Genomic DNA, 115,343 nt, shown 5'->3' with positions numbered 1-115,343 from the left:
GAGAATGTTTCCCGATCCAGAGTCTTCTTGCTAATTAAGCAACCAGAGACCAATTCACGGGTTTATAACACTGGCCGTAAAGCAATTTCATTGCACCGAGCTTGCATCCAGATTAAGTACATATTGCGATTTTTCATTGAAACTTACCTGGAATCTACGACGGCGTTAGCCTGTCCGGTAGCAGCTGATTTTTCACCTGCGAATGGGTTTAGCTTGCGGATTGTTGCTGGGTACTTTGGCCATTGGCCCTTGAGCCATGGGTGGTTAGGGGCTTTTGTTTGCAATACTTGGCGTGCATTATCTGCAAGTGTTTTGTTACCCAAATGGGTGTAAGCCTCTCCAAGGGCGGCCACGGCATCGTATTGGAACGCACTCTTTGGGTAGGTTTCCAGCAGCAAGTTGGCGCGACCTGCGGCTGCGACCCAAGCATTACGGCGTAGGTAGTACAGCGTAACGTTCATCTCGTACTGAGCGAACATGTCGCGTAGCTCGATCATGTGCTTGCGGGCCTCTGCAGCGTAGCGGCTGTCCGGGTAGCGGTCGAGCACGGTCTTGAAGTCGTTATAGGCCTGCTGTGGTGCGGATAAGTCACGGCGACTGAGGTCCAGTGACCAGACCTTGCGCAAAAACACTGTGTCGCGGTTGCTGTTGGTCAGACCCCGCAGGTAGTACATATAGGCGATGTTATGGTGTGTCGGATAAATACGTATGAAGCGGTCGATCGACGATACAGCGTCATCGTGCTTGCCCGATTTGTACTGTGCGTAGGCGTTCTCCATCATCGCCTGTTCGGTATACGGGCCATATGGGTATTGTGCGATCAGACGCTTGAAACTGACCTCGGCGCCGGCCCAGTTGCCTTTCTTCATGAGGTTGTGTGCCTTGTCGTACAGGTGTTCCACCGGCATGCCATCTTCAGGATTCTTTTTGGCCTCGCGGTGACAGCCGGTGATGACGATCAAGGTGGCCAGCAGCATGACCAACAGGTGGGTAGGTGCGAAGAAGGCAGGACGTTGGGTCATGGGGTTGCGTGGCACGCATCAAGAATACGAAGTATTGATGATAGCCTAATGGCCTGTCCTGTGAATGACTTATGCTCCTGCCGGTGCCGAATTTCGCTGTTTTTGTTGGTGTCTATGCCCGATAACATCCCTGCATTTTCTCGTCAGGTCACGGTGCCGAACAGCGCTGCTGGCCGTCGCTTCGATGCTGTGTTGGCCGAACTTTTCCCGGAATTCTCGCGTTCACGCTTGGCCGAATGGATCAAATCCGGTGATGTGCTGTTGGACGGATTGCTGGCACGGCCGCGTGATCCGGTTTACGGTGGCGAAACGGTTAGGTTACAGGCGATGTTGGAGACCCGGACCGATGCCGTACCACAGGATATTCCGTTGGATATTTTGTACGAGGACGAACATGTATTCGTCCTCAATAAGCCTGCGGGGCTGGTAGTGCACCCGGGTGCTGGCAATCCCGATGGTACTTTGGTCAATGCTTTGCTGCATCGCGATCCGGCTTTAGCGGCGTTGCCGCGCGCTGGGATCGTGCATCGACTGGACAAAGATACGAGTGGGGTGATGGTAGTGGCACGTACGCTGCTGGCGCAGACGGCGCTGGTGGAGCAATTGTCCACACGTCAGGTACATCGCCAGTATTTGGCGGTAGTCGTTGGCGCGCTGGTTTCCGGTGGCACGGCCAATGCGGCGATTGAACGCCACCCACGTGACCGACTGCGGATGGCGGTGTCCGAGAGAGGTAAGGAAGCGGTCACTCATTACCGGCTGAGGGAGCGCTTCCGTGCCCACACGGCATTGGAGTGCCGCCTGGATACTGGGCGCACTCATCAGATCCGCGTGCACATGGCGCATCTGCGTCATCCGATTGTCGGTGATCGGCTGTACGGTGGATTGCTGAAGCTACCCAAGGGCGGCACTGAGGCGTTGGTCGTCATGCTGCGCGGATTCAAGCGTCAGGCATTGCATGCTGAAGTGTTGGAGTTCCTCCATCCTGTGGGTGGTGCGGCTGTGCGTATTGCTGCGCCGGTGCCAGAGGATTTATGTCAGCTTCTGGCGGTGCTGCGTGAGGACAGTGTGGTGTTTTCTGAACGGGAGTGACGCTGAGATGGGGACGCTTCCATCTTGGGTGCTAATGCCGGATTGGCCGGCCCCGCCCGGTGTCATCGTATTGAGCACGTTGCGTGATGGGCCTGGTGTATCCGTAGCACCGTTCGATCGGTTGAATCTTGGGAACTGTGGTGTGGTTGAAGGTGACGAGCCCGTGTGTGTGGAGCGGAATCGAGCCCGTTTGGTCGAGATGTTGGGCTTACCGTCAGTGCCGCACTGGTTGCAGCAAGTGCATGGTGCCGAGGTGTTGCGTGTCGATGCGCCTCCGCAGTCGATCGGCCGCGTGGTCGAGCCGACGGCTGATGCTGCGATTACCAGTGTGCTTGGCGTGGTCTTGGCGATCCTGACCGCTGATTGCTTGCCGGTCGTATTGGCTGCTGGTGATGGTAGTGAGATCGGTGTTATACACGCTGGTTGGCGTGGTTTGGCTCATGATGTGCTGGAGCGAACGGTGGCTGCGTTGCGGACGGCGCCAGAGCGTTTGCAAGCGTGGCTTGGGCCTGCAGCCGGCCCACATGCCTACGAGGTTGGTCTGGATGTGTATGCCGCGTTCGTTGAGCGTGACTCGGGTGCGGCTTGTGCTTTCTCAGCAACCCGTCCCGGGCATTGGTGTGTTGATCTGTATGCGTTGGCACGGCAGCGCTTGATGCGTGCGGGGCTCTCCGCTGCCTCTATCTATGGTGGCGGTTTGTGCACAATCTCTGATCCACAGCGATTTTTCTCCCACCGCCGCGACCGTCGCAGCGGACGCTTTGCTACGTTGGCATGGATCGCGTGTTAAACGTGCTTCTCTTAATAATTCTAGTAAGTGTTGAGTGCTGAGATATTTGCTGTGTTGCTGGAGATACTCTGTGTTGTCCACGTGAGGGGTGTTGGTTGTACTCCATAAGGGGAATATTGGGTGTAGCGTGGCCGTCACAGGTGGCTGCTTGGGTTGCCTGCCATGATGCGTTTGCGACTTGGCGGGACGGTACCGGTTCAGTGATTTTTGTCAGTCATGAGGGGCGCTAGCATTGGCGCCGTTGCTTTAATGGATGGTCGATACATGCGCTGTTATGCCGAGTGGTTCGCAGTTTGGTTTAGTTCGATTGGAGTGTGCCTGACATGCGAGTGCATTGGCTCCATTATTGTGTGACCCGAATATGTGGGGTGGTTGCCTTTATCAGTACGTTTGTTCTACGGTTGCGCGTACCATGAATCGGCAAAGGATAGACGCTGCCGTTTTCTGATTCAGATGGGCCTACCGAGAGTGGGGCCGTGTATCCGCATATGAGGGATGTTTTGCGTCAGGTTGATGCAACTACCGTTGTGATCGTCTTCGATGGCGTCTGCGTGCTATGCAATGGTGGGGTGCGTTTCCTGCTGCGCCGTGACCGAAAAAAACGCTACCGTTTTGCCACGATGCAGGGAGCGCATGGTCAGGTACTGCTGCGTGCATATGGATTGGATCCAGAGGATCCGATTTCGTTCTTGCTGGTTGAGGATGGGAAGGCTTGGACTGACTCAGATGCAGTGTTGCGTGTATTGGCCGGTTTAGGTGGTTTCTGGCGCGCTGCTGCTTGGCTGCACGTGTTTCCGCGTCGCTGGCGAGATGCCTGTTATCGCTGGCTGGCGCGCAATCGCTATCGTTGGTTCGGGCGCCATGCTCAATGCCTGATCCCAGAGCCGGCGGAGCGTGAGCGCTTCCTTGATTGACGCTCTGCCTTTATGAGTACGGCGACGTGGCGTACCTCGATTTGGCATATCTATCTATCGTTAGCATACGAAGCCGATGCCGCATCGTAGCGCATGTTGAAGAAAGCAATATGGGGTACTGGGGGTGGGGGGATTTTGTATCTGGATGATGACCCGCTGGACGCTCCAGCGGGCCGTTGTTAGAGCGTTTGCATTTCCGAATTGGCGTTGTGGGTTGAGGAATGCTGTGGCTTCGGGGCAGCGGTAGGGGCAGGGCGGTTGGCCGATATGTCCGGTACTTCCAGATATGGCAGTGATAGCGTCTCACTGGTCATCCGTCGAATTCTGTTGGTCAGCATCACGCTGTCGTTGAGGTGCTGTCCGTAGGAAGGAATGATGTTCTTCAATTGCGTTTCCCAGCCATCTTTCATTTGTTGCGGGAATGCTTTGGCCAGCAGATCCAGCATGATGGGCGGGGAGGTCGATGCACCAGGGGAGGCCCCTAGCAGGGCGGCGATGGTGCGGGCCTTATCGATGACGATTTCGGTGCCGAATTGCAGAATCATGCCCTTCTCCGGATCACGTTTGATCACTTGTACACGTTGGCCGGCCGTGACCAGTGTCCAGTCGGTCGGTTTGGCGTTGGGGAAGTACTTCAAAAGTTCGGCATGGCGGTCTGCATCGCTGAGTCTGGCTTGTTTCAACAGGTATTTAACTAAGTCTAGATTCTTTTCGCCGACGCTCAGCATGCCAGCGGCATTGTGATGGTTGATCGAGGAATACAGGTCGAACCAGGAGCCATCCTTCAGGAATTTGGTGCTGTAAAGCGCAAAAGGCCCGAAGAGAACGATGGATTTGCCGTCGAGTTTGCGGGCGTCCAGGTGCGGTACCGACATCGGCGGCGAGCCTGTCTCGGCCATGCCATAGGCCTTAACGTTGTGGCGTTGCGTGATTGCTGCGTTCTCGAAGGCTAGAAACTGGCCACCGACCGGAAAGCCAGCATAATCTTTGGATTCGGGGATCCCAGACATTTGCAGCAGTTTCAGTGCAGCGCCACCAGCCCCGATAAACACAAAGCGTGATTTGATAGTGCGTTCTTGATTGCTGATCAGGTCCTTGACGGTCACGTTCCACGTCTTGTCAGCGTTTTGGCGCAGTGCAGTGACTTCATGGCGCAGGCGCAGTGTGAAGTTTGGGTTCTGTTGCAGATGCTTGGCAAGACTCCTGGTAATGACGCCGAAGTTGACGTCAGTTCCCAACGGCATATAGGTTGCAGCGACTTTCTGGTTTGGTGGCCGGCCCTCCATCAGTAGTGGTGCCCACTGTTGGATCTCCGTTGGATTGGTGGAAAACTGCATCCCGTAGAACAGGGGATTCTTAATGAGCGCGTTGTGGCGCTTGCGTAGGTATTCGATCCGATCTTCGCCCCAGACAAAGCTCATGTGTGGGGTCGGAGTGATGAACTCTGACGGTGTGGGCAAGCGGTCATGATGGACTTGATAGGACCAGAATTGGCGCGAGATCTCGAATTGTTCGGCGATCTTGATCGCACGTTTGGTTTCGATGGTGCCGTCTTGTAGTTCGGGGGTGTAATTCAGTTCAGCGAAGGCGGAATGACCCGTGCCGGCGTTGTTCCAGCCGTCTGAGCTTTCCATGCCGATACCGTTCAGGCGTTCGAACAACTCGATTTTCCAATCTGGTTGCAGCTCTTGTAAGTAGGTACCTAGGGTGATGCTCATGATGCCGCCACCGATGAGCACCACGTCCACTGGTGTGTCGTTGTTCGCGGTTGGAACAGAACGCTGGTAAAGCGGCCAGTACAAGAATAAGAGGGTCGCCAGAGCAAACGCCACGATGAGGCCTGTTAGAGCCTTAAGGGATTTCTTCATGGGATGCGTAATGTCGAGAAGGAAAGTTAGCGCGTTACTTGCTGGGAAGCCGGATGCGCGGGGAAGAGATGCGCTGTTTTGGCTGAAAACCAGCAAATCGTACTTGAAAATGTGACTTAAGTCTATTTATTTTTTGTTTTTTAGATTTTTATTGTGAAATTTTGAATTTAAAGCTTGTTAATGCCGGTATTTTGGTGGCGCATGATATGAATGTTGTTTCATATCGGACGTATGCAGTGCTTAATGGCATGAGGCATGACGCTACTGCTGTGGATTGTCATCGTGTTCGTAAAGTGGCTTTCTGGCGCCAGTGGATGATCGTGGTTGCGTTGCAAGCGTTTGAGTAATACCTGCCTGTGTTTGATCCGTTTTCGATTTGCATAACTTTGTGCCCTATTTCGTAATGAAATAGGGGATGGTGATCTGGTGAGCTACTTGGCGTTGCTGCACATTTTGCTGTTTGTGCTGTTCCATCTGTCGGCTGGTGCTGGGAAAAACGTTGGATCCCGGCACGTTTCCATTTGAAACTAACCACGGTGTCTGTATCAGGTGCTAGAAAATGGCTCGCCAAAGTGCTCCATGCAGCCGAGTGCATGGTTGGGTGGTTACATGCTGAAACGTTCAAAGTTCTGCTGCTGCGTCAGGGACTTTTGTAGCGCATCCTCTGCGTTCTTGTTGGATGTATGGAACGTGTAGAGATGCTGGACGGGTATACCGTCAGTGCTGAAAAAACTGTGCGGCCTGGCCCGCACTGGGCGGGCCGCGGCTGTACTTACTTGAGTGCTTTAAAGCGTAGGCGTTTGGGGCCGACGTCATTGCCGAAGCGGCGTTTCTTATCTTCTTCGTACTCGCGGTAGTTACCTTGGAAAAACTCCACGTGCGAGTTGCCTTCAAAGGCGAGAATATGGGTTGCGATACGGTCCAGAAACCAGCGGTCGTGCGAGATCACGAAGGTGTTGCCTGGGAACTCCAGAAGCGCATCTTCTAACGCACGCAGGGTTTCGATGTCCAGGTCGTTAGAGGGTTCGTCGAGCAAAAGCACGTTACCGCCCTGTAGCAGGGTCTTGGCCATATGCAAGCGCCCGCGTTCACCACCGGACAGCGAACCAACCATTTTCTGCTGATCCTGGCCTTTGAAGTTGAAACGTCCGATATAGGCGCGTGATTGGATCTCCACACCGTTGATGTTGAGGATATCCAAACCGCCGGAAATTTCATGGAATACGGTGTGGTTACCTTCCAGCGTATCGCGGCTCTGGTCTATGTAAGCCAGTTTTACCGTTGACCCGATCATGATTTCGCCCGCATCGGGTTTTTCTTGGCCGGTAATCATCTTGAACAGTGTGGATTTGCCGGCGCCGTTCGGACCGATAATGCCAATGATTGCACCTGCCGGGACGAGGAAGCTGAGGTTGTCGATGAGTAGACGGTCTCCGAATGTCTTGGAGACGTTTTTAAATTCGACGACTGAGGCACCTAGGCGTTCGCCTGGCGGGATAAATATTTCGTTGGTTTCGTTGCGTTTCTGGTATTCCTGTGACTGTAGTTCTTCCAGGCGCGTCAAGCGCGCTTTACCCTTGGAACGCCCGCCCTTGGCGTTCTGGCGTGACCATTCCAGTTCTCGATGGATGGCTTTCTGACGCGCCTTTTCCTGGTTTTCTTCCTGCTTCAGGCGCTCTTCCTTTTGTACCAGCCACTCGGTGTAATTGCCTTTCCATGGAATGCCGCGGCCTCTGTCTAATTCCAGGATCCATTCGGCGGCGTTGTCAAGAAAGTAGCGGTCGTGGGTCACGGCGACGACGGTACCGGTGTAGCGTTGCAGGAATTGTTCCAGCCACTCGACTGACTCGGCATCTAAGTGGTTAGTCGGTTCGTCCAGCAGCAGCATGTCTGGTTTTTGCAGCAGCAAACGGCACAATGCCACGCGGCGCTTCTCACCGCCTGACAGATGGCTGATGTTTGCGTCCCATGGTGGTAAACGCAGTGCGTCAGCGGCCACGTCCAGTTGCTGTTCCAGTGTATGTGCGTCATTGCTGGCTAAGATGGCTTCCAGGCGTTCCTGTTCTTTGGCGAGTGCATCGAAGTCGGCACCATCTTCAGCGTAGGCGGCGTAGACCTTTTCTAGCGCTGCTTGGGCTTGCATGACTTCGCCCACACCTTCTTCGACCGATTCGCGTACGGTTTTGTTTGGATCCAGTTCCGGTTCTTGGGCCAAGTAGCCAACTTTGATACCAGACTGTGCGCGAGCCTCACCTTCGAAGTCGGTGTCCACGCCGGCCATGATTTTTAGCACCGTGGATTTGCCAGCGCCGTTCAGACCGAGCAGGCCGATCTTGGCACCGGGAAAAAACGAGAGCGAAATGTCCTTGATGATCTGCCGTTTGGGCGGGACCACCTTGCTGACGCGGTTCATAGTGTAGATGTATTGCGAGGACATGCAGTCTCCGTAGACGCAGTGTTGTCAGCCGGTCAGGGCCGGAAGCCGGTAAAATAAGATCCGCCAATTATATGTCAAGCCGATGGATCGGGGCTTATGTGTAGGTGCAGTTAATCGCGCAACGTGGGCATGTTAAGTGTTGTGCCAAGTCTGTTTGATTAGGTGTTGGGGCAGACCTGTTTCAGTCAGATGGAATTGCTAAGGTATTCCGGGGTATTCGTAGTCTTCACTTGGATATTTCATTGTTTGGGATCTGTTTTAACCCTCTGTGGCATTGTCGGGATGATGTTCCGTTAGAGTGGTTGCAACGGCTTCATTGTCGTGGCTATCGCAAAGGTGGTCGTGGTGTGCGTTGGTGCAACAACAATGGCAGAGTGTGTTCCGATGCACGGTGTGTGCAGGAGAAAAAGGGGCCGAGTGGAACGCCTCAGTCGGCGAATTGTTCAGTCCAGTGTGGTGGGCTTTACAATCTGATTGTTTAGATGCCTATTGCATCCCCCGCGTCCTTCCTGGAGTTGCCATGTTCCCGCGCGATGTCCGTCTTGAAATGTACGATCCCGACTTGGCTCAGGCCATCGCTGCTGAAGTGATGCGTCAGGAGGACCACGTTGAGCTGATTGCCAGCGAAAATTATTGCAGCACGTTGGTGATGCAGGTGCAGGGGAGTCAACTGACCAACAAGTACGCCGAAGGCTACCCGGGGAAGCGTTACTACGGTGGGTGTGAGTATGTTGATATTGCTGAGGAATTGGCGATTGAGCGCGTCAAACAATTGTTCGGTGCCGACTATGCCAATGTGCAGCCCCATAGCGGTTCACAGGCCAATCAAGCGGTGTACTTCGCACTGTTGCAACCAGGCGATACCATCCTCGGGATGAGTTTGGCGCATGGCGGCCACTTGACTCACGGTGCCAAGGTTAATGCTTCTGGCAAGCTGTTCAACGCGGTTCAGTACGGAGTGAATGGTCAGGGCTTGATCGATTACGACGCTGTTGAATCGCTTGCGTTAGAGCATCGGCCGAAGATGGTTGTGGCGGGCTTCTCGGCGTATTCGCAGCAGATCGATTGGGCGCGTTTCCGTGCGATTGCCGATCAAGTGGGCGCTTACCTGTTTGTGGACATGGCGCATGTGGCTGGCTTGGTGGCGGCCGGTGTGTATCCGAATCCGCTGCCCCATGCCCACGTGGTGACTTCGACGACCCATAAGACACTGCGTGGCCCACGTGGTGGCCTCATTGTGGCGCAGGCACCGGAGGAGGCGTTGGTCAAGAAGTTGCAGTCGATCGTGTTTCCCGGGATGCAGGGTGGGCCATTGATGCATGTGATCGCGGCTAAAGCAGTCGCCTTTAAGGAAGCGCTGGAGCCTGCGTTCAAGGTGTATCAGGAGCAGGTGGTGAAGAATGCCAAGGCGATGGCCAAGACCCTCATGTTACGAGGCTATAAGATCGTTTCCGGCGGTACAGAAAATCATTTGATGTTAGTTGACCTGATCGGCAGGGATATCTCCGGGAAGGACGCGGAGGGCGCCTTGGGTCAGGCTCATATCACCGTCAACAAGAACGCGGTGCCGGACGATCCACGCTCTCCGTTCGTGACCTCTGGTTTACGCTTGGGTACTCCCGCCGTCACGACGCGTGGTTACCAGGAGCAGGATTGCGTGGATTTGGCTCACTGGATTGCCGATGTGCTTGATGCACCTGCGGATGCGGCGGTCATCGCCGCGGTTCGTGAGAAGGTCGCAGCGCAGTGCAGGAAGTACCCGGTGTATCGCTGAGTGGATGGATCTGGGGTGGTGCTTGGGTTGTGCCGGGGCTTCTCGCATATCCTGCTGTGTGTTGTTTAAAGGGATTTTTGGTGATGAACGTTAGATCGCTTGATAGAAGCCGTTTGCTTTATCTGACGCATGCTTTGTTATTGGGTGTGCCCATCCTTTTGATTGGTGGGCCTATATCCTTATATTGGCTGCTTGATGCAATGACTGGTTCGATGATCTTGCTTGGGCTGTTTTTGGTGTGGTTTGGAGCGCGTTTGTTGTGCTTGATTGGCTGGCTGGTGTTGTCGTATGCGTTCCTGACCGGAGGGCGATCTCGTTTGGTACAACGGAGTTGGACATGGTGGCTCTGTTTGATGATCGGTATACCTGGGGCTGTCTTTTTTTTGTGGCCCGTCTTGATGGAGATCCAAATGCTCTTTAACGGTCATCAACTTCACAGCGGTGTCGGGTTTACCTGGTTCGTTTCCTTCTGCGTTGGTCTTGCGGTGTTACCGCTGGCGCTGCATTTATTCTGGCTGCGTTTCGTAGGGTGTTGGCGATCAGATCAATGTCACGCTGCTGACGGTGTGAATCCCAATAATGCTGGCTGACGAGTAGACTCGGGTGCATGTACTGTCCTTTTTGTCAGCATACCGATACTCGAGTGATTGACTCACGTGTCTCTGAAGACGGCGCGACCATCCGACGGCGCCGCGAGTGCGAAGCCTGTGGTGAGCGTTTCAGTACGCTGGAGACGATCGAGCTGAAGTTGCCAGTCATCGTCAAGAATGATGGTGGACGCGAAGCATTTGATGGACGCAAGCTGCGCACCAGTTTTGATCGCGCGCTGCAGAAACGTCCGGTGGCTGAGGAGCACATTGAGATGGCGATGCGCGCGGTGATCCACCAGTTGCGTATGATGGGTGAGCGTGAGGTGCCGTCGATCTTGGTCGGTGAGTACGTCATGGCCGAATTGCGTAAGCTCGATCATGTGGGTTACGTGCGTTTTGCTTCGGTCTATCGCAGCTTTCAGGACGTTGCCGATTTTCGCGAGGAGATCGAAAGGCTGGAGCGCGAATTGCCGGTGAGCAGGGAGCAATTGCCGTTGTTAGAAGCTGCCATGGAATCGATTCCACATCCTCCCATTGACAAGGGAGGTAAGCACGGCGCGTGATGTACAGCGTCATGTTGCCCACGTGTTGCGATTGTTTGTTGATGCGAATGTGATTGCCTATGCTCGGATTTGGCCGAAGTCGAGCGGCTTACCTGCTTTGATGGGGATATGCTGCTGACTGTGGGGTGGAGGGCTGTGCGATGCTTCGGCCGGGTTAGTGTGTTGGGGGAGTGCAGCGTTGAGTTTCTGCAATTTTCATCCTGGTTCGCGCTGGTCATCACATGTTTGGAAGTGTGTGCAGAGCAGAAGACCTGGGCTGGTTGCGCATGCCGTCATCTGCGCCGGCATTTTTTTACTGTCGTTGGCTGGGTACTGTGCTTGGATGGTGGTGTCCTTGACGCAGCGGCGGCTACGGTAGTTGCCGAGTATGGTGATGCGCTTGGATAGGGAGCCTGACCGATGAGTGCGTTTTCCGTCGATGATCACCGCTACATGGAACGGGCCTTGTGCTTGGCTGAGCGTGGTGCGTACACGACGCGTCCGAACCCAATGGTGGGTTGTGTGATTGTGCGTGATGATGAAGTGGTTGGGGAGGGCTGGCACCAGCGTGCTGGTGGTCCGCATGCTGAGGTGTTCGCATTGCGTGCGGCTGGGGACTGCGCACGGGGTGCAACGGCTTACGTGACGCTGGAGCCTTGTGCGCACTATGGGCGCACTCTGCCGTGTGCTATGGCGTTGATCGATGCTGGAGTGAGCCGTGTGGTGGCGGCGATGGTCGATCCGTTTCCGTTAGTCAATGGTGGAGGTTTCACACGCTTGCGAGCGGCTGGGGTGATCGTCGAGCACGGCTTGATGGAGGCTCAGGCGCGTGCACTCAACCGCGGATTCTTGTCGCGTGTTGAGCGTGGCCGGCCATGGGTAAGGATCAAGCTCGGTGCTAGTTTGGATGGACGTACTGCGTTGGCAAGTGGCGAATCGAAGTGGATCACCGGAGAGGCTGCACGTGCTGATGTACAGCGTTGGCGCGCGCGTGCCAGTGCGATTTTGACCGGTGCCGGCACGGTGCTTGCCGATGATCCGGCATTGACCGTACGCCTGGACGAGGAGGAGGAAGCATTTTTGCCGCCGTTGCGTGTGGTGCTTGACTCCAGGTTACGTTCACTCAGTCGCGAGAAGGTGCGTGACGGTACAGCGCCAACCTTGTATCTGCATGGGCTTGCGACCACACCACCGGCGCTGCAGCACGTCGCCTTTGCCGAGGTCCCGCAACGTGATGGTGGGCTCGACCTGGCGGCTGTGCTGTGTCTGCTGGGTGAGCGTGGCGTCAATGAGGTGCAGGTCGAGGCTGGGGCGACACTGTGCGGGGCGTTGCTGCACGCTGGTTTGGTGGATGAATTACTGATTTACATTGCACCATTGCTGCTTGGTGATGTGGCCCGGCCGTTACTGACCGGACTGGACATCGGACGCATGGACCAGTGCATCGGTTTGAAGGTGCTGGAGGTACTCCAGGTCGGTAACGATCTGCGATTGTTACTGCGTCCGCTGGGTTGAACTTTCGTACATATGCCGAGTGGCATCTCAGGTGTCCGCGGGGCATGTCGGCCTACGCCTGTTTGCATCGTAGGGCCAGTGGTGTTGCTGTGGTTATTACATGGAGGCGATGAAGAAAGTATATGGATGTCGACTATGTATTGGGGGAAGAGTGTCGATGACTTGCAACGCATTGACCGTCTATCAGATTTAGAAGACTTGAGTTGGAATAAGGAATGTGTCGATGAACCTGTTTAATTCGTATTTTTCTTGAGTGTTGTATCGGCTGGCACGCAATGTGCTATTTCCATATTGGCATCAGTGCTGGGGGCGCTGCTGGATGCCTGTTAGAATGGCCGCTGCCGGCTAGGCTGGTGATTGTGAATGTCTTCAGGACAGGGTGAAATTTCAAGTCGATGCTAAGAGCATTGTGGCGCATGAGCCTGTGATGCGCTGTGTCGGCTTGTCCGTACAGGTCGGTAGATCCGATGTAATACCGGATCCGACAGTGACAGTTCGGATGAAATAAAACGTCACACATGCGTGTTTCTGTTGCGCGCGCTCCGTTGTGCTTAGTGGCGTTTTTCTTTCATTACAACGCAGGAAACGTAAATGCAAACTTTTGTGGAAGTCATCGACTCTCTCTGCCATCCATCCTGGCAGTCCATTGTTGTGTTAGTGCGTACCACACGTCCGGAGTGGTGCTGATGTTCACTGGCATTATCGGGGGGGTCGGTTGTCTGGCTGCGCGGGTCTCGCAGGGGGGGGATGTGCGTTTTACCTTCGAGGTCGGCACCCTGCCGTTCTCCGATGTGCAGTACGGAGAAAGTATCGCGGTGAACGGCGTTTGTTTGACGGTTGCCGCATTCGATGCACGGTGCTTTCAAGCTGATGCGTCCACTGAGACGCTAGCCTTGACCACGTTGGGTCAGTTACCTGAGGGAGCAGTGCTTAATTTGGAGCGGGCAATGCGCCCGACTGATCGGTTCGGTGGTCATCTCGTCAGTGGTCATGTTGATGGCATTGGTTGGGTACTGTCGGTACATGAGGATGCGCGTGCGCAGCGTTGGAGCTTCACTGCCCCGGTACCGTTGCTGAAATATGTGGCGAAGAAGGGGTCGATCTGCGTCGATGGAGTCAGTTTGACTGTCAATGCCGTTGATGCAGAGGGGTTTGAGGTGGCGCTGATCCCTCACACAGTGGCGCATACCCGTTTTGCCCGTGCCGTGATCGGCGATGCAGTGAACCTGGAGATCGACTTGATTGCACGCTACGTCGAGCGTTTGTTGGTGGCGGAGAAGCAGTGATGAGCTCTTTTGCAGCGGTTCCTGTGTTGATCGAGGAGGTTCGTGCCGGTCGCATGGTGGTGATCGTCGATGACGAAGATCGTGAAAACGAGGGTGATCTCATCATGGCTGCCGAGTTGGTTGCACCGAAGGACATTAATTTCATGGTGACACACGCGCGCGGCTTGGTCTGTTTGTCGTTGACACGAGAGCGCTGTGCCCAGATTGGATTGGTGCCGATGGTGCAGCGCAACACGACGCGGTTCCAGACGAATTTCACGGTCAGCATTGAGGCTGCTGAAGGGTTGACTACCGGCATTTCCGCCTACGACCGCGCCCATACCATCCGTACGGCGGTACGTCCGAACGCTAAACCATGCGATCTGCATCAACCCGGTCACATCTTTCCCTTGATCGCGCAGCCGGGGGGGGTACTCACGCGTGCTGGTCACACTGAAGCAGCGAGTGATCTGCCAATGCTTGCCGGTCTGGAGCCGGCTGGTGTGCTTGTGGAGATCCTGAATCCTGATGGGACGATGGCACGTCGCCCACAATTGGAGGTATTTGCGCATCAACATGGGTTGAAGATCGGCTCGATCGCTGATCTGATTGCTTACCGTCTTGTTAACGAACATACCGTCGAGCGTGTGGACGAACGTGAGATTGAGACCGAGTATGGCTCGTTCTTATTGGTCACCTATCGTGATCGTATCGCTCATGACCTGCACTTTGCGCTAGTGCGCGGCACCCTGGATGCTTCGATTCCAACCCTTGTGCGGGTACAGGTGGAGAATCCCCTCGCCGATATGTTGCACTGGCGCCGTGACGACTTTGGTGTGGCTGCGACGGATGCATTGCGCATGATCGCTGCGGCCGAGTGTGGGGTGATGGTGGTGTTGGCAGCTCCACGGGATAGTGATGCATTGTTGGCAAGGCTCCGGCGTGAGCCGGAAGTGGTCCCCAACGTGAAGGACGTGGGACAGTGGCGGCGTAACGGTGCTGGGGGACAGATTCTGGCCGACCTGGGTCTAGGCAAACTGCGCGTGCTTGGTACGCCGCGCCGCCAGATTGCCTTGGCCGGGTTTGGTCTGGAAGTGCTAGAGTACGTGGAATGCCGCGGCCAGGCTCCGGTCGGCCCCCAGCGTGTCGATTAAATGTTTCCTCATTCCGGAGTCCAACCTCAGATGAGCCACTACGAAGGCGATCTGCGCCCCCCGGCGGTCCGCTTTGTAATCCTCGCCAGCCGATGGAACGCTCGTATTACCGATGCACTGGTTGCCGGGGCTTGTCAAAGTCTTGCTGATCATGGTGTACCGGACGACGCAGTGGATGTGGTGCGTGTGCCGGGTGCATGGGAGATCCCGATCGTTGCCAACCGTCTTGCCCAGGCAGGGCAGCATGTTGCCATCATTGCATTGGGGTGTGTGATTCGCGGTGATACCCGTCATTACGAGCATGTGGCTGATCTATGTGCTGAGGGAATGATGCGTGTGCAGATGCAGACCGGGGTGCCAGTGCTGAATGGTGTGCTTGCTGTCGAGCGCATTGAAGATGCCGAGACGCGTGCCGGTGGGAGTCATGGCAACAAGGGTGAGGAAGCCGCCTTGGCCGCTTTGGAGATGGTGAGTTTATTGGAGCAGTTGCCATGAGCAAGTCTTCCGGCACCGTGCGCCCGAGACGCCGGGACGGCGTCGATCCAGTGCTGCGTTCACGTGCGCGTCGTCGTGCTCTGCAGGCGGTGTACGCTTGGCAGATTTCTGGTGGCTTTGCTAAGCAGGTGATTGCCCAGTTTGCACATGAGCAGGCGTATGAGGTGGCTGATTTAGCCTATTTCGAGAATTTGGTTGAGGGGGTATTGCTGCACTGTGCCGAATTGGACGAGACGCTGGCACCGTATTTGGACCGCACGATAGAGGAGGTTGATGCGATCGAGCGGGCGGTGTTGCGTTTAGGGACCTACGAATTGCTGTATCGCCAGGATGTACCTTACCGAGTGGTGATCAACGAGGCGATCATGACTACCAAAAGGTTCGGTTCTGAATATGGTCACACTTACGTCAATGGTGTCCTTGATCGTGCCGCGCTTGTCTTGCGTAAAGTTGAGGTGGCTAGATGAGGCCTGCGGTGCCGTGCGTGGGCGCGTAGCAGCGACCCGCAAAGGCGGATTTTCCCCGTACTAACTAGTATTGCGTCGCGTCAATGCTTGAGTTCGATCTGATTGCCCGTTTGCGTGCGCGTATCTGTGGGCGCCGGGACGTGCTGTTGGGCGTTGGCGACGATGCTGCACTCCTACAACCGCCACTAGGTGAGCAACTGGTGGTCACTACCGATACGCTTAATGCCGGTGTGCATTTCCCGGTTGAGACCCATCCTGAGGATCTTGGTTGGAAAACTCTGGCGGTTAACTTGTCGGATCTGGCAGCGATGGGTGCAACACCACGCTGGTGTACGTTGTCATTGTCGTTGCTTCAGGCCGATATGGCTTGGCTCGATGCTTTTGCTGACGGATTTTTCGAGCTGGCTGATCTGCACGATATTGTTCTGGTGGGTGGCGACACGACCTACGGCCCCCTCGCCACTTCGGTCACCGCGATTGGCAGCGTGCCACCGGGTATGGCGTTCCGTCGCGATGGTGCTTGTGTTGGCGACGATATCTGGGTGAGTGGCTGTCCTGGCGAGGCTGCTGCGGCGCTGGCGCTGTGGCGTGCAGGGATGCTCGACATGACTCAGTCTGAGACTGATCCGCAGCGTGAGACATTGCGCCAGCGGTTGTTGCGTCCGACCCCGCGGGTCGAGGCTGGCCTGTGTCTGCGGGGGCTGGTGCATGCTGCGGTGGATCTTTCCGACGGTCTTCTCGCCGATCTGGGACACATTTGTGCGTGCAGTGGAGTTGGAGCCGTGTTGGAAAGTGGGTCGTTACCGCGTGTTGCGGCGCATGGTGGATGGGATGAGGCACAGGTTGCTTGTTGGCAGTTGGCTGGTGGTGATGACTACGAACTTTGTTTTACAGCTGCGCCGCAGTGCCGTGTGCAAATACAGGCCGTGTTTGCCACGCTTGGTGTTGAAGTGACACGCATTGGGCGTATTTTGGTTGGTGAGACTGTTCAGGTTCTCGATGCTGAGGGTGTACCCTGGCAACCTTCCAGAAAAGGTTATCAGCACTTTGCGGATTGAATCAGCGATGTGTGATTAACCTCTCATCTGTGCACACTTCTCCTCCGGTGACTCCTTTGCTCACAGCTGGGGCGCTGTGACGCTGTCTTGGTCGGACCCGACGTGGACATGACATTGCTGGACGCGCTTTGGATGGTCGGATGATGTATCGCTCCTCGTCATACAAAGGAACGGCTCCGGACTCCCTGAGCGCTTGTATGGCAGCGTGTACAAAAGCATGACGCAGTTATCTGCGCTCAGGGTGCGGTAATCCAACATCACTTCGGGCTGCTGGTGGTCCTCGTGCTCGACGCTGATTGTGCTCATCATCAAGCCGTTTCTCTGGATATCCACAGTGGCAGGCACAGGGTCATGACGGAGGTGCTGCGCTGGGTGTCAGCCACTGGGGAAGCTTTCGGATACGGACAATGAGTACCAGCACACCATCCAGCACCGGGCTGACGCCGTCACATTCATCCACGATGTCTGTGCAGCGTTCTGTTCTCTGACACCAGTTGGATGGCCAGTACGACTCTTGTCAGCAGCAATTAGTGAGATATTGGCTGCTACCGTGACCGTCGCTCCATACATTCACATGCTTGGCTACACCGAATGCGGTCAACGTGCCTCTCGGTGCGGCGTGGTGGTGCTCTGTTATCCGGGAGTATCATTTCTGGTCGGCGGTGGACAGAAACTTGTTCCCAAACTTCTTCAGGAACATTCAGATTTGCAGCGGCATCACGTCATGGCCACAGAAGTGCAGATTGTAGGTGTGCTTCAGTGATAACCAGGTAAACTATCGCCCCCGTATTTTTCCGGTATTCCCCCGAGGTTTGTTCTGCTCGTGCGACGGGTGTGTCTGTAATCGGTGATGACTCATTTGCCGAGGGGAGAACGCCATGTTTTTCATCTACCGTACATTTGCTGTTCCGTCTGGGTCTGGTCATCACTGACTGACGCCCTATAGTTTGCTGTTCGGTTGTCGGTTACAACGGTGCTTAGAACTCACACAAGCGGCAGCAGGGTGCTTTGATCACGCAGCCATCTTCAGTCTTGGCGACGACCGTGGCCAGCCTGAACTGTGCTGCCGTTTGTAATGTCGCTGCCTGCAATGGCTCGATGCTCCGCTTGCACAGTACGTTATGTTGGACGGTAGGCGGGGTGGCCCGCTGTTATCGTGGAGACCGTCATACATGTAAGACAGAGGGGGCACGCTGAGCCAGGAATACGTGTTCGACGCATATGGCAACGCGCCAGGCATTTATGTGATCTATATGTAAAAAGAGATAATTGCCACATATTTTTCGCCATTCTGCAGGTGCTGAACGTGCAGGACAACATGCAGACGACTGCTGCTGCGCAAGGAAAAGGTTGCTGTGTTGCGCAATCTCACACCCTGTATCAAGCACGGTGACACCACGCATGAGGTACGGCATTCAGGCTAGTTGATCTATCCCTGTTTCCCTACTGAATTACGACACGTCTACGCGTGGCCGAATTCCTGCTCATCCGTACACACCATGGGACCTCCTATGCACAATTCATTTTGCAGAGTGCCGCTTCCAGGCCTGGTCTATGCGAGACCAAAATCCAAGGAAGAATTTGACCGGCTTCCTTTCTCGGAAAGGGTCCACGATTGGGCGCCAGACAGCACCGAGACGGTGTTACGTAACGATGGTCTGGAATATGAGCATCGCCTTCATGTTAAATCGCTCGAAATCAGGTCTGGTGACAACATCAATCAGTTCGAGGTCATCTTCCAATGGTTCGAGTACCGCGTTGCAGAAGGCTTGGTTGACCTCCAAGTCCAGGTGCCTCAAGCATGAGTGCCCTGGTCATTGATATCCGGACGGCACGGAAGCTGGTCCAGGAACTGCACCGTATCCATCGTCACGATGCGCGCGCTGCTGGTGTGAAGGCGCTTGTCCGTGAAATTCGCGATGGCGGAAACGGTTGGAACATCATCAATGACGTAGTGCGGTTCCGTATCCAACTTGAACGGCACCAAGCGCCTCTTGGTGGAGCATATGATTGCTGAAAGTCTCCTGCGCCGTCATGGTGGACACATCGTTGTGTTCAATGCTATCGAACACATCACCGTTCGCGGCCAGGTGAACAGGCATTTCACCGGTAACGTGGAGTATGCCAACGGCAGTTAAGCGTACTGGTTCGAGATCGTGCCACGCGACTTGGTGATCGAAGGAGACAACCATGCTGAGGTCGAGGTTGTGCTGGGGCTGCTCAACGATTATCTGAGTGTTAATGGATGCTCGACACCACAGTGATGGGTGCCGCATTGCCCGCATGGTAGCCAAGGCATTGAGTCCGATTCCTGGACTCTGTCGTCGATCGCCACACCGTGCATGGCTGCGTCTTGCCATGAAGATTGAGTGTTTACCGCTACCTCGGGATGGCACGTGCCCTGCGTTATGTCAGCACGCACTTTACTGCTACAAGGCGAACAATTCTTCTACGATCTTCCGAATGCTCAATATCCGGTGAGGTTGCTGGAGCGCATCCACCGTTTCAACCACATTCAAGGAAACACGCCATGAACCAGTCCGCGCCGTAATCTACGAAGTGGACGATGTACTGCCCCTTATCCGTGATACCACACCTTGGAAGGGCGCTGATCCTCACACCGGCTGGATCGGTGAGTGCCATGCTCGCCAGCAACGATGGCAATACTTGTGTCAATCGCTAATGACACGCTCGCTGCTGCCGAGAACGCCAATCTGCCCAGCGACATCGATTTGGGTCAATGTGTCTTTCGACACTCTGTGGCGACGCCATGTGATCCGAGGCGACCACTGCGGACCTGCAGTGAATACGCACTTGATTGCCCAAATGAGTGGAAGGTCGACCTCAGCTATTCAGGACGGATTGATGGCGTGGTGACGGTCATAGGGGATTCGGAGTTGGGCAAAACGCTTGAGCAAGACGGTTCGTGAAATTTTGCAGCTTGACGGCCAAAATCACCAGACATCATGCGCTCGCCGCGCAATTTAAAATACTGCATGGGGTTACACTGAGAATTCCTGAAAATTTTATGGCCTGCATGAGGTCCGGGAGGATATGTCTTCCAAAGCTCCAACCGCATCGGTGCATTGCCCACACGGTTGCTGGTGGCCTCAATGGTATGGGTGCGGGCGTCAACCCCAGATGTAACTTGTGTCACTAACGACAGTGGTGAGCAGTGTACTGCTTCGTTTCCTATTCCTTTTCAGCACACATCTTGACATCCGTGCTATCGACCAACAGTGCCAAAACATCGCTCCTACCACCATAAGGGATGCCAACCTGCAAGCGCTTCTGGTACCGAGAGATTGTGCTGAAATCGCGTTTCGGCCAATTCAGGTTTGGCAATCTCGGCAGATTGTCTACCAGCCAAATACTCTGACTGAGTGGCAATCTAAATAAACACTGCAGCGAAAGACGACACTGGGTTGCCGCATCACTTTACATGTGTGACCGGCCACGTTTTCTGCCACCACCAGAAAATCATGCGATCTCCTTTGCACAATCTGCTGTGCCGCTTCTAATAAACGGAGCTTGTCTGTAATGCTGTGCACGAGAACTCAGACAATGAATACGACTGTATTTTTCATTGATGACTCTGCAGTCCGTCCTTATCGGGGACGTATCATTTGATAGCATCACGGCAGTGGCTACTTTTTAGATAGATTTTAAAAAGTTTTCAGAGGTAGTGCGTTGCTTGTCAATGTGTACTGGGCTGTTGGTCGGTGAGTTCAGTGTGTAGTGATCAGTTGCTGCTGAGTATCTCAGCATGCTCTCAGGTTACTTTCACAAGACTTCCGAGGCGTAGTCGGCAAGGCGCGAACGTTCACCGCGGCGCAGGGTCACGTGTGCGCTGTGGGGCCATCTCTTGAAGCGGTCGACGGCATAGGTAAGACCAGAGGTGGTTTCGGTCAAGTAAGGGGTATCGATTTGTTCGACGTTGCCGAGGCAGACGATTTTCGTGCCTGGCCCTGCACGTGTGATGAGGGTTTTCATCTGCTTAGGCGTGAGGTTCTGTGCTTCGTCGAGAATGAGGTAGCGTGACAAAAAGGTGCGTCCCCGCATGAAGTTCATTGAGCGGATCTTGATCCGACTAGTCAGTAGGTCGTTGGTTGCTGTGCGGCCCCAGGCACTTCCTTCCTGGGTGTGGGTGAGGACTTCGAGGTTGTCGGTGAGTGCGCCCATCCACGGCGTCATCTTTTCTTCTTCGGTACCTGGTAGAAAACCGATATCCTCGCCAACGCTGACGGTGGCGCGGGTCATGATGATCTCGCGGTAACGTTGTTGTTCCATGGTTTGTGCTAAGCCAGCGGCCAGTGCTAACAAGGTTTTGCCAGTGCCGGCAGTGCCGAGCAGCGAGACAAAATCGATATTAGGGTCCATCAGCGCGTTGAATGCGAAGTTTTGTTCTCGGTTGCGTGCAGTGATACCCCAGACCGTGCGCTGGTCGTTGCGGAAATCTTCTACTAGGTTCAGCGTTACCTTGCGATTGCCTAGAACCTGACGGACTCGCAGTTCGACTTCTTCTTCACCTGGAAGGTAGAGGTATTGGTTGGGATACCACTCCTCGTCTTTCTGTAACGCAATTTCGTAGTATGTGCAGCCTTTGTCGTTCCAACTGCGTAGGTCCTGGTGATGCTTTTTCCAAAAATCTTCGGGTAATTCGCTGACTCCGGTGAATAACAGGCTGAAGTCGTTCAATGCACGGTCGTTCTCATAGTCCTCAGCGATTAAACCTTTGATCGATGCCTTGATGCGCAGGTTGATGTCTTTGGACACCAATATTACTGACATCTCTGGGTGTTGCTCGTGTAGCGTTAGCACTGCTGCCAGAATGTTGTTGTCTGGAGCGATGTTCCATAAAGCATTCCCGGGTTCGGTGGGGCGGGTTTGGAAGTACAGCTTGCCGATGCTGCATTGGTCCTTGAGTTGAATGCTTTCAGGGGGGCTTAGGGGGATGCCCGCCTCGATCTGATCAGCGTTGGTGTTGTTCATGAGTTCGTCGAGGAAACGACTCACTTGGCGTGCGTTGCGGCTGATTTCCGAGGCGCCTTTCTTAGCACGGTCTAATTCTTCGATCACCTGCATTGGCAAGAACATGTCGTGTTCTTCAAACTTAAACAGAGCGGTTGGATCGTGGATGAGTACGTTGGTGTCCAGTACGTAGATGCGCTTGCCTTGGGTCATCTGAAATTCCTGGTGTGGCGCGGTGGCCGTTTGCCATGAACTGCGTTACAAGGGGGCGATGAGGCGGTAGGCGTTGGTCATTGCTTGGCGTGGGCCTTGAGTCTGGCCAATACTGCTTCAGCGTGGCCTGGTACTTTGACTTTGTGCCACGTTTCGACGATGCAGTGTGTTGGCCCGATCAGGAATGTACTGCGTTCTATTCCGATAACTTGGCGTCCGTACATTGTCTTTTCTTTGATGACGTCAAATGCTTTGCACAGTATTCCGTCGCTGTCGCTGACCAATGGAAATTTGAAACTCTGTTTGGCGCAGAAGGTGTCGTGCGATTTGACGGAATCACGAGAGACGCCAAGGACGGTTGCGCTGATGCGCTCAAATTGCGGCAGCAGGAGGTTGAAGTCCAAACCTTCGGTCGTGCAGCCGGGTGTGTTGTCTTTAGGATAGAAGTAGAGCACCAGCCATTGATTGGCATAGTCGCCCAGTGTTTTACAGGTGCCGCCCGATAGCATCAGGGGGTGATTGAGGAGCGAATGGTTCAGAGTGTCGCCGATGTTCATAGATAGAGGTGTTGCCTGGGGAGAATGCGGGAATGGGAGGTGAAAGCTCAGAATTTCATCGGATCCAGAATTGCATCGAGATTGAGGTGATCGCAGAATTCCAGAAAATCGTCGCGTAGTGCAGCAATATGCATGTTTGCAGGGATGCCAATAGTGACCTGTGCTGAGAACATTTCTGCACCGGTTTGCATTGCCCGGTAGCGGGTGCTTTGAAGGTTTTCTATGGTAATTCCCTGGCGGTCGAAAAAATCGGCCAACTGGAATAGGATGCCTGGTTTGTCGGCAGCGATGACCTCGACGATATACGGCAGCAGGTTGGACTGGGTTTGTTTGGCACCAGTGCGGTACCAGATCAGTTTCAATCCTTCCTCGCGTTCCAGTCGTGACAGCATCGCTTCAAGTTTGGCAACAGCGTCCCAGGAGCCGGTTGCCAGCGTCGTCACGGAGACGTCACGACCGACCGTAGCCAGCCGGGCCTCCATTAGGTTGCAGCCGCTATCGGCGATGCGACGGGTGACGGAGAGTAAGGGTGACTCCGGATGCATCGAGTAGGCGTTGATCAGGAGGTAGTTTTCGGTCGGCGATGGCCGTGCAGTGGGGTCGGTCAAATGGGAGTCCGGCATTGCATCATGCTGAATGGCGCCCCGGTTTCTGCTTGGAGCGGTCACCAGCATACTTGCCCCCGCTTTCTTGCCGCAAGTAACATGTTTCGGATTTCTATCCGTGGCTTGTCCTTAAAGCTGTTGCCCTCACTCGTTTACAGAGTATTACTGTCTTGTCACTTTCCGGCATTATCACTGCGCTGGTCACTCCGTTTGATCAACAAAGCGCATTGGACCGTGATGCGTGGGTTCGCCTGCTGGATCGGCAATTAGCAGGTGGTGTGCAGGGCGTGGTTGTTGCTGGTTCCACAGGTGAGGCTTCTACTTTGACCGATGCTGAGTATGACGAGCTGCTGTGCTCGGCTGTGGTCCGGATTGGTGGGCGTGTGCCGGTGTTGGCGGGTACTGGTTTGTCGGGGACTGCCAAAACGATTGCTCAAACCAAGCGCGCGGCTGACAATGGTGCGGGCTATGCTTTGGTAGTGACTCCTCCGTACACACGTCCGAACCAACTTGGACTGAAGGCGCATTATCTGGCTGTGGCGGAGGAGGGTAGATTGCCAGTCGTGTTGTACAACGTACCTAGCCGTACCGGTTGCGATTTGTTGCCGGAGACCGTGGCTGATTTGGCGGAACATCCTAATATTGTCGGCATTAAGGAAGCGTGCGGCGAGCGTGAGCGTGTTCAGGCGCTTCTTGCTCTGTGTAGTCCAGGTTTTGCTGTCCTCAGTGGTGACGACAGCAGTGCTGCACGCTCGATGTTGGACGGTGCTGACGGTCTGATTTCGGTTGGTTCCAATGTGTTGCCGTCGGCTTATCGTCGCCTGTGTGATCTCGCTCGGGCTGGTGAGCGTGGCGGTACTGATGTCTGGAATGCACGTCTGGCTGCTTTTCACGCATTTTGTGGGGTCGAATCCAACCCGATCCCAATTAAGGCATTGTTACAGCGTACCGGTATTGGTGATGGATTGCGTTTACCACTGCTACCGTTGTCGGTATGCCATCATGACATTGCCGACCACTTGGCTGGCCAAGTGGCGGCATTGGAAGCACTTTCTAGCCGCGAAATGGTTGCGGCCTGACACACCAGGAGATTTTTCGATGCGTCATTCTGTTACTACTCTTCACGTGTATGCATTCGTGTTATTGGTCGTTGCTGCATTGAGTGGTTGTAGTTGGTTGCGTAAGGGCGTCCATAGGGATTATGCACTTGCACCAGAGACCCGTCCGCTAGAGGTGCCTCCGGATCTGAATATTCCGGCTACTTCTGAAGGGATGAAAACACCGTCCCAGGCATCCTCAATGCATCAGCAGGAGGTGCCAGGCTCGATCTCGCCTAAAAGCGGTTTTACCATTGCTGGTAACCGTGACAAAGTGTTCACTAATGTGGGTCAGGCATTGGCCGATATCCCGGATGTAATCATCTCGAGTAAGGCGCAGGCGTTAGGTTTCTACGATATTGGCTACGAGAATGAAAACTTCTTGGTGCGTGTTGCAAGCAGCAGTGCAGGAAACGATATCTCGGTGGTCGATTCGCGTGGTATGCCGGCTACTGGAAAAGCTGCGACTAAGCTGATAGGCCTGCTCAAAACCAAGCTCGGTCGATGATGCGTTGCTGTCAGTGTGTGGAGTAGGGCCACAGGGTATTTTGATCTGGGTGATCATAAGATAAATGGCAATGCCCCCGGAAATTCTGGGGCATCGTCTTGCTTTGGCTTAAGTAATTTCATCTTTGGATGTCCTTCAGTCCAGTATTGCCTGATGTGTAATTCAATGTATAAGTATTTTTATTGATTAGCTTGGTTTCCGTTTATCTTAAATCAGTGTTTTTTGCTGTTGTGTTTGGAACCGATGGGTTTTTGTGACATTCTCCGAATGAGTGCTGGTTTCAAGAGGTGGATGAATTAATCGGAGTGGATGAATTAATCGGATTAGCAGCAATCTTGCAGAACCCACCGAGAATTTAGTTTGCATATGCTTTCACGGCAAAGGTTCTTTAAAATTATTCGCTATTCAGATGAATAATATAGGATTAGAGAATAGTTTGATTTCTTCGTCATTTTATGGGAGCCGATTAATTTATTGATTTCTTGCAGATAATGGCGAGTTCGGTATGGGCGAAACGCATACTCTGCCAAGTTCAATTTGTCGATGAGTCTTTTAAAATCGCTTTGTAATCGAATGGTTTGGTGTGTTTTGCTTGTTCATGATGGTTCTTCGCACAAAACGATAAGTGGTCTCCTCAGATGTCAGGGAAATACATGGTGTTTATTCCCATGATGTTTCGATTTCGGGAGCTTTGGATCTTCTTAGTTTATTTTTGTTCATTCTCTAAATTGTTTGAGCAGGTTTGAGGATGGAGTGTTCGTTCCGAGCGAATTCGGCCTAAATTGTTGACCACGATGAGGCCGAATAAGCGATCATGGTTACAGAAGCGTATGCTTATGTTGCTGCCGGCACTGCGGCCATCTGGAAGGAAGCGAACCCGTGACCGTCCGGATGTGGAGATAATGCTTAGAGAGTCGGTGTTGGTGACTTGCTCTTGGTACAAAATGGCCTCTGATGAGGCGGGTTGTGACCCGCGACTCCAATCACGATAGGTGATCCAGCCCCTGCTCCAGTTGCTGTCTTGACGGCATTGCTTGTCACCGTGGCTCGGACAGACGCTGACGGGCATTTGTTGAGTGATGGCTGCCAGCCGAGCGTCTGCGAACTGCGAACTCAGCATGTACATTGCATTTTCCAGTCTTTGGCGTTCCAGAATGCGTTTGAAGAATGGAAACCCGATGGCGGTTAGTAATGTGAGTAGCGCCATCACGATGAATAGTTCCGGCAATGTGTAGCCTCGGGATGGTGGCATACGGATAGCCTCTACCATGTTGAGTGCCGAAGTGTGCTTTAAATTGTCAGTTCAACAATTAAGTTGATGCCGCTATTTTGTGTAGGAATTCCACCTGCTCTCATGTCAGTCGTTCGCTTATAGACTTTAGGTACCGTCTCGGAATGACTGTGCTATGACAGATTTGTTTCAGCTTGTTTCTTCATATTCTCCTTCTGGAGATCAGCCGGCGGCTATACAGAAGCTGGTCGCCAACTTCCATGCTGGCATCGCTAAGCAGGTGCTGCTGGGCGTGACCGGTTCAGGTAAAACTTACACCATCGCCAATGTAGTTGAGCGGATTCAGAAGCCGACTCTGGTGATGGCGCCGAACAAGACTTTGGCTGCACAGCTTTACGGTGAATTCAAGGCGTTCTTCCCGCGCAATGCTGTAGAGTATTTTGTCAGTTACTATGACTACTATCAGCCCGAGGCGTATGTTCCGGCGTCGGACACTTTCATTGAAAAGGACAGTTCCATCAATGAATACATCGAACAGATGCGTTTGGCTGCAACCAAGGCATTGCTGTCACGCTCTGATGTGCTGGTGGTTGCGACCGTGTCGGCAATCTATGGTCTTGGTGCACCTGATGATTATCTCTCGTTACGCTTGATCTTGTCGCTGGGCGAACACATTGAGCAGCGGCAACTAATTATGCACCTCATTGAATTGCAGTACACGCGTAACGAGTTCGACCTGGTGCGCGGCAGCTTCCGTGTGCGTGGCGAGGTCGTTGACGTATTCCCGGCCGAGTCAGACGCAGAAGCGCTTCGAATTGAATTATTTGATGGAGAGATCGAAAGTTTGAGCCTGTTTGATCCGCTCACTGGTGAGACCCTGCGCAAGCTGCAACGCTACAGCGTCTATCCTAAAACTCACTATGCAACGACGCGCGAACGTACGCTCAGTGCAGTGGATACGATCAAGAATGAGCTGAAAGCGTACCTGGAACATCTGTACGTGCAGAATAAGTTGGTTGAGGCGCAACGCTTGGCACAGCGTACTCAGTTTGACTTAGAGATGATGGCTGAGGTCGGGTATTGCAATGGCATCGAGAATTACTCTCGTCACTTAACTGGTAAGGCTCCGGGAGAGCCGCCGCCGACGCTGTTCGATTATCTGCCACCAGATGCACTGCTGGTCATTGATGAGTCGCACGTGACAATCCCGCAGATTGGTGCGATGTTCAAGGGAGACCGCTCGCGCAAAGAGACGCTGGTGGAATTCGGTTTCCGCTTGCCGTCTGCGTTGGACAATCGGCCGCTCCGCTTTGAAGAATGGGAGATGCGTTCGCCACGTAGCATCTATGTCTCGGCGACGCCTGGATCGTATGAGCTACGTGAGTCCGCGGGTGAAGTCACAGAGTTAGTCGTGCGTCCAACCGGTTTGATTGATCCTGAGATAGAGATCCGCCCGGTTGCGATGCAGGTGGATGATCTGATTTCCGAAGTCAATGCGTGTATCAAGTTAGGTGATCGGGTTTTGGTCACCACGTTAACTAAGCGCATGGCCGAGAACCTGACTGAATATTTGAGTGAGCAGGGTATCCGGATACGCTACTTGCATTCGGAAATCGATACTGTGGAACGTGTAGAGATCATCCGCGATTTGCGTTTGGGCAAGTTTGATGTGCTGGTCGGCATCAACCTTCTACGCGAGGGATTGGATATGCCCGAGGTGTCGTTGGTGGCGATTCTTGACGCTGACAAAGAGGGATTTCTGCGTTCGACCAGTTCATTGATTCAGACGATTGGTCGCGCCGCACGCAGTTTACGTGGCAGGGCGATTTTGTATGCCGATAGCGTGACTCGTTCAATGCGCGCTGCGATCGATGAAACCGAGCGACGCCGACAGAAGCAGAAGGAATACAACACCCAGAACGGTATTGTTCCGAAATCAGTTGTACGGCCAATTAACGACATCCTGGAGGGTGCCAGAGATGGTGTCGGGGTTAAGGCTGGTAATGGGAAGAATCGCAGAATCGCCGAGGTTCCAGCCGATTATGGGGTGCTTAGTCAAGCTGAGATTGCTGCACGGATAAAAGTGTTGGAGCAACAGATGTACCAGCATGCGCGTGACTTGGAGTTCGAGGCGGCAGCGCGTATTCGAGATCAGATTCAGCAGCTCAGGGCGGCTGGTCTGGTTTGAATTGAAGCGTCAAGCATTTTTCTGCACGCGGCGAGCTTGTTGTTACTTAGTGTGGTACTGGGCTACAATCGCCGCCCGTAAATACGAAGGTTTCTCAAGGCGTGGATACGGGCGGTTAGCTCAGCGGTAGAGCACTACCTTGACATGGTAGGGGTCACAGGTTCGAACCCTGTACCGCCCACCAAGCGAAGATGGGTTTAGGTAAGGTTTGGGGCTGATTCTTGTCCTGGGTCGGTTGCTTCTACTAACCAAAGAATGACTCATGGTAACTCGTAGAGCTTGGGTGCATGGTTTGTAAAGTTTTCAGCAATTTCGTTAAGTCCTTTAGGACTTTGCCTAGGTATGTAGCGGCTCATTTGGTGTGGTGATACGTCGTTCCGCCAGTGTAGCGTACTGGAACTTAGAGATATTCCAAGTTGATATGATGGGTTAGTGCAGTTACGTCGTTGCTGTGTGACGGATTGTTTCAGGGACTAACCACACTTGCTAACGCGTGCCGCTTTTGTCAAACAGCGCACTATCTTGATGTACTTACAAGTGAATGGCGTAAATAATAGGCTATATACTCGTGGATATCTATTAGACTCACGCGTTACTTTGATGGTTGGGTTGTCTTAGGGATTAGATGTATTCTCTAAAATCACTGGCTGTTATGTCGTCAAAGTTCCTCAGTGCATGGATGCAATATAGCAGTTGTACTGCCGTATTTGATCTTTTTGTCATTGAGTAATTTCTACCTACGCGGAGATTTACTGTTAGTCATGTTGGCATTTCATGGCGTGAAGGTGTCAAGGGTTACTGTCATGATGTTCTTAAGCTCGTCCATCAACATGTTTTTGAAGTCCTAATTTCTGAAGTCCTTGTCGAATTTCTTTTGCTTTCTGTTTCGTAATACGGAACGCAAAACTTGGTTTGTTGTCGTCGAGGAGCATCAATAACGCAGGATGCATGTTTTATTTAGTAGTAGTAGGCCCATATATGGAATGATGGTGAAACTGAACCTGACTGGTAGTTCCAGAGAAGACTCGTATTCAATTTCATTGAACTTAAGAGTGTGATGTCTTGGGTGCATCTTGGTTGAATGCGGATTTGCAGGTCGCCTTGATGGTGATGCTGCGGATGGTGGCAAGTGCTGTGGAAAACGTTATGGCGCTTTCACCTTCCACGGTGAAGGTGATCAGAGGTGCTGCCCATTTTTCGAGCCAATCCAGTGAGTGGCCGCTGGTTGAAGGTTTTGCTGTCATGTGTCCAGAGGATTGTGGCTTTTCAGACTAGCCAAGGGTTCACATATCACATGTATCCGAGCGTGATCGCAACGGGTTCTGCCATGAAAAATAGATGGTCATCTTATATAAGGTCGTGAACTCACGGTATTCCAAGGGCAGACACAGTTATTTCTTGGGTTAAGTTCAGGCTAACAATCTCGCTGGATTCGGTGTGCTTGAGTTTGATCGTGTGGGGTGGTCTTAGCCATAGATTTTTTTGAATGAGCGATATTGATATGAGGGGGTAACAGATTCGAGTTTGATATTGATGCTATTAAAATCGTCTATTAAGACACTTTAATAAGTGTTAGATTGCTACAGTGTGACCAGGATTAATAAGTGGGGGATTGGCATGTGCCCAGGTTTATCCAATACACGTTCTTGAATCGGCTTTCAGTATAACATCTGTGGTTATATCGATAGTTGTTAGTTGATTTTTTACTTGGATGAGAAATAAAAGTAGAAGGTCAGGTGATGTCATTCATGCTGTTATCTATATATTTTTTGATTTCTTCGATTTTCTATTGTGCTGGGAGGAATTGCGTTTCTATAGTTTTCCAACACTTGTGGGTTGAAGATGATTTCTCAAGCGGGGATAAATTTTTTGAGAATTAAGTTGTCTGAGGTGTGCTTGGGTGTGATGATGAATTGAATGAATTTGGTAGGGTGTTATATCCATTTTATTTATCAATTGATGAGGATTTGAGTTAATTAAATATTAATTTTTTTATTTTCCTCTGTGATACGGGTGGTTAGCGAGTATCGTCGTTGCTCGGTATAACTGTTCGACGACAATCAGCCTTACCAGCATGTGTGGTAGCGTTAAAGGTCCTAGTGACCAGCGCTCGTTGGAGATATTGAGTACTTCCGGACAATGCCCCTCGGGCCCACCGATCAGGAACACTAAGTTGCGTCCTGATCCACGCCAGTGCTCCAGGCGTTGTGCCAACTGTTCTGAACTAAAGGGTTTACCGTTCACTTCCAACGCGATGGCATAAGGGTGTTTAGGCAAAGCGGCTAGTATGCGTCGTCCTTCGTCTTCGATGGCGCGCTGCGGATTGTGGTTCTTGCCACGCAGGCTGGGTTCGATTTCAACCAACTCTAGCGGTAACCAGTAAGAAAGACGTTTGTGGTACTCGGCAAAGCCTTGCGCAACCCAGGTTGGAACACGTTCACCAGTTGCAATGAGGTGGCATTTCATCACTTAAGGATAAGGGCGAATTCATAGCTGACCTTGAAGCGACCTAGCTTAATGCTTAGGTTGCTCATCTGACAGCTTACGTTTGCATCTGTCAGTCTGAATGAAAACCACACAACGATTTCTAAACAGGGACGTAACTCTTGATTTACGAATCCACTAAGGACGATGCTCGTCACCGGCCATAAAAAAAGGCCGATTCTACTAGATTTTTACCGTTTTAGGAGAAAAATGTGACCCCCGTCGCTATTGATTCACAGCGGTATATTGCCCGCAATGTTTTGTGCGCATCTATTTCTGGTGTATTGCTCGTTGCTGGTGTCAGCGTGCAAGCACAAGAAACTAACGGTGCAAACAATTTAGAGCGAATTACCGTCACTGGTTCTAATATCCCCCGCACTGATACTGAAACTGCGTCGCCAGTCGAGATTATCACTCGTGAGGACATCGCGCGTTCCGGCCGTACCACGATTGCAGAATATCTGCAGACTTTAACTGTCGATGGTCAGGGTTCGATACCCAAGACTTTTGGCGGTGGTTTTGCCATGGGGGGGACTGGTATCTCCCTGCGTGGTCTGGGTGCCGGTTCGACTCTCGTGTTGATCAATGGTCACCGTGTTGCTACCTACGGTTTGGCCGACGATGGTCAGAGGATGTTCGTGGATCTGAGCAGCATCCCGATGGATGCGGTTGAACGTGTCGAAGTTCTGAAGGACGGTGCGTCCTCGATTTACGGATCTGATGCGATTGCCGGTGTAGTCAATATCATCTTGCGTAGCAACTTCCAGGGCGCCCTGGTGAGCGCCTCATATGGTCTTTCTGGTGATTGGGACGGTAATACCCCCAAGGCCACCATGACTGCGGGTGTGGGCAATCTGGCCGCCGATGGTTGGAATGCGCTTGTGAGCGTGGATGTTGGCAAGTCTGATGGTATCAAGGTGAGTGACCGAGAAGATCGCAAGTGGATTGGTACCGGTGACATTCGTCGCTGGGGCTACGACATTGCGAACAGCCAGCAATTTCTTCGCGGTGCGATCACTAGCGGTGGTACTGCTGCCGACTCCTCGCCGGTAGGGGCAATCCGTAACCCATCTAATAATCAGTTCACCTCGCTACCAGGCTGTTCAAAGTTTTCCAGTGTCTCGCCACAGGATCCGGGGGGCGGATGTTTGTGGGACGTTGCCAAGTTCCGCAGCCTGACTCCGGATGAGAAATATGCCAACGTCTTCACTCGCGGCACTTTCAGTTTGTCCGATACCACTGAGTTGTATAGCGAGCTGAGCTACTCCAAGAAAAAATCCGACTTCGTCAACAAGTTTCCATCTCCCGTTTCAGGTGCCTGGGGCTACCCAGGTGGTGCGGTCAACGCCAGTAGTGGTCCTGGTGCTGTCGTCTTGGCGCCTGGTCACCCGGATAACCCGTATAACACAGCAGTGCGTGTGCGTTATTCAGCATTTGACGTTGGCCCTCGTGCGAAAGAATACACAAATGACTTCATGCGTGTTGTGTTCGGGGTCAAGGGGGCTGTTGCCGGTTGGGATTATGATGTCAGCGCCCTGCATTCTCAGTCACAACTGGACAGGAAGATCACTGGTTACTTGCGCTACAGCGCTGTGCGTTGCGTGCTTGGCAACCTAGCATGTCCTGCTGGCGTATGGAACATCGGTAACGGCTCTGAGACCAACCCGCGGGCGTTGTACGATTTTATCTCGCCTGTGCTGACCTCTCAGGCTAAGACCAAGCTGGATGTGTTCGATGCCAAAGTGTCGCGTGCATTGGCTGACCTGTCCGGTGGTGCCATGGGGTTAGCGATGGGCGTGGAGTATCGTCGTGATCAAGCCTCGTTAACTCCACTGACTTATACCGATATCGGTGACATCATCGATTCGGGGTATTCGGCCTATAGTGGCGAACAAAAGGTGAGTGCTGCGTATGCTGAACTAGCTGCGCCGTTTACCAAAGCTTTTGAGGCGACTGTGGCTGGTCGCGTTGACCACTACGATGGTGGCAGTACTGCCTTTACTCCGAAGTTGGGTCTGAAATGGAAGCCGATGGATTGGTTTGCGCTACGCGGTACCTACGCTCAGGGCTTTCGTGCCCCGAATTCTGCCGAGTCTGGTCAAGGTGGTTTAGCTGGGTATGGGAACGTGACCGACCCAGTGCGCTGTGCCGCTGCAGGTGGGAGTGGTGTTGAATGTGCGCCTCGTCCCGTTGCAGTGATCGTTAGCCCTAACCCAGATTTGAAGCCTGAGAAATCAAAAAGTTATACGATTGGCATGGTGTTCCAGCCGGCTAGCAGTACATCCATGACGGTGGATGGCTGGCAAATCAAGCGTACTAAGGAAATCGCTCCGATCAGCACAGTCGATGCGATCAAGGAAGGTGACGTAGTACGTGACGATAACCTGTTCAATGGTGTTGCTGGTACTGGCCAGTTGCAGGCGGTCAAGACCAAATACGTCAACCTTAATTCCACTACAGCGCGTGGTGTGGATACTGACGTGCAGCAGCGTATTGCTATGGGAGGCCTCGGTGATCTGGTCTTAGATCTGCAGTGGAGCCGCATGCTTAAGTTTCAGCGCGAAGAAGCTAATGGTAATGTCAGTGAGTATGTCGGTACTCATGGTAACTGCGATGTGAGCAATTGCATTGGTACTCCGAAGGACCGAATTAACTTGGGGGCAACTTGGAAATTGAACAACGTTAGCGTGAGTGCTTTAGGGCATTACCGTGGTCCGATAGACAATCGGCTGTTTAAAGGTGGTGCTTGTGCCAGCCATTTTGCCGATGGCAGTGATGCTCCAACTGATTGCCGTTTGAACGCGTTTACTTCGGTGGATTTGTCAGCGAATTGGCAGGCGAATGAATCACTGGTCGTGTTTGGTTCAGTGCAGAATGTGTTTGACCGAATCGCTCCGCTTGATCCCTTGACTAGTGGTGCAATCAACTACAACCCGATGGACAGTGCGGGTGCGGTTGGTCGCTTCTTCACCGTGGGGGCTCGCTACGCCTTTAAGTGATTGGCGTTTGCTAGACCCGCAAAACCCCGGTCATTAGACCGGGGTTTTTGTTTGTGTCGATGTGTAAGGTATCACCAGATCCATTGGTGTTATGTGTGTGGTCCTCGCTTTTTGAGGGGGAGAAGAATGATTTCTACTTGGTCGTTATGAAATGCATCCCCCCTGTTTTGTTTGCTAAAGCCAGTATTCCAAAGTGAATGGCAATAAATGTACGATCAATGCTGTGTGTTCAAGTGCCTGAGCGATCTGCAGGGGCCGACCTGTCAGCGTACATGGAGCTTAAAAACGGCTTAAATGCTTGATCTGTGAATAGGTATTCAAAGTCTTGACCTAGTGTTGAGGGCACGCTTTCCTGATGCTCCGCAGCGCCATTGTCAGAACGTATTCGCAGATGGCTTGGAGCGCTTGTGTTGAGGGATGGCCGGGGAGGTTTGAGTAGCGATTGGAGATTATTCGTTCCGTATCATTTTGATTGGCGAGCAGGGCTGGAGGGATTGAAGCTGAATCAGATGCATGTTGGTTGACCGAGGATGCGCCAAATCCCTCGGATTTGATGCATTTTATCGAAACGTAAATTGGGTAGGCGATGATTGGCTTCGTTACTATCAGTAACTGCGTTTCTATGACAAAACTTAAGATGGGCTATTACTACCTGGGTTATCGGGCTGAGTGTTGCTTTCCCAGATTCAGACGAATAGTTGCTGTAATCACATCATGACAACCGTAAACTTTGTTTCTGGTTGTTACCGCAGTGACTGGTCCGTTGATTCACTTTAGGGTGGCAGGAGACAAACGCCTATTACTCGGATCGGGTGCTTCAACTAAAGGGGCTGGGTTGCCTTCTTTCAACTTTGAAGCCTGTGAACAGCCCAAGCAGCGCCAACGCGACGAAACAAACCATGCTCCACATCGGCATTGACAGCCCCCAAAGCTGCCAATCAATGTTGCCGCAGTTGCTGGTACCTGTTAATACCGTGCGGAACATTTCAAACGGCCCCATCGTTTCACTGAGAAAGCTTAATGGTGGACCACAGGAGGACATTGCATGATGTGGCATGACTTGTACCCAGACATGCCGCGAAGCGATGCCGGTACCGATTGCCGCTGTCAGAAATATCAATAGGCCGTATGCTTTGCGCGTACGTATGTTTGGGGAGTTGTACAGTCCGGCGATTAGAAACAGGATGCCTAGCACTGCGAATGCGATGCGCTGGAAGATGCATAGCGGACATGGTTCCAGCCCTTGATGCAGTTGCAGAAAAATCGCATATGCCAGCAAACCTGTACAAAATGAGAAGCCGGTTAAGCATTGAGCCCTGAAACTCCACTGCAATGGATTCATCGATCACTGCTCACGGTAAAGTATCGTGGATACATGGGTATTGTTTGCATACTCACTTACGTTGCATACATTCGGTCTGACGAGCTCGTCATGATCTTGTATCACGATGGCCCGGGGACGCTAGATCATTGCATTTTGTAATGCAATGAGGATAAAGCTTTCCCACAGTAAGTGATGCCGGGGCTCAGGTCTAGAGTGTGTTATGTATTTTTCATGAATTGTTTATTTTTATTGTTATCAATTTAATTTATGTAGCGGATAACAATCATATGAGTATGCTATGCCGTTATGTTATGGGTAGTCCGTTGTGGTGAGCATTGCACATGAATCGCTTTGGTCACTCCCTTGATAACTATTGCCTGGCAGAGTAGAGCGATACCCTCATGGGCATCCATTCATTTCGGAGTGATGTCAACCAAAGCCGCGTTTGGAGTGTGTCAATACGCTATACCGGTACATGCGCTTGTGATTCCAACACTGGTATTCGATGTTGTGAAATTACATGCCCTACCAAACAGTAGATGTATTTCAGAGGTGGCAATACCACCATTTTCTGTTTTCGATGATGGTTGCACACGCAAAGGGCGCAGGGTGGTGGACACGTTGCTCACCTGCCCACTGTGTAGATCAAAACTCATCAGTGAGTAGGAGCATATCTGAATTTAGTTTCCTGGCGTAGTAATTACAGTACGTTACGGATCCGAGAGTGGCGACACAGGCCAGGAGCCAGCACAAGTGGCTCAGGAAGCAGTGATAGGAATAGTCTACTGGGCCGAATGGAGGGCTTCGTTTTGTTACCATGATGCTTGGAGACGAGCATCGTTGCTAATTAGCCAACTGTTCACAGGTGCTTAGTTTTATTTTTGAATTGTCGCTCAAGTTGTATATTTTCTTGATAAATCATGTTTGTTGCTGCGTCGAAGGGTGATCATGCTGTTTTCTGTTTTCAGGATCAGCCAGCGTTGTTTTTCTTTGGAAGATACTCGCGTTTTTCTATATCGGCTATAAAAAATCTAGCTTTACAACTCAAGTCATAATCGAGTTTCACGTGTTGAGATCTAAATTATTTGATCTACTCTTCTTGGGTGCAGAGCTTACAGTTTGTATGGTTCTTTAGTGGTAGTGATCGGCATTGACCGATCCTGGTCTCAGTTGGAGCGATTCCACCAACGGTGATTGTTTCCTAACTACGTATCCATGCCATTCGCCAAGGGCAGTAGATTTGCACACTACTTTTAATGAGTCGCATCATTCATAAAAAGTAGCGTCCATTCCTTTGGAGCAATGTAATGATGTCTAAATATCATACATTTCAAAATAAAAAGACGAAGTAAATCACTTCTAAAAATATCAGTGGATTTTTTGGCTCATGAAATCGGCAAAGAAATCATTCCGCTTGACGTGCTAGTAAAGTCATGTCAAGACAAAGCCTGGCATTAGCCAGGCTTCGCTATGGAGCCACACTGGAATTCAGATCAATTCTGAACGTTCAACTCAGTACGACGGTTCTTTGCACGACCTGCGGGAGTCTTGTTTGTATCAATTGGATGGCTCTCTCCATATCCGACTGGTCCAATCAGGCGCGATGCGTCGATACCATTACTACGCAGGTAGTTGTACACAACTTTGGCGCGACGTTCCGACAGTTTCTGGTTATAAGCAGCCGGACCTATCGAATCGGTATGGCCAGCCACTTCGACATGCAGGTCAGGGTAGCGCCTCAAGATTTCGGCAGCCTCTCCAAGAATCGCAACAGCATCAGGGCGAAGAGTTGCCTTGTCGAAATCGAAGTTCACGCCTTTCAGATCGATCGAGACTGGCACCGGACATCCATCTGGTCCAATCGTCTGGCCGGGCTGCGAGTTCGGGCACTTGTCTTCACAATCGTTGACGCCATCGCCATCGCTATCCAATTCAGCACAGCTTGGAGCAGGCGGCGGCGGCGGCGGCGGCGGTGCTGGAGCAGGCGGCGGCGGCGGCGCTGCAGCAGCTGGTCCCAGAGGGATCACGACACCAATTGAAGCCAAGGTATCACCAAACCATTTCTTGCTCGAAGGAGTGGCAACGCCAGCGACCGGCTGACGCACACTACCCTTGTCGAAATCACCGCGATAAGCCACTTCAGCACGTACAGCAACATGACTGCTGAAGGTAGTTTGCAAGCCAGCACCAACCTTGGCAGCGAAGTTGCTTTTTTTACGCTCGCCAGGAGAGTTCACATTTGGAGTGTTATCAAACTCCTCTTCCGAACGTTGGTAGCCTGCTCCTAACAGCAAGTAAGGATTCCAACCACGGTTTTCCTGGATGAAATGGCGACGAAAATCGAGGGAGACACCATATTGGCTCCAGTTTAGATCTTTGTTTCTTTTGAACTTCGGGTTCTGATAGTTCAGCGTGCCGTCGATCGACCAAACTGGATTGATGAATTTACCAAGTCCAAGAGTTAAAAAAGGAGCATCGTTGGTGAGACGACGCTTGTCTTGGAAGTTAAATCCCGTAGAACCAGCTAGATACCACCGGTCATCGAATTCCTGTGCAGAAGCAACTTGGATGATAGCTATACCACCCAGCAGCGCAGCAGTAAGGATTTTCTTTTTCATAACAGCTCCTTGAGTCAAGGGAGATAAAACCTGCAGGGCATGTTGTGTTAGTACATGATGCTCGTCACATCCAGACAGCAGTCCCACACACCATTGGCGGCGCAGAGTAAGCCCAGCCATGTGAAGACTATGTTAACAGTAATATAACATGTAAATCCATCATATCCTTCCCTAAATTCAATTTTATTTTCAATCGTCTCCTCATAGTTCATATATATGACTGCAGTGGATATCGATCGAGAGGGCTATGTTACTGGCTAGACACCCTCTGACTTACACAGCGGCATCCATCGCGAAACCATTTAGGGATTCTCTCTTGTTTTTCAAGCCCATATGTAAAATTTATTGAGAGTCTTGTCGCGTTGTAACATTGTTGCATTAATTGACAAGTCAACTGCTGCTTCTAATCTCAATCTGTACTTTAATTTTCAGATGCTTGCATGCAAGGTCAGCATCTCAGTATTTATGGTCATTTGGAGAAAAACCAATTCTTTAGTGCTTTAGACTTTTAGAAACATTCTTACTCTCTAAAAATTTATTGGCCTACTTTTGTCTAAGCTGAAGCAGGCAGAGGCCAGATGACAACGCATGTTGCGACTTATGGTCAACACGGAGTCGGGTTGACAGTGAATAATGACTGCGCGGGACTGATTTGCCGGCTTGGTCCCACTTGTTCGGTACCAATGGCACTTACGAGTGCGGTCAGCGCCATTTGCTTGCTGCTGTTTATCACTATTATTAGTGTTCAGAAGATCCACTTCTACTATGGCCCTGCCGGTGAATCAATTGTTTGTTCTAGATTACACCAGTGTTTTTTACGATATGGGGACGGAATACCTTAAATCTTAAACTGAGAGTTTAGGTGTACATGGCAGATACACTCCATCTGGTCGGTAGTCTCCTATCGGCAGTGTCCTGAAGGCGCTGGTAGTTGATTTGGCAATCGGTCATCTCCTGGGCACTATTAGAGACCCGCAGTTCCAATCTGATCCTGATAGTTCTGGCAAGGGTATTTTAAAAGTTGCATGCTGTCGCTGCCAGAGTTTAGCGCTGGCAGTGCCAAGCAACGTCGTTATGCGCGCATCCTGCTGGTTAATCGAGGTTAATGCAACTGTATGGCCTATTAAACTGATTTCTAACTGAAGGTGTTAGGGATCAATTGAAGTGTAGGCCGCCATGTAGGTTGCTGCGTTGGCTGAGTGAGCCGGAACATGCTGGCCTGGATACCTCTCGCAGCAATTGCAACACATTTGGTTGCGAGGACCTAAGCCCGCAGCAACGCCCAAGCAAGAATGAACAACTTAAGTACAGATGTCCATGATCTGAAACGGTGTTGTTCAGCAAGTTTGCTTGGGGAATCGTTAGCCACTGTAAAAGTGCTTCGAGTGGCTGTGGATGGTAAGCGATGCAGATGACACCATCGTCCTGGTACGCTGGGCCGCACAAGATATGTTCCTCAACGTCCTCGATACGTTTGCCAACCAAGATGTTGGTGTGACCCGGATACTCGATCAGATGACAAACGGCACATTGGTTATTACCACAGCGACTGACTGCTACGTGCAGACGATAGAGCTTTTACCAATGTGCTTGAGTTGCGAACCGTAATTTCTCATGCGTAACCACGGCTTTGCACTACTGCGACGATACTGGTCCGCATCTTATTACTGACATCCTCATATCAGTCACTAGGTAGCTAAGAAGAACCGATAATCCTTGAGTATACAGATCCGATACAAAGCAACAGCTTCTCATAGGCTTGCTCACGGATATCTACTATCCATAGACAACATCATCAGGATAGCTTGATTGTGCAAAGTGGCGACAGCCCGAAAAAATATTTTTCGGATGTCATGATTAATTCAGAAAATTTCTCGAAGACCACGGAGTGTTTCCGATTGCTTCAATTGTCCTGGAGGACAAAAGACGATCGTTATCGTTGCTGATCCAGTACCCGTTTGCTATTGATTTCTCTGCCTGCCCGGTCGGATTCGATGCGGTACCCATGTTCTTGGAAAACACAACGGTGTGTATCCAAGTTAGCTGATCTGAAATCCGGTTGATCCGTTCTATGTTATTTGATTGGTAGAGCCTGATACATGCGATATCAGATTTCTTGTTTTAGGGTGTGCCATAAAATTCAAGGTATCCGAGGTGATGCTGGCTTTTTGGCCGACATGCTTCTGCATGTGTCGTCGTGATGCTCTTCGTGAAGATATATGGAAGCAGATTGAACCGTGGTGGATAGGACGCCGTGGTCGTATTGGCGTGAATGCATCAGGTAACCATTTGTTTGTCGACGCCGCGTTGTATTGCGATGGTGCTTGCATTGCTTAAGTTATGTTGACATTTGCAGGCGTTGACATGCTGCTTGTTGTGCGAACATTTCGGAATGATCGGTATGTTGCTGAGTGGCCAAGTGAAGTAAGGAAGCAGATTGAACGGATATTTCTTGGTCTGAAAAGAGACCAAGGTGCAATGGAAGTCAACCGCCTGAGTGACTCCAAACCAGCCGGATGGATAGGGCGTGCATACCTCCGTAACGCCATTTACCAAGGGAATTTAATCCTTGGTACATCGTGTCCATGTGTGTTTCCCGATGGAGGTGAAACAGTGTCTAGCCACGTGTCTTGTTGGTGAGAGTAGGAGGGATGGGCAGCGAACATCTCCTGATCGTTCCGAACATCTTGTGTGCGGATCAGCGTTCAGCCGGACCTCAGAAAAAGCCATCAACAGTTTCAGTGCTTTATCTGGTAATGGACGCTTCGGGAAAACCATTATGGTTGATCCTTACCGCAGCACCAGCCCAGAACATCTGGTGTGCGTAGGATCACGTCCATCACCTGCATCCCAACGTTGTCATTGCCGATAAGGGAGGATCGCACCGAGATCTTAGTAAGAGTCATTTGATTCAACATTGCTGAGGATGTCTATTGGTGGTACTCGAACCGTGTCTCGTGGTGTATCGCACGTGCAATGTGTTCAGGCGTGTACTCGACCGTATCGAGCATGTGTGTTGAATTTCAACGTATGACGACAAGCATGCTAGCAATGATGTGGTATTCGCATCACTTGCCTGTCCGTTTGGAACATGCATGAAAATGTAAACACGATAGGTAACCCTAACGAGTTTTGCTGTCAGGTTATTTCCATGATGTGGAAGAGATCGAAGCGTTGCTGTCCAATATTTTCTGAGTGCATCGGATATCCAAGCGCTTTGAGAGTGCGGTCAATCGGTTGATCGAACGGCTGTGATATCGATTTCAACTTGGCTGGTAAGGTGCAGTCGGAACATGATTGCCCTCTTTGTAAAAGGTCCAGGGTTTGATTCGGCCATAATTCGCCACACTCAAGTGTGACCACATTTGTCTCCATGTATTTAAACGTCGCGGGACAGTCACGTCAGTCAGTGGTATGCCGCTTAGGCTGTTGGTAGAACTTTACCTGGATTGAGGATACCTTCTGGATCGAACGCGGCTTTGATCGCACGCATTGTTTCTAGCGTTGGTGTGTCGAATGCTTGTGTCATGAAGTCACGCTTAGCTACACCGATCCCATGCTCGCCTGACAGGGTGCCTCCCAGGGCCAGGACTAACTTGAATAGCCTTGGCAGCGCTGCTTGTGCGCGTGCGATGTCCTCCGCATCCTGATCGTCGTACATGATGTTCACGTGCAAATTGCCGTTGCCGGCGTGGCCGAAGGTGACGATTGGCAGCCCAGTCTCAGCAGCCAATATTTCTACGCCGGCAACCAAATCAGGAATGCGTGAGACGGGAACAACAACGTCTTCGTTAAGTTTGCCAGGTTTAATCGTGCGTAGCATTGGCGATAGTGACTTGCGTGCCGCCCACAGCTGGTCGCGTGCGGCTCCATCCGTGGCCACGTCTAGGTCGATTAATCCCTCACCCGAGGCGGCCTGCGCCAGTGCTTGCATTACATAGGGAAGCGTGTCGTGGGTGCCGTCGGCTTCGATCAGCAGCATCGCGCCGGCGATAGGCACCCCGCTACCATTGCGGTACAGCAACTCGATCGCGTTGCGGTCCATGAACTCAAGCGTTGCTGGTATTGCCGGCTGTGACATGAGCCGCGACACCGCCGCCGCCGCCGCCGCCGTATCTCGATAGAATGCACGCAGACCAGCCATGGCTTGTGATTGTGGTGCCAGCTTCAGCGTGGCTTCGACGATGATGGCCAGTGTGCCTTCACTACCGATCAACAAATGGGTCAGGCCGTAACCGGTGGCGTTCTTGGTATAAGCGCCGCCGCAGCGGATCACATCGCCGCCACCAGTCACTGCGACTAGCCCAAGCACGTTGTCGCGTGTGGCACCGTATTTCACCGTACGCGGGCCACCGGCATTCGTGGCGAGATTGCCGCCGATACTGCACATCGCTGTACTGGACGGATCCGGTGGCCAGAAGAGCCCATGTGGTGCCAGCGCTTGTTGTAAGTCGTTGTTAATCACGCCAGGCTGTACTACGGCGCAGCGATCATCTGGGAGCAGCGCGACGATACGGTTCATGCGTGCCAGCGACAGGACGATGCCCCCATTGAGCGGCACCGCGCCACCTACGGTGCCAGTTCCGGTGCCTCGTGCGATTAGTGGCACGCGATGCTTGCGGCAGGCACGCACTATCGCCGCCACCTCGTTGAGGTCACGTGGTAGTGCCACTGCATCGGCACATGCAAAGCACTGCGAGTCATCTTCGCTGTACTGGCGGCGGCTGATGGTGTCAAGGCGCCAACCTTCCGAGTCCAGGAGGGTGGACAGGGTAGTGATCAGTGTGTCGGGCAATCGAGTGGCCATCAGGAGCAGGGCGACACATGGTGGTTGCGAAGTAGAACGTCCATCTCATGCCAGCAGCAAGGTTTATTCATTTTCATTGGAGTCTGAGATGCCATTTTTGCAATCCATTGAATTGAAAGGATGGAATGTGTTGTCTGTGTGCCACGGCATGTCCGTAGGATTTTGATGTTTAGGAGTGATGATCTGAACTCACAATATGTGTCGCACCAAAACCATGCCATCCATCGCCTGAGTATGCGAACACGCCATAAGCACTTGCATAAATAATATGGTAGCGCCTTGGGCTCCGTTGCGAGGCGGCGTCTTACAACGCTTGTTGGTTGTAGACTTGAGTCGTGTCACCGATCATGCGCGAAGTGTGGCCCTATGCTTGTAGTGCAGGCTAATGAGCGCCATCTTCCTTCTCATGTCTGGAGTGTTCGACTTCACCACTCTGCCTTGTTGCATAGGATGCGATGATAAATCCCCTATTTTCGCATTTGAGATCAGGTGTTGGGATACTGGGTCATGATCGAGTTCTGGTAGGCGCCTTTCCTGAAAACCACTATTTCATCAAGTATTGCTTGATCAAAGCTTCCTTCAGTGCTAAGACCGCTAATACTGAGCTTATTGTGCCGTTCGCCTTGGGATCGCAGGCACGAGGCAAGTTCGACACTTCCTGACTGAGTCAGCAATCATGGATGCATACCAATAGGTTGCCGTCGCCGCAAAAACAACCGATGACAAGCAGTGGGGTGTTTCTCGTGTGGCTGAAATACCAAGGTGCCTCTGATCGTGGATGCTTCATGAAAAAAATGTGGTTGATCTACACTGCAGATGTAGCTCAGGGCATCACACATACACAGGATTGTGTTGACGACCTGCCTGACAAACCCTTCATTGCCGCCAGACGTCTTGTATACAGCGGAGCAGCGACATTCCAACAGTGCACAGGGTGTCATTGGGTTGCGTTCGAACAAGCAAGTTGAAACGTTGTGACAGTCGAGAGGTGACTGTATACACAAAAAGTGCAGTGCTTCTTGAAACCGTATCAAGCTTTTCTGTTAACCGTGACCTGTAACGACAAGCGTTTCAGTAGCGATCTCGTGTTGGCTTTGCTTGCCTGTGCATCTGGAGCATGCATGAAAATGCAATGTGCCTATATTAAATGGCTTTCATATAAAAAGACCGATTTTTATAGGATCCAGGTATTTCATTCACTTGGTATCTTTTCTGGCGTCATGCATGTTCTTTACGGATCCATACGATGGCTGTTGCGTGTTATGCACCATGTCGATGGAGTATTGATGATCCGATGGTGTGGTCAGCCCTTGCGTGACGTCTTTTTGATCCAGAATCATATTCTGATTCGCATGGTCGATGGTTTCCGGGCTGCCTGCCATAATCACTTCTAGTCAATTGCAACGGATACATCACCTCATCGAGCAAGCATTCATAGCGTCATCATGTCCAGGCGATTGAGGATCTTGTTCGGCAATAGCAACACGGGTTGCTGCTAAGGAGGGATACCGAGATTGCACCTTGCTTTTTGTCCACTGCAATAGCCATCAGCATCGCACGGATGGTCTCAATATCATCGTTGCCAGTGTCCAGTTGTATCGGTGTCCATGTGGTGATGAGTCCATGAAAAGGGCTTCGATGCTGGGTCATCTGCATCTTCTAGATCGGTTACGTGACGAGTATTCAGGGGAATCTGCTCCGACGTGCAGACGTGTAGCTGGAAGAATACATGCCGGTGTATTACATCTGCCCGCAGCGCGCGTTGCACCTGCCGTTCAAACCGAAGAAACATTACGTGCGGACATGTCCGCGACGTGTCATCACTGATTGTAAGGTATCAGCGATGCTTGCATCCTTAGTTCTTGGTAGATCGATGCATTGTGCTTGGTATGCAGATGCTTCATCAATGCTCGGATAGGTTTACGCCACGGAAGGCGCATCCGTTTGACTGTAGGGTGTCGCCGCTTGAGGGTGATGAGTGCGTCTTAGTGATCCGTACATAGATGATCGAACCGCTGCAACAAAGAGATAAAAAAGTTCTGATATCCTTTGACCCGATGCGCAAGAGACGACGTGACTGCAAGTGCGACACGTACAAGGTACTGTGTCTTATCGGGCACTGTTCCGACCGATCCAGGCAATAGATCGTCATTGAAAATTGCAACGAAAGTAACGCTTGAAATGTGCTTCTTTTATCTTCTTAATTGATGCCGTCTTTCAGTCAAACGGATGATCCCTTCTGGTGCCGGAAGCCATGAACTGTGAAGAACTGCGCGCATCTCCATCATGGTGAACTCCGATAGGGCTTACTGCTACGGATTGTTGCGTTGATGGTATTTGCTGTTGCTCATGGGGTGGCATAGTCTTTCGAATATGACCTCGGTTCCCTTTTCCCAGGCAGTTCTCGTCCCCCCCTCGTTGACTGACGGGAGGTTACCTGATTACTTTTTGCACCTGGAGTGCATGGCTGCTCACTTAACCCATGAGCAATTGATGGGGCTACGCCGTGCTTGGGTCATTGGTGTGGCTGCCCATGCCGGGCAAACGCGTAAGTCTGGTGAGCCGTATATCACCCATCCTGTTGCTGTGGCTTGTGTCTTGGCGGAGTTAGGCATGGATGCAGAGGCATTGATTGCGGCGATTCTGCACGACACCATTGAGGATACTTCAGTGACCCGTGAAGTACTCGCTGCCGAGTTCGGCGAGACCGTGGCGGATTTGGTGGACGGCGTCACTAAATTGGACAAGCTGAAGTTTCGGGATCGCCAGGAAGCGGCCGCTGAGAGCTTCCGTAAAATGCTGTTAGCGATGTCGCGTGACTTGCGTGTGATCATGATCAAGTTAGCCGATCGCTTGCACAACATGCGCACGCTTGGCGCGCAGAGTATTGAGGCGCGTAGCCGTATTGCACGTGAAACGCTGGAGATTTACGCGCCGATTGCCCAGCGTCTTGGCATGGCGCTGATGAAAGCCGAGCTCCAGGACCTTGGGTTTCGTGCATTGCATCCGTGGCGGCATGCGATCATCGAGAAGCACATTCTCAACCAGCCAGTGGTGCGCCGTGAGGCGATGGAACGCATTGAATTGCAGTTGTCTCAGCGCTTGATGCAGGAGGGGATAGAACACCGTGTGGACAGTCGGATTAAGACTCCGTGGGGCATCTACAACAAGATGCGCGACGATAACAAGTCTTTCGACCAAGTGATGGATATGTTTGGGTTTCGGTTGGTCGTCAAGAGCGTTGCTGATTGTTACCACGCATTGGGTATCGTGCATGGCACTTTGAAACCATTGGATGGACGCTTCCGGGATTTCATCGCGATTCCCAAAGCAAATGGCTATCAGTCGCTACATACCGTTCTATTTGGCCCATACGGTTCACCGATCGAAGTGCAGATTCGTACCGAAGAGATGGATATGATCGCCGAGCGCGGTATTGCCGCGCACTGGACCTACAAGTGCGGCAGTGATTCGCCGAATAGCGCGCAGAGCCGTGTTCACGCCTGGATTGCTGAACTGATCGAATCGCAGCGTACCGCGGCTTCCTCAATGGAATTCCTGGACAACCTCAAGGTTGATCTGTTTCCCGACGAGGTTTACTTGTTCACCCCCAATGGCAAGATCTTTGCTTTGCCGAGGAATTCCACTGTTCTGGATTTCGCCTACGCGGTGCATACCGATATTGGCAATCATGCGGTGACCTCGCGTGTGGATAAAAAACTGATGCCGCTGCGTACCAAACTTTCCAGTGGCCAGACCGTGGAGATCATCACCGCACGTTCGGCCACACCCAAGCCACAATGGTTGGAATTTGTGGTGAGCAGCAAAGCGCGTACTGCAATCCGCCATCAACTCAAACAACTTCAACACGAGGATGCGGTGCAGCTTGGTCACCGCATGCTTGATCGTGCGTTGGAGGCCATGGATAGCTCGTTGGAGCGGCTGCCCAAGGGCCGGCTCGATGCGTTCCTGGCTGAGCATCACTTCCAGCGTTTGGAGGCGTTGTTAGCCGACATCGCGCTGGGTAACTGGATGCCCAATCAGACCGCGCAAGCGCTGTTGGCTTACACGGAGTTGCGTGGTGGCATGCCTGCTGAGTACTTGCGCGAGAAGATCCTGATCAATGGTAGCGAACGCGGCGTCATCAGTTTTGCTAACTGTTGCCAGCCGATTCCTGGTGATGAGGTGATGGGCTACCACACGACCGGCAAGGGGATCGTCGTACATCGCCTGGATTGCCCGAACCTGGCTGAGTTACGTAAATCACCTGAGCGTTGGGTGCCGATCGATTGGGATGTGAACGTTTCTGGCGACTACGATGCCTCGTTGCTGGTCGAAGCCGAGAATCGCACTGGCGTACTTGCGCAATTAGCGGCGGCGATCGCACAGAGCCATTCCAATATCGAACGCGTCGACTACCTGGAGCGTGACTTTAATGCAACGCTGCTGCGCTTCAGTATCCAGGTACGTGACCGCCGTCACTTGGCCGAGGTGATGCGCCGGTTACGCCGCTTGCCAGCGGTACAGAGCGTACATCGCCAGTAGCTTCCATCTCTGATACCAGTATCTTGACTGGAGTGTTAGTAGATGATGCCTGTGGACCATGTGGTGTTTTTCGTGTGGTTTGCCTCTGCACCTGGAGTATCGATATCGCTGTGTTGCGCTTTCAAGCATGCACTGCTCATACGGAGCGTTCGATGCCATATTTGAAAAACGTTATTTCCGTCTTGCGCACATTCCTGTGCCCGCCTACGGATGGTGGGGTTGGTGGCCCTTGAGGGGGCACCGATACAATGCGTTTTCATTTTCCATCTATCCACGTTCAAATGTCCTTGCAGATCATTCATACCGAAAAAGCGCCGGCTGCGATCGGCCCGTATTCTCAGGCCGTGTGTGTTGGCAACACAGTGTATTTTTCAGGCCAGATTCCATTGGATCCAGCCACCGGCACGATCGTTGCCGGTGACCTCGCGGCGCAAGTGCGTCGTGCATTCGATAATCTCAAGGCGGTGGCCGAGGCTGCCAACGGTTCTCTCGCCAACATTGTCCGCTTAGGGTTGTACCTGACCGACTTGGAACAGTTTGCTGTAGTCAATGCCGTGATGCAGGAATACTTTCAGGCACCCTTCCCGGCGCGTTCAACCATTGAAGTGTCCGGCTTGCCAAAGGGGGCCGATTTCGAGGTTGATGCAGTGATGGTGCTCGACTGATCCTGCTATGCCGCGTGCACGTTCGTATGTCCCCGGTTTGAGCGCGGCTGGCGACATGCCATTGGCGACGCTGCCGCGGGTTGGGCCGGTGCTGGCTCGGAAATTCGCCGCACGTGGCATCCTCACGCTGCAGGATTTGTGGTTACTGCTCCCATTACGTTATGAGGACCGTACTCGGCTAACCCCGATTGCACAGCTTCAGGATGGGGTTGCGGCGCAGATCGAGGGGTGGGTGGAAGCGGCGGAACGCGGCTTTCGTTACCGGCCACTATTACGTGTGCTGTTGTCCGATAGCTCGCATAGCACGCTGGCGATGCGTTTCTTCCATTTCCGCGCCGCACAGGTCGCGCGGCTGGCTGTCGGCACGCGGGTGCGTGCTTACGGTGTGCCCAAACTTGGCCAGCATGGTTGGGACATCGTGCATCCCAGTTACCGCATCCTTGCCCCTGGTGAAGATGTCCCGCTCAATGACTGCTTGGATCCGGTGTATCCGGTGATCGAGGGGGTGGGGCCTGGCATCGTCCGTCAGCTGATTCGCGAGGCATTGGAACATTTGCCTGCCGATGCGGCCTTGGAACTATTACCAGACGTTTGGTTGCGTGACCTTGGATTGCCATCGTTGCGTACCGCCCTACTGATCATGCATCGGCCGCCGTTGGATGCCGATATCGCACGATTACTGGTGGGTACTCACCCGGCGCAGCAGCGGTTGTCGTTGGAAGAATTGCTTGCTCACCAGCTTAGCCTGCGTCGCCAGCGCATCACGTTGCAACGTCATGCTGCCCCGGTATTGCCTAACCGATCTAGTTTGGTGGCAGGTCTGTTGCACACACTGCCGTTCAGCCTGACTGGCGCGCAGCAACGTGTGTTCGCAGAGATCGCTGCTGATCTGGCGAAGCCGGTCCCGATGCTGCGTCTTGTGCAGGGCGATGTCGGCAGTGGCAAGACGGTGGTTGCAGCATTGGCCGCGTTGCTGGCGGTGGAGCAGGGCAAGCAGGTGGTCTTGGCGGCCCCGACGGCGTTACTAGCCGAACAGCACTTTACCAACCTGTGTGACTGGTTGGAGCCATTAGGCGTACGGGTGCGTTGGTTGGCTGGCAAGGTGACCGGCAAGGCTCGTATCCAGGCGCTGACTGAAGTGGCTTCCGGTGATGCGCAGGTGGTGGTGGGTACTCACGCCCTGATGCAGGAGTGCGTGGTGTTCCATGACTTGGCACTGACCATTGTCGATGAACAGCACCGTTTTGGCGTACATCAGCGTTTGACACTGCGTGACAAAGGTGCTGCTGCTGGCATGGTGCCGCATCAGTTGGTGATGACCGCCACTCCGATTCCACGCACCTTGGCGATGGCGGCGTATGCTGATTTGGATGTTTCGGTGATCGACGAAGTGCCACCTGGCCGTACCCCGGTGCAAACGAATGTGCTTAATGCCGAGCGTCGCCCGGAACTGGTGGAGCGTATCCGTCTGGCCTGTGCTCAGGGGCGCCAGGTCTATTGGGTGTGTACGCTGATCGACGAGAGCCAGACCGAGGCAGGGCATGTCACCGGCCGTGGCAACGACCTTGGGAATCGGAGCGAGGTACAGGCCGCACAGGCTACCTATGAGGCGCTGTCAGAACAATTGCCAGGTGTCCGTGTCGGACTCGTGCATGGGCGCATGAAGGCTGATGAAAAACAGCGGACAATGCGTGCGTTCAAATGCAATGAGATCGATTTATTGGTGGCCACCACGGTGATCGAGGTGGGCGTCGATGTCCCCAATGCTTCGCTGATGATTATCGAGAACGCGGAGCGCCTAGGTTTAGCGCAGCTCCATCAATTACGTGGTCGGGTCGGACGTGGTGCTGCGGTGTCGAGTTGCGTGTTGTTGTATCAGGTACCCTTGTCGATGCTAGCGCGTCAACGTCTTGAAATCATGCGCCAGACGAACGACGGCTTTGTGATTGCCGAAAGGGATCTGGAACTGCGTGGCCCAGGTGAGTTGTTGGGGACGCGCCAAACGGGTCTTGCCACGTTTCGCGTTGCTGACCTGGCCCGCGATGTTGATTTGCTGCCACGCGTGTGCGTGTTAGCGAACATGTTGCTGGCCGAATCGCCACAGCTGGCCGATCAGGTGATTGAGCGCTGGATTGGTAGCTCGGTGCGCTACGCGGCCGCCTAATGTGTGTCATGCATTGCTTGAATCACTGATATCCAAGTTGAAGTGGATACGTTGGGCGATTTTACCGCCTTCCATCTTGTGTGATGCCGGATCCGATTCTGGTGGTGCTCCTGCGCTGCTTGGCTATACACCCATTCCAATGGGATAGGGATTCTGGTTGCTCTTGAGTACAACAGAGCGGTTGCTGCGTTCTTAACACTGTCGACATTATCGTGATTCGCGCGATGCTCGTGTAGCTGCTTTAAGAAACCGTGCGATGCAGGCGTTTGACGCGTGTCCTCGGATGGAATGGTCCATGAAGTACTTGCCTGGGCAATACTTTGGAATGGCTGATCGACTTCAGAGCGTGTGCGTATGTAATCCGATATCGGGTTGATGAAGCATGTGGCCACGTGCTTTGAGCTGTACAGTATTGAAAGGAAAAGGAAACAGGATGATGAGCTATGTTCTGAAAAAGGTGATATCAGACATTACATGAGCGTGCTTCCAATTGAAGGACGTTTGGAAAAGCGAGATCACCAGGCACAGTGGATGTTTTGTGTGTGAATGAACATGGGCAAGCATGACGCGAGCAACGTAATGCTGTCCCTATGAACAGCGATTCGGTTAGAACGGCTGCCATCATCGGTGCAGCCGTCCAACGTGATAGGCCCTGCTCAAGAAGAATGCTGGTGGGTGATATTCGGTCGGATCTTGAGTGCTTTGACATAGATCGGGGGAGTGCATATGAGTGATAAGGGCCGGTGATACCAACGAGTAAATGGTTGTGATTCTCCATGCACCGCAAGCCAGATGGGTGTGCTGGAAAGATGGTTCCTGCTATCCGGTATTTTGTTGTGGGGATAAAAGCGTGTGAGTGAGGTTTCATCGCCTTCGGAGGGAGCCATCACTAACGCAGCATCATGCACGTGAGTGCTGATGTGTTTGGTTGAGTTTCACTGGGCTCAATGAGCAACACGGGTATTTGGCGACTTAAATGAGATGCTGATCAAATAAATCGTATTCAATGATTCCGGAAGTTCAAATCATGAATGACGCAACACGCATACCTTACTTGCAACGCCATAATGTAGATTCTCCCTTCCCCCCAATGACCTCGTGAAACTAACTGATCTGTCCACTCCTGCGTTCTTCGAGAATCCCTATCCCTTGTATGAAACCCTGCGCACGCAGGGGCCCTTCGTGCCCATCGGACCGAATGCACTGATCACGGGACACTACAACATCGTTGATGCTTTGCTGCATAACCGGAAGATGGGTAAAAACTACATGGAGAGTACCCGCCTGCGGTACGGAGATAATGCCCCCGATATGCCCCTGTTCCAGGGATTCAATCGGATGTTCCTGATGCTCAATCCGCCCATGCATACGCATCTGCGTGGCTTGGTGATGCAAGCGTTCAGTGGACGGGAGAGTGAATCGATGCGTGCCCTTGCGACCGATACGGCGCACCGCTTGATCGATCAGTTCGAGCAGAAACAATCAGTCGATCTTGTGACTGAATTTTCCTTTCCCCTTCCTATGCGGATCATTTGCAGGATGATGGATGTGGATATCGGTGACGCCATCGCTCTGGGTGTAGCGGTCAGTAAGCTTGCCAAGGTGGTGGATCCTGTGCCGATGTCGGCCGATGAACTGGTGCAGGCGGGCGCTGCCTACGAAGAATTGGCGCAGTACTTCACGAAATTAATCGAGGCGCGTCAGGTGCAGCCTGGGACTGACCTGATTTCCATGTTGCTGCGTGCCGAGGAAGATAGCCAGAAACTGACGCATGATGAAATTGTGTCCAATGTGATTCTGTTGTTAATCGCTGGTTACGAGACGACCTCCAACATGATTGGCAATGCGCTGATCGCATTGCATCGTCATCCCAAGCAGCTTGCACTGCTCAAGAGTGATCTGTCGCTGATGCCGCAAGCAGTGCTGGAATGCTTACGTTACGATGGGCCGGCACAGTTCACGATCCGCATGGCGTTGGAGGATGTGGACATTGAGGGCGAGGTGCTACCGCGAGGTACGATGGTGCTCTTGATGCTTGGTGCTGCCAACCGTGATCCGGCGCAATTTACTGATCCGGAGCATCTGGACATCAGTCGCAAACAAGGACGCTCACAGGCATTCGGCGCCGGCATTCATTATTGTCTTGGGTATCGGCTCGCGCTGATTGAGCTGGAATGTGCACTGAGCGCACTGTTTGAACGCCTGCCACATTTGCGGCTGACCAATCTGGATACATTGCGTTGGAACCAGCGGGGCAATTTGCGGGGCGTCAATGCCTTGATCGCTGATGTGCATGCGAAACATTAGGCACATCGGATACAGCACTGATGCATATTAAAAAAACATTATTAACCTGAGAGAAGTTGCAGAGACCATGTCAACGCAACTTTTTGAGCTATGAGATCGGTTCTGATGTTCAATCGTGACAGATGACGACTGATGACATGATTGTTGGTGCTATTGCGGATTGCGGATCTTTCTTCTTTGTTGGAAAAGCTCCGCAGAATAGGTTCTGTTTTCAACGTATACAAGCGCAACACAGGGGTGTATCTGATCACCTGATCGTTAAATTACAGTTATTCAGAATGCTTCTTTTGAAATGCATAAAAGATGCTTCTATGCGTTCCATGACCGATTCAACTCAGACAAGAGAGTGCATTAGGGTAGCGGGGACGGTCCATGCACATAACTACCATGTACAGCCAACATCGTACAGGCCCATAAAATGCAATATATGTCACGTAATGGATCGAGGTGAGATAAACACCGTATCCCAGTAGGGCAGCTTCAGCAGGTCCACGAAGTCCATCACGAAGCAGAACCAATTGGGATACAAGCTCCGGAGATAGCCAACAATCATCGTGCTTACGAAGATACTAAACAACCACGTCGCCTAACAAAGAAGGTAATCCAAGGGCATATCCCAAGAAAACTTTGATTTGCTGTCGTTAAACCCAAGCTTCTTCGGGGGAATCGAAATAAGCATATCCAACCCAACCAGCGTTTCACCAACAACGCAGCAAATCTTCTTGTACCCATTACACCTTGTTATTACTACTTCGGATTCAGTCTGGAAAACTCAGGCAACCGTGCAGCTCAGGTCACTTCTCGCATGTGGCAAACAGATCATATGAACGCTCGTATAGGGCTGTCCTGACCTGCATCAGCCCCAGCACGGATGAGAACAGATTGTCATGATCCGCATACTGAGTGGCACGTTGACGCAAGCACTTCAAGTCCATCTGACGCGACTGAGCGAACTGCTGTGAGAACCACATCACCATCGGTACTCGGGTCTGCTCAGCGGGCGCAATTGCGTATGGCACACCATGCAGATAAAGCCCTTTCTCACCAAGTGACTCACCGTGATCGGAAAAATAGATCATCGCTGTGTCGTAGTCGGACATGTCACGCAGCATCACAATAGTCCGGGCCAGAAAGTGATCGGTATAAAGCAGGCTATTGTCGTAAGCGGCAACGATCTGTTCACGGCTGCAACTCCCCAGGTTGGGTGTCTCGCACGTTGGACCGAAGCGACGGAACGCAGCTGGATAACGCTGGAAATAACTGGGACCGTGGCTACCAAGCTGATGAAGTACCACCACTCGATCACCCGGCTTGGTACGTACCTGCGAGGCGAAATCTTGTAGTAGGATTTCGTCCATACAACGGCCACCACTGCACAGCGTGGGATCCTTAGCGTCGTCCAGCTGGTGCAGCTCCAGTCCATCACATACACCCTTGCAGCCAGACTGGTTGTCACGCCACAACGTCCTGATTCCGACACGCTCAAGTACATGCAGTAGCGACTGATGACTGCGAATCTTGCGTTCGTCGTAATTGTGACGGCCATACGGTGAGAACATGCACGGCACTGACACTTCAGTACTGGTGCCACACGAGTGCATATCCGGGAAATTGATGACGTCGTTCTGGGTCAATTGCGGAGTAGTCTGACGGACGTAGCCATTCAACCCCCAGTTCTGTGCTCGGGCAGTTTCACCAAGCACGATTACCAACAAGCGGGGACGGCTACCTGGTAGGCGTGGGATAGACATCGCATCTTCGCCAATCGGCAACTTGGGAGCGCGTTTCAGAGGCGAATCGTTGCTCAACATCTTGCGCAGCGCCATGATGTAGTTGACCGGCGTAGCTAAGTGACGCACCTCACGATGATTGCGCATTAACGCTGACAACTTTTGGAATGACAGCATCGCACCACCGACACCAACCACTGTTACCGTCAACAAAAACAAGGTGCGTATACCAAGAGCACGAGGCCAACGCCGCTGGCGCAACCGCAGCCGCCACAGCACCGCAATCGGTAACGCAGCATAGAACAACAGCGGTAAAACCAGCGCTGAGGTGATTAGCTCTCGAGACTCTTTATGGTCGGTATTGAACACATTGCGCAGCATGTCCGCGTCCAGGTAGACGCTGTAACTATTCATGTAATACGTGGCTAACGCAGTAGTCACGAATAACAGAGTCAACAATGGTTTTGCGCTCCAACGCCACACCACCAAGCCCAGCAGCAACGCATGTATCGCCACCAACAAAGTTAAAAGCGAGAGTGCAAAGCCGATGCTTCCTGGCGCGGTACTCATCGCACTTCGCCAGAACATCGTATTACACACCAATGCAAAGAACAGACTACTGCCGAGGACTACACTCTCAGTGGAGACTTCCGGGCGTGCACACCAGTCCAACGCACTCATCCGGCGCCACAGTACAAGAACGGATGTTGAAAAACTCACGGTATCGTTCCTTGTTGAACAGATAAGGCACGTGCTGCGGGAAAAACAAAGAAAAGGTAGAAGAAACCCAATGCAACCAACCAACAGATGGTCAGTGACCACAGATCATGCGAAAGAAAATGTGCACCACGCAACTGCTGTGAAATACCAAACGTGAGGCCAGCCGTTAAACCAATCATTAGACCTAGCCAGCGCCAAGCCGGACACAACACCCACGCTGCAAAATATAGGCACACCCAGGCGTAACCTGCGCTGGCATGGGCAGCGGGGAAACAGCCTGACGCTTCTAGGCCATGGCGGCTCTCAAACAAACCAATAAACGGTAATTCACCACCATAACGCACCAGATCCCAAGGACAATCCATACCAGTGAAACGCTTTGCTAGTGAAACAAGGCTAGTAGACAGTCCCAGCGTCATTACGACATACAAGGATGGACGCACGTAATCACACATTACCGATCGCTTCCAGCTCCCTACCAACGCACCTCCCAGTAAGCACAACGCAGCAGCGATAGTAAGCCACTTACCAACACGATGAATCAGATACTCTGTGATCCAATGTTGCTTAAGCAGCCACTGTCTACCTTCAAGTCGGTACAATAAGTCAGTTAGCCACTGATCGCCTCCCAAGCCCATCAACAAACCGGACAGCAACATCACCACAGCTAACGGCAACCAAAGATGAAAAAGCAGAAATTTACGGCCTTGGATTAACGCAGCTTGGTTGATATATATGGGCAAGATCGAATTCATGCAAGCGAATGCCTGTATAGGCACATACTATAAATGTCGAGAATGACTGGAAACTTGGCATTGAGAAATCGCATTCAACTAAGATTCAAATTAGAAACAATGTGAATGCCAATGATAACCTCACACCCACACAGCTAACCTAGTAGTTATATCAATAGGTCGCATACATTGTCTTTTGATTTGAGAATGTCACAATTAAGTGCCGTTTCTGTCTTAAGATTATATTTCATGACATCGCACATAAAAAATTTTTCGCAAATAAGCAAATACGACAACGCAACCAAGCGATCTTGAAATCAATGCAATGAAAACAGCTAGCATGCAACCAGACAAAAAATATAACAAACTGCAGTCATCAGCGAAAATGGTCACCGCTTTACACAAACAGCAATCTATGGAATAGCATATCGATTGACAGGATATCTTTTAAGACCAAACGGCCTATCCGTGGTTTTTGTTTCAAATATTTAATTAAAAACGATGCTTTCTAACAGTGCTTAATCAAACTCTATTACCCTCACACTCTAAGTAACTGAGCTGGCATGATTTAAAGCTCACACTTACACCCATCTACCAACTCAAAACTCTAGATACCGCAAACAGCGGAAAATTTGGATGCTCTCATCACATGCTCCAACGCGTAGATGGCCGCTACCCAACTAAGCAGTCAATCCAAGCACTCTTAACCACAAGTCGCAATTCTCCAACTCTCTGAATTTCAGAACACATGATCACATAAATCCCAAGAAGTATTTTCAGAAAATTATTCTGCATACGGCTGCTTGGCACCTTTAATTCATGGCTTCAAATAGGACATTATAATTTGTAGCTGTCCATTATCAGTTTTGCCTTCAGTCATCCACTTAATTTTCAGCTTATGCGAGAACTGCAAAACGACCTACGCCCCAGAATCTTATAAGCACAATGCAATATGTAAACAGACTTATAATGAAAGTTAACCACAACATAAGCAGTAGCCCTTCTTTAGCCCGTTTACTAAACACAGTAATCGCAATTAAGAAGAACTACATCTCTGCTCTTTATCCCATTAAACACAATTAACGGAGAGTCACATCCAGAACGTGGCAGCACTCAAATCACATTAATTAGATCATGATTGCTGACATGGACTGAAACCGAATTGCCGTCAGAGACGACAGAAAGCAAGTGGCAGTTATGCAATTCAGCGCGCAGCAGTAGCCACACGTAACACCTTCGGAGTTACGAAGATCAACAGCTCGGCCTTTTGTTTATCTTTACCACGTTTCTTAAACAGATTCCCAAGGAAAGGTACATCTCCTAAGAACGGAACCTTACTCACGCTATTACGGTCAGCAAACTCATACACGCCACCGATTACCACGGTTTGACCATCATCAACCAATACCGCGGTGTTAATCTCACGCTTGTTCAGAGTCGGCACAGTACCGAAGTTGGCGATCGTAATCATCTGATCGATCTCGTCCTTCTTGACCGTCATGTTGAGAAATACACGGTTATCATTGGTAATAGTTGGAGTCACGCGCAACTCCAGAACCGCTTCTTTAAACTGGACATTTGGGGTGGCTTGACCACCAGCAGTCCCTCCAGTGATCGTGACATACCCGATCTCCTTACCCTGTTTAATATACCCTTCACGCTGGTTTGCAGTGACGATGCGAGGGTTGGAGATCACCTCACCACGCGATTCTTGCTGCAATGCTGAAAGCTCAAGATCCAGATTAAATTTGGGCCCAAGCAAAGTGTAGGCTAAGCTAGGCAGGGTTGCAGCAGTGCTGAAGGTCGCACCGCCCAAGTCAACGTTGAGCCCACGCGTGGCTGACGTCGAACCGCCAGCGGTGACAGTGCTACCAATCGTCGCAGTGTTATCGCTGAAACGGCTAGCACCACCAACACCAAACTTAGCCCCCAAGTCACGCGCGAAGCTATCCGTGGCGATCACAATGCGGCCCTCAATCAACACCTGGTCGACAGGACGATCAATGTGTTGGATTAGAGTGCGCATTTGTGCGACTTTCTTCGGAATATCGCTGATCATCAATGTATTGGTGCGCTCATCAGCAACAAGGCGGCCGCGTGGTGATAGGAAGGCATCATCATTGTTATTATTATTAGAGTTGCTCCCCATACCTTTGGCTTCGGTCAGCGCCTTAAAGATCGTTGTAGCCGAATGGTAATTAATTTGCACATAATCGGTGATTAAACCCTCACGATTTTCGATCGCAATCCGCGCATCTTCCTTTTCCTGCTCATATTTAGCCAGCTCCTGTTGTGGCGCAACCCAAATCACTTTGTCATCACGGCGCTTATCCAATCCCTTAGCACGCAACACGATGTCAAGCGCCTGATCCCATGGCACGTTAATCAAACGTAGAGTGACATTGCCTTGTACAGTGTCGGCAGCAACGATGTTGAGATTGGACTCATCAGCGATCAGCTGTAAAACCGTTCGTACCGGCACGTCTTGGAAGTTAAACGTTACCGGACGACCACTGTAACCTTGTGCGGAAATCTTCGCTGCGGACTTACTGACCGATTCAGGAGTAATCGCCCCTCCCATAGCAGCCTCACCTTTGCGTGGCACAATCTCAACCACGTATTCATTCCCTGTCTGGTAAGCCAGCGACTCAAATGAGCCCTTAGTGCTCAACACCAGTTGTGCTCCCTTACCCATAGGCTTAGCGTCGATACGCTGCACTGGGGTGGCAAAGTCGACGACGTTGATCTGCTGTTGAAGGGCAGCTGGCAACACCGCCGTCCCTAGGTCAACCAGCACAGTGCTACCCTGCGTACGTAAGTCGGGGCTGGCCCCCTGTCCATCAAACTGCAAAATCAAACGGCCAGCACCATCGTCACCACGTTTAAAATCGATCTTGGAAACGCTTAGTGACGGGTTGGCAACTTTAGTTGCTGGCATCATCACATGCTGTTCAGTGGGTGCCGCTGCTGCGGTCCAACACCAAACCAATGTTATACCTACCCCAATTGCACATGCCCGGATCGACGCTGTGCGTCGAACAAAACGCAAGCTTAGGGCTTCAAATAAAGTCATCGTATTATCCCCTAAATCAGTCATTAATCGTCGAACGAAAGTGCGGCTGGTCGCTCCAACCATCCTCCCGCACCATCCGAAACAAGTTCCACAAGTTCGACGCGGTCTTCATACACCTTGGTAATCCGCCCATCGTTCTGTCCGATATACATACCCCGATGCACCCGATAAGTCACTTTGTCTGGAGCAGTAATAACCGCAACCAAGCCAGCACCCCTACCGATCGTGCCCACCATCTTCAAGGTATCAAGTGGGAATGCTTCCAGGGGCTCCTTGCGTCGATTCGGATCTGGGCGCAATCCATTGACCCCCTCTGGATTAACCCAAGCATCGCTAAACGGATCACGCATTCCCTGTGCAGAGTACTCAAAGGTTTCAAACTGCTGCATCACTGGTAGTTGTTCCAGAGGTGGAGCAGGACGCGCACGCATCTCGCTTACCCAATTTTTCAAATCTGGCGCATCGCCAAACGTGCTGGTTACACTACGCATGCAACCGACTAACACCAAGAGAACAATCAAACCGACTATCCTTTTGAAGGCTTGTGTACTCATACTCCGTCCTTCTTTTTCGCAGCATCGGCAGCACGATTCTCCTTATTAACTATTTCCTGGTCATCCAGGTAGCGGTAAGTTTTCACTGTGCCAGACAATTCGAGCAAACCTCGTGTAGGCACGTTGTTCTTAGTGCTTTTTGGTTTGAGACTCATATCATGCATAGTCAAAATCACCACGCGCGGTAAAGAAGCCACGCCACTGACAAAAGCAGCAAACTGGTGATAACTTCCAACCATCCGTAAAGCAATCGGCTTCTCGGCGTAAAATTCCTGAATGGCTTCTTGACCTGGTTGAAACAACTCATTAACCAAGCCACTGGATAATGCAGTCTGCGAGATGTCAACGATCAGATCAGGCATTTCGGTCTTACTAGGCAACTGCCGCAACATTTGTTTCAGCACCTCTTCCATCTGCGCCAATTGCTGCTTTAATGGCTGCAGGTTCACTGCACGTTCTTGCTGCTTTTGGAATTCCACACGCAACTCACGTTCTTTGCCTTCAAGGTTACCAAGTTCTTCACGCTCGCCGCTAATGATGAGGAACCAAGCCATGATGACAATGAAAAAACCGACCAAGATGCAGAACATGAGCTTGACCTGCTGCGGCCATGCACTGATATTATTAAAATCGAGGTCGCTCAGTTTAAAGGACTTCTTACTCATCAATTGGCCTCTGACAACGGTTTGAGGTCAGGTGTAACCGCAGAATCAGGCAGAGGGGCCACAACGGCTTTGCTTGGAATGGGAGATAAGGGGCCATGGTTGGCCTCATCTGACTTCGGCTTGGACAGTTTTGCTTTGATAGTGAACACGTACGGCAGCGCCCTGCTATCAACGAGCGTACTTTTATCCTGTTCCTTGGCTTCAATGATCGATAAATCGGGATTAGTCATCCATCCCGAACCCTCGATATTGCGCATGTAAGTACTGACTCTCACGTTGGACTGAGAGCGGCCTTGCAAAGTTAGGATATTGCCTTCCTGCTTAATACTGGTCAGAACCACACCATCCGGGATGGTACGTGCCAGTGAATCGAACAAATGTACCATCTGGGAGCGATTAGACTGTAGCTCTTCGATAACCTTCTTACGGGCAAGCAAATGTTCCTTCTTCTTGTCGAGTTGGTCGATTTCCCGATTCTGCGCCTTGACCTTCTCTATCTCGGAAACTAAGAATGCGTTACGGTCGTTCTGACCGGTAATCTGCGCGTCATAATAGAACCAAACCAGAGCTGAAAGGACTACACCTGCCAAGGTGGAAAAACCAAGCATCGCATAGAATTCACGCTCACGCTGCTTACGGCGCTCAACACGCCAGGGCAGTAGGTTAATTCTGGCCATCAGTCAAAACTCCTCAGAGCCAGACCAGTAGCAATCATTAGGGCAGGCGCATCTTGAGCCAGTGTGTGTGCTTGTACTTTTGCCCCCAAAGTCATCTGCGCGAGTGGATTAGCCACCACGGTGGCTACGCCCAACCGTTCTTCAACCATAGCTGGCAATCCAGCAATCACAGCACAACCTCCCGCCAACACGATGCAATCGACTCGGTTGTACTCACTGCCAGCATAGAAAAACTGCAATAAGCGACTGATCTGCTGGACCACAGCTTCCTTAAAGGGTTCCAGTACCTCAACCTCATAGCTCTGTGGCAAACCTCCCTGACGCTTGGCTTGACCAGCTTCCTCGTAGGTCATCCCGTAGCGATGCGCCACTTCGTCAGTAAGCTGCTTACCACCGAATATCTGCTCACGACTGTACAAGCTGCGACCGCTATGCAGCACATTAAGCGTAGTCATCGTTGCACCGATGTCGATCAGTGCAACCAACGCTTTACTTCCAACCGGCAATTCTTCGGCGATAAGTGAGAAGGCGTTCTCGACCGCGAAAGCCTCCACGTCAATGATCTTGGCAGTGAGCCCACCCAATTCCAATGCAGATTGACGCAATTCGACATTCTCCGAACGAGAAGCAGCCAGCAAGACCTGGACCATCTCTGTATTGTTCGGAACCGGACCAAGCACCTCAAAATCGAGGCTAACCTCATTAATAGGGTACGGGATGTAATTAGTAGCCTCCAATTCTATCTGAGCCTCCAAATCGTGCTCGTCCAGACCAGCAGGCATTGGTATCAGCTTGGTGATTACCGCCGAACCAGCGACCGCAGCAGCGGCAAACTTGGTCTTGGTACCAGAACGGCTCACAGCACGACGAATTGCCTCACCGACCAGCTCGACTTCAGCGATGTCCTTCTCGCTGACCGCATTCGGCGGTAGAGGCTCCACAGCATAGTGTTCCACCTTGAAACGGGTACCGCTACGGGAAAGCTGCAAGAGCTTGACTGAAGTTGAACTAATGTCAACACCAACCAGCATCGACTGTTTTTTGGAAATAAGCCGCACGGAAACTCCCCTGCCAACGGGCACTTTAAGATATGGATATATCTGTCTCCGCGCCCAGATATTTTGAATTCAACTATAAAACCGCGGCACACAATAACTGGCAATGCATCACATAGCAAACAACGTGGTGCATTGCATTTGTTTTTTACCTATTGATGTTCCAAGGCCATGCTAAAGCCAAGCGTCATCTATACTCTACGATTGAGAAATTCGCAATCCGCAATCTAATCTCGATTTAAACATGTATCGTCTCCGCGGTTGGCTTGGGTGGTTCCTCACCATACTTATCATTCTCACACTACTCGGCATTCTGGTCGCGGGCGGTATGTATTACGCCATTTCATCGAAACTGCCCGACGTTCGAAACCTTAAACAGGTTGAACTACAAGAACCAATGTACGTCTACTCCCACGACGGCCGGTTGATGGCGGTGTACGGGGAAACCCGCCGCTATCCTATCCAAATGAAGGAAGTACCCGAGCAACTGAAACGAGCATTCCTTGCCACCGAAGACGCTCGTTTTTACGAGCATAACGGCGTTGATTATAAAGGCATTGCGCGCGCACTTTGGCTGCTGGCCACAACCAACGAAAAACGCGTCCCAGGTGGCTCGACTATCACTCAACAGGTTGCCCGCCAATTCTTTCTCAACTCGGAATACAGCTATAAACGCAAGCTGGCTGAAATTCTATTGGCACGTAAAATCGAGTCGCAGCTAAACAAAGACGAAATTTTCGAACTGTATCTAAACAAGAGTTTTTTCGGGAACCGCGCCTACGGTGTTGCTGCTGCAGCCGAGTATTACTACGGCAAGAAACTCAACGAACTTAACCTTGATGAGATGGCCTCTTTAGCTGGAATCCCAAAGTTTCCATCCAGCGGCAACCCGATTACTAACCCGGCTCGCGCTCGTGAACGCCGCGATTTCTACGTACTGCAGCGCATGGCCGATCTCAACTTCATCTCCCAAGACCAAGCCAACGTCGCCAAAGCAATACCGATGCACGCCAAACCTCACGAACCACCCATACAGGTGTACGCCCCCTACGTGGCCGAGATGGTACGTCAGGAAATGATTGCCAAATACGGTGGTGACGTACTCAACAAAGGCTATCACGTGACCACCACGATTGATGGCACACTGCAAACGGCCGCCGAAATTTCAATACGCAATGGTTTAGCGTTATATGACCATCGCCACGGTTGGCGAGGTGCCGAGCAGCATATCGAGGTGGATGCGGACACAGACACAGCGGCATTAGCTGCATACCTGTCCGGTATTCCTACCCAAGGTGGGATGTTCCCAGCGATCGTGGCACGCATCACTTCCGAGGGTAGCGTCATAGTGGTACGCAGCGATCGCAGCGAACTGACCCTGCCCCCGGCAACCGCACGTTGGACTGGTACCCCGCTGAACAAACTACTCAAACGTGGCGACGTGGTGCGGATCCGATCTGGGGAGAAACATGGCGAATGGATGTTAGAGCAGCTACCAAGCGCTCAAGCCGCATTAGTCTCGCTAGATACCGACAATGGCGCACTGCGCGCACTCGTTGGCGGCTTTAGTTTCACTGCTAACAAATTCAATCGTGTCACCCAAGCACGTCGCCAACCTGGCTCCAGCTTCAAGCCATTTGTATATTCAGCAGCGTTCGAAAAAGGTTTCAATCCAGCCTCGATCGTACCGGATGCGCCTGTCATATTTCGCGACCGCCGTGGTCATACCTGGTCACCACAGAACGATGACGGCAAATTCCTAGGTCCGATGCGCATCCGCGAAGCGCTCGCTCAATCACGTAACTTGGTATCAGTGCGTCTACTGGACGCAATCGGCGTTGATTTTGCAAGCAAATACATTACCCGGTTCGGCTTCGAGGAAAACGAGCTCCCTCCGAATTTATCGATGTCTCTGGGCACAGCTTCGCTCACTCCATTGTCGATAGCACGCGGTTATGCAGTCTTCGCAAACGGCGGTTTCCGCGTGGATACCTGGCTTATCGACGAAATCCGTGATCGCGATGGCAACGTCATCTTCAAGAAAAATCCTACGGTAGCCTGCCGCAGCTGTACGCTGGCCGCCACCAACGTCACTCAATCAACCAGCCACGTGGTGGACGGATTCAACTTTGGTGCACCCACCCAAACACCACCATCCAAGTTGGTAACGAGCAAGAGCGAACCTCCCCAGGCCATACCTTCACCGGGTCCAATCACACCGATGGCGCCGCGCGCGATTGACGAGCGCATTGCGTTCCAATTGGTATCAATGATGCGTGACGTGGTGCTGCGCGGTACTGCAACCGCAGCACGTTCGCTGAATCGTGAGGACATCGGCGGCAAAACTGGCTCAACCAACGAACACCGCGATGCGTGGTTCTCAGGCTTCGGGGGTCCTTATGTGACTACTGTATGGGTAGGACGTGATGACTTCCAATCACTCGGTTACCGGGAATATGGCGGTAAAGCGGCACTGCCCATCTGGATCGAATATATGCGCACAGCATTGAAGGACAAACCAGTGGCACGCAACGATCCCCCTCAAGGGATGACTCAAACCACGCTTAATGGTGCAACCGAATGGGTCAAGAACGAAGATATCAACCACTTACAAGATCGTGATTTCAAGTTGCATGAGGAAGAAACCAACGAACAGACATTCGACATCTTCTAATGCTGCTCCGACTCGGTACTCACTTGACGTGCAACGAAATCTCACTTAGTTAAGGAACAAATTTCCTTCCGACACTATTTAATAATTAATTAAGACATTACCATCTCAATAGTGTGAGACAGCGTCTACAGTATCCAATAGCGTGGTGCTTCTTTGTTACACCCCAGTCCTCTAACACGCCAACCTCTAGACACCCCGCAGATACCTGTGTTCGAGACCAACAACATCCATGTGAGTGGAACATCCTAGCGCCGCAATACACAGAAAGCGTCCCAATACCATCAGCACATGAGTGAAAACAGCAAACATCGGAATATTTAGGAACCGTTACAGACAAACAACAAAAACGTATCGATCCATCGATACAAACGATGCCTGCTAAAGAGCACTGCGCACATAACAAGCGGTTTGTGTCATCGCCTTCAGATCAAAGGACACAACCGCGCATGGACCGCATAACCGCATCAAGCCTCCTCTCAAGACAAAAGACAACTTTAAACATGTCTTAGTATCGTCCAAGAGCGGAAATACTTAATAAAATTGCATAAGCGCTCGACCACCGATTGAAGCAGGGCGCAATGACCCCTTTGTCAAGCAAATCTTTGATGTGGCTCTGCACACACTAGTTGTCGTGAGCTGGTCCTGTGACAAGAACCAACCAAAACGACTTACCCGAGGCTTCCATCGCCAGAAACCGCCTGCTACCAAGCCACCTTGGGAAAGCACGAGTCCTTACGAGCAGCTAGTTTCGAAGCTCCAGCTGCATGCGAGTGCTATTCACGATAAACCGGATCGACCAGGAAGTGTTCAACCTCCATCTGATCTGTCATCTCCAGCACGCAACACTGCCAGATACCGTTTCACTGCCATCCGGAAACACGCATGGACAGTGACTCAATGCCGTGGCATTCCCAAGGAACATCTATGTGAGTCCTGCATCGCACGACTTGGAAACCCAGCGACTATTGACCAGCGTTGGATACGAGCTAGCTGGCTCAACCGGCCTCCTTCGCGTGAGCGACTTTCATCCATCAGCAGCGTACCGAATATCCTGAGGTGTCCGCACGAGCAAGCAAAGTGAATGTCAACAAAACTCAAGAAGCGCCATCAATCGAACACAGCACCACTGCTTGTATCCTGCTTGATCGATCAGCGACCCATGCTCTACCACGATCTCCTTCGGGATCATCTGCTGAACACAAACCGCTGCAAATTCCAAGCCACATAGACCATACAGAGATGCTAGATAGCATGAAATAATCACCTATTAAACAATACTTTATTGCTACCCCGCCACTTCAAAAAAACAATCTTTCCAAGCACTTTAATGCACATGAGCGTCCCTAAACATCGCTCGCACCAAAACGCTCAGACATATGCAGCGAGCCTTCTGAAGCACCCGTGGATAAAAGCGAACAACACGCAGCATTTTGATCACAGCTAGCACCATCACACGATTCCCCATTGAAGAGCACCTAACACCACGACAGGAACAGACAACACCTGCATTCGTGCATCAACCAGCACCTCACATGTGCCTCTGGAATTCAGAACACCTACTACAAGAGGTTCCCTCCCAATCTTGGAATGGACCATCACTGCATCGCTCCGAATCACTCACGCCACTGCTGCCTCAACGCATTGCCAGGCAGTCGCATCCAATGCTTCAGCTACTTGCAATGCCTGAAGATTTTCTTTCAGTTGGGCAACCCGACTGGCACCAAGAATCACCGTAGAGACATGTGGATTACGTAAACACCAGGCGATCGCCAATGCTGCCGGTGACTGGCCAAGATCAGCGGCAACCTGAGTAAAGCGCTGTGCTTGTACCAAGCGTGTGTCCCCCGTACCCAAACCCAACACAAACGCCTGCAACCACTCGGAACCAGGCTGTACCAAACGGCTACCCGACGCCACACCGGCATTGTACTTTCCAGTCAGCAACCCCGAGGCCAAAGGCGACCAGATCGTTGTCCCCAGGCCCTGAGCGTAGAGTGATAAGTACTCACGCTCTACACGCTCACGATGTAGCAGGTTGTACTGAGGCTGTTCCATCCACGGACGCTCAAGATGCTCACGCGAGGCAATCGCAATTGCCTCGGCGATCTGCGCGGCTGACCACTCCGAGGTGCCCCAGTAAAGCACCTTGCCCTGCTGAATGAGTGCATTCATCGCACGCACGGTCTCCTCAATCGAGGTGTCACTATCAGGTCGATGACAGAAGAACAGATCCAAGTAGTCCACTCGCAGACGTTTCAGTGCAGCATGACACGCATCATGTACATGCTTACGTGAGAGGCCACGCTGAGTCGGACGTGGCTTTTCGACAGCGCCAAAGAACACCTTGCTGGATACACAGTAACCATCGCGTGGTAAACGCAAGTCGGCAATCACATCCCCCATCACCTGCTCCGTGCGGCCTTGTGCATAGTTTTCAGCGCTGTCAAAAAAATTGACGCCGTGATCCCAGGCACAAGCCACCAAGTGGCGAGCCTCGTCACGCGCAATCTGACTGCCAAAAGTCACCCAGGTACCGAACGAAAGTGCTGACAGCTGCAAACCAGTAGAACCAAGACGACGGTAATGCATTGGAACTCTACTCCTGGAGGGATGCGAGAATCGACAAACAACGCGTGTAACAACCACAATAAAAAGCAGGAGAAAACACGCAGCACCGGGTAAACAGAAATCGTTTTACCTTCCCAAAGTGGCTTGCTCAAAGCGTCTCACCTTGTCACAACCAATGGTTTACACATGATCGAAAGTGTAGATCGAATCGACTTCGCCCTGCTGCCCTTAAAACCTTACCTGGATATTGTCGCGTAACCGCAGCCCGATCGCTGAAGCTACTCGCACCCAAGATGCTCTTGCAGATTGGCCTTACTGTCCTGCGCCTGGCGTACGAACGGCGTCACTTCGCCAATCTTTCACGGGATGCCACCCCAGATGGGCGATCCAAAAATATGCGACCCGTCACGATCTGATCACGTTAAGCCTGTGTATTAGGCTCCACGGCTCGATCCTCACTCTGCTGGCCGCTAACATTGACGATATGTTGTCACACTTCATCTAGCTAACGTTCCACCTCATCCCTCCGCATTCCCCCAGCAAAGGTTCTTATGCATTCGGTCGTTGTCGTCGGTTCCTTCAATATCGATCATGTTTGGCGCTGCGACACTTTGCCCACATCTGGTGCAACAATTGCCGGCCGCTATAGTCGTGGTCCCGGAGGCAAGGGATTCAACCAAGCTGTGGCTGCTTGCCGTGCTGGCGCGCGTACCCATTTTATATGTGCGCTTGGTAATGATACTGACGGCAACATGGCGCGCGATCTTGCCGCAAAAGACGGCTTCACACTCATCGCCGAATCCAGTACCGAACCTACCGGCACCGGAGGCATTTATGTTGATAGTCACGGCCACAACACCATCGTGACTGGTGCTGGTGCCAACGCCGCGCTAAGCACTGGCTTCATCGCAGAACAACGTACCCTGATCACCACAGCATGGGTCGTGTTGGCGCAACTAGAATCACCCGTAGAAACACTCGAAGCTGCACTCAGCATGGCGCGCGAAGCCGGCCGCTTGACCGTACTCAATGCTGCGCCTGCTAATGCAACAGCCACGATCAACCTGCTCAAATTGGCCGACGTGCTCACACTGAACGAAACGGAATTCGTCGCCTTACTCAGCCGTCACGTCGGTGAACGGATCAGTGTTAACGATGTCGCCACGACCGATGGGAACACATTGCACGCACTGTGCCGCAAATTACTGTCCGGCAGTACAGTTGTCATTACATTGGGCTCAGTTGGCGTATTCGTTTCCCACTCGGAAGAAAACCTGCGCGGCGACACTCAGCCCTACTATCGCGTGGGTGCCGAACATGCCCACACCGTAGACACGACCGGTGCGGGCGACGCCTTTAGTGGCGCTTTGGCCGCATCGCTGGCACGGCAGCCAAACACAGCGTTCATGCAACACGTACGCCTCGCCAATAGCTATGCGGCACGCTCGACCGAAAGAGAAGGCGGAGCCTTATCGATGCCAAGGCTAACCACTACCTCAGACTGAACACGGCCATGACAAATTTAGAGCCTTGGATCAGGGTTGCAAAATAAAGCAATGTAGGTCACTGGTAATCGTGCGTCATCACGGATCAGTCGCTGAAAACACGTGATCCATCGGAAGTAATCATCAACCAACAACATGACAGCACTATTTTTCAGTGGGATACGTTGGGTCGCCTGCGGTTCCGCTCCCTTCCTTATGTCACTTCAGTCCATGAAAACGGCTTTCACCTAATGGTCCATGATGTGCTTGCACTCACTGCGCCAATGAACACACCTGGATACGCCCCTGCTCACAGAGCGTCATGAGCTGCATGACCAGAAAGAACCGCACCTGTGCATTGCATGTGCTTCTTGCATCTTTGCTTGCGTATGTCGCTATCACAACCATTCCATGCACCCTACGCGCACTTGGATTGCAACCTCCAGGCATCCAGAAGATCGCTATAGCAGGCTGACCTTGAGTTACCAGGACAACAGACAGGATCTAGTATCGCGTGCATGTCGTGGCTTAAAAGTCAGCCGCCAATATGAGGACTTCTGGCAAACGGTCTCTCAAATGGAATGTCAGTGAACAGCAGACTCAGGCAACGCCGGCTGGCACTATCACACAATGTGTTGAACATGATCCGCAACGTCTCCATACACTGCGAAGCCTACGCATCCATCATTACCAAGCAGGGACACAACGCAAGCCCACACTCCATCGGACATGTTGCTCGGAGACGGACAGCCGGAGATCATCTGCGCTTACCCGACTGACTGACTCAAAACCCATCACACCGGTTAAGAGATCGCATCTTGATGACACCAATACCGTTGCCGTGACACATAGACGGCAACGGAAAAACCTGCATCACATGCCACAAAACTACGTTGAGTACGATTAGAAAAAAAAGCGACCAGAAACATCACTATTCAACCTAATCGTATTAGTACTATTCAAAATCAACAATCGGATCAGAGTAATGCCGAGTACGAAAGCACAAGGGGGTATTGATCATCCCAGGAATCGACACAGATACCTATAAAGGTGCGCTGAACCACACCACCTTATACACGTTGCACAAAATAGATTTCCTGAGTATTCGACACACACCATCATCAGAAGCACTATTGTTTTGAATTGGCATATATAGCGAAAGAGAACCTATAACGAGCACTCTGCTCCCTCGCCAGGGGTTTTTATCGATACATGGCCATCACAATGACTTCAATGTCTACGCCAACGCGCGCTAACCGTCGAAAAACCCAATGACGCTTGCATCTTTCTCGTTAATTGATAAGCGTTCCTTGAGTAACCAATAAATCCTTAAAAAGGCAGTGAAAATACATTAAACCGTTGTTACTGAGTCTTCAGAATCTTATCCGAGATAGTCACTTGCAGGCATTGCTCCATGTTCCTCAAAACGATGTGTTCGACCCCTGATACGAGGAGTTGCCCGACTGCTTTGGAACGCATGCGGCTCACCGTGCCCCACTAAGCGCACCACACATACACGATGCTTGATCCGGCTATCGTCAGGTTGTATCGACACAGCACCCAGTAAAGCGGACACCACTGTCGATTAGATACAAACACAAAGCATAGAGTCACCATCTTCACACACCATAAGCGAAGTGTCAGGTAATTCCATCCAATGCATACCAGGACAGGCGCCTGAGGTAAAAGGTATTAAGGCTTTGGCGCTGACGATTCCAATCAATCCAACCAGCGAGATACAGCAACAACGCACTCAGATAACCTATATGAGCTTATGCCTCTTAATAAAGTGCCGCGCCTGATCAGCAATTCATTCACCGTATACAGCACTATCATCACTGGTCATAGCAAGGCTACGTGTCTTTTCTTAAAGATTATCAAATTGGCAATTGCTGTCTTTCAGCCAATTTAATTTAAACAGCCTAAATACTTGTCAGCACACTGATGAACGTAATCAGTAGGAATCATACCAAGCACGCAGCCAAACGTAATACCGCGTAATACAGCTTTCGCGTTTAGCTCACAGAACAATCAGCGATCAAAGCCTCCATCAAGTTCTTAAACCATCCGGAATGATGTCCACGGATCCTCTCCACAACGTCGTTTATCCCAGACACGCCCTGCAGCAATATTAAAGTCAAATCCCTATTTCACCCGATTAGGAATCAGCGCCTAAAGGAATTCTTCAAGCACAACTTATTTCAGCAACGACTACTTCGATGTTCAAAGGAAGCGCATGACTATCCGCTTTGGGGCGACATGCGACTTAACTCCAATCCAATTCATAGACTCACATCATATACAGAGAAACAGTCGTACAACTCAGTTTTAAAGAAACCCCTGGATTCGCTCACGTGACAACAGCAAGCGAATCCAGGAGAAGTCGAATTCTGATGAATAAATGCGCTTCACAAGATACTTAACGTGCAAGCGACCGATACAGACTCAACGCATGCCACTGGCACCGCTGTTTTCAGCAGTCAACGGAATCAAATGTATTTCGACACGCCGGTTCTTACTACGCCCAGCTTCGGTACTGTTATCGGCAATCGGAAAGCGTTTTCCCATACCGGAGGTTTCCATACGCTCACGCTGCACACCTTGTCCCGTCAGGTAATTAGCAACCGCGCCAGCACGATCCTCAGACAAGCGTTGATTCACCGCATCACTGCCAATGCTATCGGTATAACCAACCACCTCAATCATAGTCTGGTTATACTCGCGCAACGTCGAAGCGACATTTTTAAGCGCGCCATAAAATTGCGGCTTGAGTGTAGCCTTACCGAAATCGAAAGTAATGCCGTCCGGCAAATTCAGAGTGATCTTGTCGCCGTCACGCTTGACATCAATCCCAGTATTGGCAGTGCGCTCACGCAGAGCACGTTCTTGGCGATCCTGGTAATTACCAATCGCCGCACCCGCCAGTGCACCGATGCCAACACCGAGCATCGCGCGCTGTCTCCGCTTGGTGGCACTGTGACCACTCAGCAAACCGGCAGCCGCACCAATGGCCGCACCAATGGCCGCACCCCGCCCGGTCCGGTTCTGCTGCTCGGTGGGATTACCAGACTGGTCACTCTGTACATAAGACCCACCTGTCGCGCAGGCCGACAGAACCAGTGCCGCAACCAGTACTGTGCAAGTGGGCTTGAGGGCAGTTCGCATCATCGTCATTCTCCTTTCGCCGGCACATCCGGCTGACCAAAGTTAGGATAAACACAGGGGTACATCGACTGGATGATGGAAACATGAACAACAACCAGACCACAGCAATGATATCAGGCATGTAACCACAGGATTACACTCATGCTTGAGTAAAGTGGTTGATGTGCAGCGCAGCGCAGCCCTCATTCGGCATACTGACCCACTGTACGTACTGCCGCACAATGCCCTGCGATACCAGTGCAGGATATGGGATACAACAAGCCCACAAGCTAACCTATGAATGTATACAACAGCAGCACGCAACCGGATGCCTGACTTCGTATTGCCAGACATCACAACAAGGGTACGATGCTCACCGGGTGGTTCAAGGCGCTTCAATGTTCGCCCGTATCATGCCACCAGCACCATGTTCTATTCCGTCATCGAAGACAATTGCACTCTTAAGCTAATGCGTGACGGAGAGTCCCGCAAAGATACACGTACCAAAATACGCCGACTTAGCTCAATGGGCCTGAAGTAACACCGTACTACTACTCAAATGTACCGATTGAGTCGTGAGCCAAATTATCGAAGCGGGTGTACTCGCCAAAGAACTTCAATTTGCACGAACCTGTCGGGCCACTGCGATGCTTGCCAATGATGATTTCTGCCAAGCCTTTATCCGGTGAATCCTTGTTGTAATACTCATCTCGGTAGATAAAAACAATCATGTCTGCATCCTGCTCAATCGCACCGGATTCACGCAGATCAGCCATCATGGGATGCTTATCAGTTCGCGTCTCTAGAGAACGGTTAAGCTGTGACAGCGCGATGACTGGCACATTCAACTCCTTAGCCAATCCCTTGAGCGAGCGGGAAATTTCCGAGATCTCGGTCGCACGATTCTCATTGTTTCCAGGGACAGACATCAACTGCAGGTAATCGACCACCACTAAACTAAGATCGTGCTCGCGTTTCAAACGACGGCACTTGGAACGCAATACTTCTGGGGACACACCCGGGGTATCGTCGATGAAAATCTTAGTCTCCTTCAACATCTTGATCGCACCGGTCACACGTGCCCAATCTTCGTCCTCGAGCTGGCCAGTGCGCAGACGCTGTGCATTAATACGGCCATTGGAAGAAATTAAGCGCATTGCCAACTGTGCGGCAGACATTTCCATTGAAAACACCGCGACCGTCTTTTTCGATTTGATCGCAATGTACTCGGCAATGTTCAACGCAAAAGTCGTTTTTCCCATCGCCGGACGCGCCGCCAAGACAATCAAATCAGTGGGCTGTAAACCCGCGCTCATTGCATCGAAATCGTTATATCCGGTAGGCAAACCAGTCACGTTGCTACCGTTCTCGAAGCGATCGCGCAACTGCTCGAAAGCATCCTTCAGTGCACCCGGCATGGCCACAAAATCAATACGGCCACGCGCACCAGTCTCGGCAATTCCGAACACCGATTTTTCAGCCTCGGCAAGTAATTCGATACTTTCGCGGCCCTCTGGCTGGAAACCATCGTTAACGATCTTGGTTCCAACCTCAATCAACTGACGCAACACGGCCTTATCGCGAACGATCTCAGCATAGGCACCAATGTTAGCGGCCGAAGGTGTGGTGCTCGCTAGCTCAATCAGGTAAGCACCATGACCAACAACCTCAAGCATGCATTGCGACTCAAACCATTCCCCAAGAGTGACTACATCGAACGGCCGCGCCTTCCTGGCCAGATCGCAGATCGCACGGTAAATCATGCGGTGATCACGGCGGTAAAAATCGTTCTCGGTCAACTGATCATTGATCTTGTCTAACGCCTCCGGCGCCAACATCAGTCCACCCAATACGGCTTGCTCAGCCTCAACCGAGTGAGGCGGCACACGCAGCGGATCAACACGCAGCGCTTCGCGGTCGTCAAGCTCACGGTGATGAGTGGAATGGAAGCCGGGACGAGCAGACATGAAACAATGGCCTAGTACAGTGCGATAAGGCATGGAAGCATAGTCAGTGCTGCGCCAACGGCCAAGGTACAAGCCTGTGGATAAGCCTGGGACAGTGAGTGCATAACGCTCCAAGGTGTCACAGACTCATTCGATGAAAACATGCCGCTCCAGAAACCGTGACGTGTGCCTACGACAACCATCAGACAAAACCGCTTGCCACTGCATCTCATTGTGGCACCGCGATACCACCTCATCCCATGTGTCCAATGCCAAACCCAACTGAGTCAAACAAGGTACCTTGCAACCCACTATCCACAATACTTACAGCGCAATCACGAATATCAGGTCACTGCCACTTCATTCAGAACCATGAAGAAATCCAAATATCGCTGCAATGATTGCCCACTCCACGTTCAATCAGTGCACATATAATGATCAACGCCGCTCGTCCAGCAAGCGATAGAGAGACCTGCATGACTGTCTGTCATCATGCTTTTCACGCCGAACGGGTTTTGTATATTCCTCAAGGCGCTTCTGCAACCTTCTGCGCTACGCCCATATCAGCGGACATTTCAATGCCTTCGGAAATGAACGCTGCACGATGATCTTCTCGCATCTGGACCATGCCATCCGTTTCCGTGGACTTGATATTGCCCCATTGATCCAACAGTAAGAAAACCGCCTTCCGGCGGCGACGCAACGTATTACACCATCATGGTTGCCGAGCCAACCAAGACATCGCTTCCTTAAAAGTGCCACTGCAACCTAATATCAACATTGCGCTCAACACAAAGTTCACATTCAAGCAACACCCACTGGACGAGGACAAAAGAAACTCAACAAATCACTCAACCGACACATCACCTCACCACAAAGCAACAAGCAATCTTCACCACATGTGGAAACGATCGTCCAGGAAGTTCTCACGTTGAAAGAACACCGTATCGTTTACACCACCACTGCATTTACCAGTGCGGTCAAAATGAAAGCCATCGACAATGTGCGCGGGCAACGACGCTGACCAAAGTGGAGTTGCTCGCAGTGTGTCGATGACACTACCGAGGATCCTGGTGTATTGAAATGACACCGAGAACACATCGCCAGACTCCCATGCGACATCGCATGCCCGGATACGTTTGCAGGCAAAGTAGGGCGACAGTCACCCGTGCTCAAAAGGCCAAGACACACAGATCACGCAAACGCAAGCAGCGCTGACAGCACAGCTCACTGCAATCACCACCAAGCTCAATGGAGCGCAAATGGCGTATCAACTTTATCTGAAGGCGCTGAGAGACTGAAATGCCAAACATGCAGGACCGATGCGTTCACCGGATGCGTCAGAGACCTTCAAAGGATTGTAAGTGCGGATTGCCAAAATAAACCCGTTACCTGCTGAACCGAAATGGTTTTGGAGAAAGTGCAAACACATCGCAGGTGAATTCTTTGACTTCCTAGAAATACAACGCCGCACTTGCAACATACTTTCCAAACCGATACAGGTTCTAATCCACACTCACCACTTCATCCAGCAAGACGACACTCTACAATTTCACCCAGTGCCAGACAGCGTGGTGGATGCATGCACCGCCCATCTATTGAGCCTGATCAAACAGAACACCACCAAATGCTGCAACCAAGATGAAAACATCCATACAGTGCATGGACTGAGTGGAAGGTTCGACATCAACAAGTACAAAGACTCGCTTGCCTTCCTTGAGTCACGCCATGACATACGGCTGGTAACAGCCAGAAAAAAACGCACCTATGCAATAGAAATCACCGTGTTGCTCAAAAAGGACAAGAATGTCCATGAATGCTATGACGTGTTATTCGACATATCTTATTGAGAACCGCGGTATGCAATGCTGTTCCAGAACATCTCTATCGAACCGCTGTACTGCGACGCCCTGCTGCCAATCTCCCAGCTGCGCACCGATAAGAACACATCTCCCATCCTCCTGGATCAGCCCAAAGAAAATCTGGGCCGTGGAACTGTCATTCATCTGCTCGTGCCCGTGATCCATAAAGCCAAGAAAGAAGCACAGGAAACTTATGATGGTTACCCTCAACCTCAATGTGGCCGTCGTACGCAATGGCGAGCAGATGATCCTGACTTACGTTGAGCGCAATGCAGGCTAAAAAATCACCTATACCGCTGGTACTTTTGAAACCCCGCATATCCACATCCACGTGATCAACCTATTGAAAGGCTACACAACATACCTGCAACAAGCGCTCCATGAAATATCAATGAGCGAGGAGGGCACCGCATCTGATCTTGCAGAGCTCTTACAACCTGTGCCGCCGCCCTGCTTGGTAACCCGTATGTATACGCCCAACCACAGCACAATCCCTCACATGGCACTGAGTACTGCCCCGGCATCCGACACTGACGACCCAAGCCGATTGAATGTTGTCGATTGGTCAAAGGCACGTTTCCTGTCGTGTGCCACTCCATGACGTATGGCGCACGACTGGATACAGACGATGCTAAAAGGAAAGAGCGCCACAGGTTTTCATGTGTAATGTCTGGAATGAACTTGCATGCTCAATCATCTCCGGCCCGGTCGCATCGTGACGATGACAGAGTTCGATCAACCCATCATTCAGCAACGTACGCTCATACGAGCACAATGATGATGTGCACTAACAGTGACACGGTTCGACCATTCGATCATCCAATCACGCACGTACACAGGAACACCTCAGCACATCGTGACGGTAACCCAATGCGATGATCTTGCTGCTCGGAGTGGGATCTACAAAAGAGTGTTGGGCCATTTTGGACAATGGATCCAGCTTGACACCCGCTGGCTGAATCACAGACCGGCACCACCAGCGTTGCCGGACACATGGTAGTGACGTACTTCGGCAGTATCAATGGACGATAACCATTCCGAACGCTGCTCGCAAAATAAAGAAAAAGTGCCCGGTCACGTACCGGGCACTCATGATGTAACAGGACAACGATAGCAGTGCCGTCCTTTTTGCGTCACCGAGGTATTGAACCATCAATACCAAGGCCGGATTCCTCGTCCATGATCAACATGATTTCTAAGTGAGGACTCTCCATCGGGCTTGCCGGATGGCTGCATCACCAAGAATCCGTTAGATCAACACACTGCATATTGTAGATGCCCTTTCATCTAAAGCAGCATTGCAATCGATCAGCTAACGTTGTTTGTCAAACTCGCTGCGAATCTTAATTAAGCACGGTTCCACAGTGAGCAGATGCTCGATAATGTCAACAGATGAGGCTGCGTTGGCAATGTCGATCACAGTAACGCTTTGACTACCACGCTTCTTGAAGGCGGCAAGCGCTGTATAAGCATTCTTTAATGGGATGACGGGATCCTTAGAAGAACCACACAGCAGCGTCGGAGCCACCGGAGCCCAATTCAGCAGATCGTTACGTGCCAAATCCACACGGAATGGATTTTTCACGTTTTTGAGGAAGTCACTATAAAACCCTGCTTGGAAATAATCCCCAAGCTTATCGATACTTGGGACGATATCGCTTCTCAGAAGACCAACCAAGCCTAGCTTACCAGGATAAAACTGTTCCACCTGATCCGCATATGGCTCCTTGAACACTTGGATAGTATCGGCGTAGATATTTCCTCCGTAAGTACGATTCATGCCGATGATGGTGTAGGTGGCCAGCAAAGGAGCCAAAGGATTTTCACCCACACTATTACGGCCTTTCCAACTGTCAATGAACAATTGACTGATCGAATATGGGCCTGAAATATACCCAGCGGCACTTAATTGAAATTCGTCTGACAGTTCCAGGTTCGTCTCAATCTCACGCTGAGTAGCCAATCCAGCGTGCCCGCCTTGCGAAAACCCAGACAGCATGAGCTTTCCGGATAGTGGTGTCTTCAAACGATGCAGGAGTTGACGGGACGCACGCATCACATCGATCAGGGCAGAGGCTTCTGAGACCGCGTGCAAATGAGGATGGAATTTATAATTAGATCCACCTAATCCAACATAATCAGTGCTAGCAACCATATACCCTTGAGCCGCAAGACGGGTGACCAACGGATAATCACCTTTTGAGTCGACGATATCGTTGGCCTGTTTGGATGTCCGCCGTGGGGTTGTTTGCCGACCCCAACCAATTAAAGGATAAGGCCCCGTACAACTTGTACCGCTCGTTGTACCGCTAGGGATGAGCAGCACTCCCGACGCCGTGGTTGGTTCGCCGTTCACACCAATCGTTCTATAAGCCAACTCGACAACCCGGACATCGCATTTGGGTTGTTGAGAAGGTTCCTCTCCGGCAAGAAAGTCAGCAATCTGCTTCTGCGTGTAGAAGGCCCGGAATTTCCTATCGATTAATACACCACGTTGAGGCGCCGCATCTGCTGCAACTTGAAAAAAAACACTGGCCAAGACAATAGAGACCAGCATATAAAATATCTGCTTTTTTTTCGATAACAGAAACATAATTAATGCTCTCCTTAGTGTGTATTGAGTGCGTTCTTGAGGAATTAAAATCGGGTTTTTCAGCTCTTTTTATGTTTCATTAGGATAAGCACTATCTTTAGCAACAAAGTAAGATGGCTCTCTCAAAACTAAAGAATTGATAAAAAATTTCGCAGTAGAAATTAAAAAATGATGTAAATAACGAGATCAAAAATACTTAAACCATGATCTAAATCACTATCCAACATCCACGTTGGATCAGCCCCTTTTTGACTGTTGAAATATCATTACCACAGATGCCTCATAATGTATTTCATTAAAAATTATTTCTGGCAATCTTGTTTCGTTACGAACAGAGTAAAGAAAATGAAAATGCAGTTAAACTGCAAGGCTCTGCTTAATGAGTCGTTAATAGAACTAAATCAGAAAATATATTAAAAAAATAACAATAAAACATATTTAAAACAGATCGCAAAACACAGAAAAAGTGCCCGGTCACATACCGGGCACCCATGATGTCACAGGACAACCATAGCAACGTCGTCCTTCTTGCATTACCGAAATATTCAACCTTCAATAGGCTGGATCGATTGATTGACCATAGCGCTCATCATCAACACATCTTAGGGTGATCCTCACATTACTTTGGATGTCTCATGATCAGTCAGTCACAGATCAAGGCACCGCATACTGAACATTTATCTCGATACGTTGCGATTGATGGACTAACGTTGCTTATCCAGCAACTGATGGCGAACCGCAACCATACAAGGTTCTTCACTGGCCAAATGTGCCAGCGCACCGTTGTCTTCACGTTTACCGCTGCCAACATCGATCATAGACACCTGGTAACTGCCACGCTTCTCGAAGGATGCAATTGCCGAAACTGCGTTCTTCAACGGTACGGCAGAATCGTTATCAGAACCGCACAGCACTGTCAGAGTACGCGGTGTCCAATTCAGCAGATCGTTACGTCCCAGATCGAAACGGAATGCATTTTTCCGGTTATTTAGGAAGTCTTTATAGAATTCGGGTTGGAGATACTCTTTGATCTGCTCGACCCCGGGCAAATCATCGCCTAAGAAAAGCTCAGTCGTGCTTTTCTTACCGGGGAACAATGGCTCAACCCTGCCCGACCAAGGCTTCTGGAAAATCTGCGTGGTATCTGAGTAGATGTTTTGGTAAGTACGCTGCATAGCAATGATTGCGTAAGTGCCAAATAGGATAGCGAAATCGTTTACACCCACGTCGTTTTTGCCACTCCAACTGTCACGAAAAGTTTGACTGAGCGCGTAAGGGCCAGAGATCGGCGCGCTGGCGACAAGCCGGAATTCATTTGACAGATGCGCTTCAATCTCACGTTGGGTCGCCATGGCAGTATGACCACCTTTCGAAAAGCCAGATACCATCACTTTATCCGACATTGGCGTATTTAAATGCTGCAATACAGTACGAGCAGCACGCATCGCATCGATCAAGTCAGATGCTGCTGAGTTCGCATGCAGATATGGAGCAAAGGAGTAAGGAGATTGACCCAATCCAAGACCATCGCTGCTGACGACCGCGTAGCCCTGACTCGCCAAACGCGTGACCAATGGATCGTCGCCCTTGACATCACGAATGTCCTTGGCCTGTTCGGATTTGCGCACTGTCTCGGTCGCACGCCCCCAGGCGAGCAGAGGATAAGGACCAGGACAATCTGGCCCCCCTGGGACGAGCAACACCGCTGATGCCTTGGTTGGTTCGCCGACTACGCCAATCGTTGTATAAGTCACCTCGGCCACCCGGACGTCACATTTGGGTGACTCGGACGGTGGTTCATCAGAACGGAGCAGAGCAGCGATCTGGGGCCGCGTATAGCTAGCGAGGACATTGCTTTTGAGCAATGTCCCGCGTAGAGGCCAAGCAGCGGCGACAGTGGGGAGAAGAGCGCAGGCAAAAATAAGAAAAGCCAGCGCTTGAAGCACCGATTTGCGTTCAGAATTAAATATCATGGTAGTGACCTCTTCACTTTAAAATCTGTCTTGTGTTGGATGGGAGGACTTGAAACATGAGGCTTACATGCGTTGATGCTTTATAAACAGGGGTCAGTATGAACACACTTCTAAATCGCATAAGTAAGCAAACTCTCTCAGAACAAACATTTCATGGAATTCATTGCGGAACTGGTCAATGACATACTCAGTGCGTATGTGATGGGATGGAATTAAAAAATAGGGATGCAATCGGTGAGTGAGTATTGATGCCCGTCACCTTCAGCACCTATGTATTGCCGGGTACACCGATCTCGCCGCATCTACTGCACAGTGCACTTTGATCTGATCATTGCGTCCGCTATGTTCGATGCGTGATGGCAAGTGCACCATTGCTCCAAGCGCAAGCCTCACCGAGCCGCACACATGGACAGCATGAGATTCAAAATCAGGCGGTGCGCGATCCTGCTTGCACGACGATTGCTTCTGTCTAACCGTATCAAGGTGATGCAATTCGGATGATGCCATTTCCGTTGCAAACACAATGGCGCCCTCAATCCCTTTGAGAGACCTGGTGGAGTCGCGTTTCCAAGCAAACGTCCTGGACATCGTCCAGTATTGCCAACAGCTTGCTTCGTGAACTGACACGATCCAGAAACACGGTGTCACATGTTGATGTTCCTATACCCGGATGATCCATATACGGATCATCCGAAAACCTGCGATAGACGCAATAGGAACGTCACCAGCCACTCTGTCACGACACCTCACCGACACCGGGCTGCATCGCATGCATCTGGGTGCCAATCAGACTTGAATTGGCACGCCCGATAGCCTGCGCTATCTTTCCGCATCATCAAGGAAGCAAACCACAAAGCAACTTTTGTTCTTGACCACTCCAATGAGGTCAGCAACACCACGCAAAACCTGCAATTCCGTGCAACCTGCGTCAGGGCATATCTAAAGTCGCCTTGGTGACCATCATGCCTCGCTCTGTAATGAAGAATATGGAGGATAGATCTATGGCTGTGAGTGAGTGCGAACTGCAACACACAAAAACGTGCACGGATGCGTGACACAAAGCAGGTCTTGCTGTTTTCAGTGGGGATGATTGCCGCAACGCGTGTGTCGTGATGGTTTGAACGCGGGGGTTCAACATCACTTTCCTTGCCATCTGAATGAAGGGCTACCCGGAACCCCGGCTAACAACGCAGACATGGATACTGAACGAGATCGTTTCCCAGGAGGCAACGTTCCGGAAAACTGGATATCCGCCAACGCAACACCTCCAGAGGTTTAGTTCGTAGCACAACGCAAGCCACATAGATCAAAAGGATGTAAACGCCATCCTCAAGACAAGCATTCAGCAAGCTGTTGAGCTCTGGCAGCCATTCGTCTTCCTCAGTGACGTCCCATACAAAGATCATCCATTTTGTGACCAACATCTTCTGGACATCGGCTTACGATCCGATGTTATCTTTACTTGCTTCCAGGGTGGTGCAGAAGTCACGGCAGGAAACAGCAAGCAGAGGTACCGCTTGGTTGCGAACCACCCCGTGTAGGCTGGTCTAGGCTCACTTTCAATGTGCATCAGCCTTCGAGCACGTCAATAGAGCAGTGCCTGCTTTACATCTGATCGTGCTTCATTGCATTTTTCTCATGCAAATCGACGATCAATGCATTGACGCCTCGCAGATTGCCCCGCTGGTTCCAGCTCAATCTATCCGGATTGGTGAGCCGCAGATGTGGCAGGCGTTCAAACAGTGCGCTCAGTGCACATTCCAGCTCAATCAGTGCAAGCCGATATCCAAGACAATGATGAATGCCGGCACTGAATGCTTGTGAGCGTCCCTGTTTGCGACTGATGTCTAGATGCTCCGGATCGGTGAATTGCGCCGGATCACGGTTGGCAGCACCAAGCATCAAAATGACCATCGTGCCACGCGGCACCACTTCGCCTTCAACCTCCACATCTTCCAGCGCCGCGCGGATCGTGAATTGCACCGACCCGTCGTAACGTAAGCATTCCAGCACTGCTTGCGGTATCAGCGCCAGATCACTCTTGAGCAGTGCAAGTTGCTTGGGATGATGATGCAATGCGATCAGCGCATTGCCAATCATGTTGGAGGTCGTTTCGTAGCCGGCCAGCAATAACATAATCACATTGGACACGATTTCATCATGTGTCAGTTTCTGACCGTCTTCTTCGGCACGCAGCAACATGGAAATCAGGTCAGTCCCAGGCTGCATCCGACGTGCCTCGATTAATTTCGTGAAGTACTGTGCTAGTTCTTCGTAGGCAGCGTTCGTTTGCACCAATTCATCGGCCGACATCGGTGCGGGATCCAACACCTTGGCGATCTTGCTGATCCCCAGGCCCAGTCCGATGGAGTCACCGATATCCACATCCATCATCCTGCAAATGATCCGCATGGGAAGGGGAAAGGAAAATTCGGTCACAAGATCGACCGATTGCTTCTGCTCGAACTGATCGATCAAGCGGTGCGCCGTATCGGTCGCAAGGGCACGCATCGATTCACTTTCCCGTCCACTGAATGCCTGCATCACCAAGCCGCGCAGATGCGTATGCATGGGCGGATTGATCATCAGGAACATCCGCTTGAATCCCTGGAACAGGGGCATATCAGGGGCATCGTCTCCATACCTCAGGCGGACACTTTCCATGTAGTTTTTGCCCATCTTCCGGTTGTGCAGCAAGGCATCAACGATGTTGTAGCGTCCCGTGATCAGTGCATTCGGTCCGATACGCACGAAAGGTCCCTGCGTGCGCAGGGTTTCATACAGGGGATAGGGATTCTCTAAGAACGCAGGGGTGGACAGATCGGCGAGTTTCACGAGGTCAGGTGTGGGGGAGGGGGACTTGCATTATGGAGTTCCAAATGAGGCATGCGTGTTGCGCAAGATCTGGAATATGAAATTTGGGATGGGAGACAGGGTTTACAAAATTAAGCTTTGTGACGTTACTTCGTTGGGTCTATATCCAAACGACTGTTGTCTGCAAACCATCACCCTGTTTTGGTCGTTTGCTATGCAGGAGGCAGAGAGTGCTACGGCGTTAATGGTCTGATGCCGCAATGATGTGTCATTTTTCGACGTGATTCTCAGGATGGCCATGAGTGTTTATGCAGGTGCGCAGACATAGCGCTGTTACGCTGTCAGGAAGAATGAGGGGTGCAATGCTGGTGTTATCAGACACTATTTGGAGAATGATCCAGGGATCGATCATCGCAGTCAGCGTCGCCCCATTGAGGATCTAGCAGGTTCACGCCGTGGGACGATGCTGCTTTGACACCCCTGATGTGGGGACATATCAACTCGTTATGAGGGAGGATCTTCACATGAAGACCTGCTGTGACCAAGTAGGGTGCTGGTGAAACGATGTTGAGTCTATCCTGATGACCAAGTTGCTTTGCTTAGCCTGCTGTCAGTGTGTTGGGACATCACTCCCATCCTGGCGTACCAGGGGGGTGTTAACACGCATGGTGCCTAGGCGGTGTCCCTGAGGCAGTGGGCGTATGGAAATTGCAGCCGCCTCAATTTTTACAGGTCGAAAACTGTCTGTTGAGGCAATGTGGCAACGTCAGTTTGAGGCGTCTGTAGGTGTTCGACACTATCCTGTATGTCGCTGAGTGTGGTTAAAAATGGTGTAGCTTGGGTCACTGGCACACTGACCGGATGGGCGAAACCGGGCGTGCTGGATCGAGCCTTCGAGCAATTCCAGCAAGTGCAGGTCGTGCAGATCGAGAACCAGACGGTGTTGTTTGGACAGCATTTGTTGTGAAGATGCGTCCGCATGGTACTGGTGCGTCCCCAAAACGGTTCGCCGACTATCGGCACATCCGGTGGTGGGTGGAATACGAGGCAGTACTTGCTTAGCGGTGGATACGCGCACGTTCATGGCCTTCTCTCTATCGCCTGGACAAGCGCGTGATGCGCCGAAGGTCACCAGTGTTTCAAGTGTCCGGGCCGCCGAATTGTGCTTTGCACATGCGCATGGAGCATGCCTATACAGGCACCAAGCCTGCCTGCTGGCGTTTGACTTGTGCTGCATCCCCGTCGTGCCATCGCTGCGCACCCGCATCAATCCTAATCCTTGAGCATATGATCGCAAGATGTGCAAGATCTGTTCTGGATGCCAGAAGTTCGGTGTCATGTGCATCGCCTTCAGTCTGCTTGGCTCTGATGACGGATGGTGTGCGGTCGTGTTAACCGGGTTTGGATGGCTGGCTTGTCAGCGAGAGGAGGTTGTGTTGGAGCATCAACAGGCCCTGTTTGGTGGAGTGGTTGGGTGAGTTGACGGTGAAAGGGAGTGGCTTGATGGTGTGTTCAGATGTTGAAGCGGCTGTGGTACGCCGTCAGTGCAGCGACTGGATTCTTTGCATAATAGATTCCGCTGATGACTGCGAGCAGGTCTGCGCCTGCCTCAATGATAGGAGCAATATTCTCTGGTGTCAGGCCGCCGATGGCCACGCGTGGTACACCTAGATGGGTGGTTTGGTGTAGCAGTTCCAGGGTGGCGCGGTACGGGGTGACTTTGGTATGACTCGGATAGAACGCACCGAAACCTACGTAGCTAGCACCGGCTTTTACTGCTTGCTGCGCACGTTCAAGTTGGTTGTAGCAGGAGACGCCTATGATCGCGTGTGGTCCGAGCCGTGCGCGTGCCACGGTGGGATGATCGTCATGCATACCCAGATGCACGCCATCTGCGCCGATCGTTTGCGCCAGTTCTACGTCGTCGTTGATGAGCAGTGGCACACCGGCTGGACGGCATAGTGCTAGCAGCGCCTGTGCTTGCTCCGCGCGTAATGCGGTGTTAGCTCGTTTGTTGCGGTATTGCAGCCAAACGATGCTGCTCAGCAAGGGTGCGGTGTGCGCTAGAAGCCGTGCAGTATCGATTTCATCGGGAGTAATCAGGTAGATGCCGCGAGGTTGGGACATGAGGAGCTTCCGAAGTAGAGGACGGGGTGTGACAATGCCACTGGTCCCATCAATCAGTATGTTCTTGGAATTATTCGATGAGCGAGCCTTCCACAATGACGTGGCGTACCTGGGTGTGTACCGTTTGCGGTTTTCTGTACCGTGAAGAGGAGGGGTTGCCGGAGGAAGGGATCGCCGCCGGAACGCGATGGGAAGATGTGTCTGAAGACTGGGTTTGCCCTTATTGCGGTATTGGTAAAGCTGATTTCGAGATGATGATGGTTGAGTGAGACGTTATCTCAGGATTTTGTTGCAGAAACGATACATGTTCAGCAGCTAACAGAAAATCATTGACTGCAGCTATGTGGGCGCCTGGTGTTTGTTCGGTTCTGCTCCCGTTAGTGTAACTGCGCCATCAGCGTAAATAATTTTTATGATGTTTTTGGTGGCTTTCATTGCATGTCAATGACTGATGCCCTGATTGCAGGTTTGTTTGTGTTGATGAGAAGGCAAGTAATTGTTTGTGATAGTGGTCTTGTATCGCGACTGAGCTTGGGGTGCTGGTGCCATTGGTTTGCTTTGTTTTAATCGAATGAATATATGGAGTTTCAGCTTCGATAGCACGTTGGTGAGTAGGATATTTCATCGTTCGGTGTACTCCGGATAAGGGGGGATGGGAGATTGGTTGTGTACCCGTGTTCGAGCGGGTGCTGCTAGGCGGTGTGTGTGTTTTCTTTATGTGGCGGCAGTATTCAGTTGGTGGTTCATTGCGGCTGTGTTTGATCCTGCAGTATGACGGGCGTACTTAAGGGGTCAGTCCAGGTGAGATTGTCAGTAAGCGTTTTGGCAAGTTGTGGTGTTGTATCGCATTGCGAACACACACGTGGTGATCGATAGTGTCCTTGAAAGTGACTTGCCAAACCGCATCTGTTGGATGTTGCCGGTAGATACCCGGTCCCTTTCTTAACGGAGGCTTTTCATGCGGGTGGATAAGCTTACTTCGCGTTTCCAGAAGGCGCTGGCTGACGCGCAATCGCTGGCCGTGGGCCGTGACCATACTATTATCGAGCCGGTGCATGTCTTCTTAGCGTTGCTTGATCAGCAAGGGGGGAGTGCACGTCCGTTGTTGGCGCAGGCTGGGGTCAACGTGCCGTTGCTACGTGAGCGATTGACCGAGGTACTGGAGGCGTTGCCGAAGGTGAGTGGTCAGACGGTTAATGTCTCGGCCAGTAATGAACTGAGCCGTTTGTTTGATCGAACTGACAAGTTAGCGCAGCAGCATGGCGATCAATTTATGGCCAGTGAGTGGTTTGTGCTTGCCGCGGCTGATGATAGTGGGCCGCTCGGCCAAGCGTTGCGTGCTGCGGGTGCCGAAAAGAAGAAGATCGAGGCTGCGATCGGTAAATTGCGTGGTGGCGAAACTGTACAGACCGAGAACGCCGAGGAGCAGCGTCAAGCGTTGGAAAAGTACACCATTGATCTGACGGCGCGAGCTGAGAGTGGCAAGCTGGATCCGGTGATTGGCCGCGATGAAGAGATCCGTCGCACGATACAGGTATTGCAGCGGCGTACCAAAAATAATCCTGTGCTGATGGGTGAGCCGGGTGTGGGCAAAACGGCGATCGTAGAAGGTCTGGCCCAACGTATCGTCAATGGTGAGGTTCCGGAAGGGCTGCGTAGTAAGCGTCTGCTCTCTCTGGATTTGGGCGCGTTGATTGCCGGGGCCAAGTTTCGTGGTGAGTTCGAGGAGCGTTTAAAGGCGGTGCTTAACGATCTTGCTAAGAATGAAGGGCAGGTCATTTTGTTCATTGACGAGTTGCATACCATGGTCGGGGCGGGCAAAGCCGATGGTGCGATGGATGCTGGCAACATGCTCAAGCCGGCGTTGGCACGTGGGGAGTTGCATTGTATCGGTGCGACCACGTTGGATGAGTACCGCAAGTACATCGAGAAGGATGCTGCGTTGGAACGCCGTTTCCAGAAGGTGTTTGTTGGTGAGCCGACGGTGGAGGATACCATCGCAATTCTTCGTGGACTTAAGGAGAAGTACGCGTTGCATCACGGTGTGGAAATCACTGATCCGGCGATCGTTGCCGCGGCGACGTTGTCCAACCGCTACATCACTGATCGTCAGTTACCAGACAAGGCGATCGATTTGATGGATGAGGCGGCCAGTCGTATTCGTATGGAGATTGACTCCAAGCCGGAAGAACTTGACCGTCTGGAGCGTCGGTTGATTCAGTTGAAGATTCAGCGGGAGATGCTAAAAAAAGAGAAGGATGAGGCGAGCAAGCAGCGTTTAGCCGATCTTGAGCGTGATATTGCGGTGCTGGAGCGTGAGTTTTCTGATTTGGAGGAGGTGTGGAGATCGGAAAAGGCAGCGCTACAGGGGGCAACCAGGATCAAGGAGACGATCGAGCAGGCCAAGCTTGATCTGGAAGCCGCGCAGCGCCGTCAGGACTACGCCAAGATGAGCGAGATCCAGTACGGTGTACTCCCAGCGCTGGAGAAGCAGTTGGTTGCAGCCAGTCAGGCTGAACAGCACGATTTCACCCTGGTGCAGGAGAAAGTGACTGCTGAGGAGATTGCCGAGGTTGTCAGCCGCTGGACTGGTATCCCGGTTAACAGGATGATTGAGGGTGAGCGCGACAAGTTGCTGCGTATGGAAGATGATCTGCGCCGACGTGTGATTGGCCAGGAGGATGCGATCAAGGTTGTGTCGGATGCGGTGCGTCGTTCGCGTACTGGTCTATCTGACCCGAATCGACCGATTGGCTCGTTCCTTTTTCTTGGTCCGACAGGTGTTGGTAAGACCGAGTTATGTAAAGCGTTGGCTGAATTTTTGTTCGATAGCCACGATGCAATGGTCCGCATTGATATGAGTGAGTTTATGGAAAAGCACTCTGTAGCGCGCCTGATTGGTGCGCCTCCGGGCTATGTCGGTTATGAGGAAGGAGGTTATCTCACCGAGTTGGTGCGGCGCCGGCCTTACTCTCTGATTCTTCTGGATGAGGTGGAGAAGGCGCATGGCGATGTCTTCAATATCCTGTTGCAAGTACTTGATGACGGCCGTTTGACTGATGGTCAGGGCCGTACTGTGGATTTTCGCAATACCGTCATTGTGATGACATCGAACCTTGGTTCGCATCATATCCAAGAGCTGAGTGGAGACGATTCTCCGGAGGTGTATACGCAAATGAAGGCGGCGGTGATGGGGGTGGTGCAGGCACATTTCCGTCCGGAGTTCATTAACCGGTTGGATGATATTGTCGTGTTCCACCCATTGGATAAGGCACAGATCAAGCAGATTGCGCGAATCCAGCTACGAGGTCTTGAGAAGCGTCTCGCCGAATCTGAGTTAAAACTAGAGCTGGATGACTGCGCATTAGAATTGCTTGGTAATGTCGGATTTGATCCGGTATATGGGGCGCGTCCGCTTAAGCGAGCGATCCAATCTCAGTTGGAGAATCCCTTGGCGAAGCAGATCTTGGCTGGACAGTTCGTCAGTGGTGATACTGTGCAGGTGAGTGTCGATCGAGGGCAATTGGTATTCGGCAAGCTGTGAAGCTGTTTACTTGGAGATAGCTAGTGTTGCCGTGTATGGATGCCCAAAGAGTGTGGTTATTTCAACCAAAATAACTTTTACCGATTGTTGACAGTGCTGGGTTACATTGATCGGGCGGAATCTGCGCGGCTGGTGCGCGGACAGAGGTATGTTTTTGGGCTATTTGTGCTGTAAATGGTGTTGCTGAGTCACTGTAACCCTTCAATGTTTGTTAAAGATGTTGCATGGTGTTGAGTTAGGTTTGTATCGCAAGTCAGTGTACTGTGTCTGGGTGTTCAGACGAAGGTCGACGGTTAGATCAACTACGGCAGTCATTTGGTAGATGTGGTGTATCCGTTCAATGAGTCCAACGATATCAATGAAGGCGCTTATCTGTGGATATAGCCAGATCCATAGCCCCTTCTTCGGCTTGGTAGAGAAAGGAATTCGGCCATTCCATTAATTCTGAGGATGGCACAAGGTCGGTTTGATCCGACGTGCGGAGCAGAATCGCCTTTGGTTATGTGCCTTAACACCGTTTTTAAAGACAATCCTTTCATTAGATCCAATCAAATTTAAATCTTTAAGGCACGCTGTTCTAGGACAAAAGGCACTTTGATTAAGTACATCTACAACGCTAAGGAGGTCGAGGCCATCAGCGCTGATCCGCCAAGACGATTCACTGGGAGCAAACCGCTATTCCATATTTCCAGAAAAGAAAATGTGGGGTCGAAGGCGAGGAAGCAACTAGCTCTAGCAAACTGGATTGGAGGTATTGCTAGGCAATCAGTGTGTTTTTACTGCGGTCAAGCTCATATCAAGTCAGCTGACTTTGGCAACTGTTTTCTTAATAACGGCCTTGGGGGATGGCGTTTTAGAGAGACGCTTGTCGGAGACAGATGCCGCTGTGTCTACCGATACCCTGCTTGTACTATGCGGACGAGAATTCCCGTAGCTGGCGTTATAGCGCTTGCCCTTGGTGGTTTTGCGGTCACCTTTACCCATTTTATTAACTCCTGGTAGAGCGGAAGGTCGCGAAACAGCTTGCTACTAATAGCTAATAGGGAGTTTCGCTTAAGGGTACAAATATATCATGATGGCGCTTGCTCGGGTATCTGTCCGAGTATGGCACCCATGCTTTTAGTGTTCTGAGCAAGTGTTATCAATATAACTATGATTCAGGTGTAGGTTTACCGCGTGCGCGATGCCGATCAGGGTTCCGCCGATAGCCATCGTCACAGCATGTATAGTCGGTGCATAGTGTAGTGGTTTGTATAGTAAGCCCAACCATAATAGCGTTAGCCCAGGCAACAAAATGCCAAGTGCGTGCCAAGCGCGGTGCTGGAAGTAACTGAGTACTAAGCTGAACAGACCAAGTAAGGTTACCGATAGTACGATCATCTGTTCAACCTCGTCTCCAAACCATAACAGGAGCCCAGAGGTCGGGGCGATGACTAGCAACAGCGGCAGCACTGCGCAGTGTACTGCGCACAGCAGCGAGCCGGTTGCACCGAAGTGATCGAGTCGATGACGAAATGTGCGTCCTAGCATGACTTTCATATTCTTCAATAAGCTATAAAGAATTGGTAATGATATAATATTTCTTGCTAGGCTCGCTATGGTATTACAATCTTTCAACTTTAGATTCATCTCTTCAATCAATCATAGAACGTCATTACTGGTACTTCATAACTGTACGGATTTAATATGTTTGTCCCTCATCTCAGTATTTCACCTCGCACCGTTCTTTTTCTGACTGTCTCCAGTTTACTTTTCGTTCCAGTGTTGGCCATGGCTGACGTTGTGCCGCCACCCACTGATTCACGTCACGCCAAAACAACTGAAATCGGTCGTCACCTCAAGGACCTGGACGCAGTAATCGTTACGGCTAGTCCGTTGCGTGATGCTTTTAGCGACCTGAACCGCCCGGTTGCACTACTGACTGGCGAGAGGTTGGATGAAGTACGTACCAGTAGCCTTGGGGAAACTGTTGCCAGCTTGCCTGGTGTGCAGAGCTCTAATTTTGGCCCTGGTGTGGGCCGCCCTATCATCCGTGGTCTGGATGGTCCGCGTGTTGCCATTCTCAATGACGGTTTATCCTCTCAGGACGTGTCTACGGTCAGCCAGGATCACTCGCCAGCGGTCGAGCCGTTTTTAGCTAATCAGATCGAAGTGTTAAAAGGCCCATCCACCTTACTATATGGCTCAGGCGCGATTGGTGGCGTAGTCAATATAGTCGATGGACGTATCGCTGAAACGCCCATGAGAGGTTTCAACGGACGTGCTGAGGTGCGTTTTGACGGTGGCGACAAAAATGGTAATACCGACATGTTCCGCATCGATGCTGGCAATGGTAGTGCTCTTTCGGTCCATGCGGACGGTGTTTACCGTAACCAGAAGGACTATGACACGCCGAAAGGGCGACAGGTTAACTCGTACATCGACACCAAATCTGGCTCGGTTGGTGCTTCGTTGAGCGGTGGCTGGGGTTTCTTTGGTCTGTCAGCTGCGCGTTTTCATGACAGTTACGGTAATCCAGGTGAACCTGGTGATCCTACTGCAGGTGACCGCGGTACTTGGTTGCAACTGCACCAGGATCGTTATGACCTGAAAGCCGGTTTGACTGATCCGTGGGGTGAGGGCAGTGGCCTGCGTTTCAGTCTAGGCCACACCCAATATGACCACATCGAGTTTGAGGGAAATAATGTTGGCACTACATTTGCCAAGCGTGCCACAGAGGGACGGATTGAGGCTTCCTTTTTGTTTGGTGGTGGTTGGCGGACTGCATTTGGTATGCAAGGGGGCGATTCCACTTTCCAGGCGGTTGGCGAAGAGTCGTTTGTACCAAAGACTAAGAACCAATCGATGGGTGTGTTCGGATTAGCGCGCAACACTTGGGGGGCGTTTCAAGCAGAATTCGGTGCGCGTGGTGAGCAGGTTAAATACGATACCGATAATGGCATCACTCAGACCTATCATCCGGGAAGCCTGTCGTTCAGTAGTGATTTCGCACTCGGTAAGCAATGGCGGCTGACCTTGAACATTGATCATGCCGAGCGTGCTCCAGTTGAGGAGGAACTGTTTGCGAATGGTCCGCACATTGCCACTCTTGCTTATGAAGTCGGTCGTGCCGATCTGAAGAAGGAAAAGGCTAACCAAGCTGAGTTGGGGCTAGTGTTCCGTAACGATTGGAGTGATGCCAAAATCTCGACCTACTACAGCCGCTATGACAACTTCATCTACTTAGTCGATACTGGTACTACTTGGTTTTGGGATGAGGAGCAGCGTGACTTGCCGATCCGTCAGTGGTCGCAAGCTAATGCGATTTTCCGTGGCATTGAAGGTGAGGCCACCTTCCACTTGGCTAACAATGCGAGTGGGGCTTGGGACCTACGTGTGTTTGGCGATGGGGTTCGTGGTCGCTTGAAAGATGGAGGTAATCTGCCGCGTATCGTTCCAATGCGCTACGGGGCGGATCTGCGCTGGGAGGACGGTGGTTGGCGCACATCGTTGGGTGTTAAGCGCTATGAAAAGCAGAACAAAGTCGCTGTCAACGAGACCCCAACCGCAGGATATACCATGGTAGACGCACATTTGGCCTACCACATTGATGTTGACAGCACTGCGTGGGAAGTGTTCTTCGATGGTAACAATCTCACCAACAGCGATGCCCGTGTTCATACTTCCTTCCTAAAGGACGATGTGATGTTGGCCGGCCGTAACTATACGATTGGTTTGCGTATGTTCTTTTAGCGGTCGGATGCTTCTACAATGATTTAACGACTGTTATTGCCAGTAGCATTAAGTGTCTGAATATGGTGTGTTTTTCAGAGTGGCGTCCCGCAAGGGGCGCCGCTTTTTATTAGTCAGATTGACTGAAGCTGGGGTGTGTTCTACAGATCGTATTTGCCACATCAGGATGCGAGTTAACTGCTTCCGAGGGTAGGCGACATTTTAGAGTTTGCTTAGATTTTCTTCTTCTGAGTATACGAATAGCACGAGGTAATCACCGTCTAGGTCGTTCATTGCATTTGATGAATCCATTATCACTGAGGCCAATGTAGTGCTGGGATTCTTATAGAATGAACATCATCTTCGCTATTCCACTTTCAGTAGTCATATTACCCAAAGAGCATGCCTGAATTTGGAGGAAGAAATTTTAATGTGCTTGGCAAGAGATCATTAAGTGGCGAGTGTTCCCAAACGTCAAATTCAATATTATAAATCTAAATGTAAAATGGTAGTATATTTATCGACATAAGTTTCAAGGATGCCCCGAATGATAAAAGCTCGAGCCAGTCATGCGTCATTTTGATAGGTGTGGTTGAAAATTTTTTATATTTTCTGCAGTTGAAATGTTGACTATGAAATCAATGTGTTTTTGAACGAAGATTAGCGAGTATGTGAATGTCGCTAGGAGTCTGGCGGTTCTAGCGGTGTTTGCAATTCAGACGAAGGGTGCAACTCATCTGCTGGTTTTCGATGAATTGGGGTCGGTCTAATTAAAAAATTAATTAAATGTTCGTCCTAAAATTGTTCAATAACTACTAATCACAAGAGAAAAAATTGGATTGCATAATCTGAATTATTTTCATAGTTGATGTGCTTTAATTAAAATTTCTGGAGAATTTCAAGAAAGTACGGTGCCAGCTAAAAAAGACTTAAATTGCAGAACTTTGAAACTCTGCAACCATACCTCGTAAGACTAAAAAAGAGAACCGTTGGATAACAAATCGATCTGACTGACGAACTTGGCATGACTCACTTAAGGCTTTAAGCCTGCCAGGTGTTTAATAGGAAGTGGCAAGGAGAGTGTTTACCGAGGTGAGTAAGTGTCAGTGTCACATTATTCAAGACATCAAGACATGGTCGATTGAGTCAAAGACATAGGAAGAAAGATCTGGATTTAATGTGGCATCCAAGATTTCCACGGTATTCCTAAATGCGATTGCGTGAATCCTTTCTTGATGTTTATTTCTCCGTTCCAGAATGGTTGATACGATGCCATTGGCTGTCTAGCCTGTGTAGCGTTTGAGTAGCACTGTATTGGTACAACAGATGGACTTAAGTGCGAAGTAATAGTTTTCATTGTATGTATTGTTATTTGCATTAAGTAAATAATGGACATATTTACTAATTTTTATGTGAAAGCAATAAACAGGCTTAGAAGTAACAAGAAAAAAAGTGATCCTGGAGTGAAAGAATATTTTTTAACCTTCATCCATTTTTAATATGAATTTATTTCAATTTGGATTTATGATTAATGTTCAGTTATCCTTCATGGAGTTTTTTTCTTATGGTCAAGTATTGATAGTGAATTTTATTATTAATTTATTAAGTAATAAGATTACGAAGGTGGGTATTGTATTTTTACAGTTGCAGCTAAAGAATAGGTCTATATATTGGTCTTACGTTGATGTGTGATTTTGACAAGCTCCTAAGCTCTTCTGTGGTAGGTTTTTGGGTATGGGCGAGCGTAACTATTGATAATTTTATGAGTTTACTTTTTGGAAAAAAGAGGAAATCACTAAGATTGTAGAAATGAATATAGCAGCAGCATTCTCAGGCGACAGGTAAACAATGACAGTCAATGTTGATAAAAATCTCCCTGTTTTAGCTGTCGTTCTGAACGATCTCAAGCAGGCTGGTATTGTTGAGGAAATTCTAAAATAAGCCTCATTGATTGTAATTTTCATGCAATGCTTGTGTAAGTTGGTATGAAAGCTGCGTCGAATCTATGTGCTTTGACAAAGAGCAATTCCTCCTGATAACTGGGTACTCATTAATCTGTGAAATGTTATCAAGAATCGTCCGGCGATTAAGCTGATAGTAAGTTCCTCCCTCTTGAAGGTGAATGGACTTTTGTCGAAGCATCATCGACGTGAGGACGGATGGTTGGGTACTGAAATTTTTACGTTGTTTGACAAGAAGGCTATTATATTCCCGTTAAGAAAAGAGATCATTGTGCACATTCTATTTTGAGTTACATAGATAAATGAGTAGTTCCTATCCGGGCTGAATCGAACTGACGGCTAATGATCATTTTAGGCAGACTCCAGAATTCCAAACTGGCGTAGCGTTTGGGTGGAGAGACGTTGGTTCCAAGTCGTTGTAACGTTTGAGCGATTTCCTGGCGGTGTGCTCCCAGTAGTGATGGTGTGCTTAAACCTGTTCGAACAAGCCTGATGTTCCTTCGTGTCACAAGTCGTGGTATTTAATGCAGTACCGATGTTGTCTGTCTTGCTTTTTAAATTAAACAACATTACGTAACTATGGTAGTGGGCATATAAATGTAGGTGATTTCTCTTGATCCTTTCGTTACTTTCTTTCTGGGATTTTTTGGACTGTGCGGCCAGTGGCATAGGTTCGCTTTCTGGGGGCGTATTACTGCTGAGTGAAGGTCGATTATTTATTTCATCTGCATGGTCGAGTCTATGGTAATGCGATATCAGGGAATATATTAAGGAGTCACGCGTCGAACTTGAATCGCTCTAGCGCTTTGAGTTTGTCGGGTGTTGCTCTATGTGGTTTGGTGATGGTGCTATGTGAGGTGTGGTGTGGAATGCGCTAAGGTCGCCATGTTTGGCAAGGGATGTTCGAAAATGATCGCATAGCGACGAGCACTTTAATCTATGGAGTACATTTCCATGAGTATTGTTAAATTTGAGTTGCAGTTGATTAGATGACTCATGATGTTCTGATCTGTTAGTGTCTCGATTTCTTGATATCCTGGCGTTTCAGGTTGTTGATTTTGTTGTTTCCCGATGTAACCTTGAACCTCTGCATTTCTTCAATCTAGGTGGCTATCGGGTTGCTATCATGTGTGTTGTCCTGCACGCAGTGCGTCTTCGGAAGCTTTCGCCGAGTGTGGTGAGGTTTTCACGTGATCCATTCAACGTTTTCGACGTTGTAGAATAGCTTTTAAACGCTATTATTTTCCTGTGTTGCTCTGTTGTTGCCATGCTGGTCTGCCACTTTGGCTTAGTGCAATATTGGTACGACTTTGTGGGAACGTTTTTTAAGGAAAAAAAATAGCTTCGTTTGAGAGAATTCCGGGGCTGATTTATGAGTATGGTAGATAGTTCATTGAGAAATAATAATATTCGTCTATCTGTTGCTCCGATGATGAATTGGACTGACCGCTATTGCCGCACCTTCCATCGAGTATTGGCACCGTCAGCCCGGTTGTACACAGAGATGGTGCATGCCAAAGCAGTGATTTATGGTGACCGTGAGCGGCTATTGGACTTTGCGTCGTTTGAGCAGCCGGTTGCCTTGCAGTTGGGGGGTAGTGAGCCGACATTGCTGGCAAAAGCTGCGCGTATCGCCATGGACTGGGGGTACAACGAGATCAATCTCAACTGTGGTTGTCCTTCCGATCGGGTTCAGGCTGGGTGTTTTGGTGCCTGTTTGATGCGTAAGCCTGAGTTAGTTGCCGATTGTGTGGCAACGATGGCAGCAGCAGTTTCAGTTCCGGTCACAGTCAAATGTCGGCTCGGAGTGAATGAGGATGACGATTACGAACGTTTTGCCGCGTTCGTCGATTGTGTGAGCATGGCGGGTAGTAGCATGATCTTGGTACATGCACGCAATGCTTGGTTGCAGGGCCTTTCACCTAAGGAGAACCGCGAAATACCACCGTTACGTTACGATTGGGTTTACCGTTTGAAGCGTGAGTGTCCGGGATTGGCAATAGTGCTGAATGGTGGCATTGCCTCGGTTGAGGCTGGATTGGGTCATCTGGCTATGGTCGATGGTGTGATGCTTGGCCGGGCCGCTTATCACGATCCTTACATTTTGCACCAATTGGATTGTGTCCTATCTAGTGCGCCGCAACGTCCGCGTAAGGGGCTGTTGCGTGCGTTGCGACCCTATGTTGAGGCATGGCTGGACCAGGGTTTGATGTTCAGGCACATTGCTCGCCATCTACTTGGCCTATTCCACGGTCAACCGGGGGGGCGTGTATTCCGCCAAGTGCTCACCGAAGGTGCGCAACGGTTGGATGCTAGCTGGTCATTGGTGGAGCAGGCACTATCAATGACTGAGGACGAAGAAACATATTTTGAAGTAGTTTGATTGGGTGCTTCTGTTGCACTCAAGATATGTAAGGTTTGAGATGCAAGGGCATTAAGTTCAAGAGAAAAAATGTTTTGTTCATAATTATGAGCGCACTTAGATCGCTTTTGGAAAGTTCAGATATGATTCACCATTAAAAATCAATAATTTGCTTTGTTTTAGGGTGATTTTTGTGTCTTTTCTGAATGGTCCAAAAGCATTTGTTAGGATCCCAGGCCATGAAGCTTTTTTTCCGCTATTGCTGCCTTGTCATAGTCGTTGTTATGGCTAGCTGGGTTGCATACCCGGTCTGGGCGCAGGATCCAAGTAGCCATCCGGATAGCCACGGGTTGCTTCCGCGCAATGGTAGCAAAAATAACACCCTGTCAGACGCGATCAGGCAGGTGCAGAGAACCACCGGTGGGCAGATTCTTGGGGCAGAGCAGGTGCAGTTTGGGGGGCGTTATATTCAACGAATCAAATATATGAATAATGATGGTCGGGTAGCTGTGTGTTATATGGGCGAGTCGTTACCGGCGTGTGAGTTGCCACGCTCGTCACACATGGACGTTGAGACAAACGGATTACCGCCACGTGCCGATAACCTTTGAATGCGATAGATTTGATCGCCTGATTATAGTTTTTTGAGTGTATTTACATTCCCACGGCCTCCAGGCCACTAACGAAACTAGGGAGAGTTCATGCGTATCCTTTTGGTCGAAGATGAGGCCCCATTGCGTGAGACGTTAGCTGCGCGTTTGAAACGTGAAGGGTTCGCGGTCGATGCCGCCCAGGATGGTGAAGAAGGCATCTACATGGGCCGTGAGGTGCCATTCGATGTTGGTATTATTGACTTGGGTTTGCCGAAGATGTCTGGTATGGATCTTGTCAAGGCTTTACGTGACGAGGGTAAGAAGTTCCCAGTGTTAATCTTGACGGCGCGCTCTAGTTGGCAGAGCAAGGTTGAGGGACTGAAGCACGGGGCTGATGATTACTTGGTTAAGCCGTTCCATGTTGAGGAATTGCTGGCGCGTGTCAATGCGTTGTTGCGTAGGGCTGCTGGTTGGAGTAAGCCAACCTTGGAATGCGGTTCGGTTGCGCTTGACCTTGCTGCGCAGACGGTGAGTGTTAACGGTACCAATGTCGATCTTACCAGTTATGAGTACAAGGTGCTTGAATACCTGATGGTGCATGCTGGTGAGTTAGTTTCCAAGGCTGATTTGACCGAGCATATTTACCAGCAGGATTTTGATCGTGATTCAAATGTGTTGGAGGTGTTTATCGGTCGCCTGCGGAAGAAGCTGGATCCAGGTGGTGAGCTGAAGCCAATTGAGACGGTACGCGGCCGCGGCTACCGTTTCGCAATTTCGCGCAACGAAGGCTAAGATCTGCTGTGCACGATGGAAATCGGAAAAGGGCGCCTGTTGTTGCGTCTGCGGGGGTTGGATAGGTTACAGCCACGTTCACTTCAGGCGCGCCAGCTGCTTGCTGCTAGTTTCAGTTTGATCGCTTTCCTGGCGTTGGCTGGTTATGCGCTGGATGTTGCTTTCGCAGATACAGCTGAAAAGAATTTGCGTGAACGGTTGAAAACCTATGCTACAGCATATGTCAGCAGCGTTGAATTTTTGCGTGATGGCTCATTATATATTAGTAGTGACCGTCCGCCACCGGACCCACACTTTGATGTACCAGGTGGGGGGCTGTATTCCGAAGTGATCTGGCGTGACAATCGCTGGCGTTCGTTGTCATCTGAGGGGCCGCTTCTCCCTTCGACAGGTCCATTGCTTGCCGCTCGTCAGGAGGTCTTCGAAGGGCCGTTCGAGATGACCCAGGTTGATGGCAGGCCTGGGCGCGTGTATCGCTACGGTATGGGATTGATCTGGAGTGGTACTGGCAATCCCAACGACGAGTTCCCCTACACGATTTATGTGATGGAAGATGAGGCGGCATTAGGGGCGCAGTTACGCGTATTTCGCACTGCTGTCTGGTTCTATCTTGGTAGCGCTGGCATCGTACTACTGTTGCTACAAGCCTTTATTTTGCAGTGGAGTTTGCGTCCAATCAGGCACGTAATTAACGAGTTGGCTAAAGTCCAACGCGGTCAGGCGCAGAGGATGAGTGAGCAGCATCCGCCCGAGCTGGAACCACTTACCCAGAGTATCAACGCTTTCATTGAGAGCGAACGTGAGAATTTAGATCGTCAACGCAACACTTTGGCTGATCTGGCGCATAGTCTGAAAACGCCACTTGCTGTGCTACGCACCCAGCTGGATAACGGTGTCAGTGAGAAGGAATTGTGTGAGGAATTGGACGTACAGCTACGACGCATGAATAATCTGGTTTCCTACCAGCTTGCGCGTGCTGCTTCTAGTGGCCACAAGCTTTTTTCTGCGCCGGTATTGATCAATTCCACAGCTGAAGAGATCGTACGTGGATTGGAGAAGGTTTACGCTGCTAAGGGCGTGTTATGTGAGTTTGAGATTGACCCTCATGCTTGTTTCTATGGTGAGCCTGGTGATTTGCAAGAACTGCTGGGAAATCTTCTGGAGAATGCCTTCAAGTGGGCCCTATCCCATGTGTTATTAACTGCTAGCCCAGGTCAACAAGTTGGTACCCGTCGTCCCGGCTTGGTGTTGTCGGTTGAGGATGATGGCCCTGGCATTCCGCTTGAAGAGGTTAGCAAGATCCTGCAGCGTGGTGTACGTGGCGATGAACGCGTACACGGCCATGGTATCGGGTTGTCAATCGTCCAGGACTTAGTCAAGGGTTATCGCGGTGAATTACAGGTGACTCGTTCGGAGGAACTGGGTGGAGCTTGTTTTATGGTGATACTACCTCCGGGACTATAACGGTTTTTTTGACATTCTTGCCGGTAACGTTTTTTTATGTTGATTGTTACATGAAAATCTTGGATGTCTCAAATTGCACCATACGTGTGAAATTACGATTGAAAATTTCCGAGAAATACCTGATTTGTGTTAACCACGTGTGTATCATTTTGATGAAGATGATTTGTAAGTTTTTTACCGAAAAGTCCCACTTGATTGATTCCACGGTGGACTATGTAATCATTGGTTTTGCTCCGATGTATATGGAGATAATCACGGCATTGGTGCGCAGCATGATCGATCATTATTTTGAATTTCCTCATATGCTGAAGAATTTTGATATCCAAAGGGAGAGTCATCAGTCCCTTTACATTGTTCATTCACTGATCTAAGTACAATCGATAAACAGAAAAAAGAACCATGTCATGTATTTTGTCAGATCGAAGTCTGATTTATTTCACAGGCAGATTCCACATAATTACATCGAAGAAGTATTCAATGTTATTCACCGTTGTCTATAACATACGTTTCATGTATCGATGAAGTGGTTGGAATGGTTGGTAGTTTTTTTAAAAAATTAATGTCTCTATAAAAATTTTGATCGATATTTTTGTTGAAAACCACAAGCACGGTATAATACGCATTTATATACTACATGCGATCCGATCCTTCCGTTTGCTTCTTTTTTGTTGATCTTTTTCTGCAAAATCTTGGGGATCTATATTTTGAGGATATTTACTAGGGATTGTTGGTGGAAACTCTGATTCTAAAAGCTTGTTCGATGAAATTGCAGTTGCTGTGGGATATGCACTACTAATGCAAGTATGCTGGTGTCGAATTCTTTTTCAAGCAATTAGAGTGGTTGAAGAATATATGAAAAGCGAACATCTAAGAAGACTAATGGACAGATGTTGGTTGATAGCAAAAGATTTAATCTGATTGAACAGTGCCGTATAGCCAAATATTGAATACTGTAAACGTATCTTCCAGCTTATTTTCAAACACTTGTCAGCTTGGTTCAATCGGGACGAATTTCGGTTGATGCTAGTTGATGATTTTGCTACTGTTGGCCAGTATTTTGATCATCGATTCAAACATGATTCTTTCAGAATCTCCTTTGATTATGTTGGATATTATTTTGGAAGCAACCTTAGAGCTGAACAAAAAATGTGAAAAGTATTTCCATCTTGATATGAGTTATTTCTTTGTGAAAAAACTCGGAGATAGTGAGCCTCTTGAAGAAAGTAATTATGTAGAAAGGCTGTAAGAAGTTATTTGAAGATAATATTTCTAAATTTTAGATTTCAAGATTGTGTGAGCAATGTTATTATTTTTATTTTAAAGAAAAATCATTGAAATTGACATTCGATCTTCTGGCTCGATCAATATTTTAATGAAGATGTCTTTGTTTATCTTTATGAAAATTCTATCTACTCTTTCTTGTGTTGAGGTTATCCTCATCTTTGGCATTGATCTCGTTCATTAACTTTGCAACGATATTCATAACTCAGAAAATTTATTTACTCAGATTAGTATTCTTAATATCATGAAAGGAAACATATTTTAGGAGATCAAACGTCTGAGGGAGAATTTTCTTGTATATCCAATGCACTCTATATCAAGATTTTGTTGATAAGTGCAATTCCAAGTGCTTCACATCTTTTTTTATTCCTGATTGTAAATGTTTTAGAGACTAGGGGCTTATTCGCATGTCCTAGCACTCTTATGTCTGTGATGTAATGACAGAATTTCATTAGAATAATAATAACTACTTTATCAATTGTAGTGGAGCAGGTCTTAAAATGTTCACTGCTGAGATGCTTGGCTAAGATGAGCAGTTCTATACTCATCGAAGTAAGTGGAAAGTTGACATTGGATTTTGAGTTCATTGGCAGCATTGTTTCATGGCCTTGAAATGATAGTAATTCGTTAAAGTATTTTTCTTGTGCAAGCACGATCAGAATTATTAGTTTGTGTCATGTGCATCAGATTTCGCGTTCTTATCACGATAAAGATAAGAAGAGGAGTAGATCAGTAGATCGACAGTTTCAAAAGATCTATCGTGGTTTTGTTATGAAAAAAAAAAGATTCTTTCTATCTGAAGATGATCTGATTATTGTAGAGGTGCTTTAGAGAATCTGCTTCTTTAGTTAATTGAAAGTCTTTTACTGTTTTTTCATAAAAACAAGAGATAAAGTAGTATCTATTGGTTGAACATAAAATAATTATAACCTGATAACGAGATTAGAATCTTTCAAGTCTTTTCGAGGAGTTGGTACTGTATGTTACTTTTAAGAGGTATCTTCTTACTTCAATTTTTTCAATCTTATTAACATTCAAAAATATGTCTTCAGTAAATTGCTATAAAAGCGTTATTGTTTTAGCATATTGTGCATTTGATTGTGCGCTGATTTTGTTATGTAGGAAACGAGCATCTCTAATTTGCGCTTCTGGAATACATGCAAGGGTGAACTTGCATAGACGATATTGGCGCATTCTTCATCTTCCTAAATTAGTGCATATATCAAAAATGTTAAGCTGCGGTAATTGATTCATGCTGTGCGCTGCAATTTTTAACAATCCGCAGAGCGTTGATATCATCAATACTGAATTATTTCACTAAATTAAGGCGTGTAATGATTAAGGTGGTTTGGTGCTGACAAGTCGCAAGTGTTTGCAGTATGAATATGAGGAGTAGTGGGTGAGCATGGTTGTTGTTCAAGCCAACTGGTGTATGCGATAGTTTGCTGAGTTACCTAGAGTTACCGTACGTATTCTGTGGTGAGTCACGTAGTATCCATATCGCGCGTAAGTATCTAAGTGGACGTACTATGAGCGGCCAGAATATTGCTTGGTTTGGTAAATGAGGGAAACTATATCGAGACGATGGGGCAGCAATGATTGATAGAGTCAGATGAATATCTAGTGATATAAAGTGATGCTTTCCCTTGTGTTAACGTCCGTGAGATCTTATCAGTTTATTTGCATCGTATCCTTTTTTTCATATAAATGTGTCCATTTCAGCTGATGCACTGTTTGATTATGGGGTATTATGTGGAAGTTGTAAAAGGTGTTAAATAATGTTAATGGTGTCGGCATTTAGATCGAGCTTCTTTGAGCTAGGTCATTTTCTTGGTACGTTTACAACTACGTGAGTAAATCATGACTTGTTACTGTGATGTAAGTACTCTTTCTAGTTTGTATTGTTGTATCCAACAGGTAGAATAAATCAACTATCATCAATACATAGAAGGGTTGAAAATCGATGATTCGATTGTTATGGAACTGCCTTTCTCCTCTTGGTTGGATCACAATGCAGATTTAAAAGATGATATGTGATTGTCCAGTGCATAAGATAACGCTGTTGGAACGTCGTTTTAGTCTGAATCTCAAGCTTTCTATCACCTTGATCTGACCCAGGTATACTCACTTACCGCTTAGTGAGCATGTCGTGTGGCTTTAAAGAGGTAAAATCAAGGTAAAATACTCTCACCGTTGTATCAGGTTCACTCGCTGTTTTGTTCTCGTACGTGATTTAGATCGTAGACCGCAAGATGCTTGATTCAAGTGAGCAATACAGATTGGTCACATTGGGCGTATCATACATGCTTACTTATTTTTTCATTCGAATTAAGGGATATAAACCTGATGTCCAGTTACCTCTTTACATCCGAGTCGGTTTCGGAAGGCCATCCGGATAAGGTTGCCGACCAGATTTCTGACGCCGTATTGGATGCTATCTTGGTTCAGGATCCGCGTGCCCGTGTTGCTTGTGAGACAATGGTTAAGACTGGTGTGGCGATCATTGCTGGTGAAATTACCACCAGTGCCTGGATTGATCTGGAAGCGTTAACCCGTAAAGTGATCGTAGACATTGGCTATGATAGTTCCGATGTTGGTTTCGATGGCGCTACTTGTGGCGTATTGAACTTAATCGGCAAGCAGTCTCCAGATATCAACCAGGGTGTGGACCGTAAAAAGGCTGAGGAACAGGGAGCTGGTGATCAGGGCTTGATGTTCGGATATGCCACTAACGAAACTGATGGCTACATGCCAGCAGCAATTCACATATCACACCGGTTAGTTGAGCAGCAAGCGAAAATTCGTAAAAAAAACAACTCGCCGTTGCCATGGTTACGCCCGGATGCTAAGTCCCAGGTTACTCTGCGTTATGAGGATGGCGTTGCGAGTGCGATTGATGCGGTGGTACTATCAACCCAGCACGATCCTGGTATCAAACAGCAGGATCTTGTTGAAGCAGTGCATGAGGAAATCCTCAAGCCGGTGTTGCCCTCCAAGTGGTTGCACAAAGGCACCAAATTCCACATTAATCCGACTGGTAAATTTGTGATTGGTGGTCCAGTGGGCGACTGTGGCCTGACTGGCCGCAAGATAATTGTTGACACTTATGGTGGTTCGGCTCGCCATGGCGGAGGTGCTTTCTCTGGAAAGGATCCGTCTAAGGTTGATCGTTCCGCTGCTTATGCTGTGCGTTATGTTGCTAAAAACGTAGTTGCTGCAGGTCTAGCCGATCGCTGCGAAGTGCAAGTGTCCTATGCAATCGGCGTGGCTGAGCCTATATCGATCTCGGTGACTACTTTTGGCACTGGTAAGATACCCGATGAGAGAATTGAGAAATTAATCCGTCAGCATTTTGATCTCCGCCCCTATGGTATCATTAAAATGCTTGATCTCATTCATCCTATATATCAAACGAGTGCTAGTTACGGTCATTTCGGACGTAAGCCGAAGGAGTTTACTTACACCAACAGCATCGGTGAACGTGTCGCCGCTACTGCTTTCTCTTGGGAGAAGATCGATAAGGCCGAAGCACTGCGTGCCGATGCCAAACTGAAGTAATTCGGTGCGCCATCGACAGCGAGCGATTAGCCGCCATTCTATGCGTCATCTCAGTCAACACGATCCGTTGTTGGTACCTGAAGGGTGCTATGCACTCCGATTACAGATCGGGGGAGGGTATTAGGTTGAAATGTTCAATTATTCTTCGCTAGTCCTTCATGAAAAAATCATGGTGTATTCTTGGGCTTTGGGGGTAAGTGACTTGGGTGGAGGGAGCATGAATTAAGGGTTTGCGAATACTCATGCAGACTATTCTTAGGCTGCGCCTCCCTTTAGTGAGACGCGTAGCGAATTCCAGCGACACTCCATGGTATCGCATTGAAATGCTAGCTATAAATTCTGAACTCAAGATAAGACGAGTGCCTTTGTTGTTTCCTTATAGTGCTGACCCAAGTGGAAGCAAGGCTAGATTGGTTGAGGATTGGATGCTTAGATGGCGGATTTAGTGCCTTTAGCCTGTTCAATGTTTCAGGTGATATATGCTGCTTTAGAGGGGATAAAGCCGAGTTTTGCTCTTGCTATCGGTTACTTCTTGGTTTGGCTGCCCCGGATGGATTCGAACCAACGAATGTCTGAGTCAGAGTCAGATGCCTTACCACTTGGCTACGGGGCAATAGACGCAAGAACCGAGAGTATTACCCTGCACTTGCAATTTCCTGGAAATCTTGGTGGCTATGGGTGGACTCGAACCACCGACCCCAGCATTATGAGTGCTGTGCTCTAACCTGCTGAGCTACATAGCCTAGACAGCAGATAATTATCAATTTTTTGATTCAAGTTCGTCAAGGATGCCTGCCGTTGTTTGGGAGAAGCTCAAACTCTGGGAAAGTGTCTGTAATGCGAACGATCCGGACAGTTACCGACCGAACGTTGGTATTGTGTTGATGTGTAGGGATGGGCAGTTGTTTTGGGTACGCCGCATCCGCCGGCATGGTTGGCTATTCGTAGAGGGTACCATGAATTCTTACGAAACTCCTATTGAAGCTATGTACCGTGAATTACATGAAGCAACTAGGTTGCTACCGAGCATGTGCAATTGCTTGGTGCCACGCCAGATTGGCTACGCTATTGATTGCCGAGTCAAACTGTACGCCGCAATCAGTCTCAGATATGTATCGGCCAAAAGTTAGGTCTGGTTTCTGCTGCAACTGATAGGTGATGAATCACAGGTACAACTCGATCAGACTGAGAGTCTTGAGTTTGATCACTGGTGTTAGGTGAATTTCTGGTACCCGACTGAGCATGTGGTCATGTTTAAGCGTAGTGTTTACGCGCGTGCGTTGTGCTAGTTAGCATCACTGGTGCAGCGGGTGGTTGGCCTTGAAGTAGGGACGATGTCGCGGTACGTGCAGGAGGTTTGTTTGCTTATTAGTAATGTTTGATATACGTGTTCACGCAAGTGGGAGTATCGATCTGATTTTTGACTGAGATATTAGTAACGATTAATTTTTGCAATTGACATTCATTCTCATTATGTGGTTAAATGGTTGTGTCCCGTTTAAGGGATGCCATTCATTATGCCGCGCGTGTACATTTGTATCTGTAACGCTGTCACCGATGACCATATCTACGAAGTCGCTGCCAGTTGTGCCAATCTCACTGAACTTACCATGCGTACTGCCTGTGGTTCCAGTTGCGGTTCTTGCCTGAATGCGGCTGCTGAGCTCCTTGGTAAAGCACGTGCTGAGTGTGTTATGCCAACTGTAAATCGACCAGCGTTGCTTGATGTGGGAACTATGTGCCCTACGAGGTAATCGTAATGAACACGATTTTCGTTCCTTCACCAGTAGATCAGGAAAGCTACAGTACTTGTAATTTTCTACCGGAGATGTTGTATGAAGGGCAATGCCAAGGTCATCGAATATCTTAATAAAGTGCTCTGCAACGAGTTGACAGCCATTAACCAATACTTTTTGCATGCGAAGATGTTGAAGAACTGGGGGCTGGCTGAGCTTGCTGAGCACGAGTACAAGGAATCTATTGATGAAATGAAACACGCTGATCGGCTATCGGATCGTATACTCTTCCTTGATGGCTTGCCGAATTTTCAGGCGTTAGGTAAGTTGCGTATCGGTGAGAGTCCAACCGAAATGTTCGGTTGCGATTTGGCGTTGGAGCAAGAGGCCGTTGCATTACTGCGTGAGGCAGTTTCTTACACTGAATCGGTACAGGACTATGTCAGCCGGGAGCTGTTGGTCGATATTCTCAATTCTGAAGAAGAGCATATCGATTGGATTGAAATGCAATTGGATATTGTCAAGCGAATTGGGGAACCTAACTACCTGCTTACAAAGTTGGAAGATTGAACTATTCAGCGCCAAACAGGTGAGCAATCTTCAGGTTCAAAGCTGGTCGAACGCGTTCGTATTCCGTTACTAAAAGCGCAACCATCGTGTCGGCCAGCTTAGTGTCCCCGCTATGTGCTGCCGATTCGATGCGTTGTGCTGCATCTGAGACTGCCAGGGCGCCGACATTAGCACTAGAGGATTTTAGTGTGTGTGCCGCTTGGCTCAGTAGATTAGTTTCGTGCCTTGTGGCGCTTTCCTGCAGCTGCGTGATCAGTTTAGGTGCGTCCTTCAAAAACAGATAAATGATGTGATCCATGTCTTTACCGGCGATTTTTTTCAGTTCCGCGAGCAGTTCATGATCGAGTACCGATAGGTCAGTGGTGGTATGGTCCTTATCCGGTGCTGTAACCGTTTGCATCACCGATGCGGTTGCGGATTTAGGTTCGACAATGGGGGATACACCCTTTATTGCAGAGCTGGAAAGAACTTCAGTGCCTGGAGTCAGGGTCCTTAAGGTGATCGGAGCGGGAGAGAGCCAGCGGTGCAGGCAGGCTTCGATTTCCTTGTGCGAGATAGGTTTTGACAGATATTCATCCATACCTGCTTCCAGACAGCGTTCGCGATCACCAGTCATGGCCTTAGCGGTCATTGCCACGATTGGTAGACGTGGACCCTGCGGGTTCTCCTGATCACGCCAGCAGCGAGTCGCTGCATAGCCATCAAGCACTGGCATTTGGCAATCCATGAATACAAGGTCGTAGTGAATATGTTGCATGCTTTGCAGGGCAGCTTTACCGTGCACAGCACTATCTGGTTGGTAGCCAAGCATGATCAAGATTTTCTGTGCCACTGCTAGGTTTACTGGATTGTCTTCCACCAACAAGATGCGTGCCTCACGGCGTTTTAATGGTACCGATATGTCGTTAGCTATAGTTGTGTCAGGTTGGGCGCGCTCGTCTGGACTAAGCGCTGCCAGCAGGGCGACATCTGGTGCTAGACGCGACACTTGCTCACTGTGTGAAAGCAATTCCTCACTCATGGGCTCTTCACCATGGAGCCAGACCATCCGAGGCAACTTTTCCTGTTTGGCACGTTGTACTACGCGATGTAGCGCACACTGAGGTGGTCACCAATGACCACGTCGAAGCGTAGCAGCGCGTTGGCTTGACGTAGCTGTTCCATGGATTCCTGTGTTGTTTCAGTTACAACCACATCCATGTTGTGTGTTTTCAGAAGTTGGTACACGCGTTGACTGAGGTGTGAATCGCTGCAGACCAGCAGCACACGCTGACCTGTATTGGTATGGGGGTTTAATTCACCAGCTACCTTCAGCAGTGGGATTTCGAACCATAACGTGGAGCCGACGTCAAGTTGTGATTCTATCCCGATTCGCCCACTCATTAGATCAATAATACGTTTACAGATTGCTAAGCCCAAACCAGTGCCGCCATACAGGCGCGTGGTTGAAGCATCAGCTTGGCTGAACGAAGAGAACAGCCGTGCTTGCTGTTCGGAAGAAATACCGATACCAGTATCGTGTACTTCGAAACGCAGCAGGTGCTGGGTGCGGTTTTCGCCAAGTCGGCGCAACTTTATGTCAACGCGGCCGCGTTCGGTGAACTTGATGGCGTTGCCGATCAGGTTGCTAAGCACTTGACGCAACCGCACCTGATCGCCGCGTACTAACAGGCGGACTGTGGGATCGATCGACAGTTCGAGTGCGAGACGCTTGCTCTCGGAGACGTGTTGCATCAGCAGCGTCACACCTTCGAGTAACTCACGCAAGTTGAACGTGGTGATTTCCAATTCAAGTTTTTTTGCTTCCAACTTAGAATAGTCCAAGATGTCGTCGACGATACGCAGCAGTTGCAGCGAGCTTTCAGTTGCGGTTTGCAACAAATCGCGTTGTTCGCGTTTGAGCTCGCTTTTAGCAATTAGTTCTAGGATCGGAATGATGCCATTGAGTGCGGTACGGATCTCGTGGCTCATCGTGGCCAAGAACTCGCTCTTAGCCAACACTGACGCTTCTGCAATTTGTTTGGCCATCACTAACTCTTGCTTGAGTTTGCCATGCTGGTCTAGCTCCTGTTGCAGGCGATCACACTCAGCTTCTGCATGTTTTGCGTGTGATGAGTAAGTCATCAGAGCTATGTATAGATGGTTAAGCCTGCGGGTGACGAGCAATATCGTGCCAAGCAGGAGAATAGTAACGATGATGCCGAAAACAAACCGAGGTAATGCAGCGTAGGCATCAGCTAAACAATAAATTGCGATGCTTGTTGTGATTGCAGTGACTGTTGCTGTGGTTAGGCAGCTCCAAGTGCAGTTCTGCGGGCCCTGAGTCACCCTCAGAGCACCGTGTCGTGAAAGTTGAAGTTAAGCTCTTTGCTGACGTTCTGGAACAGATTACCTTGTATCAAGTCGACCCCGTTCATCCACATCACCGTAGCGGCTTGTGCGTCTTCGATACATTGACCAATGACATGCGTGTTGTGTTGATGAGCTTGTTCAATCAGCATGCGTAGCTCTTTTTGCCGCTCTGGGTGGTTGTGCGTGTCCCCAAAATGCTGAGATAGGCGCACAAAGTTGAGTGGTAACTCGCCAAGCAAAGCAGTGGCTTCTGAGTTGGCTTCGAATTGGCTTAGACAGAACTGTACGTTGTGTTCCAGTAGTCGTTTACAGAACTGCTGGAGGCGTATGGTGTGGATGACTGCGTCTTCCAAACGCACATCGATCACCAGCCCGGTACCATTGACATTGCGGTCCTGTAGATTTTTGATGAGTCGGTCGGCGAAACTTTCATGTATTAGTGTGCGTACAGATTGCGAGACAAAAAGCCTCAACTGTTGATTGGTGTCTTGGTGCAGTTTCAGTATGTCCAATGTTTGTTCCATTACTTGCTCATCCAGCGCCATGATGCGGCCTACTGCCTCCGCAGCAGGGACCACCAGAGCAGCTGACAGCAAGCTGCCGTCGGCCTTACGCAAACGCAGCAGTACTTGGTATTGCGCAGTATCACTTCCAGCCACTGCGACTATCGGTTGGTAAGCCAATTCCAACTGACCATCAAGTAAAGCCAGGTGTGCGGCATTCTCTGCTGCTTGCGGTGGTACGTAGGCGTATATCCCTTCGCTTTTTTGGCGTGCTTGTAGGGTGGCACGTTCCACACCTTCCACTGCACTGCCAGCGTCCTTGAAGCCTTGGTTCAGTCCGGCGTAGCCGATTGCACTGCGTAGATGTACTAATTCGTCGTCCTGTATTGGCAGTGGCAGCGTGGCCAGATGCTGACGTAGGTGTACGGCCAGAGCTTGATGTTCGGTTGATGCTAAGTCTGTGGCTAGCAGCAGGAAGCTATGATCACTGATGCGTGCGAGTGAGTAGGGATGTGCTCCTTGCATCAAATGGTATTCAACTTGATTCATCAATCGCTCGAAAGCAATGTAACCATAGTGCTCGCGTAGATTCAGTGCGCCGCTCACTTCGATAAAAAACAAGCCACCTTGTGCACCATTGCTAAGAGCTACGTCTAACTGCTCCATGATATGTGCACGAGTTGGAAGCCAGGTGACTGGGGTATTTTGAACAGTTATCTGGATATCGGCCTCTCGTGTGTTTTGTTGGCGGAGCCTGTGGATCCGATTGGAGACTGCGGCAATTAGGTGGCGAGGTTGGATTGGTTTAATTAAAAAATCGTCGGCACCGCTATCAAGTACTTCAAACTGCTTTTCCGGATCTGGATCGCCGCTCAAAAACACTATCGGTAATAGATGTTGACCTGGTTGCTTGCGTATCAGTGTGGTCAGACTGATACCATCCAGTTCCGGCATGTTCAAATCCATCAAGATCAAGTCTGGGCGGTAGTCTTTGATCACTTTTAGCACCTCAGATGCAGACAGCTCGACCTGAGCATGTATGCCAGCGCCTTGCAGCACACTTTTTGCGAACAGTGCCTGTGAACGGTCGTCTTCAACGATCAAGATGCGGTACGGAGTATCGTGGGTGGTCACGTTGTCATACACCTTAATAAATTGGTGGTGAGTTGCGCGTATTTCTTGTATGCATGACAACTCGGGATTCTCAGTGGTCCTGTAGTGTGGGTTTCATTGGCATAGCATGGGGTGTAAGACATCCCTCAGGGCGATGGAAACCATGTTTTTTGGGTTCATAGCCACTCACTCTAGATTGAAATCATTATCTGATTTTTTTCTCGCTATTTTACTTGCTGCGATGTATATAGGTTGCCACAGACCGGCCAAGAACGTGTCTGTCATCCATTTGGAGTAGTAACATGCGTGGTGGTCATCGACTATCTTTGTATATTTTCAACCCTGCATTGCTCAGAGCTTTTAAGTATATATGCTGAGTAACACTGCGGCCGCAACACCATAGTTATCCATGTTTGAGCGAAGTAATGTCAGTCGCTGCTTGGCTTAGGCAAGGTGCTTATTGATGAAAATTGACTAATCTTTATCTTCAGTGCATGTCTGATCATGCCAGGAAATATATAATGAATCGGATATTATGAATAATATTTGTTAAGAAAAACTCATTAATTAATGTATTTTTTATTGATAAGTGTTAATTGGGAAACTCTGAGGCATACTTTGAAGTCATTGCTCAGGAGTTAAGGCTAACTTGAATCTACCTAGGGCCAACAGCAATTTCATGATCAAGTTTTTATTGTTGTTAGTGTAGGCCTGATGGTCAGGGGTAATCTCAAAGTGGTACTCAACTTATAGCGTGGATTGTTTTCAGTGCTGTCATGTTTTGATCCAGTGAGTGATCTAGGTATCTAACACGATAATATCTCCTCCAATGGATGTCTCGCTTCATATTGTGTGTTTAATCTGGAAGGGCATTAGCTTGAGATATTTCGCCATAGTGTTGGTATGTGTTGGCTTAAACTGGGTACCCGAGTTTCCTCAGATATGGACCGCAGATGCAGCGACCAATCTTTCATCGTACGTTATCCGTCGTTTCGTCTCAGCGCAGCAGCATGTTTTTGCGTTGGATCCTATTGGCGGTGTTTTGGCTGGTTTCATTAGCCTTGACATGGTGGATGGCTAGCCATTCGGTCGTACCGCATCTGGCTGAGACCGAAGCACAGCTGCGCCAATCACACCAGACTCAAGCTTCTCAGGCGCACCAGATCCAAAGATTGCAGCAGCGTCAGATCAATCTCGAGATATCAGATCAGATCAGCCGTGCAGCGAATGTTGATGTCCAATCGTTGCTTACAGAACGGGACGAACAAATTGCTGCATTGCGTGCTGATGTGGCGTTTTACGAGCGGCTTGTTGGTGCCACTGCGCAGCGCAAGGGCCTGAATACACATTCGATTGAATTTATGCGCAAGCCCAGCGGGGTTTGGGTTTATAATGTAGTGCTGACACAGAATCTCAATCGTGGTGCAATAAGCCAGGGTCAGTTGCGCTTCTCGGTAGAGGGCGTGCGTGCGGGTAAACTGACCACGGTAAGCTGGAACGATTTGCATCAGAAAACCGATGTCCCGGGACAATCTTATTCATTCCGTTACTTCCAGCAGTTGCAGGGCAGTGTGATGTTGCCTCTGGATTTCACGCCACAGCGTGTAAAAATATCGCTTATTGGCCAAGGAATGTCTGTTACACAAACTTTCAATTGGAAGCTTGCCGCTAGCAGCATTGGAGAATAGTATGTTTAGAAGTAAGTCCAACCGTAGTGATCGTAATGTCGTCGATACTTTGATTGGGCCGCAGGTAGTGATCAATGGCGATATCAGCTTCAGCGGTGTGTTATATGTGGAAGGGCATATCTTTGGTAAGGTAATTGCCGAGGAGGGTGTATCGGCAACATTGGTCGTTGCTGAGCAGGGTCGGATTGATGGTGAAGTGCGCGCGCCGGTGATTGTGATCAACGGTAAGCTTGACGGCGATGTGTATGCGGCTGACCGAGTCGAGCTTGCTGCTAACGCATGTGTGCATGGCAATGTGCATTACCAAGTTGTAGAGATGCGTGTTGGTGCGCAGTTGACTGGCCGCCTGATACATACTAACAATCAGGCGGCGTTGCCACCTCCAGATGAATCGTTGCCAACGCTGCAATTGGAGACCTCTGTTGCTGGTGCTTGATTCGCTATTCCTCTGACCTCATGTTGCCCATATATGATTACGCTCGTTTCTCTGCCCACCGCACCGTCAGTGCCCGACTATCAGTCGCTGGAGCGTCCGTTGAATTTCACTATGGCCGCTGCAGCCAAAGTGCGTGAACTGATCCAGGAAGAGAACAACGCTGATTTGGCCTTGCGTGTTTACATTGAGGGTGGGGGGTGTTCTGGCTTCCAGTACGGTTTTGAGTTTGACGAGAACCGTGTTGATGATGATTTAGTGTTGGAGACAGATGGTGTTGTGTTGCTGGTTGATCCGCTCAGCCTGCAGTATCTATTAGGCGCAGAGGTCGACTACACTGAGAGCCTCACTGGTGCCAAGTTTGTGATTCGCAATCCCAATGCTAAGACCACTTGTGGTTGTGGTAGCAGTTTCAGTGTTTAAATTGTGTGGCTATTTTGTTCAGAGGTGCTTTGCCGCCTATTTTCATCCTAAGCGCCCTATATGTTGAATAGCTGTTGAGGATCGTATTAGCTCGTTGTCCGAGTATGGCTGGGATCATGGTTTGTTTTTTTGTTGCAGCTAGGACTTAATGTACATGCTGATCAAGACGGCGCCTCCATCAATACACAATGTTGGTAACTACTACTAGGGTATGGTGCCAACTCCGGCAGGCAGGCTTGCCGCCCTTCTTCACGGGTGGATACTGCGTTTGCATTAAATTCTTCTCCCTGAAGCCGTACAGCCACCTTTGGGGATACTTCTGCAGGTGAATGGTGTCGCGTTTGTGCTTGATGCATCCATCAATTTGCCTCATTCATTTCCGTTGATATGTTTGGCATAACGTTGGAATGTCAATTGAATTTTGATGAGCTGATTGATGCGTTGAAGGAGATTACGTTCTTCTCAGCGACATCATTTGGTAACTCATGTCATCCAGAATCATTCATAAGGATGCGGTATAGCCCACTATCTCGTATTTCTGAAAGATCATCATTGCATGCTTTGACGATGTCCTAACTTCATTGCTACTCATCTACAAACACCCTGCTCATCTCTGTGATCATGCTCTTTCTGCTGTCGTCCCTTGCTGCCCAGGCTGACACGGTGCTTACCTCTGTTGCTGCTGACGTGCAGCAGCTTGGTGTAGTTTCGGTCATCGGACGGTGAGAAACCCGCCAGATGCAACCTATCATCCGGTAGGACTGACCAATATTGCCTGCAGGTACTCGCATTCAAAAATTGCTAGGATGCATGCCGGGTGTAAACGTTCAGTCCAACGACGCATTCGGCGCTCATGAAGAATCGCAGAAGATCACGTTACGTAGTTTCAACGGTACATGCTTGGGTTACACATTCGACGGTTTGCCTTTTGGGGACAATGTTTATGGTAACTACAACGGTTTGAACATCAGGCGCGCGTTGATTTCTAGAAACTTCGCCAGCGTGGAGTTGACTTTTGGTATTGGTAGCCTGGGCACTGCTTCGACCAGCAATCTGGGCGGCACTATTCAGTATTACTCCGGCGATCCTGCTCGGGAATTTGGTGGTCGTGTCGCTCATACCCTGGGTTCAGACACCAATCGTTGGTGAGCACAATGGCTTTTCCGCCTCTTTGTCCGGCATCGACGTTACTGCCGACATGTGAGCTAGGCCGTATTCGCCAACCACGACGCGCTAGTTCAATAGCAAAGCGGCATATCAGTTCGATAGTGACAAGCTCACTGCATGTATGAATATCTCACGGGACCTATGCTTATTTGTCCAAGAGCGGTTTGGAACGCGGTTTGGATTGGAATTCGAACTTGTACGCACCTGACTGGAACCGTGCATTAGCCGCGGCGTATTGCGGGAAAACAACTGACGACGCCAGTCGTTGTGCCTATAGTGACGGTGTTGATTGTGAACACAATCAGCACCGCGTCGAGCGCAATTTCTATTGGATCGATCACCCAATAAACGATGATCTCTTTACTCAGCAACCCAGATTGCCCTCTGTTCTCGCAGGACTATGTCATCATCACCAAACAAGCCTATGTCCAGGGTAACTTCAGGTTGCTGGATGAGCGTTTGAACTTGGATGTAGGCGTTAAAAGTCCCTACACCAAGATGACCGTGCGAGAGACCCCGTGGATTCCTGTGGAGTCACTGATGGCAAATGGGGAGTTGAAGGCCGGTCAGCCGTTTCTACCACAAGTTGGTTTGAGCTACCGCTATGACTTGCTTTTACAACGTTCGCTCGGTGACCAGCCGCGGTACTGAGCTGACCTTCTTGTGGAAACTTAGCGAACATCTGCAATTGCAATGGTACAGCTCCGCTTTTTTCAACCGCTCGACTTACGATGACGACTACGTGCAGAGCGATTTAGTAGTACCGACTTCGGGTAAAACCACGGTAGACGTACTTCAACGTATCTTGGTTAGTGAGATTGCGTGGACATGAAGTGGCTGGAATGCAAATCTCCGTGCTAAATGCACTGGCCAGTGCGGTGGCTTCTCCACCTTCGAAGCTGATGTTGGTTACAACCTCGGTCAGATTGCCTTGTTGCAGCCGACCAAACTCAGCTTCAACGTGACTCCCCTGCCCAACAAGCGCTACGCCGCAGACCTGAGCAATTTCACCAACAGCGATCTGCAGGGCAGGGTGATGGCCTGCTACCCCAGATGTTTCTGACATTGGACGGGAAGTTTTAATGTGAAACTCAGTTTTGTTCGCATTCCAGAACACCTGTCCTTGCTCCTACGTGCATTCGAAGCAATGTGAGGAAAGGGAATGACCGTCCCCATTCAAAATGGGGCTGATACTGCAGATGCACGTAAAAACCTTCTTCCAAATGGGTACTGGAAACCAGCCTACTCTGAAGTCCCAATAGAACCTGAGAGTGATGCTATGACGATACAACGCCTGCTGATATGCATGATCTTGCTCGGACTGCACGTGCCAGTTTTGGCCGAAGCTCCGTTGATGTCCAAGCCTCAGGTGTTCGCTCACCGCGGTGCCAGCGCATTGCGGCCTGAGCACACACTGGCGTCCTATGTTAAGG

Annotated in this window: 80 protein-coding genes, 3 tRNA genes and 4 pseudogenes (1 of these 87 running past the window's edge); 50 read left to right on the top strand and 37 right to left on the bottom strand. The window is 50.3% G+C overall.

Features of this window, described 5'->3' with window-relative positions:
* Positions 1–143 precede the first annotated feature (143 nt).
* Complete coding sequence (locus PLS229_RS09880) at positions 144–1,022, bottom strand: outer membrane protein assembly factor BamD (RefSeq protein ID WP_038270483.1); 879 nt, start codon at positions 1,020–1,022, stop codon at positions 144–146.
* Between the two features lie 114 nt (positions 1,023–1,136).
* Here PLS229_RS09880 and rluD point away from each other — a divergent pair, with 114 nt between their 5' ends.
* The 3 genes from rluD (at position 1,137) to PLS229_RS09865 (ending at position 3,818) form a co-directional block, all read left to right on the top strand.
* Entirely contained in the window at positions 1,137–2,114 is a 978-nt protein-coding gene (gene rluD / locus PLS229_RS09875; protein WP_038270484.1) for a 23S rRNA pseudouridine(1911/1915/1917) synthase RluD, read from the top strand.
* 7 nt (positions 2,115–2,121) lie between these two features.
* Positions 2,122–2,904, top strand: coding sequence for a peptidoglycan editing factor PgeF (gene pgeF / locus PLS229_RS09870; RefSeq protein ID WP_038270485.1), 783 nt, complete (start codon positions 2,122–2,124; stop codon positions 2,902–2,904).
* Between the two features lie 488 nt (positions 2,905–3,392).
* Positions 3,393–3,818, top strand: a complete 426-nt coding sequence (locus tag PLS229_RS09865; RefSeq protein WP_038270486.1) for a thiol-disulfide oxidoreductase DCC family protein — start codon at positions 3,393–3,395, stop codon at positions 3,816–3,818.
* A 179-nt stretch (positions 3,819–3,997) separates the two neighbouring features.
* Here the strand turns inward: PLS229_RS09865 and mqo are convergent, their stop codons facing one another.
* Positions 3,998–5,686 carry a malate dehydrogenase (quinone) gene (gene mqo, locus PLS229_RS09860; protein WP_038270487.1) on the bottom strand — a complete coding sequence of 563 codons (1,689 nt, stop codon included), beginning with the start codon at positions 5,684–5,686 and terminating at the stop codon, positions 3,998–4,000.
* 772 nt (positions 5,687–6,458) lie between these two features.
* On the bottom strand, positions 6,459–8,123 hold the full coding sequence (gene ettA, locus PLS229_RS09855; protein ID WP_038270488.1) for an energy-dependent translational throttle protein EttA: 1,665 nt from the start codon (positions 8,121–8,123) through the stop codon (positions 6,459–6,461).
* Positions 8,124–8,643: 520 nt separating this feature from the next.
* Here ettA and glyA point away from each other — a divergent pair.
* From glyA to PLS229_RS09800, 11 genes are all read left to right on the top strand, one after another.
* Positions 8,644–9,897 carry a serine hydroxymethyltransferase gene (gene glyA / locus PLS229_RS09850; RefSeq protein WP_038270489.1) on the top strand — a complete coding sequence of 418 codons (1,254 nt, stop codon included), beginning with the start codon at positions 8,644–8,646 and terminating at the stop codon, positions 9,895–9,897.
* A gap of 83 nt (positions 9,898–9,980) precedes the next feature.
* On the top strand, positions 9,981–10,487 hold the full coding sequence (locus PLS229_RS09845) for a hypothetical protein (protein ID WP_038270490.1): 507 nt from the start codon (positions 9,981–9,983) through the stop codon (positions 10,485–10,487).
* A 17-nt stretch (positions 10,488–10,504) separates the two neighbouring features.
* Positions 10,505–11,050: a transcriptional regulator NrdR gene (gene nrdR, locus PLS229_RS09840; RefSeq protein ID WP_038270491.1), complete on the top strand. Its 546-nt coding sequence runs from the start codon at positions 10,505–10,507 to the stop codon at positions 11,048–11,050.
* A 108-nt stretch (positions 11,051–11,158) separates the two neighbouring features.
* The gene (locus PLS229_RS09835; RefSeq protein ID WP_038270492.1) at positions 11,159–11,437 is read left to right on the top strand and encodes a hypothetical protein; all 279 of its coding nucleotides are present in this window, start codon (positions 11,159–11,161) and stop codon (positions 11,435–11,437) included.
* A 12-nt stretch (positions 11,438–11,449) separates the two neighbouring features.
* Positions 11,450–12,544 (top strand): bifunctional diaminohydroxyphosphoribosylaminopyrimidine deaminase/5-amino-6-(5-phosphoribosylamino)uracil reductase RibD, encoded by a 1,095-nt coding sequence (gene ribD / locus PLS229_RS09830; protein WP_038270493.1) that lies wholly within the window; start codon positions 11,450–11,452, stop codon positions 12,542–12,544.
* A gap of 686 nt (positions 12,545–13,230) precedes the next feature.
* On the top strand, positions 13,231–13,830 hold the full coding sequence (locus PLS229_RS09825) for a riboflavin synthase (RefSeq protein WP_038270494.1): 600 nt from the start codon (positions 13,231–13,233) through the stop codon (positions 13,828–13,830).
* Complete coding sequence (gene ribB / locus PLS229_RS09820; protein ID WP_038270495.1) at positions 13,830–14,963, top strand: 3,4-dihydroxy-2-butanone-4-phosphate synthase; 1,134 nt, start codon at positions 13,830–13,832, stop codon at positions 14,961–14,963. Before PLS229_RS09825 ends, ribB begins: the two co-directional genes overlap by 1 nt.
* 30 nt (positions 14,964–14,993) lie before the next feature.
* Positions 14,994–15,458, top strand: coding sequence for a 6,7-dimethyl-8-ribityllumazine synthase (ribH, locus tag PLS229_RS09815; protein WP_038270496.1), 465 nt, complete (start codon positions 14,994–14,996; stop codon positions 15,456–15,458).
* The gene (gene nusB / locus PLS229_RS09810; protein WP_038270497.1) at positions 15,455–15,925 is read left to right on the top strand and encodes a transcription antitermination factor NusB; all 471 of its coding nucleotides are present in this window, start codon (positions 15,455–15,457) and stop codon (positions 15,923–15,925) included. Before ribH ends, nusB begins: the two co-directional genes overlap by 4 nt.
* Before the next feature lie 83 nt (positions 15,926–16,008).
* Positions 16,009–16,983 carry a thiamine-phosphate kinase gene (thiL, locus tag PLS229_RS09805; protein WP_038270498.1) on the top strand — a complete coding sequence of 325 codons (975 nt, stop codon included), beginning with the start codon at positions 16,009–16,011 and terminating at the stop codon, positions 16,981–16,983.
* Positions 16,984–18,494: 1,511 nt separating this feature from the next.
* Complete coding sequence (locus PLS229_RS09800; RefSeq protein ID WP_038270572.1) at positions 18,495–18,788, top strand: hypothetical protein; 294 nt, start codon at positions 18,495–18,497, stop codon at positions 18,786–18,788.
* Here PLS229_RS09800 and PLS229_RS09795 read toward each other — a convergent pair.
* Positions 18,779–18,967, bottom strand: a complete 189-nt coding sequence (locus PLS229_RS09795) for a hypothetical protein (RefSeq protein WP_171898061.1) — start codon at positions 18,965–18,967, stop codon at positions 18,779–18,781. The two genes, PLS229_RS09800 and PLS229_RS09795, sit on opposite strands and share 10 nt — an antisense overlap.
* Positions 18,968–18,989: 22 nt before the next feature.
* Between PLS229_RS09795 and PLS229_RS12495 the strand changes: the two genes are divergently transcribed.
* Positions 18,990–19,121, top strand: a complete 132-nt coding sequence (locus tag PLS229_RS12495; protein WP_267903159.1) for a hypothetical protein — start codon at positions 18,990–18,992, stop codon at positions 19,119–19,121.
* A 519-nt stretch (positions 19,122–19,640) separates the two neighbouring features.
* Positions 19,641–19,913 (top strand): hypothetical protein, encoded by a 273-nt coding sequence (locus tag PLS229_RS09790; RefSeq protein WP_038270501.1) that lies wholly within the window; start codon positions 19,641–19,643, stop codon positions 19,911–19,913.
* 262 nt (positions 19,914–20,175) lie between these two features.
* Here PLS229_RS09790 and PLS229_RS12785 read toward each other — a convergent pair whose 3' ends face one another.
* The 4 genes from PLS229_RS12785 to PLS229_RS09770 all read right to left on the bottom strand — a co-directional run bounded on the left by PLS229_RS12785 (position 20,176) and on the right by PLS229_RS09770 (position 23,347).
* A complete protein-coding gene (locus PLS229_RS12785; RefSeq protein ID WP_051482257.1) occupies positions 20,176–20,373 on the bottom strand; it encodes a transposase in 198 nt (65 codons plus the stop codon).
* Positions 20,374–20,766: 393 nt separating this feature from the next.
* Entirely contained in the window at positions 20,767–22,167 is a 1,401-nt protein-coding gene (locus PLS229_RS09780; protein ID WP_038270502.1) for a PhoH family protein, read from the bottom strand.
* A 77-nt stretch (positions 22,168–22,244) separates the two neighbouring features.
* Positions 22,245–22,724, bottom strand: coding sequence for a peroxiredoxin (locus PLS229_RS09775; protein ID WP_038270503.1), 480 nt, complete (start codon positions 22,722–22,724; stop codon positions 22,245–22,247).
* Between the two features lie 47 nt (positions 22,725–22,771).
* Positions 22,772–23,347 (bottom strand): glycine cleavage system transcriptional repressor, encoded by a 576-nt coding sequence (locus PLS229_RS09770; protein ID WP_425511066.1) that lies wholly within the window; start codon positions 23,345–23,347, stop codon positions 22,772–22,774.
* Positions 23,348–23,499: 152 nt separating this feature from the next.
* On the opposite strand from PLS229_RS09770, the gene dapA reads away from it, so the two are divergent.
* Entirely contained in the window at positions 23,500–24,408 is a 909-nt protein-coding gene (gene dapA, locus PLS229_RS09765) for a 4-hydroxy-tetrahydrodipicolinate synthase (RefSeq protein ID WP_038270504.1), read from the top strand.
* 19 nt (positions 24,409–24,427) lie between these two features.
* Positions 24,428–24,934 (top strand): hypothetical protein, encoded by a 507-nt coding sequence (locus PLS229_RS09760; protein ID WP_038270505.1) that lies wholly within the window; start codon positions 24,428–24,430, stop codon positions 24,932–24,934.
* A 706-nt stretch (positions 24,935–25,640) separates the two neighbouring features.
* Here the strand turns inward: PLS229_RS09760 and PLS229_RS09755 are convergent.
* The gene (locus tag PLS229_RS09755; RefSeq protein WP_038270574.1) at positions 25,641–26,186 is read right to left on the bottom strand and encodes a GspH/FimT family pseudopilin; all 546 of its coding nucleotides are present in this window, start codon (positions 26,184–26,186) and stop codon (positions 25,641–25,643) included.
* A gap of 154 nt (positions 26,187–26,340) precedes the next feature.
* Between PLS229_RS09755 and uvrB the strand changes: the two genes are divergently transcribed.
* From uvrB to PLS229_RS09740, 3 genes are all read left to right on the top strand, one after another.
* Positions 26,341–28,353, top strand: a complete 2,013-nt coding sequence (uvrB, locus tag PLS229_RS09750) for an excinuclease ABC subunit UvrB (RefSeq protein WP_038270506.1) — start codon at positions 26,341–26,343, stop codon at positions 28,351–28,353.
* A 109-nt stretch (positions 28,354–28,462) separates the two neighbouring features.
* Positions 28,463–28,537: transfer RNA gene (locus tag PLS229_RS09745), tRNA-Val, on the top strand.
* Positions 28,538–29,415: 878 nt separating this feature from the next.
* Positions 29,416–29,628 (top strand): hypothetical protein, encoded by a 213-nt coding sequence (locus PLS229_RS09740; RefSeq protein WP_038270507.1) that lies wholly within the window; start codon positions 29,416–29,418, stop codon positions 29,626–29,628.
* Positions 29,629–30,345: 717 nt separating this feature from the next.
* Here the strand turns inward: PLS229_RS09740 and rlmH are convergent.
* Entirely contained in the window at positions 30,346–30,819 is a 474-nt protein-coding gene (gene rlmH, locus PLS229_RS09735; RefSeq protein WP_038270508.1) for a 23S rRNA (pseudouridine(1915)-N(3))-methyltransferase RlmH, read from the bottom strand.
* Between the two features lie 230 nt (positions 30,820–31,049).
* Between rlmH and PLS229_RS09730 the strand changes: the two genes are divergently transcribed.
* Positions 31,050–33,836 carry a TonB-dependent receptor gene (locus tag PLS229_RS09730; protein ID WP_038270509.1) on the top strand — a complete coding sequence of 929 codons (2,787 nt, stop codon included), beginning with the start codon at positions 31,050–31,052 and terminating at the stop codon, positions 33,834–33,836.
* Between the two features lie 817 nt (positions 33,837–34,653).
* Here PLS229_RS09730 and PLS229_RS09725 read toward each other — a convergent pair.
* The 4 genes from PLS229_RS09725 to PLS229_RS09710 form a co-directional block, all read right to left on the bottom strand.
* Positions 34,654–35,178 (bottom strand): disulfide bond formation protein B, encoded by a 525-nt coding sequence (locus tag PLS229_RS09725; protein WP_038270510.1) that lies wholly within the window; start codon positions 35,176–35,178, stop codon positions 34,654–34,656.
* 1,475 nt (positions 35,179–36,653) lie between these two features.
* Complete coding sequence (locus tag PLS229_RS09720) at positions 36,654–37,778, bottom strand: OmpA family protein (protein WP_038270511.1); 1,125 nt, start codon at positions 37,776–37,778, stop codon at positions 36,654–36,656.
* Between the two features lie 3,421 nt (positions 37,779–41,199).
* Positions 41,200–42,585, bottom strand: a complete 1,386-nt coding sequence (locus PLS229_RS09715) for an FAD-binding oxidoreductase (RefSeq protein ID WP_038270513.1) — start codon at positions 42,583–42,585, stop codon at positions 41,200–41,202.
* 1,196 nt (positions 42,586–43,781) lie between these two features.
* Entirely contained in the window at positions 43,782–43,967 is a 186-nt protein-coding gene (locus tag PLS229_RS09710; protein ID WP_038270515.1) for a hypothetical protein, read from the bottom strand.
* A 991-nt stretch (positions 43,968–44,958) separates the two neighbouring features.
* Here PLS229_RS09710 and PLS229_RS09705 point away from each other — a divergent pair.
* The 4 genes from PLS229_RS09705 (at position 44,959) to PLS229_RS09690 (ending at position 52,266) form a co-directional block, all read left to right on the top strand.
* A complete protein-coding gene (locus PLS229_RS09705) occupies positions 44,959–47,130 on the top strand; it encodes a RelA/SpoT family protein (protein WP_038270516.1) in 2,172 nt (723 codons plus the stop codon).
* Positions 47,131–47,411: 281 nt separating this feature from the next.
* On the top strand, positions 47,412–47,795 hold the full coding sequence (locus PLS229_RS09700) for a RidA family protein (protein WP_038270517.1): 384 nt from the start codon (positions 47,412–47,414) through the stop codon (positions 47,793–47,795).
* A gap of 7 nt (positions 47,796–47,802) precedes the next feature.
* Positions 47,803–49,959: an ATP-dependent DNA helicase RecG gene (gene recG, locus PLS229_RS09695; protein WP_038270518.1), complete on the top strand. Its 2,157-nt coding sequence runs from the start codon at positions 47,803–47,805 to the stop codon at positions 49,957–49,959.
* 1,098 nt (positions 49,960–51,057) lie between these two features.
* Complete coding sequence (locus PLS229_RS09690) at positions 51,058–52,266, top strand: cytochrome P450 (RefSeq protein ID WP_038270519.1); 1,209 nt, start codon at positions 51,058–51,060, stop codon at positions 52,264–52,266.
* A gap of 794 nt (positions 52,267–53,060) precedes the next feature.
* Here PLS229_RS09690 and PLS229_RS09685 read toward each other — a convergent pair.
* From PLS229_RS09685 to pilM, 7 genes are all read right to left on the bottom strand, one after another.
* A complete protein-coding gene (locus PLS229_RS09685; RefSeq protein ID WP_051482258.1) occupies positions 53,061–54,677 on the bottom strand; it encodes a phosphoethanolamine transferase in 1,617 nt (538 codons plus the stop codon).
* A 35-nt stretch (positions 54,678–54,712) separates the two neighbouring features.
* Complete coding sequence (locus PLS229_RS09680) at positions 54,713–55,471, bottom strand: phosphatase PAP2 family protein (RefSeq protein ID WP_038270521.1); 759 nt, start codon at positions 55,469–55,471, stop codon at positions 54,713–54,715.
* Positions 55,472–56,654: 1,183 nt separating this feature from the next.
* The gene (locus tag PLS229_RS09675; RefSeq protein WP_171898060.1) at positions 56,655–58,523 is read right to left on the bottom strand and encodes a type IV pilus secretin PilQ; all 1,869 of its coding nucleotides are present in this window, start codon (positions 58,521–58,523) and stop codon (positions 56,655–56,657) included.
* Positions 58,524–58,546: 23 nt separating this feature from the next.
* Positions 58,547–59,077, bottom strand: coding sequence for a pilus assembly protein PilP (locus PLS229_RS09670; RefSeq protein WP_038270523.1), 531 nt, complete (start codon positions 59,075–59,077; stop codon positions 58,547–58,549).
* A complete protein-coding gene (locus PLS229_RS09665; RefSeq protein ID WP_038270524.1) occupies positions 59,074–59,742 on the bottom strand; it encodes a type IV pilus inner membrane component PilO in 669 nt (222 codons plus the stop codon). The genes PLS229_RS09670 and PLS229_RS09665 overlap by 4 nt, the downstream gene beginning before the upstream one ends.
* Positions 59,742–60,419, bottom strand: a complete 678-nt coding sequence (locus PLS229_RS09660) for a PilN domain-containing protein (RefSeq protein ID WP_038270525.1) — start codon at positions 60,417–60,419, stop codon at positions 59,742–59,744. Before PLS229_RS09660 ends, PLS229_RS09665 begins: the two co-directional genes overlap by 1 nt.
* The gene (pilM, locus tag PLS229_RS09655; protein ID WP_201745732.1) at positions 60,419–61,450 is read right to left on the bottom strand and encodes a type IV pilus biogenesis protein PilM; all 1,032 of its coding nucleotides are present in this window, start codon (positions 61,448–61,450) and stop codon (positions 60,419–60,421) included. The genes PLS229_RS09660 and pilM overlap by 1 nt, the downstream gene beginning before the upstream one ends.
* Positions 61,451–61,718: 268 nt before the next feature.
* Between pilM and PLS229_RS09650 the strand changes: the two genes are divergently transcribed.
* Positions 61,719–64,148, top strand: coding sequence for a penicillin-binding protein 1A (locus tag PLS229_RS09650; RefSeq protein WP_038270527.1), 2,430 nt, complete (start codon positions 61,719–61,721; stop codon positions 64,146–64,148).
* A 1,617-nt stretch (positions 64,149–65,765) separates the two neighbouring features.
* On the opposite strand, the gene PLS229_RS09645 is transcribed toward PLS229_RS09650, so the two are convergent.
* Positions 65,766–66,737 carry an aldo/keto reductase gene (locus tag PLS229_RS09645; RefSeq protein WP_038270528.1) on the bottom strand — a complete coding sequence of 324 codons (972 nt, stop codon included), beginning with the start codon at positions 66,735–66,737 and terminating at the stop codon, positions 65,766–65,768.
* Positions 66,738–67,267: 530 nt separating this feature from the next.
* On the opposite strand from PLS229_RS09645, the gene PLS229_RS09640 reads away from it, so the two are divergent.
* Positions 67,268–68,221: a ribokinase gene (locus PLS229_RS09640; RefSeq protein ID WP_038270529.1), complete on the top strand. Its 954-nt coding sequence runs from the start codon at positions 67,268–67,270 to the stop codon at positions 68,219–68,221.
* Between the two features lie 2,424 nt (positions 68,222–70,645).
* Here PLS229_RS09640 and PLS229_RS09635 read toward each other — a convergent pair.
* From PLS229_RS09635 to PLS229_RS09625, 3 genes are all read right to left on the bottom strand, one after another.
* Positions 70,646–71,368 carry a YiaD family glycine zipper/OmpA-like lipoprotein gene (locus PLS229_RS09635; RefSeq protein WP_051482259.1) on the bottom strand — a complete coding sequence of 241 codons (723 nt, stop codon included), beginning with the start codon at positions 71,366–71,368 and terminating at the stop codon, positions 70,646–70,648.
* A gap of 527 nt (positions 71,369–71,895) precedes the next feature.
* Positions 71,896–73,311 (bottom strand): replicative DNA helicase, encoded by a 1,416-nt coding sequence (locus PLS229_RS09630; RefSeq protein ID WP_038270576.1) that lies wholly within the window; start codon positions 73,309–73,311, stop codon positions 71,896–71,898.
* A gap of 505 nt (positions 73,312–73,816) precedes the next feature.
* Positions 73,817–73,993 carry a hypothetical protein gene (locus PLS229_RS09625; protein WP_160165133.1) on the bottom strand — a complete coding sequence of 59 codons (177 nt, stop codon included), beginning with the start codon at positions 73,991–73,993 and terminating at the stop codon, positions 73,817–73,819.
* A gap of 661 nt (positions 73,994–74,654) precedes the next feature.
* Between PLS229_RS09625 and PLS229_RS09620 the strand changes: the two genes are divergently transcribed.
* Both PLS229_RS09620 and PLS229_RS09615 read left to right on the top strand, forming a co-directional pair.
* Positions 74,655–75,140 carry a hypothetical protein gene (locus tag PLS229_RS09620; RefSeq protein WP_038270530.1) on the top strand — a complete coding sequence of 162 codons (486 nt, stop codon included), beginning with the start codon at positions 74,655–74,657 and terminating at the stop codon, positions 75,138–75,140.
* Between the two features lie 15 nt (positions 75,141–75,155).
* Positions 75,156–75,416 carry a hypothetical protein gene (locus PLS229_RS09615; protein WP_038270531.1) on the top strand — a complete coding sequence of 87 codons (261 nt, stop codon included), beginning with the start codon at positions 75,156–75,158 and terminating at the stop codon, positions 75,414–75,416.
* Positions 75,417–76,464: 1,048 nt separating this feature from the next.
* On the opposite strand, the gene PLS229_RS09610 is transcribed toward PLS229_RS09615, so the two are convergent.
* The 3 genes from PLS229_RS09610 to PLS229_RS09600 all read right to left on the bottom strand — a co-directional run bounded on the left by PLS229_RS09610 (position 76,465) and on the right by PLS229_RS09600 (position 82,553).
* On the bottom strand, positions 76,465–77,709 hold the full coding sequence (locus PLS229_RS09610; protein WP_114867225.1) for an alpha/beta hydrolase: 1,245 nt from the start codon (positions 77,707–77,709) through the stop codon (positions 76,465–76,467).
* Positions 77,710–78,449: 740 nt separating this feature from the next.
* On the bottom strand, positions 78,450–79,715 hold the full coding sequence (locus PLS229_RS09605) for an alpha/beta hydrolase (RefSeq protein WP_425511089.1): 1,266 nt from the start codon (positions 79,713–79,715) through the stop codon (positions 78,450–78,452).
* 1,608 nt (positions 79,716–81,323) lie between these two features.
* Entirely contained in the window at positions 81,324–82,553 is a 1,230-nt protein-coding gene (locus PLS229_RS09600) for a cytochrome P450 (protein WP_038270535.1), read from the bottom strand.
* A 784-nt stretch (positions 82,554–83,337) separates the two neighbouring features.
* On the opposite strand from PLS229_RS09600, the gene PLS229_RS09595 reads away from it, so the two are divergent.
* Complete coding sequence (locus PLS229_RS09595) at positions 83,338–83,499, top strand: hypothetical protein (RefSeq protein WP_160165135.1); 162 nt, start codon at positions 83,338–83,340, stop codon at positions 83,497–83,499.
* A gap of 370 nt (positions 83,500–83,869) precedes the next feature.
* Positions 83,870–84,010, top strand: coding sequence for a hypothetical protein (locus PLS229_RS09590; protein ID WP_171898058.1), 141 nt, complete (start codon positions 83,870–83,872; stop codon positions 84,008–84,010).
* A gap of 34 nt (positions 84,011–84,044) precedes the next feature.
* On the opposite strand, the gene thiE is transcribed toward PLS229_RS09590, so the two are convergent.
* Positions 84,045–84,659 (bottom strand): thiamine phosphate synthase, encoded by a 615-nt coding sequence (gene thiE / locus PLS229_RS09585; RefSeq protein WP_038270537.1) that lies wholly within the window; start codon positions 84,657–84,659, stop codon positions 84,045–84,047.
* A gap of 77 nt (positions 84,660–84,736) precedes the next feature.
* Between thiE and PLS229_RS09580 the strand changes: the two genes are divergently transcribed.
* Positions 84,737–84,928 (top strand): rubredoxin, encoded by a 192-nt coding sequence (locus PLS229_RS09580; RefSeq protein ID WP_038270538.1) that lies wholly within the window; start codon positions 84,737–84,739, stop codon positions 84,926–84,928.
* A 125-nt stretch (positions 84,929–85,053) separates the two neighbouring features.
* Here the strand turns inward: PLS229_RS09580 and PLS229_RS09575 are convergent, their stop codons facing one another.
* Entirely contained in the window at positions 85,054–85,284 is a 231-nt protein-coding gene (locus PLS229_RS09575) for a hypothetical protein (protein WP_152536580.1), read from the bottom strand.
* 333 nt (positions 85,285–85,617) lie between these two features.
* Here PLS229_RS09575 and clpB point away from each other — a divergent pair, with 333 nt between their 5' ends.
* On the top strand, positions 85,618–88,203 hold the full coding sequence (gene clpB, locus PLS229_RS09570; protein ID WP_038270539.1) for an ATP-dependent chaperone ClpB: 2,586 nt from the start codon (positions 85,618–85,620) through the stop codon (positions 88,201–88,203).
* A gap of 801 nt (positions 88,204–89,004) precedes the next feature.
* Here clpB and PLS229_RS09565 read toward each other — a convergent pair.
* Entirely contained in the window at positions 89,005–89,187 is a 183-nt protein-coding gene (locus PLS229_RS09565) for a 30S ribosomal protein THX (RefSeq protein WP_081755402.1), read from the bottom strand.
* A 135-nt stretch (positions 89,188–89,322) separates the two neighbouring features.
* Positions 89,323–89,733: a MerC domain-containing protein gene (locus PLS229_RS09560; protein ID WP_038270578.1), complete on the bottom strand. Its 411-nt coding sequence runs from the start codon at positions 89,731–89,733 to the stop codon at positions 89,323–89,325.
* 156 nt (positions 89,734–89,889) lie between these two features.
* On the opposite strand from PLS229_RS09560, the gene PLS229_RS09555 reads away from it, so the two are divergent.
* The 8 genes from PLS229_RS09555 to metK all read left to right on the top strand — a co-directional run bounded on the left by PLS229_RS09555 (position 89,890) and on the right by metK (position 103,925).
* On the top strand, positions 89,890–91,935 hold the full coding sequence (locus PLS229_RS09555; protein WP_038270540.1) for a TonB-dependent receptor: 2,046 nt from the start codon (positions 89,890–89,892) through the stop codon (positions 91,933–91,935).
* A gap of 3,312 nt (positions 91,936–95,247) precedes the next feature.
* Positions 95,248–96,258, top strand: a complete 1,011-nt coding sequence (dusA, locus tag PLS229_RS09550; protein ID WP_038270542.1) for a tRNA dihydrouridine(20/20a) synthase DusA — start codon at positions 95,248–95,250, stop codon at positions 96,256–96,258.
* 263 nt (positions 96,259–96,521) lie between these two features.
* Positions 96,522–96,848: a PepSY domain-containing protein gene (locus PLS229_RS09545; protein ID WP_425511065.1), complete on the top strand. Its 327-nt coding sequence runs from the start codon at positions 96,522–96,524 to the stop codon at positions 96,846–96,848.
* Positions 96,849–96,938: 90 nt separating this feature from the next.
* Entirely contained in the window at positions 96,939–97,622 is a 684-nt protein-coding gene (locus PLS229_RS09540) for a response regulator transcription factor (RefSeq protein WP_038270544.1), read from the top strand.
* A gap of 15 nt (positions 97,623–97,637) precedes the next feature.
* Positions 97,638–99,086, top strand: coding sequence for an ATP-binding protein (locus PLS229_RS09535; protein WP_051482260.1), 1,449 nt, complete (start codon positions 97,638–97,640; stop codon positions 99,084–99,086).
* Positions 99,087–99,490: 404 nt separating this feature from the next.
* Complete coding sequence (locus PLS229_RS12780) at positions 99,491–99,586, top strand: hypothetical protein (protein ID WP_425511064.1); 96 nt, start codon at positions 99,491–99,493, stop codon at positions 99,584–99,586.
* A 530-nt stretch (positions 99,587–100,116) separates the two neighbouring features.
* On the top strand, positions 100,117–100,332 hold the full coding sequence (locus PLS229_RS09530) for a hypothetical protein (protein WP_038270546.1): 216 nt from the start codon (positions 100,117–100,119) through the stop codon (positions 100,330–100,332).
* Positions 100,333–102,713: 2,381 nt separating this feature from the next.
* Positions 102,714–103,925, top strand: a complete 1,212-nt coding sequence (metK, locus tag PLS229_RS09525) for a methionine adenosyltransferase (RefSeq protein WP_038270548.1) — start codon at positions 102,714–102,716, stop codon at positions 103,923–103,925.
* Positions 103,926–104,463: 538 nt separating this feature from the next.
* Here the strand turns inward: metK and PLS229_RS09520 are convergent.
* Both PLS229_RS09520 and PLS229_RS09515 read right to left on the bottom strand, forming a co-directional pair.
* Positions 104,464–104,538 (bottom strand) — tRNA-Gln (locus tag PLS229_RS09520).
* Between the two features lie 53 nt (positions 104,539–104,591).
* Positions 104,592–104,668, bottom strand: a tRNA-Met gene (locus PLS229_RS09515).
* A 45-nt stretch (positions 104,669–104,713) separates the two neighbouring features.
* On the opposite strand from PLS229_RS09515, the pseudogene PLS229_RS09510 reads away from it, so the two are divergent.
* The 3 genes and pseudogenes from PLS229_RS09510 (at position 104,714) to bfr (ending at position 106,231) form a co-directional block, all read left to right on the top strand.
* Positions 104,714–105,307 (top strand): annotated as a pseudogene (locus PLS229_RS09510) (RNA pyrophosphohydrolase).
* 123 nt (positions 105,308–105,430) lie between these two features.
* The gene (locus PLS229_RS09505; RefSeq protein ID WP_425511063.1) at positions 105,431–105,679 is read left to right on the top strand and encodes a (2Fe-2S)-binding protein; all 249 of its coding nucleotides are present in this window, start codon (positions 105,431–105,433) and stop codon (positions 105,677–105,679) included.
* An 81-nt stretch (positions 105,680–105,760) separates the two neighbouring features.
* The gene (gene bfr / locus PLS229_RS09500; protein ID WP_038270549.1) at positions 105,761–106,231 is read left to right on the top strand and encodes a bacterioferritin; all 471 of its coding nucleotides are present in this window, start codon (positions 105,761–105,763) and stop codon (positions 106,229–106,231) included.
* 1 nt (position 106,232) lies between these two features.
* Here bfr and PLS229_RS12775 read toward each other — a convergent pair.
* Together PLS229_RS12775 and PLS229_RS09490 are read right to left on the bottom strand one after the other, a co-directional pair.
* Positions 106,233–108,400: pseudogene (locus PLS229_RS12775) on the bottom strand (hybrid sensor histidine kinase/response regulator).
* A gap of 161 nt (positions 108,401–108,561) precedes the next feature.
* A complete protein-coding gene (locus PLS229_RS09490; protein WP_051482267.1) occupies positions 108,562–110,220 on the bottom strand; it encodes an EAL domain-containing protein in 1,659 nt (552 codons plus the stop codon).
* Between the two features lie 989 nt (positions 110,221–111,209).
* Here PLS229_RS09490 and PLS229_RS09485 point away from each other — a divergent pair.
* From PLS229_RS09485 to PLS229_RS09470, 4 genes and pseudogenes are all read left to right on the top strand, one after another.
* Positions 111,210–111,887, top strand: a complete 678-nt coding sequence (locus PLS229_RS09485) for a DUF6776 family protein (protein ID WP_230428298.1) — start codon at positions 111,210–111,212, stop codon at positions 111,885–111,887.
* A 1-nt stretch (position 111,888) separates the two neighbouring features.
* A complete protein-coding gene (locus PLS229_RS09480; RefSeq protein WP_038270551.1) occupies positions 111,889–112,323 on the top strand; it encodes a bactofilin family protein in 435 nt (144 codons plus the stop codon).
* A 33-nt stretch (positions 112,324–112,356) separates the two neighbouring features.
* Positions 112,357–112,743 carry an iron-sulfur cluster insertion protein ErpA gene (erpA, locus tag PLS229_RS09475; protein WP_038270552.1) on the top strand — a complete coding sequence of 129 codons (387 nt, stop codon included), beginning with the start codon at positions 112,357–112,359 and terminating at the stop codon, positions 112,741–112,743.
* Between the two features lie 621 nt (positions 112,744–113,364).
* Positions 113,365–114,649: pseudogene (locus tag PLS229_RS09470) on the top strand (TonB-dependent receptor); the annotation flags it as partial.
* Positions 114,650–114,664: 15 nt separating this feature from the next.
* Here the strand turns inward: PLS229_RS09470 and PLS229_RS12770 are convergent.
* Entirely contained in the window at positions 114,665–114,976 is a 312-nt protein-coding gene (locus PLS229_RS12770; protein WP_425511094.1) for a hypothetical protein, read from the bottom strand.
* A 213-nt stretch (positions 114,977–115,189) separates the two neighbouring features.
* On the opposite strand from PLS229_RS12770, the pseudogene PLS229_RS09465 reads away from it, so the two are divergent.
* Positions 115,190–115,343 (top strand): annotated as a pseudogene (locus PLS229_RS09465) (glycerophosphodiester phosphodiesterase family protein); it runs 934 nt beyond the window's last position.

The sequence above is a fragment of the Xylella taiwanensis genome (assembly GCF_013177435.1).
Taxonomy (GTDB): Bacteria; Pseudomonadota; Gammaproteobacteria; order Xanthomonadales; family Xanthomonadaceae; genus Xylella; species Xylella taiwanensis.
This window is presented reverse-complemented; position numbering and strand designations above follow the sequence as displayed.

Bases quoted from the DNA above. Each gene is read 5' to 3' on its own strand.
- PLS229_RS09880 (WP_038270483.1), bottom strand. From the start codon at position 1,022: ATGACCCAACGTCCTGCCTTCTTCGCACCTACCCACCTGTTGGTCATG.
- rluD (WP_038270484.1), top strand. From the start codon at position 1,137: ATGCCCGATAACATCCCTGCATTTTCTCGTCAGGTCACGGTGCCGAAC.
- pgeF (WP_038270485.1), top strand. From the start codon at position 2,122: ATGGGGACGCTTCCATCTTGGGTGCTAATGCCGGATTGGCCGGCCCCG.
- PLS229_RS09865 (WP_038270486.1), top strand. From the start codon at position 3,393: ATGAGGGATGTTTTGCGTCAGGTTGATGCAACTACCGTTGTGATCGTC.
- mqo (WP_038270487.1), bottom strand. From the start codon at position 5,686: ATGAAGAAATCCCTTAAGGCTCTAACAGGCCTCATCGTGGCGTTTGCT.
- ettA (WP_038270488.1), bottom strand. From the start codon at position 8,123: ATGTCCTCGCAATACATCTACACTATGAACCGCGTCAGCAAGGTGGTC.
- glyA (WP_038270489.1), top strand. From the start codon at position 8,644: ATGTTCCCGCGCGATGTCCGTCTTGAAATGTACGATCCCGACTTGGCT.
- PLS229_RS09845 (WP_038270490.1), top strand. From the start codon at position 9,981: ATGAACGTTAGATCGCTTGATAGAAGCCGTTTGCTTTATCTGACGCAT.
- nrdR (WP_038270491.1), top strand. From the start codon at position 10,505: ATGTACTGTCCTTTTTGTCAGCATACCGATACTCGAGTGATTGACTCA.
- PLS229_RS09835 (WP_038270492.1), top strand. From the start codon at position 11,159: ATGCTGCTGACTGTGGGGTGGAGGGCTGTGCGATGCTTCGGCCGGGTT.
- ribD (WP_038270493.1), top strand. From the start codon at position 11,450: ATGAGTGCGTTTTCCGTCGATGATCACCGCTACATGGAACGGGCCTTG.
- PLS229_RS09825 (WP_038270494.1), top strand. From the start codon at position 13,231: ATGTTCACTGGCATTATCGGGGGGGTCGGTTGTCTGGCTGCGCGGGTC.
- ribB (WP_038270495.1), top strand. From the start codon at position 13,830: ATGAGCTCTTTTGCAGCGGTTCCTGTGTTGATCGAGGAGGTTCGTGCC.
- ribH (WP_038270496.1), top strand. From the start codon at position 14,994: ATGAGCCACTACGAAGGCGATCTGCGCCCCCCGGCGGTCCGCTTTGTA.
- nusB (WP_038270497.1), top strand. From the start codon at position 15,455: ATGAGCAAGTCTTCCGGCACCGTGCGCCCGAGACGCCGGGACGGCGTC.
- thiL (WP_038270498.1), top strand. From the start codon at position 16,009: ATGCTTGAGTTCGATCTGATTGCCCGTTTGCGTGCGCGTATCTGTGGG.
- PLS229_RS09800 (WP_038270572.1), top strand. From the start codon at position 18,495: ATGCACAATTCATTTTGCAGAGTGCCGCTTCCAGGCCTGGTCTATGCG.
- PLS229_RS12495 (WP_267903159.1), top strand. From the start codon at position 18,990: ATGATTGCTGAAAGTCTCCTGCGCCGTCATGGTGGACACATCGTTGTG.
- PLS229_RS09790 (WP_038270501.1), top strand. From the start codon at position 19,641: ATGGCAATACTTGTGTCAATCGCTAATGACACGCTCGCTGCTGCCGAG.
- PLS229_RS09780 (WP_038270502.1), bottom strand. From the start codon at position 22,167: ATGACCCAAGGCAAGCGCATCTACGTACTGGACACCAACGTACTCATC.
- PLS229_RS09775 (WP_038270503.1), bottom strand. From the start codon at position 22,724: ATGAACATCGGCGACACTCTGAACCATTCGCTCCTCAATCACCCCCTG.
- PLS229_RS09770 (WP_425511066.1), bottom strand. From the start codon at position 23,347: ATGCCGGACTCCCATTTGACCGACCCCACTGCACGGCCATCGCCGACC.
- PLS229_RS09760 (WP_038270505.1), top strand. From the start codon at position 24,428: ATGCGTCATTCTGTTACTACTCTTCACGTGTATGCATTCGTGTTATTG.
- PLS229_RS09755 (WP_038270574.1), bottom strand. From the start codon at position 26,186: ATGCCACCATCCCGAGGCTACACATTGCCGGAACTATTCATCGTGATG.
- uvrB (WP_038270506.1), top strand. From the start codon at position 26,341: ATGACAGATTTGTTTCAGCTTGTTTCTTCATATTCTCCTTCTGGAGAT.
- rlmH (WP_038270508.1), bottom strand. From the start codon at position 30,819: ATGAAATGCCACCTCATTGCAACTGGTGAACGTGTTCCAACCTGGGTT.
- PLS229_RS09725 (WP_038270510.1), bottom strand. From the start codon at position 35,178: ATGAATCCATTGCAGTGGAGTTTCAGGGCTCAATGCTTAACCGGCTTC.
- PLS229_RS09720 (WP_038270511.1), bottom strand. From the start codon at position 37,778: ATGAAAAAGAAAATCCTTACTGCTGCGCTGCTGGGTGGTATAGCTATC.
- PLS229_RS09715 (WP_038270513.1), bottom strand. From the start codon at position 42,585: ATGGCCACTCGATTGCCCGACACACTGATCACTACCCTGTCCACCCTC.
- PLS229_RS09710 (WP_038270515.1), bottom strand. From the start codon at position 43,967: ATGGCAGGCAGCCCGGAAACCATCGACCATGCGAATCAGAATATGATT.
- PLS229_RS09705 (WP_038270516.1), top strand. From the start codon at position 44,959: ATGACCTCGGTTCCCTTTTCCCAGGCAGTTCTCGTCCCCCCCTCGTTG.
- PLS229_RS09700 (WP_038270517.1), top strand. From the start codon at position 47,412: ATGTCCTTGCAGATCATTCATACCGAAAAAGCGCCGGCTGCGATCGGC.
- recG (WP_038270518.1), top strand. From the start codon at position 47,803: ATGCCGCGTGCACGTTCGTATGTCCCCGGTTTGAGCGCGGCTGGCGAC.
- PLS229_RS09685 (WP_051482258.1), bottom strand. From the start codon at position 54,677: ATGAGTGCGTTGGACTGGTGTGCACGCCCGGAAGTCTCCACTGAGAGT.
- PLS229_RS09680 (WP_038270521.1), bottom strand. From the start codon at position 55,471: ATGAATTCGATCTTGCCCATATATATCAACCAAGCTGCGTTAATCCAA.
- PLS229_RS09675 (WP_171898060.1), bottom strand. From the start codon at position 58,523: ATGACTTTATTTGAAGCCCTAAGCTTGCGTTTTGTTCGACGCACAGCG.
- PLS229_RS09670 (WP_038270523.1), bottom strand. From the start codon at position 59,077: ATGAGTACACAAGCCTTCAAAAGGATAGTCGGTTTGATTGTTCTCTTG.
- PLS229_RS09665 (WP_038270524.1), bottom strand. From the start codon at position 59,742: ATGAGTAAGAAGTCCTTTAAACTGAGCGACCTCGATTTTAATAATATC.
- PLS229_RS09660 (WP_038270525.1), bottom strand. From the start codon at position 60,419: ATGGCCAGAATTAACCTACTGCCCTGGCGTGTTGAGCGCCGTAAGCAG.
- pilM (WP_201745732.1), bottom strand. From the start codon at position 61,450: ATGCTGGTTGGTGTTGACATTAGTTCAACTTCAGTCAAGCTCTTGCAG.
- PLS229_RS09650 (WP_038270527.1), top strand. From the start codon at position 61,719: ATGTATCGTCTCCGCGGTTGGCTTGGGTGGTTCCTCACCATACTTATC.
- PLS229_RS09645 (WP_038270528.1), bottom strand. From the start codon at position 66,737: ATGCATTACCGTCGTCTTGGTTCTACTGGTTTGCAGCTGTCAGCACTT.
- PLS229_RS09640 (WP_038270529.1), top strand. From the start codon at position 67,268: ATGCATTCGGTCGTTGTCGTCGGTTCCTTCAATATCGATCATGTTTGG.
- PLS229_RS09635 (WP_051482259.1), bottom strand. From the start codon at position 71,368: ATGATGCGAACTGCCCTCAAGCCCACTTGCACAGTACTGGTTGCGGCA.
- PLS229_RS09630 (WP_038270576.1), bottom strand. From the start codon at position 73,311: ATGTCTGCTCGTCCCGGCTTCCATTCCACTCATCACCGTGAGCTTGAC.
- PLS229_RS09615 (WP_038270531.1), top strand. From the start codon at position 75,156: ATGCTGTTCCAGAACATCTCTATCGAACCGCTGTACTGCGACGCCCTG.
- PLS229_RS09610 (WP_114867225.1), bottom strand. From the start codon at position 77,709: ATGCTGGTCTCTATTGTCTTGGCCAGTGTTTTTTTTCAAGTTGCAGCA.
- PLS229_RS09595 (WP_160165135.1), top strand. From the start codon at position 83,338: ATGTCGCTGAGTGTGGTTAAAAATGGTGTAGCTTGGGTCACTGGCACA.
- PLS229_RS09590 (WP_171898058.1), top strand. From the start codon at position 83,870: ATGTGCATCGCCTTCAGTCTGCTTGGCTCTGATGACGGATGGTGTGCG.
- thiE (WP_038270537.1), bottom strand. From the start codon at position 84,659: ATGTCCCAACCTCGCGGCATCTACCTGATTACTCCCGATGAAATCGAT.
- PLS229_RS09580 (WP_038270538.1), top strand. From the start codon at position 84,737: ATGAGCGAGCCTTCCACAATGACGTGGCGTACCTGGGTGTGTACCGTT.
- PLS229_RS09575 (WP_152536580.1), bottom strand. From the start codon at position 85,284: ATGAAATATCCTACTCACCAACGTGCTATCGAAGCTGAAACTCCATAT.
- clpB (WP_038270539.1), top strand. From the start codon at position 85,618: ATGCGGGTGGATAAGCTTACTTCGCGTTTCCAGAAGGCGCTGGCTGAC.
- PLS229_RS09565 (WP_081755402.1), bottom strand. From the start codon at position 89,187: ATGGGTAAAGGTGACCGCAAAACCACCAAGGGCAAGCGCTATAACGCC.
- PLS229_RS09560 (WP_038270578.1), bottom strand. From the start codon at position 89,733: ATGCTAGGACGCACATTTCGTCATCGACTCGATCACTTCGGTGCAACC.
- PLS229_RS09555 (WP_038270540.1), top strand. From the start codon at position 89,890: ATGTTTGTCCCTCATCTCAGTATTTCACCTCGCACCGTTCTTTTTCTG.
- dusA (WP_038270542.1), top strand. From the start codon at position 95,248: ATGAGTATGGTAGATAGTTCATTGAGAAATAATAATATTCGTCTATCT.
- PLS229_RS09545 (WP_425511065.1), top strand. From the start codon at position 96,522: ATGGCTAGCTGGGTTGCATACCCGGTCTGGGCGCAGGATCCAAGTAGC.
- PLS229_RS09540 (WP_038270544.1), top strand. From the start codon at position 96,939: ATGCGTATCCTTTTGGTCGAAGATGAGGCCCCATTGCGTGAGACGTTA.
- PLS229_RS09535 (WP_051482260.1), top strand. From the start codon at position 97,638: ATGGAAATCGGAAAAGGGCGCCTGTTGTTGCGTCTGCGGGGGTTGGAT.
- PLS229_RS12780 (WP_425511064.1), top strand. From the start codon at position 99,491: ATGTATTTTGTCAGATCGAAGTCTGATTTATTTCACAGGCAGATTCCA.
- PLS229_RS09530 (WP_038270546.1), top strand. From the start codon at position 100,117: ATGATTTTGCTACTGTTGGCCAGTATTTTGATCATCGATTCAAACATG.
- metK (WP_038270548.1), top strand. From the start codon at position 102,714: ATGTCCAGTTACCTCTTTACATCCGAGTCGGTTTCGGAAGGCCATCCG.
- PLS229_RS09505 (WP_425511063.1), top strand. From the start codon at position 105,431: ATGCCATTCATTATGCCGCGCGTGTACATTTGTATCTGTAACGCTGTC.
- bfr (WP_038270549.1), top strand. From the start codon at position 105,761: ATGAAGGGCAATGCCAAGGTCATCGAATATCTTAATAAAGTGCTCTGC.
- PLS229_RS09485 (WP_230428298.1), top strand. From the start codon at position 111,210: ATGTTTTTGCGTTGGATCCTATTGGCGGTGTTTTGGCTGGTTTCATTA.
- PLS229_RS09480 (WP_038270551.1), top strand. From the start codon at position 111,889: ATGTTTAGAAGTAAGTCCAACCGTAGTGATCGTAATGTCGTCGATACT.
- erpA (WP_038270552.1), top strand. From the start codon at position 112,357: ATGATTACGCTCGTTTCTCTGCCCACCGCACCGTCAGTGCCCGACTAT.
- PLS229_RS12770 (WP_425511094.1), bottom strand. From the start codon at position 114,976: ATGTCAGAAACATCTGGGGTAGCAGGCCATCACCCTGCCCTGCAGATC.